Source organism: Flavobacterium cheonanense (genome assembly GCF_039539185.1).
Classification (GTDB): Bacteria; Bacteroidota; Bacteroidia; order Flavobacteriales; family Flavobacteriaceae; genus Flavobacterium; species Flavobacterium cheonanense.
On the sequence record NZ_BAABCT010000001.1, the window covers coordinates 1 to 115,343 of the forward strand.

Below are 115,343 nucleotides of genomic sequence, written 5' to 3' on the forward strand. Positions count from 1 at the left end.
ATGTTGGTAACTTTTTTAAAACCCGAAGGGAATTTTTTAAAAAAAGTTATCAATCTTCCGATTACAAATCCGTATTTTTGAATTAATTAATAACCTAAAAATGGTCAACGTATTTTAGGACATGACAACAGACTCAAGATAAATTAAAAAAAATGAAAAAAATATTGCTTTTACTTACCTTTTTAACGGTTTGCAATAATACTTTTTCACAAGAAGACAAAGTTGATCTAGCGATAAAAGAGCTTATCAAAAAACATAAAATTGTCGGTTTACAATTATCAGTAATTAAAGATAATGTTATTGTAAAAACTAGTCATTATGGATTCGCTAATATTCAAGATTCTATTGCAGTCAATAGAGAAACTGTTTTTAGTCTTAATTCTATTACTAAAGCATTCACAGGAGTTGCAATAATGCAATTAGTCGAAAATGGAAAACTAAACCTAGGAGAACCTATTTCAAACTATTTGGATAATCTACCCAATACTTGGCAAAAAATTACAATAGAACAACTGGCAACTCATAAATCGGGACTACCTGATGTTTGGGATTCTCAAGGCAATATGCTATCGGAAGATGGTACTATTTTGTTCGAAAAAATCAAAGAACTACCCATTGCTTTTGAACCTGGAAAACATGTGAAAATATGCTTAACAAATTACTTACTACTTGGAATGCTTATTGAAAAAATTAGTGGACAGTCGTTCGAAAAATTTATTACCGAAAACCAATTCAAAAAAGCTGGAATGAAAAACGCCATGAAAGCAGGAATTGGAGATTTTTATAACATTATCAATAACTCTGCCAGACCTTATACTTATTTTAGAAATAATGTTCTGACTAATGTTTATCAACCAATGCCTTCAAATTTATTGCCAGCTGGTGGTATATATGCGACAGCTACCGAAATGGCACAATGGGTAATTGCATTACAAACTAATCAATTAATCAATGCTGAAAATCTTAAAATTCTTTTAAAACCCATTGAATTAGAAAATGGAAAACAATATGAAGAAAATGGTTTGCTCGACAGAAGTTCAATTGGTTTTTCATTAAGTTCAAGAGTTGAAAATCCAATAATTGCTTTAATGGGTGGTTCAAGAAATGCATTGTTTATTTATCCTAAGAAAAATATTTCAATAGTAATTTTGACAAATTTAATGGGTTCACATCCTCAAGATTTTATAGAAGAGATTGCTAAATTATACAGTAACTAAAAAAACTACTGCCAACTACAGTTTGTACCAATCCCTGTGCTTACTTTCCCAGCTCTGCGAAGTCTCCTAACTTCGTAGCAACAATAAATTAAAAATTGAAGAACTATAATTTCATGGTCTTTAATTATATCTGCTGTTTTAATTTTTTTTAAAATATTTTACATAAAACCACGAACAGTTTCCCATTCGTGGTTTTTCCTATTTAACGAAAATCTCCTTCAATTGACCGATGACGTTTCCAGAACCTGAAATGGTGATTTCACCAATTTTATCAGCGATTTTTTCAACGTATTCCATCTCTTTCAATTTCCACAACATTTCGTTTTCTTCCATCAATTTGGCTGTGTTCAACATGCTTCTCATAGCCGCAGTTTCTTCACGTCTCATGATGCTGTTGGCTTGGGCTTTTTTCTCGGCCACCAAAACCTGATTCATGATTTCTTTCATATCTCCAGGCAAGATAATATCTCTTATACCGGCATTGAAAACAACCAATCCCAAATTGTTGATTTTATCAGTTACTTGTTCCAAAACTTCTTTTGAAATAGTATCTTTTCTATTCAACAATTCATCCAAAGTAAAAGTACCTACAAAAGCTCTCAATGCCAATTGCATAGCAACATACAACTGCTTATCAAACTCTTTGTTGTTAACCAATGCTTTCATAACATCAACTACTTGGTAGTTTACAAAGAAATTTATTCTCAAAGCTGCCTTATCTTTAGTCAATAATTCCTGACCTGAGATTTCCATTTGTTGTTGCCTGATATCCACACCTTTCACTTCAACTGAAATAGCATTGTTCCAAAAGTAGTAGGTTCCTGCAGTCAATTCTTTCACAAAAGAACCATTTACAAACAATAAGGCTTTCTCGTAGTTAAACACTTGAAATTTTCTAGTGAAAGGTCTCACTTTCAAATTTTCCAATAAAGTAACCGGAATTTGCTCAGTGATATTCACTTTAGACAAATCGGCTTTTACAAATTTGTTTTCAGCATAACCTTTCCAAAATGGATACCTTCCGGTTGCCAAAACTTCTTTGAAAATGCCATTAACAAAGTACAAAGCAATTTCATTATCGGCTACTTCAACCACTTCCAACATAGAAGCCAACTGCTCATTTTGCAACAAAATAGTCAATTCTATTGGAGCAACAAAGGAACTCTTCATTTCATAAATCAATACATTTTTTTTGCCAAAAATCCAAAAAGTACCTTCTTGCAATACTGCTACTAACTTTCCATTTTTGAACACCAAACCAACTTGGTAAGCATTCACTTTAATTCTTTTAATCATCATTTCTATTTTTTTTTTTGCCACAAAGACACTAAGTCACAAAGGATATTAGTTTCATTATGTATTTGTTAATTTGATAGTATTAAGTTCTAATCTTCACTCTTTACTCTTTACTCTTTACTCTTTACTCTTCACTCTTCACTCTTCACTCTTCACTCTTCACTCTTCACTCTTCACTCTTCACTCTTCACTCTTCACTCTTCACTCTTCACTCTTCACTCTTCACTCTTCACTCTTTCTAAAATAAAAAAACCTGTTTGTCCTCATCCTCAGATACCGACGGAAAACAAAGTGTTTGTACTTCCTTTACATTGGTTTGCCATTCTATTTTACAAATTCAAAATTGTACGCAATCATTTTTGTAATCAAATCTTAAAGCAACATAAATTCCAATCAAATCCTTTCATTTTCAGGTCTTCTCCTGAGTGCATCATTTGAACACTTTTTTTCTCCTTTGCCGACAAAGACAAACCTGTTTTCTTGGTACATTCATTTTAAGAGCTATGCTACTCTGGCTATTTAGATTTTGAGTCTAAAAAGGGACAGGCCACTGTCAAACGCATCGAATTGCGTGCAGGATTCGAACCTGCGTATCCAAATTACTATTGTTCTAACCTAACTGAACTATCTCGTTCGCAAACGAGAGTGGGATTCGAACCCACGACCCATAGTGGTAGATGGTTTTTTGGAAAAATCATCCGAAACCTCCAAATCAAGTTGAACAGTACAACATCATTCGCCATTGCGAAAAGAATACTACAATAGTGCTATACAGAAACACCCAACAAGACTTGTTTGATATTATATAAATCAATGAACTTTACTATTTCCGTCACTTCGAGTGTTTTTTGGCTTACTACTTTCTTCTTTTTTAGTCCAATCGTGTGAGCCAAAAAATGTATCGAGAAGCTTTTCACTTTACCGTCACTTCGAGTGTTTTTTGGCTTACTACCTTCTTCTTTTTAACTCCAATCGTGTTAGCCAAAAAATGTATCGAGAAGCTTTTACACCTCACCGTCATTTCGAGTGTTTTTTGGCTTACTACCTTCTTCTTTTTAACTCCAATCGTATGAGCCAAAAAATGTATCGAGAAGCTTTAAAACAATTACCTCGTTTTTCTTGAACAAAGATTTCAAAACCACTGCGCAATTATTCTGCGCAGTGATAATAAATTACAATAATCCCAATCTTCTTTGATGTTCCTTATCGCGAACTTCTATGGCTCCAAAAGGACTTCCCTTAAAATAACCAATGTTTTGAAATCCGTTTTCTTCGGTAATGAGTGATTCCTTTTTAGTAACCGCTCCAGTATATTTAGAACCATAATTCCCTTCAATTTGTCCAGTTGCAGGATTCAAATCACCCCAAGTAGGTGTCTTGCCGTTATAAATGGGTTCAACGAAATACGTGATTCCTGTCAACCTCGACTTCATTAAAAACCTTCCAGTTTCATCGGTATTGGTTAAAAATCTTTTTACTATATCTTGTCTCATAATTTTTATTTTAAAATGTTAATTAATCAAATGAATTACTACCATAATTTGACTTTCGGGATGTTCTCTTGAGTCAATCTTTTGAATAGTTGTTTTAAGATGTTTATTCATTCCTAAGGTCAATAATTTGTATATAATTCTATTTTCTCCTCTAGGTACAAAACCTAATTTACTGTCCTTGTAATAGATTGCAACCGCTCTTGCGTCAAATTTATTATCCGAATCCAATCTAAGTTCTAAAGCTTTACCTACTTTAAGCTTTCTAAAAACCATTGCGCCTTCATAGTAGGTAAAACCTGCAATAGTAAAATGTGCTAAATGTTCCATCTTCATGATTTCTCTTTTTTTAATTAATAATTAAGTTTTACTACTTGTGGAACAGATTCGAGTTGAACGAATACCTCTAGTTCTTCAGACTAACGTGCACACCACATACACCACTGTTCCTTTTTGTACAGGAAGAAGGGCTCGAACCTTCAAAATTCAGATCCTAAATCTGACGCGTCTACCATTTCGCCATTCCTGCATTTTGTTGATTCATCAGGACTCGAACCTGAACTGAGAGAGTCAAAGTCTCTTATGCTAAGCAATTACAATATGAATCAGTTTGTGGAAGTAGTAAGATTTGCACTTACTCAGTACCTAAACACTTGTTTTACAGACAAGCCCGACTCTCTAACTTCGGCGTACTTCCATTATTTGTCTGAGAAGCAAGATTCGAACCTGCGACCTCTCGCGTCCAAGGCGAGTAAACAACCACCGTTATCTTCTCAGCTTTATTCTTGGGTGTTTTCGGGAATCGAACCCTGTACTTCAAATCCACAGTTTGATATTTTACCTAATAAACTAAAAACACCATTTTATTTATTCCAATAGGTTAAAAACAACCTTAGTACCTCGTCACTTCGAGTGATTTTAGGAAAACTGCGATTAGCTGTTTTGCTAAAATTGTATCGAGAAGCTTTTGTTTTCAGTAGTTCTCGATACAATTTTTACTCCATTGCATTCCGTAAAAACCACTCGAAGTGACGATAGACTTATACTGAACACTAAAAACTGAACACTGAACACTAAAAAATTTGCGGCTTATACGAGAATCGAACTCGTAGTTCTCGAGAGACAGTCGAGAAGGTTGCCATTACCCCAATAAGCCAAGTTCCTTTCTAAAAAAACTCTAGTAATCCCAGAAGGATTCGAACCTCCGACCCACTGCTTAAAAGGCAGTTGCTCTAACCAACTGAGCTATGAAATTAATTGTGATTCTGGAAGGACTCGAACCTTCATCTATAGCTTCGTAGGCTATTGCTCTCTCCAATTGAGCTACAAAATCATTGTAATTCCGGAAGGGCTCGAACCTTCAACCTTTGGTTTAGAAAACCAATACTCTATCCAATTGAGTTACGAAATTATTTTGCGATTCTGGAAGGATTCGAACCTACAACCATTGGCTTAACAAGCCACCGCTCTACCCTTGAGCTACAAAATCAGTAATTAGTAGGCACAAAAAAAGCACCTCGTAAAAGGTGCTTCGTATCATAACAACAGAATACTACTATTCCATTGGCTTGCATTGATGCACCTGTATATTGTAAAACCCAAAGTCAAAACTCGGAGCTCCATTCAGTTTATTATGTAGTAAACAATCTTTCATTGCTAAAGCTTTTATTTCCTGTACTTGTAAATTATATCGTGATCTCATTTTTTTTATTGTATAATGTATTATTGTATAATGTATTATTGTATTGTTGTATATTGTATTGCTGTAAACTATACTTTCTATTTTCTATTTTCTATTTTCTATTTTCTATTTTCTATTTTCTATTTTCTATTTTCTATTTTCTATTTTCTATTTTCTATTTTCTATTTTCTATTTTCTGAAAACTGTGAATGAAAACTGAAAACTGCGACTGAAAACTGAAAACTGAAAACTGAAAACTGAACACTGAACACTGATTACTGAACACTGATTACTAATTTTCCGCTGCAAAGATAAAGTCAAAAAAAACTAACTTCCAAATTTATTTACAATTTATTTTATTGATTTTCAATTAGTTAATCTTATTTTTAAACATAGAAAATCCTGTCCACTATTCTAGTAGATGCCTTATTAGTGTCAAATGACTGTCTCTCATTTGGTTACTTTTCAAGGTTATATGGCGCTATAATTATAATTCATTCAACATATTTTTTCATTTTTTTGCCACAAAGACACTAAGTCACTAAGTTTTTGTTTCTTTTTAAGTTATTAAGAACATTAAAATTTATTAAGAATCAATTTTCTGAAGTTAATCTGAATGGAAATACTCTTTATTCTTTTCTCCTTTTTCTATTCTCTTTTTTCTATTCTCTTTTTTCTATTCTCTTTTTTCTATTCTCTATTCTCTATTCTCTATTCTCTATTCTCTATTCTCTATTCTCTATTCTCTATTCTCTATTCTCTTTTTAAAACAAAAAAAACGTCCCATTTTCATAGGACGTTTTGTATATATTTTGGTAATTTTTCTAAAATTAACTTTCAATTTCATAAAAACACCTACAACGTCCACCACATCCAACAGGATATTTTCCTGCTAAACGGTCTATATTTAGATTAAAAAGTGATTGAATTGTGTGCATTTGTTTTTATTTTCGTGGGCAAATGTAGGAATTAATTTGGATTAAGCTACTATTTTGATTTTATTACTTGTATTTATAATTCTTTATTTTTTTAAAGGATTAGGTTTTGGGATTTTAGGTCTTGGATGGTCATTTATTCTTTTTACCTTTTGATTTACTTGATAGTCTTAATCGTTCTGCTTGTGCTCTCGCTTCTTCTATTGTAACTGGCTTTTGCTTGGAAAGAATTTCAAATCCAATCTTGGCTCTTTCCTGAAATGATATTTTGTAATTCATGTTTAATAGAATTGATAAAATAAATATAACTATTTTCTTTTACAATAACCCAAACAACTTACTGCCCGATATAACTTCGAAGAGGATTAGGTTTTGGTATTTTAGGTCTTGGATGGTCATCTCTTTTAAGTTTAAATAACTTCATCATTTTTTTTATTCATCGTTCCAATGTTGAGTTAATTGTATTGTTTCATTGTAAGGTTTATAATCATCATCGATTTTATCAACTTTAATTACAACAGGCAAATCGGCTGAAAGTCCTGCTAAAATACAAGCACCTTGTGGAAGAATTGATAAGCTTTCAAAAGAAACTTTATCTAAGTAAGAAACTGTTCTACCAATAGCTTCAATATCTTTATTGTTTATTAAACGGTGTAAAAAGTAGTTGTGTAATTGTGATATGATAGTATCTGAAATATCAGAAGGCCTTTGACTTGCAATAGTCAAGAAAACCCCAAATTTTCTTCCTTCTTTAATAATTTCTTCAAAAGTTTCTAAACGATAATCTTTCCATGTTTCACTTTCTCTAATGGAATTTTTTGATAATATGTTATGAACTTCATCAATGATTATGTTTAAGTACTTAGATTTGTTATTCTTTTTTTTATGACTATCGTAAAATTCTTTACAAATTACTAAAGGCAATACCTTTTTTATTGATTGATCTGTTATGTTTTTTAATGATATTATGGTTGTATTTTTACTTGAATTTGATGTATTGTTTGATATTTCAATTAAATAAAAAAGCTGTCGAAAAATTTTAATAGTTCTTGATTTTAAAGGACCAATAAATTCGGCATTCAAATTTCCAGAGACATAATCTTTGTAGTACTTTAAAACAATCTTAAGTTTAATAAAAAACAATTCATTTTGTTGAAACTCAATTTTATCTATTAATTCGAAAAAAGGAACTTTAAAATAAAAATCTAAATTTTCTTCAGTATAACCTTTATTGTCAGTAGAGGTAGATTTATTTGCTCTTCCTAACATTCCTTTTTTTAAATAAAATTTACCTTCATCAGTTCTAAAATCTATTTCTTTTCCTATAAACTTTCTAATCTCTTCATATATGTTACTACCTTGTTCAAAACAATCATTTATATCTTTGAAAAGTTCAAATAGAACTCTAACACCAAGATTTTTATCTTTCTTGAAAATTAATATTTCAATGATTTCTTCTTTAATAAAATTTTTAAAATTAAAATTTTCGTTTTTAAATATGTTATAATTAAATACAGAATCTAAAAATGGTTTTTGTGTTTTTTCAGTTGCATCAAGTAAAATTGACAATATTTCAACACTTTCAATTGACTCTTTAGAAATTGGAAATTTACTTTTCTTATTTCCTAGTATGAATTCATCCTTAAATTCTTCTTCAAGGATTATCTTGTTATATTTTCCATCATCCGTTTTAGGATTTACATATTCACCATTAAAATCAATTAAAACAAACTTTGCATTTTCTCTGAATTTTGCTTCTTTTTTGTATTTATTGAAAAGTTCATGATAAATTTTTGCTAAAGAATATGATTTACCGCTTCCTGTATTACCAAAAATGCCAATATGACTTGCAAAAAGCCGGTCAACTCCTAATTTTATTGGAACACTTGTTTCGTTTAATAATGTTCCTATTTGTATGGCATCTTCAGTATCTTTTGCAAACTTGTGTATTAATTCAAATTCATCTTCATTTAACAAATAACATTCATTTTCAATTAAAGGAAGTTCTTTTAAACCCTGTTTAAACTCTTTTTGATTATTTTCAGAATTGATAAAGCCAACTAATGTAACAACTAAAATCCTTTTGATTCTGTTTTTAGAATTGGAGTAATTTGATGACAAATTTAACTTGTCCTCTTGGATAAATTCACTTTCAATTTTTCCTATTAATTCGGCAAATCCTTTAGCTATTTTTAGATAACTACCAACAGAAACATTCTTAATTACATTACCATTATGAAGCAAATGTGACGCATTTTTCATTTTGTCTACAGCAACTTCAATGGTTCTGCCTTTAACTGCAATAACAGTTCCTACTTTTAATATTGAATCATTATCCTTCTCTATTTGTAGTTTCTGTTTTGGTTTCTTTGTCTAGTTGTTCTTTCAATTCCTTAGTTTTTTCTTCACCTAAAAAATATTTGCTATCAAATTCCCTCGCAAGCGGGTCAAAAATATTTAAGATTTGATGTTTCAAACAAAAAGATTCAGTAATATGAATGGTTGTTATGTTATGATATTGTGGAAATAATTCTTTAATTTTTTCTTCATCTGATTTTGAATAACACAATACATACATTATCAAAGTTGGATTACTTCGTAAAACTCTCTGTGTAATTTCTTTAATATGTTCATCAGCAAAAGAAAATCCTGTAACAAAAAGAATGCTATTTTCCCTTTCTAGAGAATTAGAATACATCCTTAATTGTTCGTAGAAATTATAATCTATCGTAGTTAAAGCAAACTTTTCTTTAGTCGGATTTACCATCACTAACTCATTGTAAATCATTAAAAAACTTTCAATTTCTTTAGTTACTTTTAATTTGTTTGATTTCTCTTTTAGCTGTTCAATAGTTATTCCTTTTTCAATTTTAATTAATGTTTCTGGCAATACTTTAATTTCATTCAATCTTGACAAAACATCTAATTGGTTATCATGATATATTGAATCTTTTTTTAATCTCCAATTTACTGAACCATGCATTTTGAATAAATTGAAAGTTGGCAACTCTGTTTTATTATCATAATGAGCACTTACTTGATAAATTGATTTCTTGAAATTACTTGTTGAGAAAACAGGATTTTGTCTGCCATAAAAACCATCATTAAACTCAATATTCAATTTTTCAAGAGTATAATCTAAAAACAAATCCATATTGGTAGTAAATAAATTAATTTGTTTACTAATTATGTTAGTTTTTCTTCGAGTAAGAATTGTATTTAAAGCAGAAATAAGCTGACAATAATTATTCAATGTATTTCTAAACTCTTCCTTTCGCTCAACTGCTATTCTTTTATTATTGAAACCAAGATTACCTCTTATACATTTTTGAAAATAAGCATATTTTATGGAACAATCTATGATTTTAAATTCATTAGTATCTCTATTAATTTTGCTATTTAGTTCAGTCAATAAATTTTCAACCATGTTTAAGGTTTGAAAATAATCAGTTGAAGCACCTGAACCAATTAGAAAATTTATATGACAACTTTCTAATATTTTTTTTATTTTTTCTAATTTTTTATCGTCTAACATAGTTGTTAATTTACTTTTATATTTCTTCTGTAAAACTGGATATTTCTTTCTTTAAATCTACCTCTACCTTTGCCAAAATACATTTCATAAACTATGTAAATTGTAATTAAATTAACAATTAATATTTTCCATTCTACTTTTAAAATATCCTTTTGACATTCAAATATCTTGAAATCAAAAAAAGTACTTTTCAAAAGTAAGTACAACCAAATTAGCATGAAAAATTTACTAATAAGTTCATTTATTTTGGAAACTGAATAAGTTTTTTCAGAGGTATTAGTTTTATATAATTTTCCAATTACATAATCTTCTAAAACATCAACTACCTTTTCCCAATGTCTTTGCCATGTTTTACTTCCTTTATTTATAAACCACCATGCCAAAGCAGTAATAAAACCAAAACAAATTATATAATGTAAATAATATTTCTTCTCATCAAAATCATTTGATGATGTTACAGAAAAAAAACCTGCAAAAATTAATGCTTGAAATGCCCAAAAATAACCTGCTCTTTTCCAATATAATTCAATCTCAAATTCTTTTGATTTCCATGCCAAGTCAAAAACTTTCTCTTTTTTATCTTGTTCAAGTTTTTTAAAATCATTTAATTCTTTTAAAAATTTTTTCTTTGAAATTGGTTCACTCATAGTTTAATTAATATCATCTTCCAAATTTAACAAAAAAACAACGACAAAAACACGTAGAATTACGTGTTTTATCAACAATATTCGGCTATTTTCCCAACTAAACTATACGACTTACTTTGTTTGCGTAGCAAGATTTGAACCTGCGACTTCCAAATTTTATATAACATTCCAACTCCTAACTGCTCACTAAACACTAAACACTAAACACTGAGCACTGAGCACTGAACACTGAACACTGAACACTGAACACTGAGCACTGAACACTAAACCCTAATCCTCTCTACTTCCATCATCCGCCATTCGAACTAACTTTGGTGTAAACGTAGCAACCACATCAACCAATTCTTGTTGCGCTGCCATCACTTGATGAATGTCTTTGTAAGCCATTGGTGCTTCGTCTAAACCTGCGCCAATCAAGGTTACATTATGGTCTTTTAATATGTTTTGCATTTCGGTTTTAGTGATTGTTTTTTCGGCTTGCGTTCGGCTCATTTGTCGTCCTGCACCATGCGATGCCGAGTTGATGGCGTTCTCCTCACCTTTTCCTCTAACCAAAAATCCTGGCGCAGTCATACTTCCTGGAATAATTCCCATAACGCCTTTTCCAGCAGGAGTGGCACCTTTTCGATGCACAATTACTTCTTCGTTGTTCCAAACTTCCTTCCAAGCAAAGTTGTGGTGGTTTTCTACTTTGGCTAAAACAGTCGCACCCAAAGCACGTTCCATTTTGGTATGAATCACTTCATGACACGCCGAAGCATAATCGCCAGCCAAGTTCATAGCAATCCAATATTCCTGACCTAAATCGGTAGTCATATCCAAGTAAGCTAAGTTTCTAGCTACTTCAGGTAATTTACAAACGTCTTTGGCAATTTTGGTGTAATGTCCGGCAACGGTGGCACCAAAACCTCTCGAACCCGAGTGCGTCAATAAAGCCACATACTTTCCTTTCGGAATGTTCAAGATTTCATCAGCTTCTGTAAATTCCATAATTCCAAATTCCACAAAGTGATTTCCACCACCAGATGAACCCAATTGCGACCAAGCTTTGTCTTTCAAGTTTTTGATGAAAGTATGTTCAGCAAACAATGGGCTTTCCAAAACCGAATGATCGGATTTGTACTGACCTTGAAATCCGTGACCTGCACCAAACTTAGTATGCGCAATCAATTCACGTTTGAATTTATCTTCATTCGCATAATAAAATGCTTCAGGAATATCATAAACCGACAATGCCATTCTACAACCAATATCGACACCAACACCATAAGGAATAATAGCATTTTTAGTAGCTAAAACACCACCGATTGGCAATCCATAACCTTGATGAGCATCGGGCATTAAAGCGCCAGCAACCGTTACAGGTAATTGCATGGCAACTTCCATTTGCTTTCTTGCGCCGTCTTCAATATGCTCTAAACCATAAGCCGCAAAAGCATTCGGATTAGGATTCAATTGAATGAAATCTTCTGGTTTTTCATTGGCTTTTTCAATCAATGCAACCGCCAATTTGCTAAAAATAGCATCATCGATATAGTTTTCTGGAGTTTCAAGAACTAATTTAAAATGAGCCAACATCTGCTCACGAGTAAATCCGTGGCGCTTGCTGTTAATTTTCAAAGCAATTCCGATAATTTGTCCTTGCGGTAATCCTAATTCCTGTAAGTCGAATCCGTTGATTGGTGTTTTCATTTTAGTAATTCTTTAATTATTTTATTTAATTCATCCGTCACTTCGAGTGATTTTCTGTTTTAAAAACGACAGTTTTTGAAATAGAAAATTGTATCGAGAAGCTTTATTTAACTTTACCGTCAGTTCGAGTGATTTTCTGTTTTAAAAACGACAGTTTTTGAAATAGAAAATTGTATCGAGAAGCTTTATTTAACTTTACCGTCACTTCGAGTGATTTTCTGTTTTAAAAACGACAGTTTTTGAAATAGAAAATTGTATCGAGAAGCTTTATTTAACTTTACCGTCACTTCGAGTGATTTTCTGTTTTAAAAACGACAGTTTTTGAAATAGAAAATTGTATCGAGAAGCTTTATAACCTGTAACTTCAATTTTACAGTACAAATATTTCAAAACTACTGCGCAATTAATTTGCGTAGTTATATAAAATTTTAAAAGAGGTAATGTTTAGGAAGGATTTGAATTTCTTTGGACGAAGGAATCCTTTCCTGACGACACTCTTTTTTTTTAAGAGCTATGGATTATAAGTGACATTTAGGAGTCGAACCTAATTAAATCTACCAACGAAGGAACACTTACATACGGCATCTTATTTTTTGAAAAAGTAATAATTGACAAGAGTAGCATTGGATTTTAAGTCGAAGTAGCTCTTGTAAACGACATTTTTCATTAATTTTAAAAGAAGTAAAAAGCGATAAGAGAAATGGGGCATGTCAGTGCCAGAGTCGAACTGGATAGCCTTGCTGATTTTACAACTTCGCTATTCCTCCCCAAATGTGACGAAGTAACTCTTATCTACGACATTCTTTTTTATTTTTAAAACAAGGTAAAAAGCAATAAGTGACCTATCGTGCTCTAACCATCTGAGCTACTCTCCCATTTTATTTTCTACTTGTGGAAGAGACGGGACTCGAACCCGCGACACCGTCGTTAAAAGCGAAGTAACACTTATCTACGACACTTGTTTATTTATTTTTATTTCAATGAACTACACTTTTTGTCATTCTGAGGAACGAAGAATCTCAATAGTATATTTTCAATACAAATACATCAACTATTTATAAATTCATTTTTTAAATAATTAATAATTGTATCTCCATACAAAATTATGTCTGCACCCACTACTGAAATTACAGGTGACAAATATTTATCTTTAAAAACAACTAATGCTCTATGATTATGAATAGGAACAAACCCAACTATTTTAGATGCATCAAACCCTGCTTCATTAATAACAAATAATGCTTCTTCGTAATTATTATTAATTTCTTCAACTAACCATTTAGATTTTTCAAACTCATAAGGATAGTGATAAAAGAAACTTGAGTTGTCATATTTAACAGCGCCATTTTCAGGATCTATTGAAATTAATGGTTTATCAAATCCTGTAAAAGTCAAGAGCATTTCTCTATAAAGCCAAGGAAATTCAAATCCAAATAAACGTTCTAATTCATCAATTTCTTTTCTACTAATTCCTTTACAAAACTTAGTATTAGGTTGAACTTGAAAACCCCAACAATCATTATGAACTTTAATTTTTCTAAACTTCTTTTCTATTTTATATTTTAATTCAACAATTTTCATGAATCTTATTTTTAATAATTAAAAGAACTTCTCTTTCTCTAGACAAAGATTCAAAAACTACTGCGCAATAATTTTACGCAGTAGATTCTTTTTTTTACAATTCTATTCTATTGATATAGTTCAAAGCACTACTTTTATCTTCCAAAGCATGCAATACATCAAACACTTTGTCGGACCAACCTGCTATCAAATACACATCATTTTTTTGTTTATCTATCGGTGCATAACCATAACCTGCCAAGTCAAACAAATACAATTTAGCATTAGGAGCAATAGTTTTGTAACGATTCCATGAGTTAGCAAAAGTGTGATTGGTCGAATTACTGTTCCACATTTGAACATCGGTAAACAACATTACTTTGTCCACTCGCTCATTTCGTTTTATCAAATCTTCCAAAACCAAATGACCATTAGTCGAATAACCAACTTCACCTTCTCGTTTGTAATATTCATTCACATTACTCAAAACGCTTCTTTTTGGCATATTGATTATTTTCCATTTATCGCCAAACATACCACTTACCACATTTTTACATTGGCTTTGCATCAACATACCCAACATCAAACCAATATCATACAACAAGATTTTACTTTTTGGGGAAATAGGTTGTTGCATCGAACCCGAAACATCACAAGCTACCACTACCGAAGTGTTTACATCAAAACCTTTAATGTTTTTAGCGCTCACCATAACTGCAGTTTCCAAAGCATCCAACACCATTGAAGTGTATTTTGAAGGCAACTCTTTCAACTCTCGGTAAGCAGCCAAAAATCGGAAAGGCAATTGTTTTGATTTCATAACCGCATTTTCATTTGTCAAATAATGACACACTTTTTCGATATGGAAACCCGAAACATTAGCTTCCATAATGTTACGCAAATTTCGCATCAAAGCCATATAACCAATCTTGTTACTATCAATCAATTCCTCCCATTTATTTGTAAATGCTTTTTGCTTTTCAGCTACGTTATAGAATTTCACTTGACCCAATTGCGACAACTCGGTTTCCCATGTATAAGGTGTTTGCAAAGTATCGGCAACTATTTTGTTAAACAATTCTTGTTGTGCCTCATCTTTTGCTTTTGGATGCACCAAAAACAAAGCATCTTTCAATTTAACTGAACCATCACGATTGTATTTTGCAAATTGATATTCATCAAATTTGTTAAAAGAAACCGCCAAACCTTTTTGAATTTGTTTTGACAAACGATTCAATTTTTTAGTACCTTTTCGATCATTTGCCATTTGGTAGTAAGCCAACAACTCAGTGATTTCATCTGCACGTTGGATTACATGAACTATCATTTTACTTATCAAAGCATCACCTGAATAGATTTTAGCCAATTCCACCACCAAAACCAATGGTACAGAACGCATATTCATTTCATTACGAGCATAAACCGCCAACTTTGCAACAAATACAGGATTACATTTTTGGATTAAGGTTTTTATTCTATCCAAGCGAGCAGTATCTTTTTCATAAAAAGAAGCGCTCAAACTTGTGGTAACCACTGAGGCATACAATTCATATTCTGGAGTTAATGGAAAAGCAGTAGCATTTTCGTGATTAACTATTGTGTTTTTCTGTTTTGTCAAAAAATTAAATTTCATCTTTTCTAGTTTTAAAAAATTAAACAATCATTCGTTGTTTGCTTTCAACAGTACAAAGATTTTAAAACTACTGCGCAATTATTTTGCGTAGTAAAAAATAAACTTTAAATTTGATTATGAAATTACAAGAACGATTTAAAAACTTACTAATTACTATTGGTTTTAATGCATCTGAAGTCAACACTTTATGGTTTGATTTACATGATGTATACTCTACAAAATCAAGATATTACCACAACTTAAACCATTTGAAAGAAATGATTGTATTGTATGATGAATATAATCTTGAATTGGAATTTCCTAATGAAGTTTTATTTAGTATCTTTTATCATGATTATGTTTATAAAGTAACTCGAAAAGATAACGAATTAAAAAGTGCCGAATATGCTTTGTCGATTTTGCCATCCATTACAACTTTAAACAAACAATTGGTTTTTGATATGATTTGCGCAACGAAAAATCATCAACATAATAAAATTGAAGATATCAATTGGCTTATTGATTTCGATTTGAAAATACTTTCTAAAAATTGGGAAGATTACAAAATGTATTGCAGTCAGATAAGAAAAGAGTATAAAATCTATCCCAATATATTATATAAACCAGGAAGAAAAAAAGCATTGCAACATTTTCTAGAAAACCAAACAATATACCAAACCCAAGAATTCAAAACCAAATACGAATCTATAGCAAGAAATAATATAAAAGCCGAAATTAACGCACTATAACAGAAATACTGTATACTGTATATTGAAAAATAGTATACAGTATATTGTATACACTACAGATCAATACATTATACAACAATACGTTTTACAACAATACACTATACAACAATACACTATACAACAATACACTATACAACAATACACTATACAACAATACAATATACAAAAAAAACATGGCTCAAAACAAAAATGCTTTAATCCGCTACAAAACCATTGACAAATGTCTCCAAAACAAATACCGTCAATGGACATTGGATGATTTAATAGAAGCCGTGAGCGATGCCTTATTTGAATATGAAGGAAAAGAAAATTCGGTGAGTAAAAGAACCGTTCAGTTAGACATTCAAATGATGCGTAGTGAAAAATTGGGTTACAATGCACCCATTGAAGTCTATGATAAAAAATATTACCGTTATGAAGACGAAGATTTTACCATAACCGATATTCCTCTAACAGAAACTGACATCAATGTGCTAACAGAAACGGTTTATATGTTGAAACAGTTCAAAGACTTCTCACTATTCAATGATGTTTCCGATATTTTACAACGATTGGAAGACAAAATCTACGCTGAAAAATCGCATACCCAACCTGTAATTCATTTAGACAAAAACGACAATTTGAAAGGATTGCATTTCTTGGACCAACTCTATCAAGCTATTATTAAAAAAGTAGTTTTAAAAATCACCTACAAATCATTTACTTCTCGAGATGAAAATACGTTTTTGTTTCATGCCTTTATTTTGAAAGAATTCAACAATCGTTGGTTTTTAGTAGGACGAAAAAGAACTAATGCACCCATAAGCAATTTGGCATTAGACCGTATTATCAAAATAGATTATGATTTTCAAACGCCTTATCTGGAAGAAGAATTTGATGCTGAAAAATTTTATAAAAATATAGTTGGCGTAACCGTAAACACCGGATTACAACCCAAAAAAATAGAACTTTGGATCGACCGAACCAATGCACCTTATGTAATAACAAAACCATTACACAACTCCCAACGATTGATAAAAACCAACGAAGATGGAAGCATTATCATTCATTTATTTTTAGTAGAAAACTACGAATTAGAACGGTTATTACTTGGCTTTGGGAATGGCATCGAAATCATAAAACCAGAAGGAATGCGCAAAAGGATGAAAGGAATTCTAGAAAAAAGTTTGGAGAAATATAAATTGGGAGAAGGAAATAATTAAACAATAACCACCACTTTACTCCTATCGTCCTCCAAAGGAACATAACCGCCATCTAGTTCCTTATAAAAATCAAGTACTAAAATAGTAAACAAGAAACCATCAATAAGCTCCATTTTAGGCACTTCAAGTGTAATAGAATTAGGTAGCGTTATGTGGTTGTAAAAGTGTTTATCACTCTCACACAAAGAATTGGTTTTGGCATCAAAATTAAAAGCTAAAGACAAAACAGTACAACTAACACAAGTAGCACCATCGGGAATCACGATTCCATCAGTAATAAATTGTAATTGATTATTTGAAATGGTACAATCTAAAGAAATTGCCATTTCAGGGTTAAAATGAAACCCTTTCAATTCATTTTGTGCTTCAATAGTAGCAAGTGCTTTGGCTAAGGTACGTTCACCTCTAACCGATGCTGTATCAAAAACCAACAATTGACGCATCTTTTTGGTCAAGTTATTTACCACCAAAAGATTGTTCTTCTTAGGTAAATAATCCTTTAAAGCCAACCGAAGTTCCTTACAAGTAGAAGAAACCCGTCCAAACTCAGAAGCATTCTGCCTGCTTAAAGCATACTTTGGCGAAGTTTTTAAAGCTTTTGTAGTAAAGCCACTTTTAGCTCTCATAATGATTTGGTCTTCCAATTTATAAAGAACATAATCATCAATTCGCTTAGGGAATTTTCCTTCTACTTTAACTCTAGCCATCGTTTGTACTTCATTTTTTTATATTCTACTTCGTTCGAGTTTTGTTCCTATTTGCTTCGTAGTTGTGGTACCCTAAAATAATACTTATTTTCAATGCATTTGCAAAAAATAAACCTTTTTACGAACAAGTTACGAACCAAATACAAACCAAAGATAACCTACACTTCTACATAGTTGGTTTATAGCAACCCTATAGATACTCCATAGCAACGGTATGGTTGTGGTACCCTAAGTTTTAATTTATCTTTAAAAAACTAGTTTAAGAAATTGTGGTTTTAAAGCTTAATTTAAAGTTTGTTTTGTACTTTTGATTGCAGTGCTTCATCAAAAGTTTCAGACTTACAAATCCACAACTTTATGAAGTCTTGAAACGTTATAAACAATTTATTAAAAACTCGTTATGAAAAGACTATTTTTCTTATTTTTTATGCTTTTGAGCTTAAGCTTTTCAAATGCTCAAATACCTAAAAATGGTTTTTACACTTACAAGATTGTTTATGTAGAATCTAACGGAAAACTGAGTGGAATATGTAAAGTTTTAATAAAAAACAATAAAATAACTGTTAGTCGACCTGCTGCCGCAAATGCATCAGACATAAAGTATGAGCGTGTTGTTGAAGGAATAATATTAAAGCACCAAAAAAGCGGAAAATGGATTATAGGCAAAAATGAAAAGGACAAATTTGCAAAAGAAATTGGTGGTTGCAGTGACGGTCCAATAGAAGTTGATTTTAAAAATAAAATAATTTATTTGTGTTAAAGCAAAACTGCCAAGAACCACCGTTTTCAACTATTACTAGGCTTGCGCTTGCGTTTCTAACTTCGCGGAAAATACTAATAGGTTTTCAATTCTATCTTTCAAATTAATTCAGTAGATTTGTTTGGTAAGTGTTCGCAACAACTAAGCGAAAGTCGCAACACATTAACAAAAACAATTTCAAATCGCAATAAATGAGGAATTTAATAATCATATTGACATCTACAATTGTAACATCTTTCTCAGTATGCGGACAAACGAAAAGCAACAATATTGACAATAAACAGACAATTCAAAACATAAAGTTTGTGTTTGACGATTACGTTAAATATCAAGAAGCAACAGATTCAAAAGCCGATATAGATCTAATGATTAGTAGTCTTAAATCACTCAACAAAATAACAAATCATAATGAATTAGAGGTTTTAATAAACGTATGGATGTATTACGACCCTACAGATTTTCAGGGTATTCCTGAAATTAATAGAATCCTTAAAATCAGTAGACCAGAAAGTATAGAAGCTGTTAAAAAAAGAATGGCTAACAAAAAAGAATGGGAAAACGAAGAATCAGCGCCATACTCAGATTTAAAAAATCTTTTGAAACAACTTGAAAATGAATAGAAAAAAATGTTATAACTTTGGTTTTACACAATGGACAAATATTAAAATAGTAGTTGGCACAATTCTTTTTTTATTCATTGCTTGTAATAAAATTACTTCCGGAGATGATTTAACAGAATCAGATATTCAGAAAATTAAAAAGTTGGGGATTTTAGATGACAACGAAAAAATAATTAAATTTTATTCTGAATATAAAAAAAATGTTGCTGGCAATTTTTTTACTAACAAACGCATTGCATCATATTGGAAAGATGAAAATAATGAATCTAAAGATAAAATAAATAGTGCATTTTATCAAGATATTATCAGAATAGATACTATTACAAATGCTGGCGCTTCATTTTCACCATATATTAATGTAATACGAAAAGACAGTTCCCAGTTTAAAGTTTGTTTCGATGGCCAAAAAGCAGAAATAAGAAAAACATTTGAGGAAGTTATTTCAATTTGGAAATCCAATAAAAAATAATTGCAGTTGCTAATCACAGGTACTAAACAAATTAAAATGAAAGCTAAAATCCTTATACCACTATTAATTGTTCTTGTGCTTTTGACTGCATTATTTAGTTGGTCATTTTATATTCGCATAAGTATGGATTACAATTCAGAAGGAACCTATTTTGATAAAAATACTTTAGTTGTCTATAACGAACAAGCTGTATTAGTTTACGGAATAATTACATTCCTATTGCTCACATTGACAGTAGTAACAACTTGGAAATTAAAATCAACATTTAAGAACTTATAAGAACTTCCTATGGCAAGTATTGGTTACATTTTAAATAAACAAAACAAAAAAAGCATGAAAATCATACTATTGATGCTGATTGCAATAACTATTACTTCTTGTAAAAACGAACACGAAAATCAATCCAAAAACTCTGAAAGCGAAACATTACAGAATTTAGAAAAAACACAAACCAAAAAAAATAATACTGATACTATTGAAATATCTAAAAAGCATAAAATCAACAAAATTATATGTGATTTAGATGGAGATAAATTGGATGAAACTGTAGAAATTGTAAAAAGCACTAAAAGTGGAAAAAGTGGATTACGAATACTATTCGGAAACGGAAAAAGAACAGATTATTTCGGAATGGGAAATGATATTTTAAAGCAAGGTTTCGACGAGATTGATTGGGCAGGAATATTTGAAAAAGCACCAAAAAATGAAATTTATTGGAATAATGTAAATGATGAAGGAGAAATAGTATCAGAAGAAGAAATAAAAGAATCTGATAAAATTAAACTTTTAAATGACGGAATATACATACACGCAGAAGAAAGTTGTGGTGGAGGAATAATTTATCTGAAAAACGGAAAATACGAATGGATTCAACAAGAATAAATTGCAAGCCACTAACAGTCGTTATAAGAAATCAGAGATTTAGGGTTTAATTTAAAGTTTAGGGCTTAAAAATATCCAGCTTCATGAAGCGGAAAACTTACATACATTAGCCAAAATTTAAACAAAATGAAGAAAAAAACAAGAAACATTTTACTTATTGGCATCTCAATATTGGTTGCTCTATTCTTTTATGGAAGCCACAATTTTAGGAACGATAGACAAAGTTATAGAGAAATAGTATCATTAGCAGGTGTTGGAGATGTAAGTACTGCTTTTATCAAAATGGAAGAAAGAGAAAGTTTCTCAAATCCGATAGTGAACTTTATTTATCATAGATGGAAGAAAAAAATGTATGCTCGTTTTATTTCAAAAGAAGAAGTATTTGAAAACACATCAGGAAACGACATAATTAATGATATTTCAAACATTTATCGTGAATATTGGCGAGTGGAACTGTTGAAACCAAAACTAGAAAACAGAACAGACTCCACGCTTTATAATAACATCGCTGACTATATACTATCCAAAAAGTTAACAAATCTTTCAAAAGATAGCTTACGCAAGAATATTAAAGACGACTCTGTATTGAAAGAAATAATTGAAAAAGAAGGATTTAAAGTAGATTTTAAATTCCGAAATGGCCTTCAAGAAATATTTATTTGGAATAAAGAAAGTACTAAAAAATATGACGTTATTTTACCAAAAGACACTGTAAAAACTTCTGTTGTGTTTATTGAAAGCTATCATATAAACGGATATGATGAATTTGCAACTTTTGGCGATTCTCAAGTGGGTGGATGGGCTATAAAAGAATCTGCAACACTATACTGTAATAAAGGTACTTATGATTTAAATTCAGAAACTTTTGAAGTTTCTTATTTAAAACATGAAAGTTTACATTTTACTGATTTAAATAATTACCCAAACTTAAGTTCTACTGATTTAGAATACAGGTCAAAGGTTATTGAATTGATGTATTGTACAGAAGGAACTATTTATGACCGAATCTCAGAATTTTTGTTAGGAGCAAATAAAGCAGATAGGGAAAATTCTCATCCGTACGCCAATTATATTTTGATTCAAAATCTGTCGAAATTGATATTCAATTCCGATTTCAACTCAGACATTAATAAATGGGAAAAAGTATCGGTTGATAAAATCAATAATGCTGCTAAATCATTGTATGAATCAAGTGAAAATATATTACTGAAAGACAATAGCTTAAATAAAATAATATAAACTATGGCTAACAGTCGTTTGGCAAAATGGCGAGTTCAGTGCTTAATTGAACATTCGATTTTCTAATCAGCATTTGTATGCTAAATTGAAAGTAAGCACTTCTAAATGCGCCACTTCGCAAAGCTTCAAAACGTCAGCGAATATACTAAGACTCATGTCAACTAACAATAAACTGTCAGATATGAAATTATCAACTCTCTTATTTTTTAATATTCTATTCATTTTGACTTCGTGCAATGGGCAGAATTATAATTCTCAGAACCAAACTAAAATCACAAAAGAAAATCTTGTAAAAGGCGACACCATAAAAGAACTTGGAAGTAGTATAATGGTTGTTTATCAAGACAAAAAAAATAATTATTGGTTTGGAAGTTGGGAAACAGGAGTATATAAATACGATGGAAATGAATTAATTAATTACACAACAAAACACGGTTTGCTTAACAACAGAATTGATGAAATAAAAGAAGATGAATTTGGTAATATATATTTTGGCAGTGCAAACGCAACGTCATCAATATCAAAATTTAACGGAAATAATTTCACGACTTTAACAGCAGTTCCAAGTGAAAATTGGAAACTTGAATCCACAGATATGTGGTTTGAAAATTCTTATAGAAATACCGGAAAAGTATACCGCTATGATGGGATTATATTACATGAATTGCAGTTTCCTAAGCCACCAAACTTATCCAATCCATTTGATATCTATAGCATTTATAAAGACAGAAAAGGAAACATATGGTTTGGCACAAATCCAGTCGGAGTTTGCCGATATGATGGAAAATCATTCAATTGGATTACAGAAGAAGATGTGACAGAATTTCGAAATGAAGGTGCAAACGGAGTGCGTTCAATAACAGAAGACAAAAATGGTGACTTTTGGTTCAATACCGAATATCGATATAGTGTGTACGACAGCAACACACTAAAAAGTAATAAATTTTACACAAGACACAAAAGCATAGGTGGTTTAGATGGGAAAACAGACAGCAATTTAGACGAGTATCTATCAACAGTAAGAGACAACAATAATAACTTATGGTTTGTGACTTATCGCGATGGCGTTTGGAAATATGATGGAGAGAAAATTTCTCATTATGTAGTTCAAGATAATTCAAAAAACATTACATTATTCAGTATTTACAAAGACAACAATGGCGACCTTTGGCTTGGAACACACGAAAATGGTGCTTATAAATTTAACGGAAAGACTTTTGAAAAGTTTAAACCATAATCACCAAAGAAAACAATCTATATTACATGTTTGCTAACATTTCATGACTTGCGCTTGCTATATGGTCTTCGAGGAAAATAAGTAAGTGCAAACAATTTTATCTTTCAAAGAAATTTATTAGATTTGTTTGGTGAGTGTTCGAAGAAGCAACTGGTGTAAGTCTCGACACTTTAGCTGTAATGTTAAAAATTGAATATAATATGAATCCAAATAAATTTGCAGCTATTCTTGTTTTAGTAATTAATCTCTTTTATTTTATTCCTGAAACGATAAAGATTATTTTATCTGGCGGTGGACCTTTTGGGCTTGGTTTAATTGCACTACCTTTTACCATTCTTGCTAACTTATTTTCTATTCCGAGTATACTATCATTAACAAAAAAATTAGAAAATAGAAAATCATTACAATGGATTAATATAGTTGGACTTTTAATTTGTAGTTTTTTATTAGGTTATATATTGAGTACACGCGGATATTAAAGGCAACTCTATTGCCAAAGCGGTTACAAGAAATTCCCAGCTCCACAAAATGTTCAATTTAATGTGATGCTCTTCTAAGGCTACTGACTTTATAGCAATTTTGTTAAATTTGCTATAGAAAATAGTAAAACAACTTAACAATAAACATATCAAGATGATGAAATATATTTTTACAATAACACTTTTCCTTATTACAAATTTGACGTTTGGACAATCAAATTCAGAAAAAGAGACTTTAAATTCAAACCCAAATTACGATAAGACACTATCCGAAAAATTAGGCAGTGATGATTATGGAATGAAAAGCTACTTCTTGGTCATTCTGAAAACTGGAACAAATGCTACAACAGACAAAGAACTCATTGCCGAAAGTTTTAGAGGTCACATGAACAACATTAACCGCTTGGTCGAAGAAGGCAAATTAATTGTTGCAGGACCTTTAGGAAAGAATGACAATAAATACAGAGGTATTTTCATTTTGAATAATTTAAAAACTATTGAAGAAGCAAAAGAATTATTACAAACAGACCTAGCCATTAAAAACGGAATTTTAGACTACGAGATATTTACATGGTATGGTTCGGCTGCACTTCCTGAGTACTTACCGCTTTCAGATAAAATTTGGAAGATTAAACCTTAAAATTTATACAAAACAACCAGCTCTGCGAAGTCTCCTGACTTTGAAGACATAATAAATTACGATAACTGTATTTAAAACAAAGCCCACACAAAAAATAAAACTATTTAAACTCAAACAAAAACAATTAGTTAATTTAATACATTAGCTGACTTAATCAAAAACAAAATTTATGGGATTCTTTAATTGGTTTTCAAATAAAAAAGAGGAAAAAACTTCAAAGGCAATGCCAACGCAATTGGATTTAGAGCAAAAATATCAAGAAGTAATTGCTGCATTAGAAAAACACAAAAGAACCGCTTATTTACCTGTTTTAAAAGACAATACTAAAACATTTTCAACTAACTCAAAATATGGTGGCTATCCTTATTTAAGAAACGAAAACGATTGGCCTATTTGTGAGAATTGTAAAAAACATATGCCTTTATTTTTACAATTAAACTTAAACGAACTTCCAATAAAAAAAGAAGACGGATTGATTCAGCTTTTTTATTGTACCAATTATGACGAGGATTGCGAAAGCGAACTAGAAGCATTTTTTCCTTTTTCTAAAGGATCAGCATGTAGAAAAATTAAAATAGAAAACCCATCGGCAACAATACAACCCAACTCAATAGACATTTTTGACGAAAAACTTATCGTTGACTGGAATGCTAAAAATGATTATCCGCATCCTGAAGAATATAGTTTGCGTAATGTTGATGCTACTATCGATATTGATGATGTATATGAATTGATGGAAGAAAGAGATTGCGGACTAACTATTTCTCAAGACAAATTATTTGGTTGGCCTTATTGGATTCAATCGGAAGAATATCCTTACGACCGAAAAACTGAAACCCGAATGGAACTATTATACCAAATGGGTGAAAGTGAAATCATTCCTTACATGTTTGGCGATCTTGGAATTGGCCACTTAACCCAAAGTCCAGATAATGATGAAGAACTTGCATTTGGATGGGCTTGTTCTTAAACTAATTAAAATTCTAAAGAAAATTAAAATCGTTACTTAAAGAAGATAGAACTACATAAGAAATGGTGTAGTTTTTTATTTATACTTAATCCAATAATTTTAATATATTTGTTAGGATTGTAATTAAAACATCAGTCAATACCTATTGAATCTCAATACAGTAGAAACAAATGACCAACACCAACTGTCTCAATTGCGGAAAAGTACTTACCGATAAATTTTGTTCTGGTTGCGGACAAAAAGCCGACACGCATCGCATTACTTTTAAAAATTTTATTTTTCACGATGTACTTCATGGAACGTTTCATTTAGATAGAGGAATTTTATTCACCGCTAAACAAGCTTTAATGCGTCCAGGACAAGCAGCACTTGATTACATTGCAGGAAAGAGAAAGCCATTTTACAATGTGTTTTACTTGATTTTGATTACTATTGGTTTAATGCTATTTACGCGTCATATTGGCGATTCTTTAAATAACCAAGACGAAACAATTACTCAAAGTAAAGAATACATAAATGAAGCCAGCAGAAAAATAGATGAACTATTTGATCAAAAAAATAAAATAATAATTTTCCTATTCGTTCCTTTTGCTGCTTTAAACAGTTTCATTTTATTTAAAAGAAAAAAGCTAAACTTGAGCGAACATGCAATAATTGCAGGAATGATATTATTGGGTGTGCTATTAATTTCCACTTTCTCTAACATTCTCTTTTGGTTTAAACCAATTCAATACATTGGTCTTGTTATAAGTTTACTAATAATAGCACTTATTCTTTTTTACATTTGTTTTGGATATTTTAATGCCTTTGGTGAAGAATATTCCAAATTAGGAATTACCTACAGAATCGCATTGTTTTTCTTATTAATAGGTATTGAAATACTAATTTTAACATGGATTTTAGTTGGATTTGTAACCAATTGGAAATTTGGTGAAATTCAAATAACTCCATTTGGCTGATTAATTTGAAATCTATTTTATAAATTTAAAATTAGAAAACATGAAAAATTCTTTGATATTGTTCTTTTTCCTTTTCTTAGTTAGTAGTAAAGCACAAGAAATAGCAAAAATTGAAAACATAAAAATCAATTCAAAAGAGTTACAACAAGAACGTGAAATTTTAATTTACACTCCTCAAAGTTATAATGAAAATCTATATTCTTCTTATGATGTAATCTATGTATTTGATGCACACGCCAGAGAGTTTTTTGATTATGTACATTCTGTAATAAGTTTTTTAAGTAATACTTCTAAAAAGTTTATTGTTGTAGGTATAACTTCACCTTACAATGAAAAATTAGATTACAGCAGAAATAATGACTTTCTACCATATCCTAAAAATACCAATCCAAAAGATTTTTATAATGGTTATTCGGGAAATGCCGACAACTTCTTGAGATATGTAAATAATGAAGTGGTTCCTTATATTGAATCCAATTATAGAACATTAAATCACCGAACAGCTGTAGGACATTCCTTAAGTGCTTCTTTTATTGTGTATGCAATGTTAAACGAAACCAATTTATTTGACAATTACATTGCCATTTCTCCCAACTTTTCTTTCGATAAAGAACGATTAGTAAATGATATCAAACAATTTGATTATACTAAAATAAAAAACAATAAATTTCTATATATAAGTCATGCCAACGAAGCCCAAAATTGGAAAAAATGGAAACCTGCCAGAGAAAAAGTGTATTCTTTTCTGCAAGATTCTCTAAAAACAGATAAGCTGAAAGTTGTAATTAAAGATTACTCAACAGAAACCCATTGGAGTACTTTTGCACCGAGTTTTAATACTGCTATTCAATATTATTTTGATAACATTTATGAAAACCAACAAAAAGAACTTTCTGCAGAAGCATATGAAATTACAATCAATGTTAAAGTTCCAAATAAAGAAGATGAAATCTACATTACAGGAAACCAAATAAATTTAGGAAATTGGAATCCAAGTCTGATTAAAATGAATAAAAAATCTGATTTTGAAAGAGAGTTAAAAGTAAAGGTACATTCGCCAGCACAATTCAAATTCACAAAAGGAAGTTGGGAAACAGAAGCCGAAGTTAAAAAAAACATTTCAGAAAACATAACAATTATACCTAAAAAAGGCAAAGAATATAGCTTTGAAATTGTTGGTTTTAATCAGTAAATTCTAAAGACACAATTCTGAAAAAAATAAATTTCTACTAATTTTTATACCAAAAAATCAGATATCAAGCGTTGTTTAAATCTATCTAAAGTTTTTAAATCAACATCTATTTCATCATTAGAAATATCGAATGGATCGTCTAATCCTACAATTAGTAAATATAGATAACAAAACAAAAAAGTAATAGAAAAAGTCACAAAATAGTCAGCAGCTGTAGTTTTGAATTTGGTGATTAACAACAAAGCCATTACAATAAACAAAATGCTTTGCAACAAAGTATAAGCAGGTTTAATAAAATTGTTTCTTGAAATGGAATACGCACGAGTCAATTGCTTGCGCATAGCATTAGTATTTTCTTGAATACCTTTTATAGCTTCTTTATCAACACCACGTTCGGCAAAATAATAGGCAATTTCGTTAGAATGTCTAATCAAAGGAAAAATAACATTAGAATCTTTTGCTTTAGAATAAATCCAAGAAATAATTCCGTCAGTAATAAAAAGTAATTCCTCACGAAGAAAAGCGCTATTCAATTCCTCTTTACACAAATCAGAAGTACCTGTTCGTGGAGCTTTGAAAGCCAAATAAATCCAATCTTTAATCGCTTCAAGATTTGCAGCAACTTCACCAGGAATCTTTTCACTTTCCTTAAAATCCGACATCGTAGCGGCAAGTAATAATCCAAAAACAAAAAAAGCACCTGTAAATATGATGGTAATATCGGATAGTTCAATCAAATCGTGAAAATCTTGTCCGTAAATAGATAAGTTTTTAAAAACAAAGTTCTTAATTATTAGTATAACAATACCAGCAATAATCGATTTTATAACAATAGCTCTTTTTGTAAAGAAACGCATAATGACTTTTTTTTACAAACATAGTAAAAAGTTAGAAGATGGAAGTTGCGAGAGGAGTGCAACGAAAATCTATTAAAAACTAACTTAATTGCTTCTAAGTTCACGATACATTTTATAAAAAGCTAGCGCATTTTATAAAACACTCGAAGTGACGGTAGTAGAAGATTTAAGAATTTGTTTTTAAAGAAAAATAGATTAATATGTCCCAAGAAATACTAAACGCGTACTCTCCCAATCATCACTTCGAGTGATTTTGTGGAACGTAGTGGAGCAAAATTGTATCGAGAACCCATGAAAAACCAAACTTCTAACTTTCTCAATCCTCACTTCTTACTTCGTATTTCGTACCTCAAACTTAAAAAAAATACTATGCGTGCATAAAATTTAACACAAATACTATGCGTGCATAATAAATTTTTTATATATTTGAATCCGAAACTAAAACGATATAGTAAAATATGATGAAAGAAAAAACTATAGATTATGTGCTACGCGCGACATGGCAAGCAGTTTCACGAATGTATAACGAGGAAGCATCAAAATTTGACGGTTCCATGGCAATAGGATTTGCCTTATTAAGTATAGACAAAGAAGAAGGAACACCATCAACTTACATAAGCAACCGAATGGGAATGGAAGCAACATCGCTAACCAGAACCCTAAAAACATTAGAAGAAAAAGGATTAATCATAAGAAAGAAAAATCCAGATGACGGCAGAGGCGTTTTAATATACCTTACTGATTTAGGAAAACAAATGCGCGAACAATCAAAAACTACAGTGTTAAAATTCAACGAAGTAGTAAAACAAAACATCACTGAAGAAAAACTAAACCATTTTATGGAAGTAGCCGATGTGATAAATGATTTGATAACAGAGAAGAAGATTTTTTGAGGAATTGTATAATGTAGAATTGTATAATGTATACTGTAGAAATGTATAATGTATACTGTAGAAATGTATAATGTATACTGTAGAAATGTATAATGTATACTGTAGAAATGTATACTGTAAAATTATATATGAATACTATATACAATAATAAGCAACAGCACATTATAAAAACATAACATTATATAGCATTAAAATATACGACAATACGAAATACAACAATACATTATACAACAATACAATATACAATAAAAAAAATGAATTATTTCAAGGAATTAAAAGTTTGGCAAAAAGCAATTGAGTTGGTTACCGATACTTATTTGAAAACACAAAGTTTTCCTAAAGAAGAGATTTATGGATTAACGTCACAGATTAGAAGATGTGCAGTTTCTATTCCATCTAATATTGCAGAAGGATGTGGAAGAAATACAGACAAAGATTTTAATAACTTTTTAGGTATATCATTAGGTTCAGCATTCGAATTTGAAACACAATTGATTATTTGTAAGAACTTAAATTTCATCAATCAAGAAGATTTCAATTTCCTTGAATCAGAAATACAACATATTCAAAATATGATAATAAAACTAAAAAGCTCAATAGAAAAAAAATTATAAATACAGTATACAACAATACATTATACAACAATACAATATACAATAAAGAAAATGAAACGAACAATTAAAAAAGTGGCAGTCGTAGGTTCTGGAATCATGGGTTCAGGAATTGCTTGTCATTTTGCTAACATCGGTTTGGAAGTACTCCTTTTAGACATTGTGCCCAATGCACTAACTGAAATTGAGGAAAAGAAAGGACTAACTTTAGAAAGTAAAGTCGTTCGTAACCGTGTGGTAAATGACCATTTAGCAAATGCTTTAAAGAGCAACCCATCACCTATTTACAGTCAGAAATTTGCAAGTCGAATTACGACAGGAAATACAACAGATGATATGTCCAAAATTGCAACTTGCGATTGGATTATTGAAGTTGTGGTAGAACGTTTAGACATCAAGAAATTGGTTTTTGAACAAATCGACAAATTCCGTAAACCAGGAACTTTGGTAACTTCAAATACATCAGGTATTCCAATTAACTTTATGAGTGAAGGAAGAAGCGATGATTTTCAAGCACATTTCTGTGGAACGCATTTCTTCAATCCTGCACGTTATTTGAAATTATTCGAAATCATTCCAGGTCCAAAAACGTCTCAAGAGGTATTGGATTTCTTATTTGAATATGGTTCAAAATTCTTAGGAAAAACTTCAGTAATTGCAAAAGATACTCCTGCTTTTATTGGAAACAGAATCGGAATCTTCGGAATCCAAAGTCTATTCCACCAAGTAAAAGAAATGGGATTAACCATTGAAGAAGTTGATAAATTAACAGGTCCAGTTATTGGTCGTCCAAAATCGGCAACTTTCAGAACGGTTGACGTAGTTGGTTTAGATACTTTAGTTCACGTTGCCAACGGAATTTATGACAACTGTCCGAATGACGAAGCACATAGTTTGTTCAAACTACCAGATTTCATCAACAAAATGATGGAAAACAAATGGCTAGGAAGCAAAACTGGTCAAGGATTTTACAAAAAAGAAGGCAAAGATATTTTATCTTTAGACTTAGATACATTAGAATATAGAGCTGCTAAAAAAGCATCATTCGCAACATTAGAACTTACTAAAACAATTGACAAACCAATTGATAGATTCAAAGTTTTAGTAAAAGGAAAAGACAAAGCTGGTGATTTCTACAGAAAAAATTTCTCTGCAATGTTTGCTTATTGTTCTAACAGAGTTCCTGAAATTACTGACGAATTCTACAAAATCGACGACGCTATGAAAGCTGGTTTCGGTTGGGAAAATGGACCATTCGAAATTTGGGATGCCATTGGTGTAGAAAAAGCCATCGCAATGATGGAAGCTGAAGGATACAAACCAGCTGCTTGGGTAACGGATATGTTGATTTCAGGAAACAAATCGTTTTATTCGGTTAAAATTGGTAAAACGTGTTTCTACAATATCTCTTCAAAATCACAAGAAGAAAAACCAGGACAAGATGCTTTTATCATTTTAGATAATATCAGAGAAAGTCACAAAGTTTGGGGTAATTCAGATGCTTCAGTTATCGATTTAGGTGACGGAATTTTGAACTTAGAATTCCACTCTAAAATGAATACTATTGGTGGTGGCGTATTAACTGCAATCAACAAAGCTATCGACTTAGCTGAAAAAGATTATAAAGGATTAGTAATTGGAAATCAAGGAACTAATTTCTCAGTTGGAGCGAATATCGGAATGATTTTCATGATGGCTGTTGAGCAAGAATACGACGAATTGAATATGGCTATCAAAATGTTCCAAGACACTATGATGCGAGTTCGCTACTCCTCTATTCCAGTAATTGTTGCGCCACACGGAATGACACTTGGTGGCGGATGCGAAATGAGTATGCATGCCGATAGAGTTGTTGCCGCTGCTGAAACGTATATTGGTTTAGTAGAATTTGGAGTTGGAGTAATTCCAGGTGGTGGTGGTTCTAAAGAAATGGCAGTTCGTGCAGCCGATTTATTCCGTAAAAATGATGTGGAGTTAAATGTTCTTCAAGAAAATTTCCTAACCATCGGAATGGCAAAAGTGGCAACATCAGCTTACGAAGCCTTCGATTTAGGAATTTTACAAAAAGGAAAAGACATTGTGGTAGTAAACAAAGACCGTCAAATTGCAGTTGCTAAACAAGTAGCATTACAAATGGCTGATCAAGGTTACACACAACCTGTTAGAAGAACTGACATCAAAGTATTAGGTAAACAAGCCCTTGGAATGTTCTTAGTAGGAACAAACCAAATGGTAGCCGGAAAATACATTTCTGAACACGATTTAAAAATTGCCAACAAATTAGCTTATGTTATGGCTGGAGGTGATTTATCAGAACCAACATTGGTAAGTGAACAGTATTTATTGGATATTGAAAGAGAAGCATTTTTATCACTTTGTACAGAAAGAAAAACGTTGGAACGCATCCAATTCATGCTTACTAAAGGTAAACCGTTGAGAAATTAGTATTAAGACTAGAGTATTAAGTATTAAGACCTTAAAAAGTATGCACAATTTTGAAAAACTAAAAATCTGGCAAAAAGCAATGGATATAGCTGTTGAAGTTTATGAAATTTCTTTGCTTTTACCTGATGATGAAAAATTCAATTTGATACATCAAATAAAAAAATGCGCTGTTTCAATTCCCTCTAATATAGCAGAAGGTTCAGGCAGAAATCATAATAAAGAATTTATTCAATTTTTAGGAATAGCTAATGGTTCTACTTTTGAATTAATAACTCAACTAATACTCGCAAAAAGGTTAAAACTAATATCAGAAGAAATAATACAGCCTATAATTAACAAATTAGTAGAAGTTTCAAATATGAATTTCTCTTTTCAAAAAACATTAAAAGTATAATATAACGATTGGCTAGTCTTAATACTTAATACTCCAATCTTAATACAATAAAACATGAAAACAGCATATATAGTATCCGGATTTCGTACAGCAGTTGGAAAAGCGCCAAAAGGAGTTTTCCGTTTCAAACGTCCTGACGAATTAGCAGCAGAAACCATCGAACACATGATGGCACAGTTTCCAGATTTTGATAAAAAACGAATTGACGACGTAATGGTTGGAAACGCAATGCCAGAAGCTGAGCAAGGTTTAAATGTAGGTCGTTTAATTTCCTTAATGGGATTAAAAGTTACAGACGTTCCTGGTGTAACAGTAAATAGATATTGCGCTTCGGGATTAGAAACTATCGGAATGGCAACCGCAAAAATCCAAAGTGGAATGGCAGATTGTATCATTGCAGGTGGAGCTGAGAGTATGAGTTTTATTCCAATGGGTGGTTATAAACCAACTCCTGATTACGCTGTAGCAAAAGAAGGTCACGAAGATTACTATTGGGGAATGGGTTTAACTGCAGAAACTGTTGCTAAACAATTCAACGTTTCTCGTGAAGATCAAGATGAGTTTGCTTACAATTCACATCAAAAAGCCTTAAAAGCTCAAGCCGAAGGTAAATTTGACAAACAAATTGTTCCGATTACTGTGGAGCAAACCTTTATCAATGAAAATGGTAAAAAAGAAACCAAATCGTATGTTGTAAATAAAGATGAAGGTCCAAGAGCTGACACCAATATTGCCGCTTTAGGAAAACTAAAACCAGTATTCGCAGCAGATGGTTCTGTAACAGCAGGAAACTCTTCACAAATGAGTGATGGTGCGGCTTTCGTTTTAATCATGAGCGAAGAAATGGTAAAAGAATTAGGTGTAACTCCTATTGCAAGATTAGTAAATTTTGCATCTGCAGGTGTTGAACCAAGAATTATGGGAATTGGTCCAGTAAAAGCAATTCCAAAAGCACTAAAACAAGCAGGTTTAACATTAAATGATATTGATTTAATTGAATTAAATGAAGCATTTGCATCACAAGCATTAGCAGTAACTCGCGAATTAAATTTAAATCCTGATATCATTAACGTAAACGGTGGTGCAATTTCTTTAGGCCATCCACTAGGTTGTACAGGAGCCAAATTATCAGTACAATTATTTGAAGAAATGCGATTAAGAAAATCTAAATACGGAATCGTAAGTATGTGTGTAGGAACTGGACAAGGTTCTGCAGGTATTTACGAGTTGTTGTAATTTGAAGAGTATAGAAAATAGAATAAAGAAAATAGACTTTGTGCTTTACGCTTAATTAATCTAAAAGGTATGAGACATAATTATAAAAATTTGAAAGTATGGCAATTAGGAATTGAAATTGCAAATGATATTTCTGATATTTTATTAGAGTTTCCAAAACATGAAAGATATGATTTAAGTTCTCAAATGAGCCGTTGTTCTGTTTCTATTCCAAGTAATATTGCTGAAGGTTCATCTCGAACGGACAAATCGTTTAGTCATTTTGTTGATATAGCTTTAGGCTCTTCTTTTGAATTAATAACACAATTAATTGTTGCAAAACATAGAAAATATATTGATGAAGAAACCTTCATAAAATTAGAAAAGAAAATAGAAGAATTTCAAAGAATGACAATGTCATTTCAAAATGGATTAAAGAAAAGTATCTTCTCAATGATCCTGTCTATTTTCTATTCTCTATTCTCTATATTCTAAAAAATAAAATAACTATTAAAATTAAAAAAAATAAAAAAATGAGCGATATAACCAGAGGAGGACAATTCCTAGTTAAAGAAACAAAGTGTGAAGACGTTTTCACACCAGAAGATTTCTCGGAAGAGCAAATCATGATGCGCGATTCTGTTAAAGAATTCGTTGATAAAGAAATTTGGCCAAACAAAGACCGCTTTGAGCATAAAGATTATGCATTTACTGAAGAAACCATGCGTAAAGCAGGTGAAATGGGCTTTTTGAGCGTTGCCGTTCCAGAAAATTATGGTGGAATGGGAATGGGATTTGTAGATACTTGTTTAGTTTGTGATTATATTTCAGGAGCAACAGGCTCGTTTTCAACAGCTTTTGGTGCGCACACTGGAATTGGAACTATGCCAATTACATTATACGGAACAGAAGAACAAAAACAAAAATACGTACCAAAATTAGCATCAGGTGAATGGTTTGGAGCTTATTGCTTAACAGAACCAGGTGCAGGTTCAGATGCTAATTCAGGAAAAACAAAAGCGGTTCTTTCAGAAGATGGAACGCATTATAAAATCACTGGACAAAAAATGTGGATTTCTAATGCAGGTTTTTGTTCTGTATTTATTGTTTTCGCAAGAATTGAAGATGATAAAAACATTACAGGTTTCATCGTAGAAAATGATCCAAGTAATGGAATTTCAATGGGTGAAGAAGAACATAAATTAGGAATTCGTGCCTCTTCTACTCGTCAGGTTTTCTTTGCTGATACTAAAGTTCCAGTAGAAAATATGTTAGCCGCTCGTGGTGAAGGTTTCAAAATTGCAATGAACGCTTTAAATGTTGGTCGTATCAAATTGGCAGCAGCTTGCTTAGATGCTCAACGTCGTGTGACTTCAAATGCAATTAATTATGCTAACGAAAGAGTTCAGTTTAATGTACCTATTTCTTCTTTCGGAGCTATTCGTTACAAATTGGCAGAAATGGCAACTTCAGCTTATGCAGGTGAAAGTGCTACTTATCGTGCAGCAAAAGACATTGAAAACAGAATCAAACTTCGTGAAGCTGAAGGTGCAAGTCATCAAGAAGCGGAATTAAAAGGAGTTGAAGAATTTGCTATCGAATGTTCTATTCTTAAAGTAGCTGTGTCTGAAGATGTTCAAAATTGTTCAGACGAAGGGATTCAAATTTATGGTGGAATGGGATTCTCTGAAGATACGCCAATGGAAAGTGCTTGGAGAGATGCTCGTATTGCTCGTATTTATGAAGGAACGAATGAAATCAATAGAATGTTATCGGTTGGAATGTTAATCAAAAAAGCCATGAAAGGTCACGTTGATTTACTCGGACCAGCAATGAAAGTTCAAGAAGAATTAATGGGAATTCCATCCTTTGACACACCAGATTATTCTGAATTATTTTCGGAAGAAAAAGAAATGGTTGGCAAATTGAAAAAAGCATTCCTAATGGTAGCAGGTGCTGCCGTTCAAAAATACGGAATGGATTTAGATGCACACCAACAACTATTAATGGCTGCTGCTGATATGCTAATTGAAATTTATATGGCGGAAAGTACCATTCTTAGAACTGAAAAATTAGCCAAAAAAGAAGGCGAAGCTAAAGTTCAAGAACAAATTGCAATGGCAAAATTATACTTATACAAAGCCGTAGATATCGTTGCAGCTAGAGGAAAAGAAAGCATCATCTCTTTTGCAGAAGGCGATGAACAACGTATGATGTTAATGGGATTAAGACGTTTTACAAAATATACCAATATGCCTAATATTGTAGGATTGAGAGAAACAATCACTTCAAAATTAGTAGCTGAAAATAGTTATTGTTTTTAATATAGTTAATTTAATTGTTAAAAAGCCACTTGATTTTTCATGTGGCTTTTTTTTTGAGCAACATTCTATACTAAAAACTGAATATTTAAGTTATCATACTATGAAAAAGATTAGTAGTTTACTTCTTTTAGCTTTAATTATTTCTTGTAAATCAAAGCAACCTAGCACATCTGAAATTAACAAAAATGAAACTATTGAAGTCAAATCTCGTTTTGAAAAAATTAATCTGAAAGATGTTAATAATCAAAAACTTACAAGGGCATATAATCTTGGCAAACGTTTATTAGAAACTTGTAATACTTCAAGATTTAAAGTTTTTTCTAAAGAAGAAGCCACCGACAAAGTGATTCAAAATGCAACCGTTGAAAAAATAACAAAAACTTGTCAGAAAATTTTAATGCGTAATGGTAAGTTTATTGATTTGAATTTAATTGAAGTGACTCAAGATAACGAAACAGAAGACTTATTTTTTAGATATAAAATCGAATATGAAAAGAAATATTTCGAACGTGAATTGTATATCACAATAAATTCAGAAGGCAAAGTTTCAGAAATGAAAACAAAAGAGTTACCCAAAAAGCCTATGTAAAATTGATTTTTTTGCTACTTTTGAAAAATAGCAAAGAATGAATTTTGGACAAAAAAGACTTACACTATTTTAAAAATACTCAAGAATGGCGCGATTGGTTGCATGAAAATCATCATTCATCTAGCGGCATCTGTTTAATGTTTTACAAAGTTGGAAGCTCAGAAGAAAGCATGCGTTGGGAAGAAGCCGTTCAGGTTGCTATTTGCTATGGTTGGATTGATTCTACAGTAAAAAAAATTGATGAAGAACGACGTAAGCAAATGTTTACACCAAGAAAAGACAAAAGCGTTTGGAGCAAACTCAATAAAACTTACATTGAAAGACTCCTTGCTGAAAACTTGATGCATGAAAGTGGTTTGAGAAAAATTGAAATAGCCAAACAAAATGGTTCATGGGAATCACTAGATGCTGTTGAGAATCTTGAAATCCCAACTGATTTACAAAAAGCTTTTGATGTGAAAAAAACTGCATTCGACAATTATCAAAACTTTAGTCCATCCTACCGAAAAAGCTATTTGTATTGGTTAAATCAAGTCAAACGTGAAGAAACACGCAACCTCCGAATTGCAGAAATCGTTCAGCTTTGTGAAGAAAACATAAAATCAAGGCAATAAAATCTTAACATTTATAGTCTTGAACTTTCTTAAAAATAACTAGCTTTGTAACTCTAAATGAAGCTATGATAAACCCATCTGCACATGGTTGGATTGATAAGTATTTTGTAGAACAAAAATCATTGTTCGACACTACTATTGATGGTTTATCGTTTTATAAAAACATCAGAACCACTGGATTTATTTATGGACATATCATTGCAATAAATTCCAATCCAACAATAGAAATTTCGCAATGGAAATCAGATGAAATCTCTAAAGTCGCCTTATTGACAACACTTCTTGATGTTTATCTTTTTACTTTTCAAAAAGAAAATTCAGAAGATTTCATTAAAAAAACAGTTGCCTTTTACAAGGAAATGACACCAAAAGGTTTTGTGCTTTTTGATAAAATAATGACTTCTAGTTCGAGTTCAAAATTGGAAACTTTGATAAACGAACGCGTTCAAACGAACAAAGATATTATCAGTAAAAATTTCTCTCATATTGTAACAAATGCCCTATTGTTTGTTGATGTTTTAGCATTTCACCAATATCTTCAAAAAGGAGAAATTCCAGAAAAATACTTGAAACGCATGGAAGAAACGATTATGAGTATTGTTTCTTTAGCATTAAAAGTTAAAACTGTTAAGTCGCAGCACGATGATTTATTGATTAAATTATTTGAAGCGTCAGTTCGTTATACCAAATTTTCAAAAGTAAGTATTCAGAATTTAGAAGAATTACCTTTGGATTACTTTACAAATGATTTAGAAAAATTCTATCTATTAGATTTAGCAGGAATCACACTTTGGAATGATGGAAAAGTAGAAAATGACGAAGTGTATTTCCTTCATAAATTGGCAGAAGCTATGTCAATTTCAAGCGATTTTGTTAATGAAAGTGTTATTGCAACCAATGAATTTATAACGTTGCACAAAAAAGAAATTCAGTATTTTAATTATTCCAATCCGGTAAAGCATTTTTACGACCAAACTACTACTGGAGTTCAAGTTTTGATTAAAAGAAATCAAAAACGATTAACAAAAGAAATCTCTGAGAGCAAAGAATTAATGAAACTTCTTGCCAAATCAACCCAAAAAGATTTGAGTACAGAAGAAAAAAAGAAAGTAAAAAAACAATTACTCGACATTTGCAAAAGCATTCCGTCTTTAACTATTTTTTTACTTCCTGGTGGCGGATTGTTATTACCTATTTTGATAAAATTTATTCCGCAATTATTACCTTCAGCTTTTAATGAGAATTTGGAGGATTAGTAATTATTAATCCATGCAAAATGATTGTTTTTAATTTCTTCATTATTTTTGGTTACAAAATCTAAATAAGCTTTTGCCACTGGACTCAACTTTTTGCCTTTCAACCAAATCAATCTCCAACTTGATACTAAAGGAAGTTTATTTATCGGAATAATTTTAATATCTCCTTTTTCCAATTCATTTTTTAAACCAATTAGTGGCATAATTGAAAGCCCTAAACCAGCTATAACAGACTGTTTAACAGCTTCGTTGGATGTTAATTGTATTTTCATATTGGGAACAATTCCTGTTTTATCTAAAAAAGTTTCCATTGAAAGTCTTGTTGCCGAACCTAATTCTCTATAAATAAGAGGCTGATTTGAAACATAATTTAATAAACTTGAACCTTGATTTATTTCTGTAAACCTATTCCCTACCAAAAACAATTTATTATCCATAAGTGGCATTGATTCAACAGTTATTTCATTTGGAAGTATGGACACTAATGCAAAATCTATTTCATTATTTTTTAATGATTTTACAACTTTACTTTTATTGGTAACATCCATTTCGAGTTCTACCTCAACATTATTTTTCATAAACTCCGACAAATAGTAAGGCATAACATATTTTCCTGTTGAAACAACTGACAACTTTAGTCTTCCAGATAATTGTCCTTTGAAAGCTTGAGTTTTATAATTAATGGCATAAACTTCATTAATTATATTTTCTGCTGCTAAAGCAATTTCTTTACCAAAATCAGTTACATACAATTTTCTTCCTACAACTTCTGTTAGAGGAATTTCAAATTGATCTTGGAAATTTTTTAATTGAATTGAAACGGCAGGCTGTGTAAGATGCAACTCCTCTGCTGCTTTTGTTATACTCTTTGTTTGAGTTATTTTTAAAAAAACCTGAAGTTGATGTAGCGTATAATTCATAAAAATATTTTATATATATCATTACAAATATAAATAAAAATATATGAATAAAATATTAGAATTTTGTAAAAAAAATATGAAAACTATGAAAACAATTATCACAATTTTGATTTCGAGCTTATTATTGACAAGCTGCGTGACTATTAAACCAGGTGAAGTTGGTTTAAAACAAAAACTTGGGAAATTATCAGATCAAGTTTATCCTCAGGGACCAGTATTTTTTAATCCGTTTACTTCAAAAATCGTTCGTACCTCAATTCAAACAAGAAATTTAGAATTGAGTTTAAACTTACCTAGTAAAGAAGGTTTAAGTATTACTTCTCAAATTTCTATTCTTTATAGACTAGAAAAAACTGATGTGGTAAAAATTGTAAATGACCTTGGCCTAAATTATGAAGGAATTATTGCCAATGTATTCCGTTCTGCATCTGCAGATATTTGTGCCCAATATTTTGCTAAAGATATGCACTCTGGTAAAAGATCTGAAATAGAAGCAGATATATTAAAGAGGATGTCTAGCAATTTGCAAAATAAAGGAATTATTATAGAATCTGTTTTAATGAAAAGCATTCAATTACCTGTTGGACTATCGCAATCAATCGAAAGTAAACTTAGAGCCGAGCAAGATGCAATGAGAATGGAGTTTGTTTTACAACAAGAAAAATTTGAGGCTGAGAGAAAAATAATTGAAGCAAAAGGTACAAGAGATTCTCAAAAAATATTATCCGAAGGTTTGACAAATGAAATCATAAAGCTAAGAAGTATTGATGCTTTCAATGAATTATCAAAATCTCCAAACACTAAGATAATAGTAACCGATGGTAAAACTCCTTTTTTAATTAATCAAGAATAACAACTTAATAACTAACTAAATAACAAATTAAATGACACGAATTACAATAGCCAAAGGCGATGGTATTGGTCCAGAAATAATGGACGCAACTCTAGACATTATTAAAGCTGCTGGTGCAAACTTAGAGTATGATGAAATCGAAGTGGGTGAAAAAGTTTACTTATCTGGAAATACATCTGGAATAGCTAATGAATCTTGGGATATAATAAGAAGAAATAAAATTTTCTTAAAAGCTCCAATTACAACTCCACAAGGTGGCGGTTATAAAAGTCTGAATGTTACTACAAGAAAATTTCTTGGTTTGTATTCAAATGTTCGTCCATGTATGAGTTTACATCCGTTTGTTGAAACCAAACATCCTAATATGGATATTGTAATAGTTAGAGAAAACGAAGAGGATTTATATGCCGGAATTGAACACCAACAAACTGATGAAGTAGTTCAATGTTTAAAAATCATAAGTCGTCCTGGATGTGAAAAAATTATTCGTTATGCTTTTGAATATGCCAAAGTTTATGGCAGAAAAAAAGTAACCTGTTTCACAAAAGATAATATCATGAAACAATCGGATGGATTATTCCATCAGATATTTGATGAAATTGCAGCAGAATATCCAGAAATAGAAAACGAACATTGGATTATTGATATTGGTGCTGCAAAAATGAGTGATACACCAGAAGTTTTTGATGTAATCGTTACTTTAAATCTATATGGAGATGTGCTTTCAGATATTGCTGCTCAAATTGCAGGTTCTGTAGGTTTAGCTGGTTCTGCAAATATCGGAGAAGAATGTGCTATGTTTGAAGCTATTCATGGTTCAGCACCAAGAAGAGCTGGGCAAAATTTAGCGAATCCTTCTGGTCTATTAGAAGGTGCTGTAATGATGTTAAACCATATCGGACAAACTGAAATTGCCGAAAAAGTTCAAAATGCATGGTTAAAAACTATTGAAGATGGTATTCACACTTATGATATTTACAAAGAAGGAATTAGTAAAGAAAAAGTGGGTACAAAAGAATTTGCGCAAGCAGTAATTTCAAATTTAGGTAAAAAACCTTCTTTACTAAAAGAAGTATCTTATGCCAAAGAAGGTGCCTTAAATTTACCGAAATACATCAAAAAACCAGCTGCAAAAAAAGAACTTGTAGGAGTTGATATTTTCGTTCATTGGAATGGAACTAATCCAAATGAACTTGCTGATAAAATTCAAAAGCTCAATAATGATAACGTTAAGCTTAGCATGATAACTAATCGTGGTATCAAAGTTTGGCCAGATGGATTTAGCGAAACATTTTGCACAGACCATTGGCGTTGCAGATTCAAACCTTCAACTAATGGAGTTTTAGAGAAAAAGGAAATTTTAAGACTTCTTAATGATGCAATGATAGAAAATATTGACACAATAAAAACAGAAAATTTATACAACTTTAATGAAAAACCTGCCTACTCACTCGGACAAGGACAATAAAACCTTGACTAAAAGCATAATTTATTCAAAAACAAGTCACAATCTACTAATGCTATTTGCAATGATTATTATACTGACAGGGTTTTACTTATCGATAATCAGTGAAACATTTACAAATGAAATAATTATTGGCTTAGGAATTCTAACAAGCGGATACGGATTTATGAAACTATCAAACAAATAAAAATGGAAAACAATCAGGAATTTAAACTTATCGACGGAACATTTTCTGCAGAAGATGCCGACAGAGTTTTAACAACATTATTAAACTACAAAATCGATTATCATAACAGAGAAGATTTTAGTAATCATATTCGTTTTAATAAAGACATTGAACATTCAAAAAAACGTATTCAAGAACTTACAGAAACCAAAGAACAAATTAAAAATCTTATAAAAAATTCAAAATCGGAGGATATAAAGTTTGTAATAAAAAGCAATATTTCAATTGAGTTAGAAAAATAAAATGTTTCACGAAAGAAAACTTCTTATTGCAACAAAACATCAGAAGGAATCAGTAATTGCACCTTTATTCTGGGAAGAATTTAGAAATTACTGTTTCACTTCTGATGCCTTTGACACTGATTTGCTAGGTACTTTTTCTGGTGAAATAGACAGAAAAGAAGATGCGCTATCAACATTAAGAGCAAAATGCATTATAGCAAATAAAGCCACTAATTGTGATTTAGTGGTTGCAAGCGAAGGTTCTTTTGGAGCACATCCAACACTATTTTTTGCGCAAGCCAATGAAGAGTTGATAATGCTTAAAGATTTTAAAAACGATATTGAAATTGTCGCAAGAGAAATTAGCATGGAAACCAATTTCAATGGGAAATTAATAACTAATGAAGCCGATTTATTAGAATTTGCTGAAAAAGTAAATTTTCCAAGTCATGCGATAATTCTAAAACCTGAAGAAAAGAATTTTTCAAAAATCATTAAAGGAATAACTGATAAAGATGTTTTACTAAAAAGCTATAATGAACTAAAACAAGAATTCAATAGCGTTTATGCTGAAACAGATATGAGGGCTATGTTCAATCCAACTCGAATGAAAGTAATTGAACAGGTGACTCATAAATTAATTGAAAAAATTAAAAGTTTATGTCCGAAATGCGCCTTACCAGGTTTTGATATTGTCAAAGCAAATCCGGGTTTACCATGCGAAAATTGTTTATTACCTACTCGATCTACATTAAGTTATTTATACCAATGTAAAAAATGTTGCTATGAAAAAGAATTACATAATCCGAGAGGTATAAAATTTGAAGACCCAACTTATTGTGACAACTGCAATCCTTAAAAATAATTATGATTCAAATATCCAAAGACATAGTAAAAGCCAAAGAAATTCTTGAGAATGAAAATTTAGTTGCTATTCCTACTGAAACCGTTTATGGCTTGGCAGGAAATATTTACAGTAAGAAAGCAATAAACAAAATATTTAAAACAAAAAATAGACCTTTCAATAATCCACTAATCGTTCATATACATTCTAAAGAATTATTAGAAAATATCGCTCAAGAAATTCCTGAAAAAGCTAAAAAATTAGCTGAAGCATTTTGGCCAGGTTCGCTAACTCTAGTTTTAAAGAAAAAAGAAACGATACCCTATAGCATTACAGCCGGAAAAGAAACCGTCGCTGTGAGAGTTCCCAATCATACTTTGACTTTAGAATTATTAAAACAACTTGATTTTCCATTGGCTGCTCCGAGTGCAAATCCGTTTGGCTCCATAAGTCCAACCACTTCTCAACATGTTGCCGATTATTTTACAGATACTTTAGAAATGGTTCTTGATGGTGGTAATTGTGAAAATGGGATAGAATCTACGATTGTAGGTTTTGAAAATGAAAAAGCTATTCTTTACCGTTTAGGATCAATTTCTGTAGAAGATATAGAATCTATAATTGGACCTATTGAAATTGTAAATAAAAATGATAGTTCGCCAAATGCTCCTGGAATGCATTCAAGACATTACGCACCAAAAACCAAAACGATATTGTCAGAAAATATTGAAGATGAAATAAAAAACTATCCAACATCTAAAATTGGAGTTTTATTATTTCAAGATTTAAAAATAAATAATCAAAATATAGAAAAAGAAATACTTTCAATTAATGGTAGTTTAAAAGAAGCCACTGCCAACCTATATGCTGCAATGCATCGATTAGACAAAAAAGGTTTAGACCTTATTATAGCCGAGAAGTTTCCTGAAAACGATTTAGGAAAATCAATTAACGATCGTTTAGAACGAGCGACAAAAAAATAAATTCAATGAACTTAAATTTACTCTTAGATAATTTAACCAATCCAGCATTACTGTTTTTTTTACTTGGAATAATAGCAGTAAAACTAAAAAGTGATTTGGAAATACCACCAAATTCGTCAAAATTTATTTCACTTTATTTATTGTTTTCAATTGGATTTAAAGGCGGACAAGAATTGGCTCACAGCCACTTTAATCTAGAAATAGTTTGGTCTGTGTTCTTTGGTGTTTTAATCGCATTAATTATACCTATTTATTCATATTTCATTTTAAGAAGAAAATTTAGTGTTTATGATTCCGGTGCTATTGCAGCTGCTTACGGCTCAGTAAGTGCGGTGACTTTTGTAACAGCAGCTTCCTTTTTAGAAATTCAACACATGAGTTTTAGCGGACACATGGTAGCTGTAATGGCTTTGATGGAAGCACCAGCAATAGTTGTTGGTGTAATTTTAATTAGATTGTTTGACACCAAAAAAGAAATAAACACCTCTATTTTGTCAATTGTTAGACATTCTTTTACAAATGGTAGTGTACTTCTAATATTAGGAAGTTTAATTATTGGTTTACTTGCCAGTGATGAACAAGCAATGGGAATAAAACCATTTACAAATGATTTATTCAAAGGTTTGCTTGCCATTTTTCTATTAGATATGGGAATTGTAAGCGGAAAAAAACTAGGTGATTTTCTTAAAAGCGGTTGGTTTGCAGTAATTTTTGCAATAGCAATACCATTTATTAATGGATGCTTGGTTGCAGTAGCAAGCCATCTTGTAACAAATGATATCGGAAATAGATTTATGCTTTCTGTTTTAGCGGCAAGTGCTTCTTATATAGCTGTTCCTGCAGCTATGAAAATAGCAGTTCCAAAGGCAAATCCGGGTCTATTTCTACCAATGGCTTTAGCTGTTACATTTCCTTTCAATATAACTTTAGGAATGCCAATTTATTTATCAATAATTCAGATAAATAACTAACAGTTAATTTTTTTTTTTTCATTCATGTTTAGGTTTGAAAGACTACATTCTAAGAATGTAGTCTTTCTATTTAAAACTAATTTGAAAATTTTAATTGATACACTTCATCTAACTCATCATTAGAACTCATGTTTACACCTAAGTCAGTTACATAACCAGAATTTAAACCATAAGTCCATCCATGCAGTGTTAACTCTTGACCATTTCTCCAAGCATTTTGAACTATTGAAGTTTTTGCCAAATCAAATACTTGTTCTTGAGCATTAACTTCAACAAATTTATTAAAACGCTCCTCTTCATCTTCGATAGTGTTTAGATAGTGTTCGTGTAATCTATAAACATCTTTTATGTGTCTAATCCAGTTGTCAATTAATCCAATAGATTGATTTCCCATTGCTGCTTTTACTCCACCACAACCATAATGACCACATACAATAACATGTTTTACTTTCAAAACATTAACAGCATAATCTAAAACACTTAACATGTTCATATCACTATGAATTACCATATTAGCAATATTTCTATGTACAAAAACTTCTCCAGGTTTAGCACCAATTATTTCATTGGCAGGAACTCTACTATCAGAACAACCTATCCATAATAAAGGTGGCTGTTGTCCTTTTGCTAAATCTTTGAAATATTCTGCATCAATTGCTAATTGATTCTCAACCCATTTCTTATTGTTATCTAGAATCTTTTTATAAAAATCACTACTCATCTTAGCTATTATTTAAATATTATGTTTTTATTTTCTATGGTTTCCAATTTTCTTTTAAGTACGTTATACTTGTGTTCAATAGTCACAGTATTTTGATATCCATCACTATTTTCAAGATTATAACCTTCTTTAAAGCCAACTAATTTAACATTAATATTTAATTCTTTAGCTTTTATTTTTTTAAACTCTCTAATTAAATCTAAAACATCATGAGCTATATACACAGTAGCACTAGCATTTATAACTACTTTAGAATTTTCAGGTATCTTATTTAAGGTATCTTTTATAGCCGATTTATTTAGAAATGAAACCTCTTGAGCTAAATCGATGTGAATGATGTCTCCTTCATGATAATCTTCAACTTTAAAATTATAGGCACGTTTAGAATTACCTATCAAAATAAATACAATATTGATAACCATACCAAGTGCAACTCCTTTTAGCAAGTCAGTAGCAACAACAGCCACAAAAGTAAATATGAAAGGAATGAACTGATAAATTTTATCTTTCTCCCAAAAATGTTTAATTGTTTTAGGATTGGCTAATTTATAACCTACTAATAATAAAACTGCTGCCAAGGTAGCATAAGGAATTTTATTCAATAGTGACGGAATTGCTAAAACGCTCACTAACAAAAGTACACCATGAATTATAGCAGACATTTTAGATTTTGCTCCAGCAGCATTATTAGCTGTAGTTCTTACAACAACAGAAGTCATTGGTAAACCTCCTAATAGCGAACTGATTATGTTACCCAATCCTTGTGCCTTCAGTTCGACATTAGTGTTTGTATATCTTTTTTGAGCGTCCATTCTATCTGATGCTTCAATACACAAAAGAGTTTCAATCGAAGCAACAACAGCAATGGTTAAAGCAACAATCCAAACTTTAGAATTGGAAATAGAAGCAAAATCTGGATAAACTATAATGTTTTTAAACTCTTGTAAGGTAGTTGGTATTGGTAAACTTACTAAATGCTCTTTCGCAATTGCTAAATTACTTCCCGATTGTATAAAAAATTCATTTAGTAAAATACTAACAATTACAGCAACCAACGCAGGTGGAACTAACTTTATTTTCTTTAAAAAATCTACTTTATTCCATAAAATCAATATTGCTAAGGATACTAAAGCAATGACAATTGCACCAATTTGAACATCGTAGAGCATTTCTAAAAGCTCTGAAAAAGTGTTTTGTCCATCAGGTTGAAAAAAAGATTCATCACCTTCAAAATCTGGATCATAGCCGAATGCGTGAGGAATTTGTTTAAGTATAATGATAACACCAATTCCAGCTAGCATTCCTTCGATAACGTTGTTGGGGAAATAATTAGAAATTGTTCCTGCTTTAACAAATCCTAAAATCAATTGGATAATTCCTGCAATTAGAACTGCTAATAAAAACGCATTAAAAGAACCTAAATCGGTGATAGCGGTTAATACAATTGCTGTTAAGCCAGCAGCTGGACCAGAAACACTTAAATGTGATTGGCTTAAATACCCAACTACAATACCTCCAACAACGCCAGAAATAATTCCTGAAAATAATGGTGCTCCACTTGCTAATGCAATTCCGAGACACAATGGCAACGCCACCAAAAAAACCACTAAACCTGAGGCGAAATCAGATTTTAGGTTTGAAAAAAGGTTGATTTTTTTTGTCATACCAATAAAATTTTAATACATAAATGCTTCCAAACAATTTGAAAAAGAAAAGTCTAAATGTACTAAAACAATTCTGGCGGTGGTGAGAATATTTCTTCAGCAACATTATCATGATGTGACAAGTTTTCAGAAACAATTTTAGAATTTAATTTAATTTTTGAATCTAAAGAATGGTAATCAAATTGTTGTTTTAAATCAACTTTAATTTCTTTTAAATCTTTATGGATTTCTTCTTCAGCAAAACTATAAAACAAAGACACATCAGTATTCTTTTCAATCAATGTTACAATTGTTGGCATTGATAGAAAAGCTATAAAAAGAACCATTAAAATTCTAGCTACTGACTTCATATTGCAAAAATAGCTTTTCAATCAGAATAAAAAAGTTATTGTTTAAATTTAACTAAAAATTATTAAGATTAATATCCATAAATTAAATTGATAGTTTTTATATTTGTATCAAATTTTACTATACAATGACCATTACACAACTTCAATATGTATTAGCTGTAGCTGAATACAAAAATTTTACCCTTGCAGCCGAAAAATGTTTTGTTACACAACCTACTTTAAGTATGCAAATTCAAAAAGTAGAAGACGAACTTGACATTCAAATATTTGATAGAAGTAAAAAACCGATTCAATTGACAGAAATTGGTCAGAAAATTGTCAATCAAGCTAAGAACATTGTTAATGAAGCCGACAGAATTCAAGACATTGTTCATCAACAAAAAGGGTTTATTGGTGGTGAGTTTAGAATAGGTATAATTCCAACCATTATGCCAACCCTTTTACCAATGTTTTTGAAAAATTTCATTAAAAAATACCCAAAAGTAAAACTGATTATTGAAGAATTAAATACTGAGGATATTATTTTCAAATTAAACAACGGACATTTAGATGCCGCAATTGCTGCAACACCATTAAATGAAGAAAAAATTAAAGAAGTAGTGCTTTATTTTGAGCCATTTGTAGCTTATATACCTGAAGATCATGAGAGTTTTTCGAAAAAAGAAATTGAAATTTCTGATTTGAATTTGGATGAAATTTTACTTCTTCAAGACGGTCATTGCTTTAGAGATAGTGTTTTAAACCTCTGCAAAAATAATACTAATTCTGAACACAATCATTTTCAAATTGAAAGTGGAAGCTTTGAAACATTAATAAAATTAGCAGATGAAGGTTTAGGCACTACACTTCTTCCTTATCTACACACATTGGATTTAAAGGAAAAAGATCAAGTAAAATTGCGTCAATTTAAAGAACCAAAACCAGCAAGAGAAGTAAGTTTAATTTATCCGAAAAACGAGTTAAAAATTCATATTATTGATGCTTTAAGATCTTCAATAAGTGGCGTTGTAAAAGGTGCAATTGCTTTTCAAAATGTTCAAATTGTAAGTCCAAAAGCTACAAAATAAAAAAAAGGAGTTAGCAAACTCCTTTTTTGTTTTTTATGGTTTCTGTTATACATTCTTGCAAATGTGGCTTGTTTATAGTGAAATAAGACAACCAATTTTGCAACAAGTCAATCTCATAAGGTAACAAGCTATTCACAGCCTTTTTTAATTTCCTTCTAAAAAGGTTAGGATCAATACTTACACTCTCTAATTCTGACTTAGTGTAATCGTAAATCATTCTTGGCATAAGAAAAAAAATTAGTAGGTTAATATTCTATGATAGATTTGGGAATCATAATGTAAACTTATAAAGTTAATTTTAAATTAACAAATAAAACTGTGATTTTTTATCGATTAAATACATTTTATTACGATAAAATACATTTTTTACATTTTTTAAAAGTTAAATCTTACAAAAATTTAATTCTCATACTATTCTAAAAACAACTTAAGATAGATAAACCCTACTTTGTAAAACAAAAAAAAGGAACCGTTTAAGTTCCTTTTAGTTTTATTTGTTCATAATCAGTAAACATTGCCTTAACTCTGGCTTTTCTTTAGTGAAATTGAGCAACCATTCTGTTAGCTGTTCAATTTCATAAGGTAAAAGCACTCTGACCGCCTTGTCTAATTCTTTACAGAAAAGTATCGCATCAAAGCTAACTCTTTCCAATACAGATTTAGTGTAGTCATAAATCAATCTTGACATAATTAGTGGTTAAATTGTTAAACTTTTAAATCACAGATTTAATAAGAACGTAAATATTGGGATTTTATTATTATCAAAATTAAATTATTTTTTAATACAAAATAAAAATAATACGTTAAATTTTAATTGCGCGAAGCATTTCTCGCTTGCCAGGTGCTCCAGGAAGTTTTTCTACTTTAAAACCACATTCTAACATCGCGTTTTTAATAGAGGAACGGCAAGCATAAGTTACCAAAACACCATTAGGTTTCAATGCAGCATACATTTTTTTAAAAATTTCTAACGACCATAATTCAGGTTGTACTCTAAAACCGAAAGCATCAAAATAAATCAAATCGAAAGCATTTTCATCTGTAATATCTTGAAAGAATTGTTTTCTTTTGATTAAAGAAAAATTGCTTGAAATTGTATGCTTTTCTTCCCAAGAAATTTGATGCATTTTATCGAAAACATGCTTTTCATTAGATGCATTTAATTCGGAAACATAATTCATTTGTAAAGCTTCTTCTACTTGAACAGGATAAGCTTCTACTCCAACATAATCAATAGTTTGATTTACTTTTTGAGATTCTAAATAGGTTATAAAAGCATTCAATCCGGTTCCAAAGCCAATCTCTAAAATTGAAACAGACTTTCCTTCAAACAAAGAAAGTCCGCTTTTGATAAAAACATGATAAGCCTCTTGAATAGCACCATGTTTAGAATGATAACTTTCATCCCAATCTGGTAAATGAATGGTTGTAGAACCATCGTTTGTAGTGAGAATTTCTCTTTTCAAGATTACTTAATATACAATTTCTTAATTCTCGGAATTGGTCCGCCACATTTACCTTTATGGCATGTTATACAAGCATCAACTCCTTTATTAAAGTTCTCTTTTACATTTTCAGTTTCCGAATAAATCAATTTTTGAGCTGCAATGTATTTATCAGCGTTTTCTTTAAAAAAAGCATCGTTATCACTAGGAGTTGTGAATTTGGCAGAATAAATTTTATTGAAAAATTCTGGAAACTTTCCAACAGTATCACCTTTAATAATTCGCAATCTCAATTGTTGATTGTGAGCATACATTTGTTCCATAAGCGATGCCATTTCCGACATTTCATACATCTCAAATTTCTTTTCTTTTACAGAATCATTTGCACAAGCTTCTTTTTCTTCAGCCTTTTCAGTTTGCTTATTCTGACAAGAAATTAATAGCAAAACAGAAAACGATAGTATCAAAAATTTCTTCATTTTATATTATTTCTTAATAAATACTCCAGTTGCAGTAAAGGAATAAGTGATTTCTGGCTTTTTAATTTTATTAATTTCTGCTTGAGATTTGCCAGCATCTTTTGCATAATGCTTCAATTCATCAACCGATACAACATCAATAAATGCTACACCATTCACAACAACTTCACTTCCATCGGCATTAAGTGGTACAAAAAAACCATAATCTTTAAATTTTACAAATGCAGATTCTCCGTTTCCTAAATCTAGTTTCATCCAACATCCTTTCTTTTTACAAACTGAGTTGATTTTAGTAACAAATTTTACAGCAATAGAATCACCTTTTTTCAATGATTTATATTTCTTGAACATTTGCTCTTTGGTAATTACTTTATTTAATTCAAATTTATCTCCAAAAGAAACAAAATCATTTGAATTTAAAGTTGTTTGTGTTTTTGCTTTTTTTGCTGCTTGTTGCGCATTTACGTTTAAACCAATTGAAACGAAGGCAACTAATAATAGTAGTTTGAAATTTTTCATTTTTATAAATTTATTTTTTAATTAAAACACCATCTGCCATGAAAGAATACTTTTTTTCTGGTGCAACAATGCTATCAATTGCTGCTTGTGATTTTCCTGCATCTTTTGCATATTCTTTCAAATCTTCAATTGAAGTTAGCTCTACAAAAGCTTTTCCGTTTACAACAACTTCACTTCCAGCAGCGTTGAATGGCATAAAAAATCCGTAATCTTTAAATTTTACAAAGGCAGACTCTTCATTTCCTAAATCTAAATTCATCCAACAACCTTTCTTTTGGCAAACATCAACAATTTTAGATGCTACTTTTACTTGAAGTGTATCAGTTTCTTTCATTGTTTTATATTTCTCAAGAAGTTCTTCAGAGGAAATGGCTTTATCAGCTGTAATTTTATCACCAAATTCAGCATAAGAAACTGGCTTTGCATCAACTTTTACTTCTTCATTTTTTTTACAACTTACTAATGCTAATACAACAAATGCTGCGATAACTATTTTTCTCATCTTGATTTAAATTTTAATTAGAACAAAATTAAGGAGTTTATTGTGATTTTTCATACTATTTTATGGATAAAATACATTAGTTGATAACATCAATAAATAGTGAATAAATAAATTTTGAAGGCAACTAATTCAATCTATTTTTTTATTAGTTTAGCAAAAACTAAATAACATTTAATTGCTTTTTATAAATAACTGAAAAACAATTATTTATAAATTTAATTAAAAAATAAACTTACATTAAATGACTTTAAACAACACTATCGAAATCGATATAGTTAAAGCTTCATCGTCAAAAATTGCATCAGTAGATTTTGAAAACTTAACCTTTGGAAATATTTTCACAGACCACATGCTAATTTGTGATTTCAAAGATGGCGCGTGGCAAAAACCAATTATCACACCTTATGAACCTTTTTTAATAGATCCTTCTGCTAAAGTTTTTCATTATGGTCAAGCCATATTTGAAGGTATGAAGGCTTATAAAGATGAAAATGATGATGTTTGGTTATTTCGTCCAGACGAAAATTTTAAACGTTTCAATAAATCTGCAAAAAGAATGGCAATGCCAGAAGTTCCTGAAAATATTTTCATGGAAGGCTTGAAAACTGTTGTAGATTTAGATAGAGAATGGGTTAAAAAAGGTCTTGGAAATACCTTATACTTAAGACCATTTATGATAGCTACCGGTCATGGAGTAATTGCACAACCGTCGAGCGAATATCGCTTTATGATAATTCTTTCTCCAGCTAAATCATATTATTCTGGAGAAGTAAAAGTGATTATTGCGGAACACTACAGTCGTGCTGCAAATGGTGGAATTGGAGCTGCAAAAGCCGCTGGAAATTATTCAGCACAATTCTATCCAACAAAATTAGCTAACGAAAAAGGATACCAACAAATCATTTGGACAGATGATGCTACGCATACCAAACTTGAAGAAGCTGGAACCATGAATGTTTTCATTAGAATAAACGATACTTTATATACAGCTCCAACAAGTGAAAGAATTTTGGATGGTGTAACTAGAAAAAGTTTAATTGAATTGGCTCAACGAGATGGATTGAATGTAGAAGTGCGTTCCGTATTAGTTGAAGAATTAGTAAATGCTGCCAAAGACGGAAGTTTGAAAGAAATTTTCGGTGCAGGAACAGCTGCTGTTGTTAGCCCAATTGTAGCATTCGCTTACCAAGGAACAGAATATCAATTACCAAAAATTGAAAATTCTTTTGCTTCTCAATTAAAAGAAGATTTAACTAAAATTCAGTATAAATTAGCTGAAGATACATTTGGTTGGACAGTGAAGATATAGTGTTCAGTGTTCAGTGTTCAGTGTTCAGTGTTCAGTGTTCAGTGTTCAGTGTTCAAAATTAAAACTTCTATTATAAAGAAAGCGATTTTCAAATGAAAATCGCTTTTTTGTTATATCTATATTTTAAACCAATTGTGAACCATTTCTTTTTCTAAATGAGAGGCATTTTTGTGAACAAATTCATTGCTTTTTCCGTTGTAAACATAATCTTTTTCCCACTCTTTGTGATTTTTTGCTAACTCTTTTATACTATCACAAACAAACTTAATCTCTTCTGAAGTTGTTGTTGGATGTATAGACATTCTAATCCATCCTGGTTTTCTTATTAAATCACCAGAAGTTATCAAACAAACCAAATCACTTGAAGTTTCTTTATCAACATGGAGCAAATAATGACCATAAGTTCCGGCACAACTGCAACCACCACGAGTTTGAATTCCGAATCTGTCATTTAATAATTTTACTCCTAAATTATAGTGTAAGTCGTCAATATAAAACGAAATTACTCCTAACCTATCTTGATGTTCTTTTGCTAAAATCTTAATATTTTCAATAGCTCCAAGTTCTTCAAATACATAATCAACAATTTCGTGTTCTCTATCCAAAATATTTTGAATACCCATTTTTTCTTTCAATTGAATGGCAAGTGCTGTTTTGATCACTTGAAGAAATCCTGGCGTACCACCATCTTCTCTATCTTCAATATTGTCAATATATTTATGTTCACCCCAAGGATTTGTCCAACTTACAGTTCCACCACCAGGACAATCTGGAACACTATTTTTGTAAAGATTTTTATTAAAAACTAAAACACCAGATGTTCCTGGACCACCAAGAAACTTATGAGGTGAAAAGAAAATTGCATCCAAATAACTTTCTGAATCTTCTGGATGCATATTGATTTCAACATAAGGTCCAGAGCAAGCAAAATCTACAAAACAAACACCATTATTCTGATGCATAACCTTTGCAACTTGATGATAAGGCGTTTTAATTCCGGTAACATTTGAGCAAGAAGTTATTGAAGCAATTTTGAAATTTCTGTCTTTATATTTATCCAAAAGAAGTTTCAAATTTTCAATTGAAAATAATCCGTCTTCGTTGGCAGGAATAATTTCTACATCAGCAATGGTTTCCAACCAAGAAGTTTGGTTAGAATGATGCTCCATATGAGAAATAAAAACTATAGGTTTCAATTCTTTTGGAATGGTAGTAAATTCTCTAATATTTTCAGGAAGTTTTAAACCCAAAATACGTTGAAACTTATTTACAACGCCAGTCATACCTGTGCCAGTATTGATTAGGATATCATCATCTGTAGCATTTACATGGTGCTTTATGATACTTTTTGCTTCATGATAAGCCATCGTCATCGCTGTACCTGAAATTGTAGTTTCTGTATGTGTGTTGGCTACAAAAGGTCCAAAATCATTCATCAACTTTTCTTCAATAGGTCGATATAATCTTCCGCTTGCTGTCCAATCAGTGTATATAATTTTTTTCTTTCCAAAAGCAGATTCAAACTCTTGATCAATTCCGATGATATTATCTCGAAACTGTTGAAAATAAAGTTCTAGTGCTGTTGTAGTTTCCGTTGAAATCATTGCGTTTAATTTGTGTTCAAATATACGGATTTTTGACAATTATTTTGCAAACTAAAAAATGATGAAACTAGTTGTTTTTCAATTTGATATCATTTAAAATCCATTCCATTTCTGGATCTTTATTTTCAATTTTATCTTTCAATGTTGGAATAATTTCTTGGTCTGGAAAAACACCTCTACCAAAAACAGTAGTCTTGTTTGTAGTTCCGATATCCATAAGACCAACTCTAAGGTATAAATTTGAATTGGGTAGCTTCAAAACTGGCAATAATCCTGCTACAGTTGAATTGAAAGCACCTCCTGTTTCTTCACCAACAAAAGTAATATCCTTGTTTTCTTTCAAGGCAGCTGAAACCAAGCAAGCTGCCGAAAAGCTATTTCCATTAATCAAAACATAAATCTTACCCGAAAAATAATTGGTTTTATTTTGCTGTTTTTTTGAACCAACCAATGAATAAGTATAAGTTCCGTCATTATTTTTCTTAGTTCTCAAAGAAGAAAACGCCATATAAAATGGATATCCAATTGCCGCAAATGGATAAGTAATTTTTGGGATTTTATCAAACATTCCCAATTTCCACAAACTTGTTTTAGAAACAACTTGTGCTGGTTCAAGCATTTGAAAATCTTTATTTGTTAAATAGGAATATAAATCGACAGCATCAGCAACTCTTCCTCCAGGATTATTTCTTAAATCTAAAACTAAAGTTTTTACATTTTTTTGCTTAAGGTTTTCAAAAACTATATCGTAAGCTTTTCTAAATTTACCTTTAGAAAAATCTTTAATCTTCAGAACAGCAATACTACTATCTGTAGCAACAAATGATAATTTTTTACTGAAACTTTTAGTGGTTTCATCATATCCAAAAATTCGCTTATCCTTCTTACTATCAACGACTTTCTTTTCTGTTTTTGGATTTGTTTCAGTTACTTTCGGTGTTGTTTCAGTTTTCTTAACCTTCTCTTTCTTTTCTGCTTTTAAACGACTTACAACTACTTCTTTCAAAGAATCATTTTGCCTAAAAACATAGTATAAACTATCATTGATTCCTATTTCGTTGGTTAAATAATTTGTAAAACGTTTTGAAAAAGCTCTCTTTAAATAAGTTTTATTTAAACCATCAGAAGCATATGTTTTTCTATATTTATTGTGAAGTTGTTGCGGTGTAATAGCATTTATACTTACAACTTCTGCACCAGAAACAATACCTTTTTGTTTAGATTTATTTTTTAAAACATACAATTTATCATTCATCCATTCGAAGTCAAATTGTGATAATGGACCTGTTCCAGATTTAGCTAATCGCTTTTGTTGCTTTTTACTAATTCTCTTTGATGGTGATGACATACTCATGTGTCCTTGCTTAACCGAAGCAACAACTGGACTAATAAGCAAGAAAAAATCTTGACTTGAAATTGGTTTGTTTAATACATTTCTAATACTATCAAACTTTCTATTCAATTCTTCTTTAGAAATGTAGGTGTATAAATTAGGATGGTATTTTTCTAATTTTCGTTGAACGAAATTTACATCTTGTATTAAATCCTTTTCAGAAATTGGTTGTGCTAGTCTTTTGTTATACTCCTCAACAGAAACACAACTGAAAGACACTATTGAAACTAAAATTCCAACAAACAAACTAAAATAAAAATTACTAAATTGACTAAACTTCATAAAATATAATCGCTATTGACATCCAATTTTCAAATATACATTTATTTGTTGTTTCATGTGATTTTCATTAATATATTAACTTAATTCTAATAATAATTAGACAAAAAATCAGTAAATTTGTAATACAAACATACTATTAATGCAATTAAAAATAAATAATAGATTTAGTGCTGAATTATCTGCCGATGTTAATGAAACTAATATCACCAGACAAGTACTAAATGCCTCTTTCTCTTATGTTACTCCAAGAATTCCTTCGAATCCAAAACTAATTCATGCAACGAAAGAAGTTGCTCAAATGATTGGAATAACCGAAGATGAGATCACATCTGTAGCTTTTTTAGACCTATTTTCAGGGAAAAAAACTTTACCAAATTCTCGTTCTTATGCTATGAATTATGCAGGACATCAATTTGGAAATTGGGCTGGACAATTAGGTGATGGAAGAGCTATTGTTTTAGGCGAAGTTAAATACAACAATCAAAATTGGATGTTGCAATTAAAAGGCGCCGGAAGTACTCCTTACTCTCGTCGTGCTGATGGATTGGCTGTTTTGCGTTCTTCTATTAGGGAACATTTATGTAGCGAAGCAATGCATTATTTGGGTGTACCAACTACGCGTTCACTTTCTCTAATCTCAACAGGCGATGAAGTTCTGAGAGATATGATGTATGATGGAAATGCTGATTATGAAAAAGGTGCTGTAGTTTGTAGAGTTGCTCCTACTTTTATACGATTTGGAAATTTTGAACTGTTTTCAGCACAAAACGATTTAGAAAATTTAAAAAAATTAGCCGATTTTACCATAAAATATTATTATCCAGAAATTACAACTGATGGTGTTGAAAAATACATTCAGTTCTTTCATAAAGTAGCCAATAAAACTCGTGAAATGATTATTCATTGGCAAAGAGTTGGATTTGTACACGGAGTGATGAATACTGATAATATGTCTATTTTAGGACTAACAATTGATTATGGTCCATACGGATGGTTAGAAGATTATAATCCCGATTGGACTCCAAACACAACCGACAGAGAACATAGAAGATATCGATTTGGCAATCAAGGAGATGTTGCTCTTTGGAATTTATTTCAATTAGCAAATGCACTTTATCCATTAATTGAAATAGCTGTTCCTTTAGAAAATGTTTTGAATGATTTTCAAACCAAATACACGAAAGATTATATTCAGATGATGCGAGATAAATTGGGTTTAAAAATTGTCTCAAAAGAGGATATCAAATTAATAGAAGAATTAGAAAATGTTTTAATATTATCTGAAACTGATATGACTATTTTCTTTAGAGAGTTAAGTAGAGTTAAAAAAGCTCACACGCCAGGTTGTGGAATTGCTATTATTGATGATGCCTTTTACAAACCGGAAGAAATCAAAAAAAATATACTAGAAGATTGGGAGAAATGGTTTAAAAAATACATCAAAAGATTAAAAAGAGAATCCACAAGTGATGAAGATCGTAAACTAAAAATGGATGCTGTAAATCCGAAATATGTATTGAGAAATTATATGGCCCAAATGGCTATTGATACAGCTAACAAAGATGATTTTAGTATTATCAAAGAATTGCACGAGTTATTAAAAAAACCATATCAAGAACAACCAAATTCAGAAAAATGGTATGCAAAAAGGCCTGATTGGGCAAGAGAAAAAATAGGATGCTCAATGCTCTCTTGTAGTTCGTAAAAAAAACAAAACCCTGAACTATTTCAGGGTTTTGTTTTTAAATTATATTCCAGCCACAGCTTTTATTTCATCAATAATTCTAAAAGCTAATTTATCAGCTTCAGCTTGAGTTGGAGCTTCAGTATAAATTCGGATAATTGGTTCAGTATTAGATTTTCTCAAATGAACCCACTCAGTAGCGAAATCAATTTTCACACCATCAATTGTATTGATTTCCTCATTTTTATATTTTTCAGTCATCGCAACTAAAATGGCATCTACATCAATTTGAGGTGTCAATTCAATTTTGTTTTTACTCATATAATATTGTGGATAACTTGCTCTTAGTTCGGCAACTGTCTTATCTTGATTTGCCAAATAAGTCAAGAACAATGCTACTCCTACCAAACTATCTCTTCCGTAATGTAATTCTGGATAAATGATTCCGCCGTTTCCTTCACCACCGATTATAGCATTTGTAGCTTTCATTAATTCCACCACATTTACTTCACCAACAGCACTTGCTTGATAACTTCCATTATGTTTATTAGTAATATCTCTCAATGCACGAGACGAACTCATATTAGAAACAGTATTTCCTGGCGTTTTACTCAAAACATAATCGGCAATCGCTACCAAAGTATATTCTTCGCCAAACATTTCACCATCATTTGAAATAAAAGCCAATCTGTCAACATCTGGGTCAACCACGATTCCGAAATCGGCTTTTTCTTCTACAACCAATTTACAAATGTCACCTAGATGTTCTTTCAAAGGTTCTGGATTGTGTGGAAAATGACCATTTGGTTCGCAATATAATTTTACTACTTCAACACCCATTTGTTCCAACAAATTCGGAATTACAATTCCACCTGTAGAATTTACAGCATCTACAACTACTTTATATTTCTTGGTTTTCACCAAATCAGCATCCACTAAAGGTAAATCTAGTACTTCATCAATGTGAATATCCATATAGGAATCGTTGGTAGTGATTTCGCCTAACGAATCAACATCAACAAAATCAAAGGCTTCTGCTTCTGCAATTTCTAAAATTTTTGCACCATCAGCACCATTTAAAAACTCACCTTTTTCGTTCAATAATTTCAATGCATTCCATTGTTTTGGATTATGCGAAGCAGTTAAAATAATTCCGCCATCTGCTTTTTCTAAAGGAACTGCTACTTCAACAGTTGGTGTTGTAGAAAGCCCTAAATCGATAACATTTATTCCTAATCCGATTAATGTATTTTGAACCAAATTATGAATCATTGATCCTGAAATTCTGGCATCACGACCGATTACAACGGTTAGTTTTTCTTTTGAACTATTATTTTTCAGAAAAGTTCCATAAGCTGAAGCAAATTTTACTGCATCAACTGGAGTTAAATTATCACCTACTTTTCCACCGATGGTTCCACGAATTCCTGATATTGATTTTATTAATGTCATTTTTAAATATTAGATTTTAGATATTAAATATTAGATTTGGAAGTACAAATATACTAATTTGAAATTCTAATTAAAATAACTAATTTGGTCAAATGAATTTCCTCGCTCACATATACCTTTCTGGAAACAACGATTTGCTTAAAATTGGAAATTTTATGGCTGATAGTGTTCGTGGACATCATTATTTGGATTATCCAGACGAAATTCGAAAAGGTATTCTTTTGCATCGTTATATTGACACTTTTACTGATGCTCATCCCATTTACAGAAAAAGTAAACATCGTTTACACGAAAAATATGGACATTATTCTGGTGTGATTATGGACATTGTTTATGATCATTTTTTAGCTAAAAACTGGAACAACTATTCTGATGAAAAATTAGAAGATTACGCAGATAAATTTTACAAATTACTTCAAGATAATTACGACATTCTAACAGAAAAAACTAAAGGAATGTTACCTTATATGATTGCTCGAAATTGGTTAGTAAGTTACGCGTCATTAGCTGGCTTAGAAATGATTTTATTCCAAATGGATTATCGAACGAAACATCGCGCCAATATGCAAGAATCGATTGTAGAAGTTCAAGAGTTTTATACCGAATTTGAAGAAGAATTTACTTTGTTTTTTGAAGAATTACGTAATCATTGTGAAGAGAAATTAAAAGAGTTAGAATGAATTTTATACAAAATTTAGAACACGATTTACATCAAAAATCCAATCGAGAACTAGCCATTCCGATGGAGAATTATATGAAAAATAATTTCTCTTTCTTAGGAATAAAAACCGAAGAAAGAAGAGCAATTTTTAAAGAGAATTACGAAAAATCCAAATCTGAAATAAAAGCAAATTTCAGAAAAATTGCTTGGGAATTATTCAATAAAAAGGAACGAGAATTTCATCAATGCGCTATAGATTTATTGGTAAAAGAATTCAAGAAAAATTATGTTTTAGAAGATATTAAGTTAATTGAAAACTTAATCATTACAAACTCTTGGTGGGATTCGGTTGATGTTGTTGCTAAATATTTGCTTGGTGGCTATTTGAAACAATTTCCAAATGAAACTTATGAAGTTATTGAACACTTTTCGAATTCAAATAATATGTGGTTGAATCGAAGCGCTATCCTATTTCAGTTGAGTTATAAAGAAAAAACCAATTTCGATTTACTAAAATCAGAATGTGAAAAACATAAAGAATCTAAAGAGTTTTTTATTCAAAAAGCAATTGGTTGGGCTTTGAGAGATTACAGTCGTTTTAATCCAAGTGGAGTTTCTGAATACGTAAATTCATCCAATTTAAAGCCTTTAAGTCAACGAGAAGCATTGAGAAATATCAAGTAATTACATTTCACCAAGAAGAGTAGAAAAAACCACTTTAGTTTCTTCACCAAACATTTTTGGAGTTTCGAAAAAATATACTTTTTGAACAATTTTGGTTTTCGAAACTATTCCTGATTTTGTTCTTGAAATAGTATATCCTGTTTTCCAACTTTGATATTCAACAGAATCATACCTGCTTTCATCTGAAACTGAAAATAAAATCGGTTCGGAAATTAAAAGCTTCTGAATGAACTGTTGTAAAGTAATTTTATCAAAAGAATCCGAAGTAAAATCAATCACCATTGTGTTGGGATTTTGAAATAACAAATTGATGTTTTTGACCACTTCTTTCTTCAAATCATCATTCAATGATGCATCGGTAAGCATCTGAAAATAGGAAAACAAATCTTCCACTTTAGTTTTAGAATTTTCTTGATAAGCATTCAAAACTTTGGCAGAAAACCTTTTATTTAAAGTCATAGCCGTTGCTGCTTTCTTTTCTGAAACGCTCTCTTTCACAACATCTTGAGCATTAACAAAAAAGCTGCATAATAAAATAACGATAAATAAAAATTTCTTATTCATTCTATTCTTGTTTAATTCTAATGAACTGAATTTTATCATTAGCATCGTTTTTAATTTCAACAATCTTCATCTTTTTTAACGAAGCCGTTGGTACAATCAACTTTTGTGAAAACTCGCTTTTATTGAAATATTCTGCTCCCAAATCGTCTTTCAGCATCACAATTACTTCCAAATTATCTGATAATATTTTATTCAATTGCTCTTTTCTAGTTTGCCAATCTTTAATATCTGATAACATAAATGCTTTAAGCATCATGGCATAATCATCTGGTTTTAAATCAATTCGTTTTGGTGGTTCTGTTGTTGTTCCGTTTGGATTAATTACTATCGTCTTTGGCAAGTAAAACGGACTTTGAATAACCAATTTTGATTTCTCGTTACCATTATTTGAAACTTGAACTTTACCTTCTTTTATCTCTAATTCTTGTTTGACTGAATCTTTTACTTCAAAGACTTTAACTTCTTCTGCATTTACTTTTTCATTAGTGTATTCGTTATTTAGCTGAATTGTTTTGGGTTTAGATTCTTCTTTTTTATAAATCATTAAAAAAATTGAAAAAATCGAAAGAATCAAAAAGATAATGAGGACAAACAACCATTTTTTAGATTTTTTAGATACTTTTGATTTTTTAGATTCTGAAATTTTCTCTTCAAATGTAAACTCATCCCAACCTGAAAAACCTACAAATTCCGATAAAATATTCAGCATATCTTTTCGTGGAATCTTGTTGTTGGTTTCGGGTTTTAAATGCGTGTAAATCCATTTTTCACTAATCGTTTGCTTACACTTTTCTTCGATTAAACCAATCAAATTTTGAATATCCTGCGAACTAAATGTCTTCCAAGTTCCTTGAAAAAAAGGATGATGCTCTTGATATTTCAAAAGCACTTTTTGTTTCAATTCCTGAAATTTTTCAAGTTCTGTCATTCTAATTATTCGATTCAAAAGTAAAGCTACAATTCGATATTTCTACTGAAAACCAACTGTAAAAGTGCTGTAAATGTAATTAAAAAACTTTACAGTTAGTTGAAAGTAGTTTTACCAAACCAACTTTGAAAAACGAGAGTATCATTGCATCATTAATTTTAAAAACTTAAAAAAATGAAGACAAATTTAATTACAACAATCGCTCTTACAATTGCACTAAACTTTGCTAATGCGCAAGACATGGGAAATGCTCAATACGAAAAAAAAGGAAATGCTGATTATGGAAATGGCGCTTACGGAAATGGTGGCTACACTATTAATAGAGTAAACACAATTCAAACCACTTCAAGCAGTCAAGACGAAATGGTTTTAACGATTAAAGGAATTTACAACGAACGTGCAACTGCTCAAATTGCCACATTTGCTGTGCTTCAATTAGGAAAAACTGCCGAAGAAGCCACCAACTTAATTGACGAACGAATTGGAAATGTTATGAAAGAATTAGCATTATTCAATAAAGAAATTGTGGTTGAAACCGATATGATTTCATTTGTTCCAACTTATGATTATGCTGTTGATAAAAAGATTTTTAATCCAAAAACGTATAACGAAAAACCATCTGGATTTGAATTGAAAAAGAACATCTTAATCAAGTTTAGAAACAATAATGATTTTGATAAAATTCTATCAATTTGTGGGAAAAACGAAATTTATGATATCGCAAAAGTTGATTATGTAACGACCAATTTTGACCAAGTTAGAAGCGCAATGCAAAGAAAAGCTTTGGAAGTTTTTAAAGATCAGATGGCAAATTATTCACTAATTATGAATACCGATTTGAACAAAAAAGAAAAAATACTTCAAGAAGGTTTTAATGTAACGTATCCGATGGAAAGTTATAGAAGTTATCAAGCGTTTTCGCAAGCTAATGCTAATTTTGATCCAAAAAGTGAAGTCAATGTTATCAAGAAAAATACGACGCAATATTACAACCAAGCATTGGTAAAAGACCACAATTTTGTTATGAATCCTGATATTACTGAACCAACTATTCAAGCATTTTACGATATCACAATTCGAATCAAACTTAAAGAAGACCAATTGCCAAAAAACACTATCATCAGAAACAATCGTTACTATATAATCACTGCAGCTGGAGATATTAAATTGTTGAATTTATAATATCTGATATGAAAAAGATATTAATTTGTTTTTTTGTTTTGGTTTCCAATTTAGTCAACGCACAACATTGTCCGTATGATTTTTCAGATATAATAGTTTTAAAAGTTCACACTAGAGAAAATCAGAATACGATTCCAAATTTGAAAGTAACTTTAGTCAAAAAGAAAAAAGATAAAGTAGTGAATAATAAAGTCTACATTTTAACTCAAAATAATAGATTCCCATTTTTATCTGACGAATACAGTGTAATAATTCCAAGTAGACTTGACATTGAAAATTACTATTTAAAAATTGAAAGTTTTTGCGAATATGGAAACAATGACTGGACTTATTATGGAACTAAAGAAATTAAACTTACTGAAATTGATAAATTTCCATTGTGTGGAAATTATGATTCGAATGATTATTATGATTCTACCTTTGGTGAAAGAGTTTACAAACCAATAGAAGTCATACTCAGCAAAAAAAGTTGCGAAATAAATTAAATTCAAAATCCGATGAAAGAAATATCCTTCATCGGATTTTTTATGTAAAATTTTAAAACACTACTTTTGTCTTTCGCAGTGAATAAATCAAAATGCCAAACAGAAAGTCAGTAATCATTCAATTATTTTTTAGAAAAATTGCTCGCCGATTAGAATCCTTATTCTTCTTGGCAAAAACAATTTTGTCTGAGCGTAATTTTATATACTTATCTGCGGTTGCTGTAGCAATATCTTGCGCTTTGGCTGTGATTATTCTTAAAAGTTTTGCGCACAATGTTTTCATTTTTGCCAATTATGCTAATAAATATTTAAAGCTACCTTATGCCAATAGTATTTTTCCAATTATAGGTATTTTACTGACTGTTTTTGTTATCAAAAAATTCCTAGATGGTTCTATAGAAAAAGGTAGTTCAAGAATTCTTTATGCTGTTGCTAAAAAAGGTGGAATTATTCCAAAAAAACAAATGTATGCCCAAATTATAACAAGTTCATTAACCGTTGGACTTGGTGGTTCTGCTGGATTGGAAAGTCCGATTACAATAACCGGAGCTGCTTTTGGTTCTAACTTTGCTCTAAAATATAAACTTTCTCAAAAGGATAGAATTTTACTATTAGCGTGTGGAGTTGCTGCCGGAATTGGTGCAGCTTTCAATGCTCCAATTGCTGGAGTTTTGTTTGCAATAGAAGTTGTTTTAACTGATGTTGTCATTTCGGCTTTTATACCCATCATGATTTCAGCCGCAACTGGTGCGTTAGTTTCTAAAGTGCTTTTAAGTCAGGATGTTTTATTGAGTTTTGAACAAGAACAAAATTTTGATTTTCACAATACACCTTACTACATATTATTAGGAATTTTAGCTGGTTTAGTTTCTGTTTATCATGCCCGAAATTTCAGAAAAGTAGAACATTTCTTTAGTCGATTTAAAAACAACACTTACAAGAAAGCTTTATTTGGCGCTACTATTTTAGCTGTTTTAATATTCTTTTTTCCAACTCTTTTTGGTGAAGGTTACGAAAGCATGAAAACACTCTCAACAGCTCATCCTGAAAGTTTACTAGAAAATACTTTATTAGAAAATCATAAAAGTAACGAATGGATTTTATTAGGATTTGTTGGTTTGATTGTCTTATTAAAATCTTTCGCAACTGGTTTAACATTAGGTTCTGGCGGAAATGGAGGTAACTTCGCTCCTTCTCTATTTGTAGGTTCTTATCTTGGTTTTTTTGTAGCAAAATTTATGGATTTGACCAATATCAATTCGCATCTTCCTGTAACTAATTTTACCATTGTAGGAATGGCTGGAATTTTGAGTGGTTTATTTCACGCACCATTAACCGCAATTTTCTTGATTGGTGAAATCACTGGAGGTTATGATTTAATGGTTCCATTGATGATTGTTTCTTCAATAAGTTTTGCGGTTTCCAAACAAATGGAACCTCATTCAATGGATGTTAAAGCATTGGCAGATAAAGGTGACGTTTTTACAAGTGATAAAGATAAAAATATCTTGCAAAGTATTGATTTCCTTGAATTAGTTGAAACTGATGTGAAAACAATTTCTCTCGACAAATCTTTAGAAAATCTTATCGAACATTTATCAAATGTAAACCAACAAATCATTCCTGTTTTAGACGAAAGGAATAAACTTCTTGGAATTGTTGATTTTGAAAATATACGTTCTATAGTATTTAATCCTTATCGAATTAAGTTCACAGAAATCAAAGAAATCCTTACTCAACCAAAAGAAATCATCAACCACGATGACGGAATGGAAACAATCATGGAAAAATTTGAAACTTCAAATCAAAACCTACTTCCTGTTACTAAAAACGGAAAGTTCTTTGGATTGATTTCTAAAGTAACTATTCTTGAAGCTTATCGCGAGCAATTGAAGGAAATGGTGATTGAATAGTTTCTATTTCAAAAATCAAATTCAAAAGTCAATTGCAAAATTCAATAACAAAACTTAATAATACTTATACAATAATTTGAATTTTGAAGTTGAAATTGAAGTTGAAGTTGAAGTTGACTTTTGAAGTTGAAATTGATTTTTGAAAAATTTTAATATCGGATATGTTTTAAATTTGCTTTATCCGATATTAAGAAATATCTTTGCGTTGTTATGTGGAACATTGATATTAAATATAGAGAAGAATTACAATCAACATTCGATAGATTGTACGATAAAATGGCTGTTTTAAAAAGAAGCAGACCATTGCCAAATATTGCTTTGCAAAAAATTAAAGAATCATTATCTATTGAGTGGACTTATAATTCCAACAGTATTGAAGGAAATACATTGACGCTTCAAGAAACTCAAATGGTTCTTCAAGAAGGAATTACTGTAAAAGGAAAATCACTTCGCGAACATTTTGAGGCAAAAAATCACGAGAAAGCCATCAATTATTTGTTTTCTATTGTTGATGATAGTTATGAAATTCGTGCAATTGATATACTATCTATTCATAGTTTGGTACTAAACATGATTGAAGAAGATTTTGCAGGAAGAATTAGAAATGGCGGCGTTAGAATTTCTGGAGCCAATTTTGTTCCGCCAAATGCCAATAAAGTTTCCGATTTATTAGATGAATTAATTGACTTTGTAAATACAAATCCAATGCAATTAAACGATATTGAATTGGCAACAATCTTTCACCATAAATTTGTTTGGATTCATCCATTCTTTGATGGAAATGGAAGAACAGTAAGATTAGCAATGAATTTATTATTGATGAGAAAAGGTTTTCCGCCTGCCATTATTTTATCTAATGATAGAAAAAAATATTATGAAGCATTAAACCAAGCCAATAATGGAAATTATCAAAAATTAATGTTGCTAATGTGTCAGGCTCAAGAACGAACTTTAAACATTTATCTAAATTCATTGCCCGATAATGATTATGACTTTCAAGAAATTTCCAATATCGTTAATGAACCTAATTCGCCATACAGCCAAGAATATGTAAGTCTGTTAGCGCGTCAAGGAAAAATTGATGCTCATAAAGAAGGTAGAAATTGGTACACTACCAAAAAAGCAATTGAAGATTATATTGAAAATCGTCAGAGGAAAAGAGTTATTTAGTTTTCAGTCGCAGTCACAGTTTTCAGTGCTATCTGATTACTGTGACTGCAAACTGAGACTTTTTTATTTCGTCTTCTCTCCAACAAAATAATCATTGGTACTTTTAAACAACACGTTAAAAGTCGTTAAACTTCCGTAACATCTTGTAATGTATTGTTGTAATTCAACTTTTTCAGCATTATCTAAATTACTTGAATTAATTTTTTGCTCCATAACACGAAGTCGATCTCTAACCATAATTATCTTATTGAAAAAGGTATCGATTGGAACTTCTTTGTTTTGAGTTGGTGTTCCTGGTTCCATTACCAATTTTCCACCTTTCCATTTATCTGCTATGGGAACAATTTGAGTTACATCACTCCATTTTTGAAGAATGTTTTTCAAAGTTTTCTCCACTTCATAAAAACTTACTGAATCTACTTCATCTTCCACAGCTTCAATTACTTCAAATTCACTATCAACATCAATAGTTTCCAATCCATTTTCAATAAAAGTTACCCAATAATGTTTAGAAGTTACATTGGTTACAACTCCCAATCCAAATTCTGAATGCTTTATACGTGATCCTATTCCTAATATTTTCATCTTACTTATTTTTGATGCCCAAATATAAAATGTTTAATTGAATTTTTATTTTAGTATATTTATTTTTTTACTTGTTCCAACCTTTTTGAAAAAAACAACCTCTATACTTAAAGTTAATCACACATATTATTTACTATGAAATACTTTTACCTACTAACAGCATTTGTAATTTCAATACTTTCAAATGCTCAAAATACCATTACTATTGAAAAGAAAATACTCTTTGAACACAATCAATTTTTACTTACAACAAATGCTACATCAACATTAGACAGCTTAATCACAGTGGCTAATAAGTATTCCAATTATTCAATCAAAATTGTTGGATATACAGACCCTAGTGGCTCTTTAAAATACAATCAAAAGCTTTCAAACGATAGAGCAAAAACCGTTTTCGACTACTTTATTGATAAAAAACTAAATCAGTCTTTACTTTCCTATAAAGGATTTGGCATCGATAACAAGTCTGAAAACGAAACAATCCAAAGAAATACAACTGTGACATTTACAGCAAAATCAGAAGATTGCTATTACAAATTAAATTCACTTACTGGAAAAAATGGAACAGAGGTTTCTTTTAAATTAAAAAATGAATCGAATGCCGAATTTACTTTAGAAGAATATTTTTCGACACAAAGCATGATTCAAAATGAAAAGTTTGCTTTAGACATCAATGATGAAGTTTTAGAAACCGCAGGAATGATTGATATTGACTTAAAAGATATTAATCCGAATGATATTGAAGATGGAGCAATTCAAGTCGCAATTCCTACAATTTCAAATACCGTTTATGATGAAGAAATGACTGTTTGGGTTGAAGAAACCGATAAAGATGGAAGAAAACGTTGGAGAAATTTAAAACTAAAACCTAAATGGAATAATAACACTAAACGCTATGAATTCAATCTTAATGTATCCAATTTTAGAGGAAATAAGATATCCATAAATTTAGATAAAAACATTTATCGTGACCAATTTACAAACGTGACAACTGGTAAAAAGAAAAAAGTAATCATTGTTGCAACAGAAAGAGAAGAGTTCTTTTATGATGTTTATCTAAGTTATGCCTCAGAAAAACAAAATGATTTAAAATTTTCCGCTCGAATGGATAAAACAGGTTTTGCCTTTGTAATTCCTAAAAATGTAAATCCAAAAAAACTTTATTTCACTGGAATTAATAGCTCTGGAAAAACAACTTTTGGACTTACCGTCTGCAAAGTTTCAAAATACAATAAAAAATATCCGCTTTATAAATATATTCCTATATCAAGTGAGGATGCAAAAGATAAAGAAAAAGCTAAAAAGAAAGGTTTTTGGGAATGGTTGAAACGAATTTTTAATTAAAATCTTTAACAAATTCTTCTGTTCTGACTAACTGAATTTTGCTCATAAAATCGTATTTTTGCGTTTTGACTAAAAACATGCTAGAAAACGAAAATACAATTGAAGTTATTGGTGCAAGAGTTCACAACCTCAAAAACATTGATATTTCTATTCCAAGAGAACAACTTGTGGTAATTACTGGACTTTCGGGTTCGGGAAAATCATCGTTGGCTTTTGATACCATTTATGCCGAAGGACAGCGTCGTTATATAGAAACTTTTTCTGCATACGCACGACAATTTCTTGGCGGATTAGAACGTCCAGATGTTGATAAAATCGACGGACTTTCGCCTGTAATTGCCATTGAACAAAAAACCACAAGTAAATCTCCGCGTTCTACTGTGGGAACTATTACCGAAATTTATGACTTCTTGCGTTTGCTTTTTGCTCGTGCTGGAGATGCTTTTAGTTACAATACTGGCGAAAAAATGGTTTCCTATTCTGATGAACAAATCAAGGAATTGATTAAGGAAAACTTCAAAGGAAAGCGTATTAATGTTTTAGCTCCAATCATTCGTGCAAGAAAAGGTCATTATGCCGAATTGTTCCAACAAATTGCCAAACAAGGTTTCGTAAAAGTTCGTGTGAATGGTAAAATTACAGACATCACAACCGGAATGAAATTGGATCGTTACAAAACACACGATATAGAAATTGTAATTGATAGATTGCAAGTCGAAAACGACGAAGATACCGATAAAAGATTAGCAGAAAGCATCAAAACTGCTATGTATCACGGTGAAGATGTTATGATGGTTATCGAACATGAAAGTGATGAAGTACGTTTTTTCAGCAGAACTTTGATGTGTCCGACGACTGGGATTTCGTATCAAAATCCGGAACCCAATTTGTTTTCATTCAATTCTCCAAAAGGTGCTTGCGAACATTGCAATGGTCTTGGAATTATCAATGAAATCAATATAAAAAAGATTATTCCAAATCCCAAATTATCTATTATCAAAGGTGGATTTGCGCCACTTGGAGAATACAAAAATTCTTGGATGTTCAAACAATTGGAAATTATTGGTGAAAAATATAATTTCAAATTAACTGATGCCATCGAAACCATTTCTGAAGAAGCCATGGAAATGATTTTGAACGGCGGAAATGAAAAATTCTCAGTGGTTTCAAAAGCAGCTGGTGTTACCAAAGAATATAAAATTGATTTTGAAGGAATTGCTAAATTTATAAAAAGTCAGCACGATGATAGCAATTCAAGTTCCATAAAACGATGGGCAAAAGACTTTATGGACGAAATCAATTGTCCTGAATGTAATGGCTCTCGATTGAAAAAAGAATCACTTTTCTTCAAAATAAACGATAAAAATATAGCTGAATTATCAGCGATGGATATTTCAGAATTGACTATTTGGTTTCAAAATTTACCAAAAGAATTGACTGAAAAACAAAAAACAATCGCAACTGAAATCCTAAAAGAAATTAACGACAGACTAAAGTTTTTAATGGATGTTGGTTTGAATTATCTTTCTTTAAGTCGAAGTTCAAAATCACTTTCTGGTGGTGAAGCACAACGTATTCGTTTGGCAACGCAAATAGGTTCGCAATTGGTTGGAGTACTTTATATTTTAGACGAACCAAGTATCGGTTTGCACCAACGCGATAACGAACGATTGATTAATTCTTTGAAAAATCTTCGTGATATCGGAAATTCTGTTTTGGTTGTAGAACATGACAAAGACATGATTGAATGTGCCGATTATGTGATTGATATTGGTCCGAAAGCAGGAAAATTTGGTGGTAACATTATTAGCAAAGGAACTCCAAAAGAATTGCTGAAAGAAAATACCATTACAGCACAATATCTAAACGGAAAAATGCAAATTGAAGTTCCGAAAAAGCGTCGTGAAGGCAACGGAAAATCAATAAAATTAACTGGCGCCAACGGAAATAATCTTAAAAATGTTACCGTTGAATTTCCTTTAGGAAAACTAATTTGTGTAACTGGAGTTTCTGGTAGTGGTAAATCAACATTGATTAATGAAACGCTCTACCCTATTTTGAACGCACATATTTTTAATGGTGTCAAAAAACCAATGCCTTACAAGAAAATTGAAGGTTTAGAACATATCGACAAAGTAATTGATATTGATCAAAGTCCGATTGGTAGAACTCCTAGAAGTAATCCTGCCACTTACACCGATGTTTTTTCAGAGATTAGAAGTTTGTTTACCATGACGCCTGAAGCAATGATTCGTGGTTATAAAGCAGGTCGTTTTAGTTTCAATGTTGCTGGTGGAAGATGCGAAACATGTGAAGGTTCAGGTGTTAGAACTATCGAAATGAGTTTCTTACCTGATGTCTATGTAGAATGTGAAACCTGCATGGGAAAACGTTTCAATAGAGAAACTTTAGAAATTCGTTACAAAGGAAAATCAATTTCTGATATATTGAATATGACGGTTGACGAAGCGGTAGATTTCTTTGAACTTATTCCGAAAATATATAGAAAAGTCAAAACCATTCAAGATGTTGGATTGGGCTATATCACACTTGGTCAACAAAGTACAACACTTTCTGGCGGTGAAGCCCAACGTATAAAATTGGCAACCGAATTATCTAAAAAAGATACAGGAAATACCTTCTACATAATGGACGAACCGACAACTGGTTTACATTTTGAAGACATTCGAGTATTGATGGATGTTATTCAAAAATTAGTTGATAAAGGAAATTCAGTTCTGATTATCGAACACAATTTAGATGTTATAAAACTAGCCGATTACATCATTGACGTTGGTATGGAAGGCGGAAAAGGTGGTGGAGAAATTTTATGCACTGGAACGCCTGAGGAAATCATAAAAAATAAAAAAAGTTACACTGCGCAGTTTTTGAAAAAAGAGTTGAAAAATTAATTTTATAATATGGAAAATAATAATTCTTTAGCCATTTTTGAGAGCAAACAAATAAGAAGAAGTTACATAGAAGAAACTGAAACTTGGTATTTTTCATTAGTTGATATTATTGAGGCACTAACCGATTCAGTAAATCCTACAGATTATTTAAAAAAAATTAGAAAAAGAGATTTAGAACTTGGAAACTACATAGGGACAAATTGTCCCCAGGTAGCAATGCTGACAAATGGGAAAAACCGTAAAACTCTAGCTGGCAATGTAAAAGATGTATTACGAATAGTACAATCTATTCCTTCTCCAAAAGCCGAACCTTTTAAACAATGGTTGGCAAAAGTTGGGTATGAACGAATTCAAGAAATTCAAGATCCTGCACAAAGTATTGACAGAGCAAGAGAAAACTGGAAACAACACGGAAGAAGTGAAAAATGGATTCAGCAACGAATGATGGGACAAGAAACCCGCAATAAATTAACCGATTATTGGAAAGAAGCTGGAATTGAAGAGAAAAAAGATTTTGCAATTCTAACCAATATTATCCATCAAGAATGGACAGGTTTAAGTGTAAAAAATCATAAAGAAATTAAAAATTTAAAATCTCAAAATCTTCGTGATCACATGAGTGAAGCTGAGTTAATTTTTACAGCTTTAGCCGAATTATCAACAAGACAAATTGCAGAAAAAGAAGAAGCAAAAGGATTAATTGATAATGCAAAAGCTAGCAAAAAAGGTGGTGCAGTAGCAAAAAATGCACGCATAGAATTAGAACAAAACACTGGAAAAAGTGTTGTAACAGGTGAGAATTTTTTAGCACCTAAAAAAAATAATTAAATAATATAGCTTCTTTTTAATCAAAAAAATGTTCAAGAAAGCGCAGTTTTTGAAAAAAGAATTACTTTAGCACGTTTGCAAAAAAAATAAAATAATTAGATTATGTCAATTAACAATTACGAAAACGAAGACGAAAAAATACACGATAAATTAAAACAAAAAACTTGGAACGAAATTAGAACCAACGACTCATGGGCGATTTTTAAAATCATGTCAGAGTTTGTAAATGGTTATGAATCAATGGCTCGTATTGGTCCTTGCGTTTCTATTTTTGGTTCGGCAAGAACAAAACCTGAAGATAAATATTATTTATTAGCAGAACGAATTGCCTACAAAATCAGTAAAGCTGGTTATGGTGTAATCACTGGTGGTGGTCCTGGAATCATGGAAGCCGGAAATAAAGGCGCGCATCGTGGCGAAGGAACTTCTGTAGGTTTAAACATCGAATTGCCTTTCGAACAACATTTCAATCCTTATATCGATAAAGACAAAAATTTAAACTTTGATTATTTCTTTGTTCGTAAAGTAATGTTTGTAAAATACTCTCAAGGTTTCGTAGTAATGCCTGGTGGCTTTGGAACTCTTGACGAATTATTTGAAGCAGTAACTTTAATTCAAACTAAGAAAATTGGTAAATTTCCTATCATTTTGGTGGGAAGCGAATTTTGGTCAGGACTTTTAGATTGGATTAAAAATGTGATGATTGACAAACAAAAAAATGCCAATCCAGAAGATATGAATCTTATCAAAGTAGTAGATACCGAAGATGAAGTAGTTGAAGCGTTAGATAACTTCTACAAAAAATACAATTTAAGCCCGAACTTCTAACTTAAATTCCAATTATAAAATTCCAAATTCCAAATAATACTTAAATTGGAATTTGGAATTTAGTTTTTGAAAATTTTAATTACATGTTTTTCAACTCGTTACATTTTGCAATTTTCCTCCCAATCGTTTTTATAATGTATTGGTTTGTTGGGCATAAATCTAAAATCAATCAGAATTATATTTTGATTTTGGCGAGTTATTATTTCTACTCTTGTTGGGATTGGAGGTTTCTGTTTCTTTTGGTTTTTTCAACATTACTGGATTATGTATCCGCAATGAAAATCGAACAAAGTAAGACACCATTTGAACGAAAAATGTGGCTTTGGCTTTGCATTTCCATCAATTTAGGATTTCTAGGAATATTCAAATATTATAACTTTTTTGCCACTTCATTTGCCGAATTATTACAAGGTTTTGGTTTGACAGCAAGTCCTATTTTATTAAAACTGATTCTTCCTGTTGGAATATCCTTTTATACTTTTCATGGCTTGTCCTACATTATTGATATTTATTACAAACGAATAAAATCAGAAAAGAACTTTGTTGATTATTCCTTATTTGTAAGCTACTTTCCACTTTTAGTTGCAGGACCAATTGAACGAGCTACGCATCTTTTACCACAAATTAAAAGAAGACGTAAGTTTAATTTCGAAAAAGCAAAAGAAGGAATTTATCAAATCGTTTGGGGTTTAGTTAAGAAAGTTGTGATTGCCGATTCTTGTGCGATTTATGCCAATGAAATTTTTGATAATTATTCGACCATGAATTCTTTATCCTTAATTTTAGGAGCCATTTATTTTTCATTTCAAATTTATGGTGACTTTTCAGGATATTCAGATATTGCTTTAGGAACCTCCAAATTATTCGGAATTGACTTATTGAAAAACTTCAATTATCCTTATTTTTCTAGAGATATAGCTGAGTTTTGGCGTCGTTGGCACATTTCTCTTTCGTCATGGTTTAGAGATTATTTATACATTCCTCTTGGCGGAAGCAAAGGCAATAAATTATTTCAAGTTAGAAATACCTTCATCATCTTTTTAGTAAGTGGTTTTTGGCATGGTGCCAATTGGACTTTCATCGTTTGGGGTTTGATAAACGCTTTGTACTTTCTACCACTTTTATTATTAAATAGAAATCGAAAAAATGTTGATGCATTTACTTTAGGATTCAATATAGAATCGATTAGAATATTGTTCAATATTAGTACAACATTTGCAATTACAGCATTGGCTTGGATATTTTTTAGATCCAAAACTATAACAGATGCGTATAATTATATTATCCGAATGTTTAGCGATTTACATTTCTCTGAACAATATTTCCGAATCGAACGTTATAGTCACAATTTAATAGCATTAATTTTAGTTTTTGTTCTAGTAGAATGGAATAACCGAAATAGAATCGAACCTATTTCTGGAAAGTATAGTTGGTTAAAATTAGGCTTATGCCTAGCTGCAATTGTAGCATTAGGTGTTTTTTCAGATTACAAAGAATTCATTTATTTTCAGTTCTAATGAAGCAGTTTATACAATTTCTTTTAAAAGGTTTGGCAATTCTCATTCTTACAATGATATTGCTTGATGTGTTGTATACAACCGTTTACATGCAATCTAAATCTAGAAACAAAATCAGCTACATTTTTAGCTCTAAAGACAAAGATTTTGATGTTGTTTTTCTTGGTTCTTCTAGAGTAAACAATCATTTTGTTCCAAAAATATTCAACGACCAAGGTTACAAAACTTTTAATTTTGGAATTACACGCTCAAGATTAGAAGAATCGGCATTGATGCTAAAGCTGATGGTTGAAAATAACTATAAAATTGAGAATCTTATTCTTCAAGTTGATTTAAACATAAACACAAACGACCATTCAGAGGCTATTCGCTCCTTATTTATGCCCTATTTTCATACTTCAAAAACCATTAGAAATCACTACAAAGATATTCCAGAATACAATAAATTACTTTATATACCATTTTACCGATACCTTCATTATGATGCTCGTGTTGGTTTTAGAGAATTTTATCAGACTGCCATTCAAAAACCAACTAATTCCTTAGACAGAGATGGTTTTTATCCTTTAATGACCGATAAAAGACCAATGGTAGCTGCTGATTTATCTAAATATTACCCAAAGAAAAACAAAGCTTACGAAGAAATTAAAGCCATTTGTAAAGCAAACAATATCAACTTGATTGCCATGACCACGCCAATGTGTATGGAAACTATCAATAGAGATTATTTCAATCATATTAATAAGGTTTATCCAGAAATTCGTAGATTTGAAAATCTCGTAACTGAGGATAAGTATTTTTCTACATGTGGACACATGAATAAAGGTGGTGCAGAAAAATTTACAAAAGAAGTCTTTAATCTATTATTTAAACCCAAATCTAAACCTTGAAAAAAGTAACCTATATACTCTTTTTATTAAGCTTTTTCGCATCAGCTCAACATCATTCTAAATTTGTTGTCAATGTTGATCATGAAAAAAAGATGCTAAGCGTCTATCAAGAGTTGACCTATTTCAATCAATCTGCTGATACTATTAAATCCATTATATTAAACGACTGGAATAATGCATACTCTGATAGAAATAGTCCTTTAGGTAAACGTTTTTCGGATGAATTTGTAAGAAGCTTTCATTTAGCGTCCGAGAAAGAACGTGGTGAAACCAAAAATCTTACCATTATTGATGAATCAAAATCACTTCTAACATGGAACAGACCAGAAAATCACCCAGATTTAGTGGATGTTACCTTAAATGAAAATATTTTACCTAATCAAAAAAGAACATTTGTTCTCTCCTATTTTTTGAAAATTCCTGATGATAAATTCACTCGTTACGGATTTAATTCACAAGAAGGAATGGTGCTTAAAAATTGTTTTCTCACACCAGCAGTTTATGAAAACAAGTCGTTTAAAAAATATAGCAACCTAAATATTGATGATGCCTCAAATGCAATTTCTGATATTGATTTGCAAATTAATACTAATGACCATCAAGTAGTAAGTGATTTACCCCTAGAAAAGAAAGAGAACAATTCGTTTTACTTTTCGGGAAAAAAATATTCGTATTTCAATTTATACATCGAGAAGAACACCAGCTTTATTAGTTTTAAAAACGGCGACCTAGATATTCTTACAAATATTGAAGACAAAAAAGTAAGCGATATCAACAAAGCCATTATCGTAGATAAAGTGTTAACCTATGTAGAAGCAAATTTAGGAAAATATCAAAAATCTAAAATCACCGTTTCTCAAGTAGATTATGATACCAATCCTTTTTATGGATTAAATCAATTGCCTTCATTTATTAGCCCTTTTCCAGACGAATTTATCTATGAATTGAAGTTCTTAAAGACATTTTTGAACAATTATTTAAAATCTACTTTAAGATTAGACGCTAGAAAAGACAATTGGATTTATGATGCCATCCAAATTCATTATATGATGAAATACATCGATGAGCATTATCCTGATGCAAAAATGATGAGTTCGGTGGCAAAATTAAAATTGGTAAAAGGTTATCGATTAGTTTCTTTAGATTTCAACGAACAATACAGCTATTTCTATATGTTAATGGCGCGTAAAAATCTAGATCAACCTCTAGGCGATCCTAAAAACACATTAATAAAATTCAACGAAAAAATTGCTTCTAAATATAGAGCCGGATTAAGTTTTAGATACCTATCTGATTATATTGGTGAGGAAAATTTGAAAAAAAGTATTAGTGAATTTGTGGCTTATGCTGAAAAAAACCAAACAGACAGTGGCAAATTTGAAAGCATTATCAAAAACAATAGCTTAAAAAATACCGATTGGTTTTTTAATACTATTATCAATTCCAGAAAAATTGTCGATTATAAATTCGATAATGTTACCAAAACAACTGATAGTGTTTCTTTTACATTAAAAAATAAAACAGATGTAAACGTTCCAATTCCAGTTTATGGTATTAAAAATAAACAAATAGTTTTTAAAGAATGGATTGATAATCCAAGTGTTGATTCAATCTACACTTTTAAAAGAAACAACGCCGATAAAATTGTAATCAATTACAAAAATATCGTACCAGAATTCAATCAGAGAAACAATTGGAAATCGTTAAAACCATTCCGACTTAGCAATCGTCCAATCAAGTTCAACTTGATGAAAGACTTGGAAGACCCCAATTACAATCAAGTTTTGTATGTTCCAACTTTGGAATATAATTACTATGATGGTTTCATTCCAGGGCTTAATTTTCATAACAAAACTATTTTGGATAGACCTTTTACTTTCGATGTAAATCCATCTTTTTCAACCAAAACTAAAGACATTTCTGGAAGTTTTTCTTTTGTTGTAAATCAGTTCAATCGCGATAGTAACTTATTTTTGATGCGCTATGGTTTCAGCGGAAGCACTTTTCATTATGCTCCTGATGCCTATTATCAAAAAGTAAATCCTTTTGTGATTTTTCGATTTAGAGAGGATGATTTAAGAAACAACCAAGGTAGAAGTATTGTTCTAAGACAAGTGTATGTAAATAGAGAGCCAAGCCAGTTTGTAAAAAACACTTTTGAAGGCAACTACTCTATTTTCAATGCTCGTTTTAGTAGCAGCAAAATAGAAATCACTAAAGCATTCGCTTATTCTACCGATTTGCAGTTAGGTTCTCAATTTGGAAAAACATCGGCAAGTATTACTTTTAGAAGACTTTTTGATAATAACAGACAAGTCAATTTACGACTTTATGGCGGCCTTTTCCTATACAATAAATCAGAAAGCAATTACTTCGATTTCGCTCTTGATAGACCAACAGATTATTTATTCGATTATAATTATTTAGGACGTTCAGAAAGTACCGGTTTGTTCAGTCAACAATTTATTGAAGCTGAAGGTGGATTCAAATCCAGACTCTCTAATCCTTTTTCAAATCAATGGATTACAACTCTTAACGGAAGTTTTAATGTATGGAATTGGGTAGAAATTTATGGTGATTTAGGATTTCTAAAGAACAAACAACAAGATGCACGATTTGTATATGATAGTGGAATTCGCTTGAATCTAGTTACCGATTTCTTCGAACTATACTTTCCAGTTTATTCCAACAATGGTTGGGAAATTTCTCAGCCAAGATATTCTGAAAAAATACGTTTTATTGTAGCTTTTAGTCCAAAATCTTTGGTTGGTTTATTTACTCGAAAATGGTTTTAATTCTTAAAATTTAAATTCATTTTTTAATAATCTACTTTAAAATTTAACATTTTTATAAATATTTCCTATTCAAAGGCTATTATCAAGCATTTTAATTATCAATAATTAAATTATATTTTTTTCACAGAATTACAATTATTACTACTTTTTCATTAAATTTGTTTCAAATGTTTAAATTTTATTTTTTATAAGTAACATATGGTATCGCCTTTTTAATCATTGGTGTTTGTTTGCAACAAACTTCTTGCTAGTGGCGATTTCATAAGAAATTCCTTTTCAGTTATGACCGAAACACAAAACAAAGTCGAAATTACTTTTGAAGATTTTAAAACCGAAGTTTTAAACGATTATAAAATTGCCACTATCAGTAGAGAATGTAGTCTATTAGGTAGACGTGAAGTCCTAACTGGAAAAGCCAAATTTGGTATTTTCGGTGACGGAAAAGAAGTACCACAATTAGCCTTAGCCAAAGCGTTCAAAAATGGTGATTTCCGTTCAGGATATTATCGTGACCAAACTTTTATGATGGCAATTGGAGCCATGAATATCGAACAATTCTTTGCCGGATTATATGGTCATACAGACATCAATTTCGATCCTATGAGTGCTGGTCGTCAAATGGGTGGACACTTTGCAACACATTCGCTTGACGAAAATGGAAATTGGAATAACCTTACGCAACAAAAAAATTCAAGTGCCGATATTTCTCCAACTGCTGGGCAAATGCCAAGATTGTTGGGATTAGCTCAAGCTTCTAAAATTTTCAGAAATGTAAAAGGATTAGAAGACAAAACTAATTTCTCAATCAACGGAAATGAAGTAGCTTGGGGTACTATTGGAAATGCATCAACTTCTGAAGGTTTATTTTTTGAAACAATTAATGCTGCTGGTGTTTTACAAGTACCAATGGTGATGAGCGTTTGGGATGATGAATACGGAATTTCTGTTCATGCAAGACATCAAACAACTAAAGAAAATATATCTGAAATTCTTAAAGGCTTTCAACGTGATGAAGATAATAATGGTTATGAAATTCTTACTGTAAAAGGTTGGGATTATCCAGCTTTAGTAGCCACTTACGAAAAAGCTTCTGCTATTGCTCGTGAAGAACATGTACCTGTTTTAATTCACGTTCAAGAATTGACACAACCACAAGGACATTCAACTTCTGGTAGTCACGAACGCTATAAAAATACTGAAAGGTTAGCTTGGGAAGCTCAATTTGATTGTTTAGCTCAAATGCGAAATTGGTTAGTCGATAATAATCTTGCAACTACAGAAGAATTAGATGAAATCGATAATCAAGCTAAAAAAGACGTTTTAGAAGGTAAGAAAAATGCTTGGACAGCCTTTGTTGCACCATTAAAAGAAGAACAAAATGAATTAGTTGCTTTACTTACATCGATTGCTGCTACAAGTGCTAATAAAGTTTTTATTGATCCTATTATCAATGACTTAAAAAGCATTAAAGAACCTATTCGCAAAGATATTCTTACAACAGCAAGAAAAGTTTTAAGAATGATTTTATCTGAAAGTGGTCAACCGCAATTAGCTTCTTGGATTACAAATTATATTGCAAAAATTCAACCTAAATTCAGTTCGCATTTATTTTCTGAATCCGACAAGAACATTTTAACCTCATCTGAGGTTGCTCCTACTTATGATGCTGCTGCAGAAGAAGTTGATGCTCGTTTGGTTTTAAGAGATAACTTCGATGCTATTTTCTCTAAATATCCAGAAACTTTAATTTTTGGAGAGGATTCTGGGAACATTGGTGACGTTAATCAAGGTTTAGAAGGAATGCAAGAAAAATATGGTGAACTTCGTGTTGCCGATGTCGGAATTCGTGAAGCAACCATTCTTGGTCAAGGAATTGGAATGGCTATGCGTGGTTTGCGTCCTATTGCTGAAATTCAATATTTAGATTATTTGTTGTATGCCATTCAAATTATGAGTGATGATTTAGCAACACTACAATACAGAACTGCTGGAAGACAAAAAGCACCATTAATTATTAGAACTCGTGGACACCGTTTAGAAGGTGTTTGGCATTCTGGTTCACCAATGGGAATGATTATCAATGCAATCCGTGGAATTCATGTTTTAGTTCCTAGAAATATGACTAAAGCTGCAGGATTTTACAATACGTTATTAGAAAAAGACGAACCAGCTTTAGTAGTAGAATGTCTAAATGGTTACCGTTTGAAAGAAAAAATGCCAACCAATTTAGGTGAATTCAAAACTCCTATTGGTGTTGTTGAAACTATTAAAGAAGGTAGCGACATTACTTTAGTGTCTTATGGTTCAACTTTAAGATTAGTAGAACAAGCTGCGAAAGAATTAGAAACTGTTGGAATAAGTGCAGAAATCATTGATATTCAATCGTTATTACCATTTGACATCAATCACGATATCGTAAAAAGTATCGCTAAAACGAATCGTTTGTTAGTAATTGATGAAGACGTTCCTGGTGGAGCTAGTGCTTATATCTTACAAGAAATTGTAGAAGTTCAAAATGCTTATAAACATTTAGATAGTGCACCTCAAACATTAGCGTCAAAACCACACCGTCCTGCTTATGGAACTGATGGCGATTATTTCTCTAAACCTTCAGTAGAAGATATTTTTGAAAAAGTTTATGCTATTATGCACGAAGCTAATCCATCAAAATTTAAAAGTTTATACTAAGCTTTACAATTATAAACAAAAAAGACCTTTGCAATTACAAAGGTCTTTTTTATTCTAATAAAGTTGATTTCTAGAAAACGAACATCGCTCTTTCACTCATCATTTCGTTCACCTCATCAGCAACTTGCTCTATAATTTCTTCATTAGTGTGATTCATCAAAACTCTATCGATGAATTCAACGACAGTTTCCATATCTTCTTCAACCAAACCTCTGGTAGTAATTGCTGGTGTTCCAATACGAATTCCAGAAGTTACAAAAGGTGATTTATCATCAAATGGAACCATGTTTTTATTCACCGTAATTTCTGCTTTTACTAACGCATTTTCAGCTTCTTTACCAGTAATATTTTTATTTCTTAAGTCAATCAACATCATGTGGTTGTCTGTTCCACCAGAAATTAAATTATAACCTCTTTTGTTGAAAGCTTCTGCCATTGCTTTTGCATTTTTCTGAACTTGCATCGCATATCTAAAGAATTCATCTGTAAGACATTCTCCAAAAGCAACCGCTTTAGCAGCGATAACGTGCATCAAAGGACCACCTTGATTTCCAGGAAAAACAGACATGTCTAAAATATGAGACATCATTCTAATTTCGCCTTTTGGAGTAGTTAACCCCCAAGGATTTTCAAAATCTTTACCCATCATTATCATTCCGCCTCTTGGTCCACGTAATGTTTTGTGAGTTGTAGTAGTAACAATATGACAATGCGGAATTGGATCATTCATCAATCCTTTAGCAATTAATCCAGCTGGATGCGAAATATCAGCTAAAAGCAATGCTCCAACGCTATCTGCAATAACTCTAAAACGTTCAAAATCCATATCACGACAGTAAGCAGATGCTCCTGCAATAATCATTTTTGGTTGCTCTTTTGTAGCTATCGCCTGAATTTTATCATAATCAAATTGTCCAGTTTCTGGCTCAACTCCATAAAATGAAGGTGTATATAATTTACCAGAAAAATTCACAGGAGATCCATGAGTTAAATGTCCACCATGAGACAAATCAAAACCTAATATTTTATCACCTGGCTGAAGACAAGCTGCAAAAACTGCAGTATTTGCCTGAGAACCAGAGTGTGGTTGCACATTTACATATTCTGCTCCAAACAATTGTTTAGCTCTATCAATGGCTATTTGCTCAACAATATCAACAACTTCACAACCTCCATAATATCTTTTTCCTGGATATCCTTCAGCATATTTGTTTGTTAAACAGGAACCTGCAGCTTCCATTACTTGGTCACTAACAAAGTTTTCAGAGGCAATAAGCTCTATTCCATGTATTTGTCTGTCTTGTTCGTCAAGAATTAAATCGAAAATTTGTTCGTCGCGTTGCATTTATTTTGGATTTTTGTTAAAAACTCCTCAAAATTACGAAATATGTTTGTCAAATAAATCTTAAATGATATATTTGATTACAAATTTTTCAACAACAAATCAACAAATATATTATGCCGCATTTTGCTAATAATCCTGCTAAAAAATCTTGGTTAGAAGTTTCTAAAGATTCTGATTTTCCAATTCAAAATATACCTTTTGGAGTTTTTATAACCAAAGACGATGTGATCACTATTGGAACTAGAATTGGTGATAGTGCTATTGATATGGGAGCTTTACAACAATTAGGCTACTTTGAAGGTATCGAACTAACAGACGATATGTTCATGCAAGATACCTTAAATGATTTTATTTCTGATGGAAAAAAAACTTGGAGACAAGTTAGAAATAGGCTTTCTGATTTATTTGATGAAAACAATCCTAAACTTAGAGATAATAAAGAACATCGTGATATAATTATCTTCAAAATTAATGAAATCGAGATGCTTTTACCGGTTCAAATTGGTGATTATACCGATTTTTACTCTAGTAAAGAGCATGCAACCAATGTTGGTAAAATGTTTCGTGATCCTGAAAATGCTTTGTTACCTAATTGGCTTCACATTCCGGTAGGATATCATGGTAGAAGTTCTACGATTGTTCCTTCTGGTATTCCAGTTCATAGACCAATGGGACAAACATTACCAAATGGTCAATCAACACCAGTATTTGGTCCATCTCAAGCTATTGACTTTGAATTAGAAACGGCTTTTATCACAACCGATGCCAACATTATGGGAGAAAATATTCCAGTAAATGAAACCGAAGATTATATTTTCGGAATGGTTTTATTGAACGATTGGAGTGCAAGAGATATGCAAAAATGGGAATATGTGCCACTTGGACCTTTCTTAGCTAAAAACTTTGCTTCGTCAATTTCACCTTGGATTGTGACTATGGATGCTTTAGAACCATTCAGAACTAAAGGACCAAAACAAGAACCAACACCACTTCCCTATTTGCAACAAAAAGGAAAACACGCTTACGACATTAACTTAGAAGTTTACATAAAACCCGAAAATGTAGAAGAAACATTAGTTTCAAAATCTAATTTCAAGTACATGTATTGGTCTATGAGTCAACAACTAGCACATCATACTTCTAATGGTTGTAGAGTAAATTCTGGTGATATGATGGGTTCTGGAACTATATCTGGACCAACAGAAGATAGTTATGGTTCCATGTTAGAATTGACTTGGAGTGGAAAAAATCCAATCAAAATGAAAGATGGTAGCGAGCGTAAATTTATCAACGATAATGATACCGTTATAATGAAAGGTTATTGTCAAAATAGTTCAGTTCGCATTGGTTTTGGAGAAGTTTCTAGCAAATTATTACCACCATTCGTTAGAAAATAATAAACTTTTTTTTTGGCTTACTTTTTGGATAGTTCCAATTAGTAACTCTAAAATTATATACCATGAAGAACTTTATATTGCTCTTAACCTTTTTTGTTCTTATCACATCTTGTGGAGTAAGACAAACTAGAGAATCATTAACTTCTGGCGATTATGATAGTGCTATCCAAACTGCTGTAGAAGGATTAAGAAACCGAAAAGAAGCCAAAGGCAAACAAGATTACATTTATTTGCTTGAAGAAGCTTTTGCAAAAGCTAAAGAACGTGATTTGCAAAACATCAATCTTTGGTTTAAAGACGCAAGCCCAAGTAATACAGAGAAAATTTATACTACTTATCTTCAATTGAACAACCGTCAAGAGTTGATAAAACCTCTTTTACCATTGCGATTGATAAAAGAAGGTCGCAATGCTATTTTTCCATTTGAAGATTATTCTGATCAGATTGTAAATAGTAAAAACGCACTTGCCAAACACCTTTACGATAATTCTAAAGCACTTTTAGCTACAAAAGATAAAATGAGTTTCCGTCGTGCTTATGATGATTTGATTTACTTAAATACGCTTTCACCAAATTTTAAAGATGTGAATGCGCTTATAAACGAAGCTCAAATTAAAGGAACCGATTATGTAAACGTTTTTACCAAAAACGAAACCAACATGGTTATTCCTGTGCGTTTACAAAATGATTTGTTAGACTTCAGTACTTTTGGTTTAAACGATAAATGGACAGTGTATCATAGCAATAAAGTAAAAGGAATCACTTATGATTATGGTTTAATTGTAAACTTTCGTCAAATAAATATCTCGCCAGAACAAGTTAAAGAAAAAGAATTCCAAAAGGAGCGACAAGTAAAAGATGGTACAAAACCACTGTTAGATGCCAACGGAAATCCAGTAAAAGACGAAAAAGGCAACCCAATTCGTGTAGATAATTTTAAAACAGTAAGAGCAACTGTTTATGAATTCAGACAATTAAAATCTACTCAAGTTGTTGCTAAAGTTGATTATATAGATTTTAGAAACAATCAATTAATTGAAACTTTTCCATTGGCTAGCGAGTTTGTTTTCGAACATATTTACGCAAGATACAATGGAGACAGAAACGCTTGCGACGAAAGTTACATTAGCTACTTCGACCAAAGAGCCGTACCTTTTCCAAGTAATGAACAAATGGTTTATGATTCTGGAGAAGACTTGAAAGCCAAACTAAAAGATATTATCGTTAGAAATAAATTTAGAAGATAATTTTTCAGATTGCAGATATAAAAAAACGCATTTGGATTTTATTTCAAATGCGTTTTTTCTATTTATGTTGTGAATCGTTCTAAAAATTTAGCATCGATACTTTCATGTGAAGCATTATATATCAATATTCCATTTTTAATTAATAGAATTTGTGGAGACTGATGCGTTAACATAAATGTTTCAGCAACCTCATTTGAAATAGTTCTATATTTTAGTAAGTCCAAAAAATACAATGTGATTTTATCTTCAAAATCAAATTCATTTTCAAAACTACTTAATGCTGTTTTACTTATAATGCATCGAGTACTATGTTTGAAAATTAAAACAGGTTTTTGCCAAGATTTTTGAATAATCATTTCTAATTGATCAATGTGCTCAAAAGCAACCCAAGAGAGTTTCCTTCTAGCATTTTGATTTTCTTCCTCTGAAGAGCCAAATATATTTTTAAATAAACTCATATCTAATTAATCTAAAGCATCCAATTGCTTTTGCAAAAGTAAGGCATCTTTCTCCAAATGATTAGAATTTAAAAAAGAAATCAATTCAGTAAAGCGTTTTTTATCATCATATTTCAAATTCCAAGATAATTTTTTCAAACATTCAGAGCATAATGCATTTGGTTTTGTATCAGATTCTGGCAAATGATTTACACCATTCATTAGACAAACGGAATGCTTACAATGATTTATTGTAAACATGTGCCCAATTTCATGAACTGCAGTTTTAGTAATTCTATTTAAACAAAGTGTATAATCATTATCCGTTAAAAACCTGTTGAATGAAGAAACTCCTGTTCGCTTTTGATAACTTGCTAAACCAAAAACATAATTCCAATCTTCACTCGGATATAAATCTTTTGCAGTAATTGCCATAACTACAATACCATCTTCAGGCATTTTCTTTGGTAAAACCTTATGCGTTATATAGCTTGCATCAAATTGCTCAACACCACTATTCATTCTCTTTTTATCACTTGGAATAGCATCCTCAGGAATCAAATGCAACATTGTTGTTTTCAGTTGAAAAAACTTACCCACATATTCAACTGTTTTGTCAACTATAATCTTTTCTTCTGAAGTAAAATTTCCAATTGGTTGAATATAAATTACTTTTCGTTTTTCTGAAATTGTTACAGGATCAATTTGAGTATATTTTTCAAAACTTTGCCCTGATTCATTATGCTCTGCAAGCCATTCGCCTGAATTTGGAACACTTAATTTGATATCTAAATCAGCTAAATTATCCAATGGACTCTTTGGTGTTTCCTTTTTACAAGAAATTAAAAAAACTAAAATTAATACTATAGAAAGTCGTTTCATGGCTACGTTTTTATTAATAACTAAATAATTCAAAAATTAGTATCAAAAAAACAGAAGAATTGTCATTTACTAAGACAAATTGTCGTAACTTTAATAGTGTTTGACGCTCAAAATCAGTCATTTTGTCCTAAAATTAGGATTGGAACACATATTGTCCAGATTAGTTCAAAAGATAAATAAATAGAAATAATTTAAAAAAGTACAGACAAGGCAGTGCCTTGTCTCAACAACAAAAATATGAACATTAATAAATTCACAATCAAATCGCAAGAAGCTTTGCAACAAGCACAGCAAATTGCACAAAGTTTTGGGCAACAACAACTCGAAAACGAACACATTTTCAAAGGCATTTTAGAAGTCGATGAAAATGTAACTCCTTTTATTTTGAAAAAACTCAACGTTAATGTGGAGCTTTTCAAAAAAGTATTAGACAGCACGATTCAAAGTTTTCCGAAAGTTTCTGGTGGCGACATCATGTTTTCGCGTGATGCTTCCACAACGGTAAACGAAGCCGAAATCATTGCAAAAAAAATGAACGACGAATTCGTGTCTATCGAACATTTAATTTTAGCCATTTTCAAATCAAAAAGCAAAGTCGCACAGATTCTAAAAGATCAAGGTGTTACTGAAAAAGGTTTGCAAGCCGCTATTGATGAAATGCGTAAAGGAGAACGAGTAACTTCTGCATCTGCCGAAGAAACTTACAATTCTTTGAATAAATACGCTAAAAACCTCAACGAACTGGCTAAAAGCGGTAAACTCGATCCTGTAATTGGTCGTGATGAAGAAATTCGAAGAGTTTTACAAATTCTAACGCGTCGTACCAAAAACAATCCGATGTTGGTTGGTGAACCTGGTGTTGGTAAAACAGCCATTGCAGAAGGTTTAGCACACCGAATTGTAGATGGCGATGTTCCTGAAAATCTAAAAGATAAAATCGTTTATTCGTTAGATATGGGTGCACTGATTGCTGGTGCGAAATACAAAGGTGAATTTGAAGAACGACTAAAAGCGGTTGTAAAAGAAGTAACTTCTGCCGAAGGTGATATCGTACTTTTCATTGACGAAATCCATACTTTGGTTGGAGCTGGCGGTGGCGAAGGTGCGATGGATGCAGCAAATATTTTAAAACCTGCTTTGGCTCGTGGCGAATTACGTGCGATTGGTGCAACAACTCTTGACGAATACCAAAAGTATTTCGAAAAAGACAAAGCGCTCGAAAGACGTTTCCAAAAAGTAATGGTCGATGAACCTGATACAGAAAGTGCGATTTCGATTTTGCGTGGTATTAAAGAAAAATATGAAACCCACCACAAAGTACGAATCAAAGATGATGCTATTATTGCGGCTGTCGAATTATCGCAACGTTATATTACCAATCGTTTTCTTCCAGATAAAGCTATTGACTTGATGGACGAAGCGGCTTCTAAATTGCGTATGGAAATCAATTCAAAACCAGAAGAATTGGATGTTTTGGATAGAAAAATCATGCAATTGGAAATCGAAATGGAAGCCATCAAACGTGAAAACGATGAAACCAAATTGAAAGGTTTGGGAATGGATTTAGCAAACTTAAAAGAAGAACGCAACGAGATTTTCACCAAATGGAAATCAGAGAAAGATGTGGTGGATAATATTCAAGCAGTAAAACTTGAGATTGAAGATTTCAAAACCGAAGCTGAACAAGCCGAACGTAATGGCGATTATGGAAAAGTAGCCGAAATCCGTTATGGAAAAATTAAAGAAGCGCAAGAACGCTTGGATGCTTTGCAAATTCAATTAGCCGAAAACCAAGCCGGAACTTCGTTAATCAAAGAAGAAGTAACTCGTGAAGATATTGCAGAAGTTGTTGCAAAATGGACTGGAATTCCAGTAATGAAAATGTTGCAAGGTGAACGAGAAAAACTCTTGAAACTAGAAGACGAATTACATCACAGAGTGGTTGGTCAAGAAGAAGCTATTGAAGCTGTGAGTGATGCTGTGCGAAGAAGTCGTGCCGGATTACAAGACATGAAAAAACCAATTGGTTCGTTCTTATTCTTAGGAACAACAGGTGTAGGAAAAACCGAATTAGCCAAAGCGTTAGCCGAATATCTATTTGACGATGAAAACGCAATGACTCGTATTGATATGAGCGAATACCAAGAACGTCATTCTGTAAGCAGATTAGTTGGAGCGCCTCCAGGATATGTAGGCTATGATGAAGGTGGTCAATTGACCGAAGCAGTTCGAAGAAAACCGTATTCAGTAATTCTTTTGGACGAAATTGAAAAAGCACATCCTGACACATTCAATATCTTATTACAAGTTTTGGACGAAGGACGATTGACTGATAACAAAGGTCGTGTTGCTGATTTCAAAAACACAATTATCATCATGACTTCCAATATGGGAAGTGCGATTATACAAGACAAATTTGATAACTTAAAAGGAAATATCGAAGCCGTAACCGAAGCTGCCAAAGTAGAAGTTTTAGGTTTGTTAAAACAAACGGTAAGACCAGAATTTATCAATAGAATTGACGAAATTGTAATGTTTACACCATTAACAAGCGTGAACATCAAACAAATTGTTGGATTGCAGTTGAAAAGCGTGACCAAAATGTTAGCACACCAAAACATCACGATGGATGCAACTCCAGAAGCGATTGATTATTTAGCACAAAAAGGTTACGATCCTCAATATGGAGCACGTCCTGTGAAAAGAGTTATTCAGAGAGAAGTATTAAATCAATTGTCTAAAGAGATTTTGGCAGGAAAAGTTACTACAGATAGTATCATCTTGCTAGATGCTTTCGACGGACAATTGGTATTTAGAAATCAAAGCGAGTTGGTGAGTTAAGGCTTCGTCACTTCGAGTGATTTTGTGGAATGCAATGGAACAAAATTGACCCGAGGCATTTGCCGAACTGAGCATAGCTAATCGAGAACCTATGAAAAACATAATATCTTATTCCAAGTTCTCGATACATTTTTTACAAAATAGCTCGGTCGCAATTTTATAAAAAACACTCGAAGTGACGATAGAATAAAATGATACAAATCTGAAACAAACTGAAATACTTTAAGATTAAAGTTCAGATTGAATATTGGTTGGTTTTAGTTAGATTAGACCTAATGGGATTTAAAACCTGTTAGGTCTTTTCTATTTACTACTAACCTACTGAGCACAAACTTCTGCACATTTTTCACACGCCTCAGCACAAGCTTTACAACTATCGTGGTGTGATGCATGTTTACTACATTCTTCTGAACATGCTTTACAAACTTTAGCACATAAAGCACAAAGTTCATCAGAAAACTTTGAATCTCTTGCGCACAATCGAGCACATAAAGCACAAATATCCGCACAATCACGGCATAACAAAATACATTCTTGATTTCCATTTTTGATGCAATCGTTGATGCACGCTTCACAGGAAACTACACAAGCAAAACAAGCTGCAATACATTCATTTTTTTTCATTTTTTTAAAATTTAAATTGTTAATTAAATTGTGAGTCAATTATGATTAAGTTGATTCATAGAAGCAACAAATAATTGACTAAATAATGAAGGTGAAGGTACTACGAGCAAAAGTCTAACAATTACAAAATCAATTTAAAGAGTTATATAAATTACACACTTATTTATTTTAAAACAATCAAAATCAATAAATTGTAATAAAAAATTTCCAATCTGTTTTATAAAAATTAAACACAAAAGACACAAAAGGAAAAACATTGAGTAACTCTGTGCCAAACTTCGTGTAACTCTGAGCTACAAAACAAAAAATCCGCGTTTGTCCGCGTTTGCATCGCATCCGTTTCATCCGCGTTCTATTTTTTTATTATCTTTGGGAAACCAACCTTCTCAACATGACTATACAAACAGCCAACATCACCGACCACGAACACTTAACCCAAATCACTAAAAAGTCGAAAGCCTTTTGGGGTTACTCCGAAGATTTACTTTTGGTTTGGGATGATGCGCTTACTATTACGCAAGAGTATATCAATACGCATCCTGTTTATACTTTTGCTGTTGAAGATAAAATTGTGGGCTATTACTCTTATATTTTGGAAGACGAACACAACATCAAACTCGATAATTTGTTTCTTTTACCACAATACATTGGCAAAGGAATGGGCAGTTACCTCATCACCGATTTTTTAAACCGCATCCAAAACCAAAATTATAAAAGAGTTTACCTAGACTCTGAACCCTACGCAGAAGGTTTTTACAAAAAACACGGATTTCAAACCATTGGCAAACTAGAAACCACCGTAAAAGATAGGTTTATGCCAGTGATGGAGTTGGGATTGTGAAACTATAAATCTGAAAAATCATCTACAAAACCTAAATCATAATTTTTGCAAGTTTGAAAGCTTCTTTTATAGTATTTATCGGTCATCATTTTGGGTATAGAAATAATAAAATCGCTTAGTCTTTCTTTCAAAATAATTTCCAATTCATTCCATGAATAAAGCAATTCATCACTTTGACCAATACCTTTTAAAAGTCGATTTTGATCATCGATGTAGTATATTTTATCACCACCAAATAATTCACAAAAACGCATCATATTGCGACGAAACTTATTAAAATCTGCAATATGCTCTTCATAATTTTCGTAAATCACGATGTTATAAAAAAAGGACCATCTTGAGAAATATTCAAAATCTAAATTGATAACTTCTCTACCAATTTCAGCTAATGAATTTCCGTTTGAAGTATATTGCAAATCATAACTTAATTCACTTAAAATCCATTTTTTTTCTTCAATTTCTTCTTGTGAATGAAAAACTTCTTCATCGGAATAGTTGTAAATTGCCATTGAAAACAAAGCATCGCCATATTTCTCATAACACAATTTTTCTTGATAGGAAAAATCAATTAGTCTGTAAATGGTATCGCGCTCTTTATTAAAATAAGCTATTCCTAAAGAAATAAATTCTTCTACAAAAGGAATACCAAGAAGTTCACAATTTTTTTCCGAATCATAATAACCATATTCAATATTAAATTGCAATCGTTTAGAAATGTCTTTTGCCAATGCTTCAAAACTGGAAACATCTAAATCATGACGCGCTATTGGAACTAAATCTCTTCCCATCTCTGCATATTTTGACTGTTAATAACCTTTGTAACCTTTGTCAAAGCTTTGAACTTTGACAAAGGTGTGGTTTTAAAATTATCTAAAAAAAATTTTATTAAAATGAGAAATCAAATTTAGGAGGATGTCTATGAGAATAAATAAAGTTCTCTACATCATCAAAGATGTTTATAATTTCTTCTCTTTTTAATTTTGTTTTAGAATTTGATAATATTGATTTGTAAGATGAAAATTTATAAACCTCAAAATTTTGCTTCAAATCTGTTGGATTTAAATGAATGTAAAGAATTAAATTCCTTAAATATTCATCAGAATCGATTCGTTTTCTCTTAAATGGTGATTCAAGTAATGATCCGTGTCTATTACTAACTTTATTATACGCTTGACTATAACTACTAATAAACTTCCCTATTTGTTTGCTAACAATTGAATCAAAAGAATGCAATCCTTTTTCGTGATTATTAAGCTTGTCAAAGTTTTGAATTTTATCTGTTATTCCTTTGTCAAAGTTTTGAACTTTGACAAAGGTTTTGGTTTTAGGGTTTTGAGCCTTGAAAAAGTTTCTAATTTCATCTTCACTTTTAATCCTGATTAAAAAATGAAAATGATTTGGCATCAAACAATATGCAAACACATCACAAATAGGATTTAGATAAGTAGCAAATTTTGATAAAAAGAATAAATAATTTTCTTCACTACTAAAAATTTTATCACTATTTATTCCTCTATTATAAATATGATAATATGCTTCTGGTACTAAAATTTCATTTCTAATATTCATTTTATTTTTTAAATATCCTTTGATAACCTTTGTCAAAGTTCAAAACTTTGACAAAGGTGAAAAAATTACTCCTTCAAGAAACCATATTCATACACTTTTGGTTTTATTTTATCTGCTAAAACTGCAAGTTTACTTCTAAGGTCAGCAATTAGTTGTGTGTAAGTTGCATCATCGCTTTTAGAATTCATTCTGCCTTTATCATTTCTTCCTTGAAAATATTCGCGAATATCATATAAAGATGCGTTAACATTCACGTCTTTTTGTGCATGATAGTATTTCCATAATTCTCGACCTGCATCAAAAACAGCTGTCGCTTCTTGTGAGAATTCTAATGGTTTGTTTTCTTTTTCAACCTTTGTCAAAGTTTCGAACTTTGACAAAGGGTTTGCGGTTGAAAATAAATCTATAGTTGGAACTTCTTGTTGTATTTTACCTTTTATAAAATTGGTCATGAAATTACTTTCAAACTTAGCTTGTGCATTGACTTCATACTCTGTAAACGGAATCCAATGGTTGATTCCTTCTGAATTTGTAATTCTATTTTGACCATGTAAAAGTGTAAAAGCTAAACAATCGTTTTGAAACTCAGTATCTGTCTGCCAACCTTCATTTGGAAATAAATATTGGTCACGGTCATTTATCCAAATAGCTTCAATACAATTTCGAATAGAAAAATAAATTGAACCCGTAATTAAATTATTTTTTGTAAAATTAAAAAAATTAAAATGTTCAATGCCTTTATTAATTGATAAATACAACTGACTATTATGCTGAAAATCAGGAGATGGATTTCCCATAAAAGAAATTCCATTTTCTACTTTCTCATCAAAAAGTTTAATCCATTTATTAATATTATTTGGCAATTCGCCATAAAAATTTTTAGTAAAATTAAAATTCCCTTTTTTATCGTAAACATCAGTAGCGATTGTACTAATTTTAGATTTAACTGAAGTATTCCAAATAGTAAATCCAATAGGAAATTTACCTTTTACATTATCAAATGTATCACCCGGTACAATAAATCCACTAACGTAATCGGCTAAAAAGTAGTCCTTGAATTTTTTAAAATTGGAACCATTTACAAATTTCATTTTTGAAAATTGACCTAAAATACAACTTGGAATTTTTTCATAAATATTCGCCATAAATAAAGCAAAAATTTCATTAGAAGCATTACCAATTTTAGGTTTTAAAAGTTCATTAATTTTAAACTGAGTTGTAACTCCACCTTTATTTTCTCCTGTTCCTGTTACAGTTTTTGAAGAAGTTGCCTCAGCATACGGTGGGTTAATGTAAACCACTAACTTTTTACGTTTTTCTTCATCATTAATAATGTCTTGCAAACTTTGTGGCAGTTTAGAAAAATCATCATTTAAAAAATCAAATTGAAACACATTTTTTTTAAGCAAATTGGCTCCATGATCGATACGTTCGTGCATTACGTTTACATCGGCTTGGTCTAGCGTGCTGGCGTAAATGTTGTATTTATTGGTCAATCCTGCTAAAAGGTTTCCTGTTCCTGCGGCACAATCCCAAATATAATAATCGTCTTGCCAGTTTTCGCCTAAATAATCGGTCATGTATTTTTGTGATAATTCTACCCAAATACGTGGTGTAAAAAAAGCACCTTTGCGCTCACGAATGTCTTGTGGCACCAATAAATCACGACGTTCTATAATATAATCTTGAAATTCTCTGAGTGGTGGTCGTTTGTAACGTTTCCAAAAATGCAAATAGGTGTCTTTGTTTTTTAGCATAATGGTAGCATCAAACATTTGCTTGAGGTTTTCCTTAGCTATTTTATACCCTTCATTTTGAAACATCACAAATAAATTTTCGCGAATAGATAAATCGTCTCCAATAGTTTGGGTGTCTTTATCATCAACAAATAAATCTGCCAAATAGAAATCGCTGTCTAAAATATTGGCTTTTTTTAAGTCCTCCCAATTTACATCAATAATGGGTTTTACAATCTCTAACCAACGTAAATATATCGGAATGAAGTTGTTTTTATCAATTTTTAATTTACTGGTTGTTGTGGCTTTGGCTACGTTATTTTTTATAAACGATTGAAGTTCTTTTTCATCTTTTTCATAATCATAAACGTAAGTGTTTTGCTTTAACGTAGCTTCTATACGCTTCTTAATTAACTGAAATTCTTTGGTTTCGTGATTACTTGGTGTAACGTTCCAATTGAAATCGTTTATGTAAAAAATATCTTGTATGTTGATGTATGGTACAAATGCTATTTTTTTAAAGTCGAAAGCACCCAAAAAAGCTGGCGGCATGGTTTTATCAAAAGTTCGCGCTTTACCAATAGTTAAAATAAGTTGCACAAACATTGTAACTACATCAAAATTGCCTGTTTTGGCTTCTGCCCAAAGTAAAGGAGTACGACCAAATAAATTATCTTGTTGCGGAAAAACTGTGAAATCGATGTTACCTAAAATTTCGGTAGTATCAAATTGTTTGAACCAATCGGCTCCTACTTTGTTTTTTAATTCTTCTTCGCGAATGTTTTGGTATCTCATTTTGGCTTTTTTGTAATAACACAAATATAAATGATTTTTTAGTTATTTAATAAACTTAGAACAACCTTTGTCAAAGTTTCGAACTTTGACAAAGATGATAAAACCAAAAAAACCTTGTAGTTTTTTTTATACTTTTACTTCAAATATTTACAATGAAAAAACATAATTTACTCTTGTTGCTGTTGTTTTTCGCAATAGAAATTTCAGCTCAATCAGATATTGCAACCATAAACAGAGACTCCATTTTTTATAGAAATGAAAATGGCTTTATTATTAAATGCCACAGATCTAAAGCTGAAGCATTTGCTATTGCTGAAGCAATGAATCCAAATCTTTATGTTCATAAGATTTATTATTTGCATGCAGAAAATTTGATGGCTGCCTATGAAGTATATGATAAAATAAGTGCCAATAACAAGAAAAATGTAAGCGCAACGTTACCAATTAAAAACGGAAAGTATGAAGAATGGTACCTTAGTGGTGAGAAAAAAGTTACGTGCTTTTATACTGAAAATAAGCTTAATGGTGAATTCAAAGTTTTCTACAGAAACGGCAATTTGAAAAGAGTTGAGCAATGGCAAAATGGAGAATGGCAAAAAGGAGAATGTTTTGATGAACAAGGAAATAAAACACAATATTGTTCCTATCAAGAATTGGCAGAATATATAGGTGGCGTAACCGAATTATACAAATTTATAGGTCAAACCTTAGTGTATCCAAAAGATGCCATGAGAGATGAAATTCAAGGTGTCGTTTATGTTAGTTTCATAATTGATACCGATGGTTCTGTGATAAATCCAAAAATCATTAAAAGTGTCGAGAAGAAATTGGATGATGAAGCCCTAAGAATTGTTAACCAAATGCCTAAATGGAAACCTGGTAAGTTTGAAGGTGAACTTGTCAAAACAGAATTTGCATTGCCAGTAAACTTTAGAATAGAATGATAGAACCAAATAGCATTTTCTATAATAAAAAACCAAAAACTGCAATCTAAAAACTTGCAGTTTTTTTTATACTTTTACTTTTTGTAAAACTCATGAAACCTATCATCTTATTCTACTTCCTGTTTTTTTCTGTATTTAGTTTTGGGCAATTTCAATCGCCTGAAGCTAAAATCATTTTACCCGAAATTAAACTTCCAGAACACAACTTGGATTATCTAAAACCGCTGAATAAAAAACTCAAAAAATCCATCATCGATAGAAAGACCAAAGAATATGATGAAAATGGAAATATCATCAAAGAAGCGGTACTTGAAGATAATACAACCAAAATTACCACTTATGAGTATAAAAACAATGTGCTTATAAAAAAAGAAACGATCACAACTTCTGATGAAGAAAAGATAAAACGTGCCAACGAAAGAGCTATTCAAGAAAGTAAGAGAGACAACGATATTACTGAAATTGCGATTCAAAATGCAGATAATTCTAAAAACCTTTATTTGGCTAATCTTGACAAGAAAAATCGAGTAATTGCATTCAGTAATTCCTACGAAATAAAAAGAGAAAATGGCACTTCCTACAAAAATGTAACAGAAGCAGAAGTTCTTTACGAAAAAGGTAAAATTATTGAAGTAAAATCGAAAGATAGAATAGAAAAATATTATTACGATGAAGAGCTGTTGCTAAAAAAAGAAACAACAATCATCCAAGGTGAATCAAAAGAAGCAAAAACTGATGAATGTGTGTATGATGCAAATAAAAATTTGATTGTTATTTATCAAAAAACTAGCAATAGTTTTAAAGACAAAATCACTTACAATAGCTCCTTTGTTAAAGATTCGGCAGTTTATAACAGCGATAATTTATTGATTTGGCAAGGCGACAAAAAACGATACACAACATATAAATATGATGTAAACAATAATGTAACCGAAAGTTTTCAGTATCAATTTGGCAAAGAATATGTGCAAGAAGAATTTGAATATGAAAACAAGCAGCTTGTAAAAATGATTCGAACTATTTATAGCCATAAAAAAGATAAAGAAGTTGAAAAAAACACTTCCTTAATTACTTATAAATACGATGGAACCAAATTAAAAGAGCATTATCAAACCGATTCTAAAACTTCTTATGAAATGCTAATTACCTATGAATATGACGATCAAAATCGACTGAAAAAAATTGCTGATTCTAGAAAATATTCCAAATCAAATACAAATATTAATTTTTCTGAAACCATTTTCAATTATACACCAAACGCTTTGCAAGTAACCAATAATTATGGCAATGTCAAGAAATATGAATTCTACTGATATAAAAAAATCATTTCTTTTTACAGTTTTTCTTTTGATTACGTTTTTCAGTTTTTCACAACAAAAAAACGAATATCGACCTATTTCTGAAATGAATACTGAAGAAAAAGAAATGTATGACATTTTGCAAAAATCAGTTATGGCTTTGCTAAACAACAAACCAACTGCCAAACTTTTTCCAGTTTTTAAAATAAAAGATGAAAAAAAAGTATTTGTTTTTAGTTCTTTAATTTACGACGAACCCAACTTTGAAACTCATGATGAAGGTTCGAGTTCTGCAACCTATACTGTGTCTTTGCATTTTACAAAAAGGATAGAACCAAGCGAAAATGAAGTTACAGGAGCAAGTGGAAATAGTTATGGAACTGGAGATTCTCATGGTGACACAAATAAAAAAACACCTATTGAATATTATTTATCTGTTGAATATTCTAAATCAAATAATTCATTTCAAGATAGAACTCTTTTAAGTGTGAAAAAAGACAAACCTTATTTCGACAACAAATTTACGAGAGTCAAATTTTGGAAGTCAAATGGTGGTAATTTTGTCAATCCATTACTTTACAAGATTGATAAATCGGAGTATGTTAGTTACGTTGATAATGAAATTGCCATTTATAAAATAAATGACTTTTTTGGAATCATCAACAACAAAAACAAAGTTGTAGTTCCTTTTAAATTCAAAAGTATCAGAATGTATAAAATGGGAATTTTAGTTCAAGAGGACAAAACCTATTATTTTATAGATAAAAAAGGAAAAAAGATAAGTAATAATTATGACAAAGTAGAGGTCAATTTCAATCAATATTTTGACTCCGTTTTAGATTGCTTCAAAGTGAAGATTGGAGATAAATATACCTTAGTCAACAATAATTTCGAAGAAAAACTTCCATTGATTTATGATAAAATCACATTTTTTCATTACAAAAATATTCTCGATAGATTGTTGTTAGAAAGAGACGGAAAAAAAGTGATTTTTGACATTGCAAAATGGCAAGAAACCACTATGATTTTCGAGGAAATTCAGGTTCTTGATGATAAAGAAATGATAGTTAAAGATAATGGTAAATCGGGAGTTGTAGATTATGCTGGAACTGTAATCTTGCCTTTAGAATATGATGCCATCAATTACACCGAAAATTATACAAAAGAAGATGGTTTTGTATTGATACTAACTAAAAATAATAAATCAGCACTTTATCAAAATCTGAAGTTTTACACTGAATTCATTTACGATTCGATGACTAATTTTCATAGTTCCATAAAAATTGAAAAAGATAAAAAATATGGTTTAATGAATGCTAAAGGAAAAATAATACTTCCTATAGAATATGATAGTATAGAATATAATAGAAAAATAAAAAAGATTGAAGCAACAAAGAATTCGGTAATAGAAAATTTTGATTTCAAAGAACTGTATAAAAACTAAACTATGCTCACAGACATCAACCCAAAACTTCCTATGCGTGATAAAAAAATTACGATGGATTTTTATCTCAACAAATTAGGTTTTCAATTGTTTGGAAGTGCCGATTTTGATGGCTATTTGATGGTACAAAAAGACGAAATTCAGATTCATTTCTTTGAGTTTAAAGATTTAAATCCAGAGGATAATTATGGGCAAGTTTATATTAGAACCAATGCTATTGACAATTTGTATCAAACGTTTTTAGATGCAAAAGTATGGATTCATCCCAACGGACAATTGGAAAACAAACCTTGGCAACAAAGAGAATTTTCGATACTCGATCCAGATAAAAATTTACTAACGTTTGGCGAAAGCTTGTAAAATAAAATTATGATTCACGAAGATATTTTAAGCTATAACAATTCAAAATCAACGGAAGACAAAGCTATTTGTGACAAATTGTTGGAAATCATTCAAAAACATCTTTCCGATTTTGAAAATAAAGTTTGGCATGCGCATCCTGTTTGGTTTGATAATGGAAACCCTATTGTAGGTTATGACAAACTAAAGAATGGCGTACGATTAATGTTTTGGAGTGGCGCAAGTTTTGAAGAATCTGAACTTAAATTAGGTTCGGGAAAATTTAAAGATGCCTCAAAAACTTACACTTCTGTTGATGAAATAAACGTTACTGATATAGAACGTTGGCTTCAAAAATCAAGAGAAATCCAATGGGATTATAAAAATATTGTGAAACGAAAAGGTGTTTTGGAACGCTTAAAATAAAATGAAAATGAAAAAAATAATTATACTGCTAGCTTTGTTCATTACAAGTAATCAATTTGCACAAACTAAATTAACTTACGACAAAAATGGTGTTTTAAACAAAGTGGATTACGACAAGTTAATTGGAACAAAAAAATACCAACTCATCTCTGCTTTTGATACCGTTTCAATGAAACCGCTATTGGTGTATGCTATCTATGTAAAAAATAACAAATTTGGTATTTTAGACAATAATGCTAAAGAAATAACACCTGCCATTTATGATGGAATTGAAGGATTAAACATAAGTTACACGACCGTAATGTTTGGATTTCATGAAAACTATCCTGTGAAGATTGGTAAAAAGTATGGCTTGATTTCCAATACAGGAAAACAAATTTTGCCAGTTCAATATGATTACATTCATAACGAAGAGAAAAGAAGTGTAAAAAGAATTCACAAAAAAGACGTTGTGCTTGATTCTGTTGTTGTTGCAAATTTGGGAAATGAAGAATTAATTTTTTCTCCAAAAGGAAAACTCCTTAAGAAAAATGTTGACATAGAAAATAACGATGATGTGCCTGTGATAGAAGAAAGCAGAGATAGAGATTATAGTTGTTCAAGAAATAATACTGATGAAAAGCCATCAGTAAAAATCACAACACCTTATGGTAATGTTTATCAAAAACTTGATAACAATTTAGCACTAGTTCAAAATAAAGTGGATAAATTTTATTTTCAAGGTTTAGTTGATTTGTCAACAAACAAAGTACTTATTCCTGTAGAATTCAATTATATTACAATTCCTGAAAAAGGAAAATTCATCGTAGTGAAAGATAAAAAATTTAATCTTTATAATGAAAAAGGTGAATTATTACTACCTGAAACTTATGAAAATATAGATAAATTCAATAAAATTTATCGTTTGAAAAAAAATGGGAAATTGGCTATTTTCGATTTGGATTTAAAACCAATAACCGATTTTATCTATGACGAATTTGGTTCAGCAAGTATCGATTTTATGGTGGCTAAAAAAGATAAAAAGTATGGTGTTATTCATCCTAATGGAACCGAAATAATACCATTTGAATATGAAAATATTGAACCATACTTTAATCGATATGAAACTGGTATTGCTTTTTATAAAGTAAAATTAAACGCTAAGGAAGGTTTTATTTCAAAGGAAGGAAAACCATTAACCGAAATTATTTATGAATCTATTGTTCCAGAATGTACCATTGAAGAACATAGTCCTTATGGAGAAATGACTATGCCTATCGATCATGATTATCATAACAAAAATGCTTATTTCATTTATAAGAAAGACAATAAATATGGCTTATTAGATAATGATTTCAAGAATTTAATTCCAAATGAATATGATTATTTACAAAAAAGTTATCATAACGATTTTGTTTTTGTGTCGAAAAAGGATTCAAGTAAAAAAACTAATGATATAATGTCAATTTTAAATATAAGAAACAATAAAACTATCGTTCCATTTGATTACAATTATTTCAAATATTTTGGAGGCAATTATTTTATGATTTCACAAGGTAAAAAATTGGGTGTTTGCGACTTTGATGGAAAAATGATTATTCCCATGAATGATGTTTCTGATTACAACGAACGCTTTTATTACAACAAAATTTACAAAGGATTAGAAATAATTGACAAACGAAAAGATAATTATTACATTGATTCACAAAAAAATATGATTTTAATTTCGGATAAATAAAGATGAAAATATCGACGCTAATTGTACTCCTTTTTTCCTTAAATTTTGGATTTTCACAAACTTTCAATGTTCCGTTTAGAAAAGGAACTCTTTGGGGTTATGCCGATAAACTTGGTAAAATTATCATTGAACCTAAATACGATTCGGTTAGCGCAGATTATGATAACTTTAGATGGTATGTTTTTAAAAATGGTAAAACCGGAATCATAAACATAGAAGGAATTGAGCGAATTCCAGTTGAATATGACTCTATTCACAAACAACCTGTTCACAGTGAATATAATGAATTTGAAGTTTATAAAAATGGACAAATGGGTTATACAGACATCAATGGAAAATTCATTCTTCCGGTTGCTTACAAGTCTATTTATAAAGCAGATGACGAATCTTTTAATCGTTTAGAACTCAAATTTTTTGTTCAAACAAACGCTGATGAAAAATATCAACTTATCACTCAAAACAAAACGGAAATTTTAAAAGATATTGAGGATTTTAAAAATATTTACAATGGATATTATATTATTCAAACCAATAAAAAAAATGGAATTTATAGTATGATTAGTAAGTCATGGAAAATCAATGCCGAATACGATTCTATAAAGCGTTTTGATTTTAAAGATTTTTATCGTCCAAAAGAGGAATTTAAAAACATTAAATACTATGGACTAAAATCTGGCAAAATTTATTTATTTACAAACAGCTATGAAATAGTGACAACAAGTTTCAATAAGATTGAAGATTTTTTCTACAAACCAGAAAATAATAGTGAAGATATTTATTCAACAGTACCAGACGAAGTTGTGGATATTAGAAAAAATATTATAAAAGTTACAGGTGATAAATATGTTGAATATCAAGAATATAAAACTAAAGATTTTAATAGAACCCAAATCAAAATATCAATTTCTAAAGAAAAAGAGAAATACAAGATTAAATGTAATAATTCATCTTTTGATAACACTAAAAAGTTCCTTTTTGATGAAATTTGTTTGCTTAAAAGTTCCTATGATGGAAAATATGATTCGAAATTTGCTTTAGTAAAAAGCAAAAATAAATGGCAATTTTTTAATATCATAAAAAACGAATTAATATCAAATATAACCTTTGATTCTTATAATATTCACAAAAGATTTAACAACATTTTACTTTTAAAAAACAAAAATAAAATAGGATTATACCAATTAGAAGACGGCAGAGATGCTGAAATTTCTGCAATTGTTGAACCGATATACGATAGTTTTGAAAATTTTAAATATATAACTTCCAACGATAGAGAATACCATTCTTTTAATTTATATTACTTCAAAAAAGACGGAAAACTTTGTCCTGTGGGAATGAATGGCATTAAATTTTACCAAGATTAATTATAACAATATGAAAAAAATAATCACACTCCTGATTTTGTTAGGCACAAAAAACCTTAGTGCACAGACTAACAATGATAAACTGATTTTGGAAAAATGTAAAAAACCATTAATAGAAGTTTACAAAACACATAGCATTCTATTCGACAAAATTGAAAACTACTTGGTAGAAAATTCAAAAATTGAGCAACCAAAATTTAACAACGTAAGAGATTACAAAATTGATTCAATTAATAGAATACATAACTTGAATTTATGCGATTTTTATTTGCAATTGAGAAAAAACAACCAACAATTTTATCCTTTAATCAAATCGAAAGAAGAAGCTATCTTAATTTCTAATTTTGTTACGGAACGATTTGTGAAAATTGATTCGCTTTATCGATCTTTTGTAGAAGAAAAAAAGGTAGAAAAAGTTTCAGAAAATACAACCAACATCAAAGTAAGCGACACTTTAAAACCTATTTATGAGATTGGACCAACGATTGATGCTTGTAAAGATTCTCCATTGGGAATTGAACAATGCAGTTATCAAATCATTTATAAAGCTATAATGAACAATTATGCAGTTCCTGAAATACGCATCATTGAAAAAAGTATATTAAAGATATTCGTGAATTTTAGAATAAATAAGCAAGGAATTGTAGAAGCCATTAGAATTAACAAAACTTCAGGATATTTTGAATTTGATATGGAAGCTATAAACGTCATTAATAGAATCGGAAAAAATAAAAAATTCAATCCAGCTACAGTCAATAATAAAGCTGTTTCTGTTTATTATACAATACCAATTAACGTGATGAGTCAACAAGATTAGTAGTTGTGATTATACAAAAAAAAAGTAACTTTGATTAACTAACCAAAAAAACTATTTTATGAAAAACATTATTTTAAAAAACGGATTGATTGGAGGATTGATTGTAGCAGTATTTTCTGGAATAAGCGTCTATTTTCATTCTAAAAATCTTGAGGATGCCACTTTAAGCTATATTTTAGGATTTACTGGAATGTTTATAGGTTTTGCCTTCACATTCATAGGAATGAAGCAATATCGTGATACCGTAAACAGTGGAACAATAAAATTTGGAAAGGCCTTTACCATTGGTTTTTTAATTGCTTTAATTATTTCTAGTATTTATGTTTTAGTATGGCTTGTAGAATTAAATAATTTCTACCCTGACTATATGGAAAAGATTTCAGCATCAGAAATTAAAAAATTAGAATCAAGTGGTTTAAATGCAGCAGATTTACAAGCAAAAATTGATGAATTAAATCAGATGAAAGAATCTTATAAAAATCCTTTATTTGTAATTGGTATGACCTATTTTGAGATTCTACCTATTGGAATTATTTTTTCATTAATAAGTGCTTTAATCACCAAGAAAAGCAAATAAATGAAACAAAAAAAGGTACGTAATTTAAAACGTACCTTTTTTTATATTTTAATATTTAATTATTTTTTATCCTTAGTAAATTCAAAAGTTTGTCCGCTTATTGAAAGTGTAAAACCATCTTTAGTATTGTTGAATTGAACAGTCAAACCAGCTTGTTCTAAAGTAAACTTACCATTTCCTTTATCGTCTAGAGGTGTTGAAGGTTGCCCAGGTGAGTTGATTACCAAACTGTCATCTTCTTCAGTAAAGCTAATTTTTAAAGGAATTTTAGTACTTGAATATTCACCAACGTAAGCATCAAGACCTTTGCTCTTCTCTACTCCATTCTTAGCATCTGTCCAAACGTTGTTTTCTTCATTTACATCTGGAAATGATTTATCTGGATCTAAAGTTATTGATTCTAATTCTTCGTTAGTATCCACATTAAAAGTCCATGTGTTATTGCGTTGCCAAATTTCTACAGGCAATGTTTTTCTAGACGTTTTACCAGATTTAGTTTTCATTTCTACTATAACAGGCATCGGCATTTTTTCAAGGTTTTGAATGGTTATTGTAGCGCCATTTTTAGCATCACCTTTAACATACTTAACTTTAGTAATAGCTTGGTCTAAAGGCCAATTGTTCATAATCCAACCTCTCCAAAACCATCCTAAATCTTCACCAGTAACATTTTCAAAAGTTCTAAAGAAATCATCTGGTTGTGGATGTTTGTATGCCCAACGCTCTATATAAACTCTAAAAGCTTTGTCAAAACGCTCTGGTCCTACTACAGAATTTCTCAACATTTCTAATCCAGAACCTGGTTTGTAGTAAGCTAAGATTCCTAAGTTGGCTTCTTTCAAATTATCTGGTGCTGCAATTACAGGTTCCATTTCTGGATTACTCAATACAAAAGCCGCTTGGTGCATATCAGTCACAGGTTGTTTGTATTCACCGTTATTAAAATCTTGAGAACTTAAACCATTGATAAACGTGTTAAATCCTTCGTCCATCCATGCAAATAAACGCTCATTAGAACCAACAATCATTGGAAACCAAATGTGTCCAAATTCATGATCAGTAACTCCCCATAAATCAGCACCTCTTGATTCCCAACTACAGAAAACAATTCCAGGATACTCCATTCCACCTTCGTTTCCAGCTACATTAGTTGCTGCTGGATAAGGATATTCAAACCATCTTTTAGAATAATTTTCAATCGAAGCTTTTGTGTATTCTGTTGAACGTTCCCAACCATTATTTCCATTACTTTCTACTGGATAAGCCGAAATAGCCAATGATTTTTTCCCACTTGGAAGATTGATTTTAGCAGCATCAACTACAAAAGCTGGTGATGAAGCCCAAGAAAAATCACGTGAATTTTTAATTTTAAATTTCCATGTCAGAGTTGTTTTTCCTGCAGGTCTTGATGACGCATTAGTTACCTCATCTGCAGTTCTAATCATAACTGTTTTATCACTTGCTTTTGCTGCAGTCCAACGTTTCTGTTGTTCAGCTGTATACACTTCATTTTGGTTTAACAATTCACCAGAACCAACAACAATGTGTGATGCAGGAGCCGTAATCGATACATCAAAATCACCATATTCTAAATAAAACTCACCTGCCCCTAAATAAGGTCTTGTATTCCAACCACGAACATCATCATACACACACATTCTTGGATACCATTGCGCCATGGTGAATATTTTTCCATTTTTAGTTTCTAAAACTCCCATTCTATCAGAACCATATTCTGGAGAAACAAATGAAAAATCTATTTTAAGTTTTACCGATGCTCCATTAGCATTTAAACTCTGAGGCAAATCTACTTGCATTCTAGTGTCTGTAATAATATACTTTGCTTCTTTTTCTGAAACTTTTCCTGCAACTGTAGTAATTACTTTAATAGAATTGATTTTAAATCCACCATCAAAATCTTGTCCTTTTGCTCCATTTCTACTTCCTTTTAGAGGAATAATAGCGTTTCCTCTTGAATCTTTTTTGAATAAATTCTGGTCTAAATTCAACCATAAAAAGCTCAATTTATCTGGACTATTATTAGTGTAAGTCAAAACTTCTGAACCTTTAATTTCATTTGTTTTCTCATCCAAAGAAGCTGTAATTGAATAATCGGCTCTGTTTTGCCAATACTTCGGACCTGGTTGCCCACTTGCCGAACGCGTTTCAGTAGCATTTTTGGTATAAAAATTGTTGCCAAATGCTTCATTGTAGTTGTAGTTTGAACTAGCAGGCGTCTGCTGTGCTGTTGCAGTTGAAAAACTTAAAACTAAAGTTCCAAGAGCCAATGCTTTGATAAGAAAGTGTTTCATAAATTGAGTATTTATTTATTAGAGCAAATAAATAAAAAAATGTTACACTAATTTTAGTTTTATGTTTAATTTCACAAAATAATAATTTGTTTATGATTGAAATCAACTTTCATCCCTTTAAAAATCTTGAAACAGAACGTTTGTTATTAAGAAGAGTTTCAATAAATGACCTAAATGAAATACTAGAACTAAGAGGTAATCCTGAAACGATGAAGTTCATTCCGCGTCCTTTAGTTAAAACTGAAGAAGATGCATTAAATCATTTTAAGATGATTGATGAAAAGATTGAAAAAAATGAAGGAATTAATTGGGCTATAACTGTAAAAGGAAATCCAAAACTTATTGGAATTATTGGTCACTATAGAATTCAACCCGAAAATCATCGTTGTGAAATAGGTTATATGATTTTACCACAATATAACGGTCAAGGAATCGTTACAGAAGCTATAAAAGCTGTTTTAGAATATGGCTTCGAGGATATGAATATGCATTCTATTGAAGCTGTAATTGATCCTGACAATATTGCATCAGAACGTGTTCTCCAAAAAAATGGCTTTGTAAAAGAAGCTCACATATTAGAAAATGAATATTATGATGGTAAATTTTGGGACACTGTTATCTATTCAATATTGAAAAGAAATTTTAAAAAATAATCAACCAATACTTTACATGAACGAATTTGAAAAACAATACCAAGAGTTATTAAACTTTCTCAAGTTTGATGACTTCACAATTCTTACCAAAAGAATTATTGATTTAACCTTAGATACTGAGGATTTAAATCATTACAAAAAAACTAATGATTTTTTAATTTGGCTAGACCAAAATGAAAATAATGTTGAAGGCAAAAAAGAAAAGTATCAAGCTGTTCTTTCAGATTTACATGCTACACTTTCAAATAAACCAATTGCAGAAAAGCAGGTTTTAGTTTCTACAAGTAGTTTAGAAAAAAGTTATGGAAGTTCGAGTTTTGGATTAGGTCCAATAGAAATGGAATTGCGTCAAGGAGAAATTCTTGGATTGGTTGGTGAAAATGGAAATGGTAAGACCACACTTTTGCGTTGTTTGTGTGGTGAACTTTATGCAACTGGAGGTACCATCAACTATCATTTTAAATATGATGACCAGTTTGATTTGAGAACAAGATTAGTTTACATTCCGCAAAGGACTGATACTTGGTATGGCTCTATGTTTGAGAACTTACAATTCACAGCCTCAAGTTATGGTTACAAACCTGAAGAAAATGAATTGATCATAGAATTAATCATCGCTCGTTTAGGATTGCGAAAATTCAGGAATCACAGTTGGAAGAGTTTATCTTCTGGATACAAAATGCGTTTTGAATTGGCGCGAATGCTTTTAAGAAAACCGAAAATATTGTTGATAGATGAGCCATTGGCAAATTTAGACATCTTAGCACAGCAAACTGTTCTTGAAGATTTTAAAGCCATTGCAAAATCGCCTTTCCGACCTATTGGAATTGTATTGAGTTCACAACAATTGTATGAGGTTGAAAAAACTTCTGATCAAGTGATTTTCTTAAAGCATGGAAAACAGAAAAATCTTCACGAAAAATCTGTTTCAGAAAATGAAATTCCGATTGAAAATTATTTGGTTATTGAATTTGAAAGCGAATGGTCACAAAGCCAATTGGGAGAAACTTTTGGAAAATTAGACTTGGTTTCACTACAATTTAATGGTGGTACTTATATTGTTAGTTTCAAAGAAAACATTACTGTTTATGACTTTATGAATCTGCTTGTTTCAGAAAAAATTCCGGTGCAGTATTTTAGAAATATTTCCAACTCAACACGTCGCTTTTTTGTATCCTAAATCTATAAATTATGTTTAAAAATATTCAAAAATACCTCCTAATAAATCATCCCTTACTTTGGAATTTAAAAATTGTTCCTGTGAGTGCGTTTCTTATTTTATTCAATATCATTTTCATCCTTTTGGGTTATTTAAATGGCGCCATTGATTTTACAGAAACAGACAATGATTATTCTAGAAATGATAATGATGATATTATTATTTTCTTTAGTGTGATGATTTCAATTTTAACAGCAATAGTTTGGCTGGTTTATTATTTAAAAAACAATGCTTTAAAATCGTATTATCCTAAAAATAACTTTTCTTTATTTAAGGAATGGTTACTTATTCTTGTCGTTTGTTTTCTTAATAGTTCACTAATAATGGCCTACTTATATGGTAAAGATTTAAAAGTGAGAAGCTATTACACTGAAAGTGAAGCTAAAAAAAGATGTGAAATTTTGAGTCAAGGTTCCTTTTTTGTATCGGGTTCTTATAGTTATCATTACAATGACGATAATTATGAAGGTGATGCTATTGTTGCAGCTGCAAATTATGATGTTGATACAGCGACTGCAGTTGTTGATTCGGTAAAAGTTAAAGATCATTTTTTCTATAGAGGAAGAAAATATTCAAATTTTTCATTGTTAGATAAAAACATTAATTCTTATAGTTTCTTTGGATATAATGAAGATTCTTTGCGAAAAATGAAGATAAAAGATTGGTTGTTTTACAATAAAAAAGATTCTGTAAAATCGTTATTTAAAAATTACTTGGCTATTGTTAAAGAACATAAATTAAAAGCAAATATTGATGAAGAAAAATGGACCGAATTGGTTTATGATTATCCAAAATTTGAGAAATACAAAAACATTGGAGCTGAAGAATTTGAAGTATCCTATGATTATGAAAATGAAATAAGAAGAAATCAAATAGATACTACCGAACAATACGTTAAGAAAGTTAAAGACACCTATTACTTATATAATAAATATTATGTGCCTGAAAATTCTTTAAAACATTCTTATGAGACAATTTCTAATAGTTGGACAAAACCGAGTGTTAGTATTGAAACAATTTTATTGTTATTATACATAGCTATTGGTTTTTCACTAGTATTATTTTCATTTAGAGTAACCTCAGGAAGAAATTTCTTAATTGCTATTGTGGCTCTTGGAGTTATAAATATTTTAATAGGAATCTTGACTGCGATTATATCTTCCGAATATTTTTATTTAGCAGCGTTATTATTACTTACCATTATTCTTTTTGTTTATTTAATTCTAGTAATACATAGAAAAAAAGGAAAAGGAATTTCTGGAATTACCTTAAATGCAACACTTTGGTTGTTACCATCATTTGGTCCTATAGTTTATGCAATAGTTTTAGAATTGGCTAAAAGTACTACAAACTATTATGAAATTATTGATATCGGTTTGCGAAATGAGAAGTTTCCATTCATTTCATTTTTAAAAGATTATGCCTATGAATTATTATGGTTTAATGTTTTATTCATTTTCATAATAATGTTATTCTTTTCAAGAAAAATAAAACAATGGCGCGGAATTGCTGAAAACTAATAACTTAAAAACCCTTTAAATTAATTTTTAAAGGGTTTTAAATTTGGGTAAAGTTCTTATATAAAGCTCTTCTACTTTTTTTCTTGCCCAGTCTGTTTTTCTTAGAAAGGTAAGACTAGATTTTACACTTGGATTATCTGAAAAACATTTAATTCTAATCAATTCTGACAAGGTATCGAATCCATAAAAATCTACTAATTGCTCTACTATTTTTTGTAAAGTTATACCGTGTAGTGGGTCTTTTGATTTTTCCATATCGCAAAAGTACTATTAAAATTGATTGCATAAAAAAACCATCAAAATTTCTCTTGATGGTTTTCTAATTTTAATGATATTATTTATTGAACTGCCAAAGCAGCATTTACATTTCCATAACCGTAATCTGCATTTCTATTAGGAAAATATGTAGCTGATTGACGCATTTTGTTTAGTACTTGATCTCTTGTCCAAGAAGGATTCTTTGACCAAACTAACGCAGCTATTCCAGCTGTTGTTGCTGTTGCTACTGAAGAACCACCTACATAATCATTTTGATTGTCATAATAACTTGTAACTGGAACTGTATTACCTGAAGCTGCTCTTTGCATTTGAACAGTAAATTCAATTTTTCCACCTGAGTGGCAAACATCACATTTTTGGTTAGATGTTCCTTCTTTAACACCAGTAACGGCAACTGTCTCTGCCATCCAAGCTGGGAAAATAACACCAACAAAATTGGTAAAACTTGTTGAAGTTCCACCTGCACAAAAGATTAATTTTCCTTTACTGTAAGCATATTTCACACCATCCTCAATTTTTCCAGAAGAGAAGATATGTCCCATTGACATAGAAATGATTTTCACACTAGTATTATTTGCTAAAGCAGTGAATGCATTCTTAACACCATTTTGCTCATGATATCCATCTAAAACAACATTAGAAGCAGCTCTGTAAACAATTAAATTAGAATTGTAAGCAACACCAACAGGCAAACCATTATCGTTTCTTGGTGCTGCTGCAACAGATGACATACTTGTTCCATGACCACATTGATCATTTGGTCCGTCTGTACTTGTGCTCCAAGGCCAAATTGAATCTACGTAAGTACCAAATTTTTGAATTGTTCTTCCTGTTGAAAGACCATCATTAAAATTAGTACCCAACAAAGTTTGATTAGGAGAAACTCCTGTGTCAATGATTCCAATTGTGATGCCTCGACCTGTGGCAGTATTCCAAGCAGTTGGAATATTATGTTGGTAAAACGACCATGGTACTTTAGCACCTGGAGAAACCGTAGTAAAATCGGAAGTACTTAATGTTGACGATTCAAATCCACATCCAGAAGAGCTTGAAGAACTAGATTCTGCTAAAGATACTTTTTGTTGAGCAGTCTCAAAATATTTATAATCGCCAGGTTCAACATAACGTATTTTAGCAGCTTTTCTTAAGGCTATAATTGTTTCTTGTTTTTCAATATAAACATCAACTAAATTCAAATAGCTATCACTTGAAAGCAAAACATCTTCTTTAGACTTTCCTTCATAATGTGCAACTAGATTCAGAATACTAGCTTGTGTTTTAGCATTATCTGCTGATTTACTTCTATCAAAATCTGTAGCTGAATTACCAAAACCAATAGTTATGATATGATTTCCTCTAAATGATGCACTCCAAAGTAAATGATTTGAAGCATTTTTCCAACTGAAGCTTCCTTTTGTAGCAATAGCTTCATCTATTTTAGAATTTACTTGTTGTGCTGTTAATGGATCTCTTTGAGCAGCATCGACTGAAATTTCATCATATGAATCTTCTTTAGAACATGAAGCAAAGACAAACACTGATAAAATGATAATTTTTAGAAAATTTTTTATCATACTAGTATTTTTTTAAGGTTGGTTTTACGAATGTAATAATTTTTTAAATATAATAGCAAAAAAAAGTCATCATAAAAAAATGATGACCTTTCCGTCCGAACTAAATCGGGACTAACCAATAACTCTAAATATAATCTAATCTCTTAGAATAAAAATTTAACACCAACTCTTAATCCACCAACATTTCTGTTTCCTGGATTTAAATCGAATGGATTTGCATTAAAACTAAAGTCGCTTGTACTATCACCAACTTTTGGATTTGTTGAAGTAGAAGTTAAATTCACTAATGAAAAAGTAGTTTCAACAGTCATCCATTTATTAACGATAAAATCAAAACCTGGAGCAATATCTACTCCAAAAGAAGTAACTTTATCATCAGAAAGTTTATCTTTTCCCATTGTAATAGGAAGTGAAGCTTGACCGAAGAAATAAAATTTTCCTCCAAGACCCCAATACTTTCTTACAAGAGGTTGAATTACTAATGCAGTTACATCATTAGTTGTAGTAGTTGTAGTACCAACAGTTGTTTGTTCTTTTGATCCAATAACACCTATTCCTAATCCTAAAGTTACATCAGGAGATATGAAATAACCAGCAACAGGTAAGATTGTGTTAGAAGTAGTTTTCGTTCCAACTTCTTCATTAGATGAAAAAGATACTTGACCAGCTACCCACCATGTTCCTTCTAATCCTTTGTTTTCTTTCTCTTGTGCATTTGCAGTTAAACCAAATAATGCTATCGCTGCAACTAATAAAATTTTTTTCATTTTGTTTGTAGTTTTAAAATTATAGGACAAATTTATTGTCAAGTTTTCTTAAAAAAACTGATATAAATCATAGTTTGAAATTTTTTTTGATACTAAATAATTTTACTTTTATTTTTAACTATTTAGTTAGTACATTTGCCTCAGAATGATAAAAACAGCCAACATACTTAATAAAAGAGCCAAATTTGATTATGAAATAATCGAAATTTATTCGGCTGGAATTGTTTTGACTGGAACTGAAATAAAATCTATTAGACTAGGAAAAGCCAACATCACTGAAAGTTTTTGTGAGTTTAATGACCATAACGAACTTTTTGCCATTAATACTTCTATAGAGGAATACTCTTTTGGTAATCAGTTTAATCATAAAGCTCGCAGCGAAAGAAAACTACTACTTAATAAAAGAGAGCTTAAATCGTTAGAAAAAAGTATTGATACTAAAGGATTAACCATAATTCCGTTACGTTTATTTACTAACGAAAAAGGATTAGCCAAACTAGAAATTGGACTTTGTAGAGGTAAGAAAACCTACGATAAACGCGAATCTTTAAAAGAACAAGATACCAAGCGAGATATCGAACGAATTAAAAAATCATTTTAAAATTTTTAAAAAATTTTGTTATTGTTTTTTTTTGTGTTGAAAAAATGAATAAATTTGTCAAGACAAAATAAAACATTTTAATTAGAATGAAAACTTTATTAAAAAATGCAAGAGAAGAAAAAGGAATAAAAACTAGAGAGTTGGCTCAACTTTTAGGTATTGATCAAGCATTGATTAGTAAGTTTGAAAGCGGATCAAGAAAACCTACTAAAGAACAAGTTGCCAAGTTAGCTCAAGCTTTAGATTTAGATTATGAAACCTTAATGGTTGCTTGGCTAAAAGAGCGAATTCTTTATGAAATTGGTTCAGATGAATTAGCTTTGAAGGCAATGATACTTGCCGAAGAACAAATAAAATATAACGTAAGTTTCGTTAGAAAATCGATTTCAAAAAATTTACAAAATATTTTAAATGATATTGATGCACTAAAAAATAAACTAAACCAATTTCGTCAATTTGATAGTTTTAGAATTGCACAAGCATTAGAATTAGAATACACTTTTGAAAGTAACAGAATAGAAGGAAACACTCTTACATTACGTGAAACCGATTTGGTTATCAATGAAGGATTGACTATTTCTGGAAAAAGTATGCGTGAACATTTAGAGGCAATTAATCACGTTGAAGCTATAGCCTACATTAAACAATTAATGGAACGCAATTTTCCTTTAAACGAAAGAGAACTACTTTCTGTTCACAATTTAATTTTAAGAGGAATTATTCCTGAAGATGCTGGTCGCTATCGTCGTGTACAAGTTATGATAAAAGGAAGTAGCCACATGCCTCCACAACCTTTTATAGTTGCAAAAGAAATGGAAGACTATTTCATTTGGTATGAAGAAAACAAAAGTAAGATGCACCCAGTTGTTTTAGCAGCAGAAATGCATGAAAGACTAGTTACTATTCATCCTTTCATAGATGGAAATGGTAGAACTTCTCGTTTAATAATGAATCTAATTCTTTTACAAAACGGATATGTGATTGCCAATATAAAAGGAGATTACGAAACTAGAATGAACTATTACAAAACGCTTGAAACAGCACAAACTTCAAATAATAAAGAAGACTTTTTGCTATTTATTGCACAAGTAGAAAAAGAGTGTTTAGAGCGTTATATAAACATAATTAGTAAATAAAAACCCATTCTGTTTTGGAATGGGTTTCTTTATTTTTATTTAAATCCAACTATCTGTTCTTCAGCAGCAATTACATCTTCAACATATTTTTTGTATTCTAAATAATCTGTTATAGAAATTTTATCCCAATTTAAAGTAACTGTTCTAACTACCTTTAATGTATTTGGTTTTACTAATTCAAAGGCTATTTGGTATTTATGCTCTTTAAATGTTAACGTTTTACCCTCTGGAACTTCAGTAAACTTTTTGTCTTGTGGAATATTTAAAATTACTTCAGAATTATATTCATTACTTGTTTCATAAGAAAAATAATCAATATCATATTTTCTACTTTCTAAAGAAATAATATCTCTTGTGTAAACTTTATCTAAAAATGGAATATCAGTAATTTTTAGATTTCCAACCGTTTGAATTCTTTCTGAAATTGAAAATTGTGTTTCAAACGTAATGTCTTTATCGTAAGTTTCGTTTTTAATTACTTTAGAAGATTGCAATGAAACAACTTTCTTTAATTTAGAATTATAATCCTCTTCTATTCTTTTCTTACGAACATCTTCTGTTGTTGCATCAGAAAACAATTCATTATAATATGATTTATTGGCTCCGCTTATTGTAAAAGTATTTGTGAAACTTTTTGATTTATCATCAATAGTCATAGTTGTTACTGCATTTGTAATATTTTTCAAAGCATTATCAAATGGGATTCCAATAATTTTAGATTTCTCGTTTTCAGCTTTATCAAATGA

107 protein-coding genes and 9 tRNA genes (1 of these 116 running past the window's edge) are annotated in these 115,343 nt (G+C 30.9%); 66 read left to right on the forward strand and 50 right to left on the reverse strand.

Annotated features, from left to right (window positions below; translation table 11 throughout):
- Positions 1 to 152 precede the first annotated feature (152 nt).
- Positions 153 to 1,217, forward strand: a complete 1,065-nt coding sequence (locus tag ABD766_RS00005; RefSeq protein WP_344814800.1) for a serine hydrolase domain-containing protein — start codon at positions 153 to 155, stop codon at positions 1,215 to 1,217.
- A gap of 198 nt (positions 1,218 to 1,415) precedes the next feature.
- Here ABD766_RS00005 and ABD766_RS00010 read toward each other — a convergent pair whose 3' ends face one another.
- The 19 genes from ABD766_RS00010 to ABD766_RS00100 form a co-directional block, all read right to left on the reverse strand.
- On the reverse strand, positions 1,416 to 2,516 hold the full coding sequence (locus ABD766_RS00010) for a slipin family protein (protein ID WP_344814801.1): 1,101 nt from the start codon (positions 2,514 to 2,516) through the stop codon (positions 1,416 to 1,418).
- A gap of 567 nt (positions 2,517 to 3,083) precedes the next feature.
- Positions 3,084 to 3,147, reverse strand: a tRNA-OTHER gene (locus ABD766_RS00015).
- 538 nt (positions 3,148 to 3,685) lie between these two features.
- Positions 3,686 to 4,006: a hypothetical protein gene (locus ABD766_RS00020; RefSeq protein ID WP_344814802.1), complete on the reverse strand. Its 321-nt coding sequence runs from the start codon at positions 4,004 to 4,006 to the stop codon at positions 3,686 to 3,688.
- Positions 4,007 to 4,024: 18 nt separating this feature from the next.
- Entirely contained in the window at positions 4,025 to 4,339 is a 315-nt protein-coding gene (locus ABD766_RS00025) for an HIRAN domain-containing protein (RefSeq protein WP_344814803.1), read from the reverse strand.
- A gap of 41 nt (positions 4,340 to 4,380) precedes the next feature.
- Positions 4,381 to 4,453: transfer RNA gene (locus tag ABD766_RS00030), tRNA-Phe, on the reverse strand.
- A 6-nt stretch (positions 4,454 to 4,459) separates the two neighbouring features.
- Positions 4,460 to 4,532 (reverse strand) — tRNA-Leu (locus ABD766_RS00035).
- Positions 4,533 to 4,708: 176 nt separating this feature from the next.
- Positions 4,709 to 4,780 (reverse strand) — tRNA-Pro (locus ABD766_RS00040).
- A gap of 308 nt (positions 4,781 to 5,088) precedes the next feature.
- Positions 5,089 to 5,159, reverse strand: a tRNA-Asp gene (locus ABD766_RS00045).
- 25 nt (positions 5,160 to 5,184) lie between these two features.
- Positions 5,185 to 5,258 (reverse strand) — tRNA-Lys (locus ABD766_RS00050).
- A 5-nt stretch (positions 5,259 to 5,263) separates the two neighbouring features.
- Positions 5,264 to 5,336, reverse strand: a tRNA-Arg gene (locus ABD766_RS00055).
- Positions 5,337 to 5,340: 4 nt separating this feature from the next.
- A tRNA-Arg gene (locus ABD766_RS00060) sits at positions 5,341 to 5,414 on the reverse strand.
- A gap of 6 nt (positions 5,415 to 5,420) precedes the next feature.
- Positions 5,421 to 5,492 (reverse strand) — tRNA-Asn (locus ABD766_RS00065).
- 1,259 nt (positions 5,493 to 6,751) lie between these two features.
- A complete protein-coding gene (locus ABD766_RS00070; protein WP_344814804.1) occupies positions 6,752 to 6,898 on the reverse strand; it encodes a hypothetical protein in 147 nt (48 codons plus the stop codon).
- 153 nt (positions 6,899 to 7,051) lie between these two features.
- A complete protein-coding gene (locus ABD766_RS00075) occupies positions 7,052 to 8,881 on the reverse strand; it encodes an ATP-binding protein (protein ID WP_344814805.1) in 1,830 nt (609 codons plus the stop codon).
- 70 nt (positions 8,882 to 8,951) lie between these two features.
- Entirely contained in the window at positions 8,952 to 10,154 is a 1,203-nt protein-coding gene (locus tag ABD766_RS00080) for an SIR2 family protein (protein ID WP_344814806.1), read from the reverse strand.
- Positions 10,155 to 10,159: 5 nt separating this feature from the next.
- Positions 10,160 to 10,801: a RipA family octameric membrane protein gene (locus tag ABD766_RS00085; RefSeq protein ID WP_344814807.1), complete on the reverse strand. Its 642-nt coding sequence runs from the start codon at positions 10,799 to 10,801 to the stop codon at positions 10,160 to 10,162.
- A gap of 270 nt (positions 10,802 to 11,071) precedes the next feature.
- Positions 11,072 to 12,493, reverse strand: coding sequence for an RtcB family protein (locus tag ABD766_RS00090; RefSeq protein ID WP_344814808.1), 1,422 nt, complete (start codon positions 12,491 to 12,493; stop codon positions 11,072 to 11,074).
- Between the two features lie 1,047 nt (positions 12,494 to 13,540).
- The gene (locus ABD766_RS00095; protein WP_344814809.1) at positions 13,541 to 14,074 is read right to left on the reverse strand and encodes an SMI1/KNR4 family protein; all 534 of its coding nucleotides are present in this window, start codon (positions 14,072 to 14,074) and stop codon (positions 13,541 to 13,543) included.
- A 94-nt stretch (positions 14,075 to 14,168) separates the two neighbouring features.
- Positions 14,169 to 15,686, reverse strand: a complete 1,518-nt coding sequence (locus ABD766_RS00100; RefSeq protein ID WP_344814810.1) for a TROVE domain-containing protein — start codon at positions 15,684 to 15,686, stop codon at positions 14,169 to 14,171.
- Between the two features lie 116 nt (positions 15,687 to 15,802).
- Between ABD766_RS00100 and ABD766_RS00105 the strand changes: the two genes are divergently transcribed.
- Both ABD766_RS00105 and ABD766_RS00110 read left to right on the forward strand, forming a co-directional pair.
- The gene (locus tag ABD766_RS00105) at positions 15,803 to 16,414 is read left to right on the forward strand and encodes an HD domain-containing protein (RefSeq protein ID WP_344814811.1); all 612 of its coding nucleotides are present in this window, start codon (positions 15,803 to 15,805) and stop codon (positions 16,412 to 16,414) included.
- Positions 16,415 to 16,587: 173 nt separating this feature from the next.
- Entirely contained in the window at positions 16,588 to 17,616 is a 1,029-nt protein-coding gene (locus ABD766_RS00110) for a helix-turn-helix transcriptional regulator (RefSeq protein WP_344814812.1), read from the forward strand.
- Here ABD766_RS00110 and ABD766_RS00115 read toward each other — a convergent pair.
- Positions 17,613 to 18,323, reverse strand: coding sequence for a hypothetical protein (locus tag ABD766_RS00115; RefSeq protein WP_344814813.1), 711 nt, complete (start codon positions 18,321 to 18,323; stop codon positions 17,613 to 17,615). The two genes, ABD766_RS00110 and ABD766_RS00115, sit on opposite strands and share 4 nt — an antisense overlap.
- Positions 18,324 to 18,723: 400 nt before the next feature.
- Here ABD766_RS00115 and ABD766_RS00120 point away from each other — a divergent pair, with 400 nt between their 5' ends.
- From ABD766_RS00120 to ABD766_RS00170, 11 genes are all read left to right on the forward strand, one after another.
- Positions 18,724 to 19,083, forward strand: coding sequence for a hypothetical protein (locus ABD766_RS00120; protein ID WP_344814814.1), 360 nt, complete (start codon positions 18,724 to 18,726; stop codon positions 19,081 to 19,083).
- 191 nt (positions 19,084 to 19,274) lie between these two features.
- The gene (locus ABD766_RS00125; protein WP_344814815.1) at positions 19,275 to 19,703 is read left to right on the forward strand and encodes a hypothetical protein; all 429 of its coding nucleotides are present in this window, start codon (positions 19,275 to 19,277) and stop codon (positions 19,701 to 19,703) included.
- Positions 19,696 to 20,172: a hypothetical protein gene (locus ABD766_RS00130; RefSeq protein WP_344814816.1), complete on the forward strand. Its 477-nt coding sequence runs from the start codon at positions 19,696 to 19,698 to the stop codon at positions 20,170 to 20,172. The genes ABD766_RS00125 and ABD766_RS00130 overlap by 8 nt, the downstream gene beginning before the upstream one ends.
- 36 nt (positions 20,173 to 20,208) lie before the next feature.
- Positions 20,209 to 20,451: a hypothetical protein gene (locus ABD766_RS00135; protein ID WP_298308157.1), complete on the forward strand. Its 243-nt coding sequence runs from the start codon at positions 20,209 to 20,211 to the stop codon at positions 20,449 to 20,451.
- Positions 20,452 to 20,505: 54 nt separating this feature from the next.
- Positions 20,506 to 21,054, forward strand: a complete 549-nt coding sequence (locus tag ABD766_RS00140; RefSeq protein ID WP_344814817.1) for a hypothetical protein — start codon at positions 20,506 to 20,508, stop codon at positions 21,052 to 21,054.
- Between the two features lie 126 nt (positions 21,055 to 21,180).
- A complete protein-coding gene (locus tag ABD766_RS00145) occupies positions 21,181 to 22,293 on the forward strand; it encodes a hypothetical protein (RefSeq protein WP_344814818.1) in 1,113 nt (370 codons plus the stop codon).
- 181 nt (positions 22,294 to 22,474) lie between these two features.
- Complete coding sequence (locus ABD766_RS00150) at positions 22,475 to 23,530, forward strand: ligand-binding sensor domain-containing protein (RefSeq protein ID WP_344814819.1); 1,056 nt, start codon at positions 22,475 to 22,477, stop codon at positions 23,528 to 23,530.
- Between the two features lie 134 nt (positions 23,531 to 23,664).
- A complete protein-coding gene (locus ABD766_RS00155; RefSeq protein ID WP_344814820.1) occupies positions 23,665 to 24,009 on the forward strand; it encodes a hypothetical protein in 345 nt (114 codons plus the stop codon).
- A 154-nt stretch (positions 24,010 to 24,163) separates the two neighbouring features.
- Positions 24,164 to 24,649 (forward strand): YciI family protein, encoded by a 486-nt coding sequence (locus ABD766_RS00160; RefSeq protein WP_344814821.1) that lies wholly within the window; start codon positions 24,164 to 24,166, stop codon positions 24,647 to 24,649.
- Positions 24,650 to 24,818: 169 nt separating this feature from the next.
- Positions 24,819 to 25,619 (forward strand): DUF1963 domain-containing protein, encoded by an 801-nt coding sequence (locus ABD766_RS00165; RefSeq protein ID WP_344814822.1) that lies wholly within the window; start codon positions 24,819 to 24,821, stop codon positions 25,617 to 25,619.
- 170 nt (positions 25,620 to 25,789) lie between these two features.
- On the forward strand, positions 25,790 to 26,578 hold the full coding sequence (locus tag ABD766_RS00170) for a DUF3667 domain-containing protein (protein ID WP_344814823.1): 789 nt from the start codon (positions 25,790 to 25,792) through the stop codon (positions 26,576 to 26,578).
- A gap of 12 nt (positions 26,579 to 26,590) precedes the next feature.
- Here ABD766_RS00170 and ABD766_RS14985 read toward each other — a convergent pair whose 3' ends face one another.
- Positions 26,591 to 26,698: a hypothetical protein gene (locus ABD766_RS14985; RefSeq protein WP_486320563.1), complete on the reverse strand. Its 108-nt coding sequence runs from the start codon at positions 26,696 to 26,698 to the stop codon at positions 26,591 to 26,593.
- Between ABD766_RS14985 and ABD766_RS00175 the strand changes: the two genes are divergently transcribed.
- Positions 26,679 to 27,770 carry an alpha/beta hydrolase-fold protein gene (locus ABD766_RS00175; protein ID WP_486320564.1) on the forward strand — a complete coding sequence of 364 codons (1,092 nt, stop codon included), beginning with the start codon at positions 26,679 to 26,681 and terminating at the stop codon, positions 27,768 to 27,770. The two genes, ABD766_RS14985 and ABD766_RS00175, sit on opposite strands and share 20 nt — an antisense overlap.
- 44 nt (positions 27,771 to 27,814) lie before the next feature.
- Here the strand turns inward: ABD766_RS00175 and ABD766_RS00180 are convergent, their stop codons facing one another.
- A complete protein-coding gene (locus tag ABD766_RS00180; RefSeq protein WP_298308183.1) occupies positions 27,815 to 28,627 on the reverse strand; it encodes a hypothetical protein in 813 nt (270 codons plus the stop codon).
- Between the two features lie 461 nt (positions 28,628 to 29,088).
- Here ABD766_RS00180 and ABD766_RS00185 point away from each other — a divergent pair, with 461 nt between their 5' ends.
- From ABD766_RS00185 to ABD766_RS00230, 10 genes are all read left to right on the forward strand, one after another.
- On the forward strand, positions 29,089 to 29,520 hold the full coding sequence (locus ABD766_RS00185; protein WP_298308273.1) for a MarR family winged helix-turn-helix transcriptional regulator: 432 nt from the start codon (positions 29,089 to 29,091) through the stop codon (positions 29,518 to 29,520).
- A gap of 254 nt (positions 29,521 to 29,774) precedes the next feature.
- Positions 29,775 to 30,134 carry a four helix bundle protein gene (locus tag ABD766_RS00190; RefSeq protein WP_344814825.1) on the forward strand — a complete coding sequence of 120 codons (360 nt, stop codon included), beginning with the start codon at positions 29,775 to 29,777 and terminating at the stop codon, positions 30,132 to 30,134.
- 51 nt (positions 30,135 to 30,185) lie between these two features.
- Positions 30,186 to 32,576, forward strand: coding sequence for a 3-hydroxyacyl-CoA dehydrogenase/enoyl-CoA hydratase family protein (locus ABD766_RS00195; protein WP_344814826.1), 2,391 nt, complete (start codon positions 30,186 to 30,188; stop codon positions 32,574 to 32,576).
- A gap of 40 nt (positions 32,577 to 32,616) precedes the next feature.
- Entirely contained in the window at positions 32,617 to 32,970 is a 354-nt protein-coding gene (locus tag ABD766_RS00200; protein WP_169524909.1) for a four helix bundle protein, read from the forward strand.
- Positions 32,971 to 33,024: 54 nt separating this feature from the next.
- Positions 33,025 to 34,206: an acetyl-CoA C-acyltransferase gene (locus tag ABD766_RS00205; RefSeq protein WP_344814827.1), complete on the forward strand. Its 1,182-nt coding sequence runs from the start codon at positions 33,025 to 33,027 to the stop codon at positions 34,204 to 34,206.
- A 69-nt stretch (positions 34,207 to 34,275) separates the two neighbouring features.
- Positions 34,276 to 34,680 carry a four helix bundle protein gene (locus ABD766_RS00210; RefSeq protein WP_344814828.1) on the forward strand — a complete coding sequence of 135 codons (405 nt, stop codon included), beginning with the start codon at positions 34,276 to 34,278 and terminating at the stop codon, positions 34,678 to 34,680.
- Positions 34,681 to 34,718: 38 nt separating this feature from the next.
- Positions 34,719 to 36,509: an acyl-CoA dehydrogenase family protein gene (locus ABD766_RS00215; protein WP_344814829.1), complete on the forward strand. Its 1,791-nt coding sequence runs from the start codon at positions 34,719 to 34,721 to the stop codon at positions 36,507 to 36,509.
- Positions 36,510 to 36,609: 100 nt separating this feature from the next.
- Complete coding sequence (locus ABD766_RS00220) at positions 36,610 to 37,098, forward strand: hypothetical protein (RefSeq protein ID WP_344814830.1); 489 nt, start codon at positions 36,610 to 36,612, stop codon at positions 37,096 to 37,098.
- Positions 37,099 to 37,142: 44 nt separating this feature from the next.
- Positions 37,143 to 37,712 carry a YdeI/OmpD-associated family protein gene (locus tag ABD766_RS00225; protein WP_344814831.1) on the forward strand — a complete coding sequence of 190 codons (570 nt, stop codon included), beginning with the start codon at positions 37,143 to 37,145 and terminating at the stop codon, positions 37,710 to 37,712.
- Positions 37,713 to 37,777: 65 nt separating this feature from the next.
- Positions 37,778 to 38,968 carry an LETM1-related biofilm-associated protein gene (locus tag ABD766_RS00230; RefSeq protein WP_344814832.1) on the forward strand — a complete coding sequence of 397 codons (1,191 nt, stop codon included), beginning with the start codon at positions 37,778 to 37,780 and terminating at the stop codon, positions 38,966 to 38,968.
- Here the strand turns inward: ABD766_RS00230 and ABD766_RS00235 are convergent.
- Positions 38,965 to 39,888, reverse strand: a complete 924-nt coding sequence (locus ABD766_RS00235) for a LysR family transcriptional regulator (RefSeq protein WP_344814833.1) — start codon at positions 39,886 to 39,888, stop codon at positions 38,965 to 38,967. The two genes, ABD766_RS00230 and ABD766_RS00235, sit on opposite strands and share 4 nt — an antisense overlap.
- An 85-nt stretch (positions 39,889 to 39,973) precedes the next feature.
- Between ABD766_RS00235 and ABD766_RS00240 the strand changes: the two genes are divergently transcribed.
- From ABD766_RS00240 to ABD766_RS00265, 6 genes are all read left to right on the forward strand, one after another.
- Complete coding sequence (locus tag ABD766_RS00240) at positions 39,974 to 40,741, forward strand: prohibitin family protein (protein WP_344814834.1); 768 nt, start codon at positions 39,974 to 39,976, stop codon at positions 40,739 to 40,741.
- Between the two features lie 31 nt (positions 40,742 to 40,772).
- Positions 40,773 to 42,209 (forward strand): NADP-dependent isocitrate dehydrogenase, encoded by a 1,437-nt coding sequence (locus tag ABD766_RS00245; protein ID WP_298308207.1) that lies wholly within the window; start codon positions 40,773 to 40,775, stop codon positions 42,207 to 42,209.
- Positions 42,210 to 42,395: 186 nt separating this feature from the next.
- A complete protein-coding gene (locus tag ABD766_RS00250) occupies positions 42,396 to 42,674 on the forward strand; it encodes a hypothetical protein (RefSeq protein WP_344814835.1) in 279 nt (92 codons plus the stop codon).
- Between the two features lies 1 nt (position 42,675).
- Positions 42,676 to 43,512: a DUF6671 family protein gene (locus ABD766_RS00255; RefSeq protein WP_344814836.1), complete on the forward strand. Its 837-nt coding sequence runs from the start codon at positions 42,676 to 42,678 to the stop codon at positions 43,510 to 43,512.
- A gap of 8 nt (positions 43,513 to 43,520) precedes the next feature.
- Positions 43,521 to 44,480 (forward strand): L-threonylcarbamoyladenylate synthase, encoded by a 960-nt coding sequence (locus tag ABD766_RS00260; RefSeq protein WP_344814837.1) that lies wholly within the window; start codon positions 43,521 to 43,523, stop codon positions 44,478 to 44,480.
- Positions 44,481 to 44,485: 5 nt separating this feature from the next.
- Positions 44,486 to 45,451 carry a sodium-dependent bicarbonate transport family permease gene (locus ABD766_RS00265; RefSeq protein ID WP_344814838.1) on the forward strand — a complete coding sequence of 322 codons (966 nt, stop codon included), beginning with the start codon at positions 44,486 to 44,488 and terminating at the stop codon, positions 45,449 to 45,451.
- Positions 45,452 to 45,527: 76 nt separating this feature from the next.
- Here ABD766_RS00265 and can read toward each other — a convergent pair whose 3' ends face one another.
- The 3 genes from can to ABD766_RS00280 all read right to left on the reverse strand — a co-directional run bounded on the left by can (position 45,528) and on the right by ABD766_RS00280 (position 48,186).
- Positions 45,528 to 46,172: a carbonate dehydratase gene (can, locus tag ABD766_RS00270; protein WP_344814839.1), complete on the reverse strand. Its 645-nt coding sequence runs from the start codon at positions 46,170 to 46,172 to the stop codon at positions 45,528 to 45,530.
- Between the two features lie 8 nt (positions 46,173 to 46,180).
- Positions 46,181 to 47,836, reverse strand: a complete 1,656-nt coding sequence (locus tag ABD766_RS00275) for a SulP family inorganic anion transporter (RefSeq protein WP_344814840.1) — start codon at positions 47,834 to 47,836, stop codon at positions 46,181 to 46,183.
- A 62-nt stretch (positions 47,837 to 47,898) separates the two neighbouring features.
- Positions 47,899 to 48,186 carry a hypothetical protein gene (locus tag ABD766_RS00280; RefSeq protein WP_344814841.1) on the reverse strand — a complete coding sequence of 96 codons (288 nt, stop codon included), beginning with the start codon at positions 48,184 to 48,186 and terminating at the stop codon, positions 47,899 to 47,901.
- 125 nt (positions 48,187 to 48,311) lie between these two features.
- On the opposite strand from ABD766_RS00280, the gene ABD766_RS00285 reads away from it, so the two are divergent.
- The gene (locus ABD766_RS00285) at positions 48,312 to 49,253 is read left to right on the forward strand and encodes a LysR substrate-binding domain-containing protein (protein WP_298308232.1); all 942 of its coding nucleotides are present in this window, start codon (positions 48,312 to 48,314) and stop codon (positions 49,251 to 49,253) included.
- A gap of 10 nt (positions 49,254 to 49,263) precedes the next feature.
- On the opposite strand, the gene ABD766_RS00290 is transcribed toward ABD766_RS00285, so the two are convergent.
- The 6 genes from ABD766_RS00290 to ABD766_RS00315 form a co-directional block, all read right to left on the reverse strand.
- Positions 49,264 to 49,470 (reverse strand): hypothetical protein, encoded by a 207-nt coding sequence (locus ABD766_RS00290; protein ID WP_344814842.1) that lies wholly within the window; start codon positions 49,468 to 49,470, stop codon positions 49,264 to 49,266.
- Between the two features lie 273 nt (positions 49,471 to 49,743).
- Positions 49,744 to 49,941, reverse strand: coding sequence for a hypothetical protein (locus ABD766_RS00295; protein WP_298308238.1), 198 nt, complete (start codon positions 49,939 to 49,941; stop codon positions 49,744 to 49,746).
- A 115-nt stretch (positions 49,942 to 50,056) separates the two neighbouring features.
- Positions 50,057 to 50,719 carry a tRNA (5-methylaminomethyl-2-thiouridine)(34)-methyltransferase MnmC2 gene (gene mnmC2, locus ABD766_RS00300; RefSeq protein WP_344814843.1) on the reverse strand — a complete coding sequence of 221 codons (663 nt, stop codon included), beginning with the start codon at positions 50,717 to 50,719 and terminating at the stop codon, positions 50,057 to 50,059.
- A gap of 2 nt (positions 50,720 to 50,721) precedes the next feature.
- Positions 50,722 to 51,177: a hypothetical protein gene (locus ABD766_RS00305; protein ID WP_344814844.1), complete on the reverse strand. Its 456-nt coding sequence runs from the start codon at positions 51,175 to 51,177 to the stop codon at positions 50,722 to 50,724.
- Between the two features lie 6 nt (positions 51,178 to 51,183).
- Positions 51,184 to 51,696, reverse strand: coding sequence for a DUF4920 domain-containing protein (locus ABD766_RS00310; protein ID WP_344814845.1), 513 nt, complete (start codon positions 51,694 to 51,696; stop codon positions 51,184 to 51,186).
- A gap of 10 nt (positions 51,697 to 51,706) precedes the next feature.
- Positions 51,707 to 52,198: a DUF4920 domain-containing protein gene (locus ABD766_RS00315; protein WP_344814846.1), complete on the reverse strand. Its 492-nt coding sequence runs from the start codon at positions 52,196 to 52,198 to the stop codon at positions 51,707 to 51,709.
- A 241-nt stretch (positions 52,199 to 52,439) separates the two neighbouring features.
- On the opposite strand from ABD766_RS00315, the gene ABD766_RS00320 reads away from it, so the two are divergent.
- On the forward strand, positions 52,440 to 53,507 hold the full coding sequence (locus tag ABD766_RS00320; RefSeq protein ID WP_298308252.1) for a branched-chain amino acid aminotransferase: 1,068 nt from the start codon (positions 52,440 to 52,442) through the stop codon (positions 53,505 to 53,507).
- 116 nt (positions 53,508 to 53,623) lie between these two features.
- Here ABD766_RS00320 and ABD766_RS00325 read toward each other — a convergent pair whose 3' ends face one another.
- Positions 53,624 to 55,111: an aminotransferase class V-fold PLP-dependent enzyme gene (locus ABD766_RS00325; protein ID WP_344814847.1), complete on the reverse strand. Its 1,488-nt coding sequence runs from the start codon at positions 55,109 to 55,111 to the stop codon at positions 53,624 to 53,626.
- A gap of 67 nt (positions 55,112 to 55,178) precedes the next feature.
- Entirely contained in the window at positions 55,179 to 56,786 is a 1,608-nt protein-coding gene (locus ABD766_RS00330; RefSeq protein ID WP_344814848.1) for a S41 family peptidase, read from the reverse strand.
- 139 nt (positions 56,787 to 56,925) lie between these two features.
- On the opposite strand from ABD766_RS00330, the gene ABD766_RS00335 reads away from it, so the two are divergent.
- A complete protein-coding gene (locus tag ABD766_RS00335) occupies positions 56,926 to 58,491 on the forward strand; it encodes a protein adenylyltransferase SelO (protein WP_344814849.1) in 1,566 nt (521 codons plus the stop codon).
- Between the two features lie 42 nt (positions 58,492 to 58,533).
- Here the strand turns inward: ABD766_RS00335 and glmM are convergent, their stop codons facing one another.
- Complete coding sequence (gene glmM, locus ABD766_RS00340) at positions 58,534 to 59,922, reverse strand: phosphoglucosamine mutase (RefSeq protein ID WP_298308263.1); 1,389 nt, start codon at positions 59,920 to 59,922, stop codon at positions 58,534 to 58,536.
- 92 nt (positions 59,923 to 60,014) lie between these two features.
- Between glmM and ABD766_RS00345 the strand changes: the two genes are divergently transcribed.
- Positions 60,015 to 60,602 carry an acyl carrier protein phosphodiesterase gene (locus tag ABD766_RS00345; RefSeq protein WP_344814850.1) on the forward strand — a complete coding sequence of 196 codons (588 nt, stop codon included), beginning with the start codon at positions 60,015 to 60,017 and terminating at the stop codon, positions 60,600 to 60,602.
- On the forward strand, positions 60,599 to 61,267 hold the full coding sequence (locus ABD766_RS00350; RefSeq protein ID WP_344814851.1) for a DNA alkylation repair protein: 669 nt from the start codon (positions 60,599 to 60,601) through the stop codon (positions 61,265 to 61,267). Before ABD766_RS00345 ends, ABD766_RS00350 begins: the two co-directional genes overlap by 4 nt.
- Here the strand turns inward: ABD766_RS00350 and ABD766_RS00355 are convergent, their stop codons facing one another.
- Together ABD766_RS00355 and ABD766_RS00360 are read right to left on the reverse strand one after the other, a co-directional pair.
- Entirely contained in the window at positions 61,268 to 61,831 is a 564-nt protein-coding gene (locus ABD766_RS00355; RefSeq protein WP_344814852.1) for a hypothetical protein, read from the reverse strand. It lies immediately after the preceding gene.
- 1 nt (position 61,832) lies between these two features.
- Positions 61,833 to 62,759 carry a hypothetical protein gene (locus ABD766_RS00360; protein WP_344814853.1) on the reverse strand — a complete coding sequence of 309 codons (927 nt, stop codon included), beginning with the start codon at positions 62,757 to 62,759 and terminating at the stop codon, positions 61,833 to 61,835.
- A 174-nt stretch (positions 62,760 to 62,933) separates the two neighbouring features.
- On the opposite strand from ABD766_RS00360, the gene ABD766_RS00365 reads away from it, so the two are divergent.
- From ABD766_RS00365 to ABD766_RS00380, 4 genes are all read left to right on the forward strand, one after another.
- Positions 62,934 to 63,941 carry an SIMPL domain-containing protein gene (locus tag ABD766_RS00365; protein WP_344814854.1) on the forward strand — a complete coding sequence of 336 codons (1,008 nt, stop codon included), beginning with the start codon at positions 62,934 to 62,936 and terminating at the stop codon, positions 63,939 to 63,941.
- Between the two features lie 8 nt (positions 63,942 to 63,949).
- Positions 63,950 to 64,426, forward strand: a complete 477-nt coding sequence (locus tag ABD766_RS00370) for a hypothetical protein (RefSeq protein ID WP_344814855.1) — start codon at positions 63,950 to 63,952, stop codon at positions 64,424 to 64,426.
- 92 nt (positions 64,427 to 64,518) lie between these two features.
- Positions 64,519 to 66,339, forward strand: coding sequence for a chloride channel protein (locus tag ABD766_RS00375; protein WP_344814856.1), 1,821 nt, complete (start codon positions 64,519 to 64,521; stop codon positions 66,337 to 66,339).
- A 210-nt stretch (positions 66,340 to 66,549) separates the two neighbouring features.
- Entirely contained in the window at positions 66,550 to 67,509 is a 960-nt protein-coding gene (locus ABD766_RS00380; RefSeq protein ID WP_344814857.1) for a Fic family protein, read from the forward strand.
- Positions 67,510 to 67,572: 63 nt separating this feature from the next.
- On the opposite strand, the gene ABD766_RS00385 is transcribed toward ABD766_RS00380, so the two are convergent.
- The gene (locus tag ABD766_RS00385) at positions 67,573 to 68,094 is read right to left on the reverse strand and encodes a hypothetical protein (RefSeq protein ID WP_298119442.1); all 522 of its coding nucleotides are present in this window, start codon (positions 68,092 to 68,094) and stop codon (positions 67,573 to 67,575) included.
- Between the two features lie 135 nt (positions 68,095 to 68,229).
- Here ABD766_RS00385 and ABD766_RS00390 point away from each other — a divergent pair, with 135 nt between their 5' ends.
- From ABD766_RS00390 to ABD766_RS00425, 8 genes are all read left to right on the forward strand, one after another.
- Positions 68,230 to 69,438: an OmpA family protein gene (locus ABD766_RS00390; protein WP_344814858.1), complete on the forward strand. Its 1,209-nt coding sequence runs from the start codon at positions 68,230 to 68,232 to the stop codon at positions 69,436 to 69,438.
- A 77-nt stretch (positions 69,439 to 69,515) separates the two neighbouring features.
- Positions 69,516 to 72,350: an excinuclease ABC subunit UvrA gene (gene uvrA, locus ABD766_RS00395; RefSeq protein ID WP_344814859.1), complete on the forward strand. Its 2,835-nt coding sequence runs from the start codon at positions 69,516 to 69,518 to the stop codon at positions 72,348 to 72,350.
- Positions 72,351 to 72,359: 9 nt separating this feature from the next.
- Positions 72,360 to 73,178 (forward strand): BRO family protein, encoded by an 819-nt coding sequence (locus tag ABD766_RS00400; protein WP_344814860.1) that lies wholly within the window; start codon positions 72,360 to 72,362, stop codon positions 73,176 to 73,178.
- A 102-nt stretch (positions 73,179 to 73,280) separates the two neighbouring features.
- Positions 73,281 to 74,006, forward strand: coding sequence for an LOG family protein (locus ABD766_RS00405; protein WP_344814861.1), 726 nt, complete (start codon positions 73,281 to 73,283; stop codon positions 74,004 to 74,006).
- A gap of 83 nt (positions 74,007 to 74,089) precedes the next feature.
- Positions 74,090 to 75,523, forward strand: a complete 1,434-nt coding sequence (locus ABD766_RS00410) for an MBOAT family O-acyltransferase (protein ID WP_344814862.1) — start codon at positions 74,090 to 74,092, stop codon at positions 75,521 to 75,523.
- Positions 75,523 to 76,413 carry a hypothetical protein gene (locus tag ABD766_RS00415; protein ID WP_344814863.1) on the forward strand — a complete coding sequence of 297 codons (891 nt, stop codon included), beginning with the start codon at positions 75,523 to 75,525 and terminating at the stop codon, positions 76,411 to 76,413. Before ABD766_RS00410 ends, ABD766_RS00415 begins: the two co-directional genes overlap by 1 nt.
- Positions 76,410 to 79,208, forward strand: coding sequence for a gluzincin family metallopeptidase (locus ABD766_RS00420; protein ID WP_344814864.1), 2,799 nt, complete (start codon positions 76,410 to 76,412; stop codon positions 79,206 to 79,208). The genes ABD766_RS00415 and ABD766_RS00420 overlap by 4 nt, the downstream gene beginning before the upstream one ends.
- Before the next feature lie 282 nt (positions 79,209 to 79,490).
- Positions 79,491 to 81,896 carry an alpha-ketoacid dehydrogenase subunit alpha/beta gene (locus ABD766_RS00425; protein WP_344814865.1) on the forward strand — a complete coding sequence of 802 codons (2,406 nt, stop codon included), beginning with the start codon at positions 79,491 to 79,493 and terminating at the stop codon, positions 81,894 to 81,896.
- Positions 81,897 to 81,966: 70 nt separating this feature from the next.
- On the opposite strand, the gene glyA is transcribed toward ABD766_RS00425, so the two are convergent.
- Positions 81,967 to 83,241 carry a serine hydroxymethyltransferase gene (glyA, locus tag ABD766_RS00430; protein WP_344814866.1) on the reverse strand — a complete coding sequence of 425 codons (1,275 nt, stop codon included), beginning with the start codon at positions 83,239 to 83,241 and terminating at the stop codon, positions 81,967 to 81,969.
- 113 nt (positions 83,242 to 83,354) lie between these two features.
- Here glyA and fahA point away from each other — a divergent pair, with 113 nt between their 5' ends.
- Together fahA and ABD766_RS00440 are read left to right on the forward strand one after the other, a co-directional pair.
- Entirely contained in the window at positions 83,355 to 84,638 is a 1,284-nt protein-coding gene (gene fahA / locus ABD766_RS00435; RefSeq protein ID WP_344814867.1) for a fumarylacetoacetase, read from the forward strand.
- A 62-nt stretch (positions 84,639 to 84,700) separates the two neighbouring features.
- Positions 84,701 to 85,885, forward strand: coding sequence for a hypothetical protein (locus ABD766_RS00440; RefSeq protein WP_344814868.1), 1,185 nt, complete (start codon positions 84,701 to 84,703; stop codon positions 85,883 to 85,885).
- A gap of 62 nt (positions 85,886 to 85,947) precedes the next feature.
- Here ABD766_RS00440 and ytxJ read toward each other — a convergent pair whose 3' ends face one another.
- Together ytxJ and ABD766_RS00450 are read right to left on the reverse strand one after the other, a co-directional pair.
- On the reverse strand, positions 85,948 to 86,343 hold the full coding sequence (ytxJ, locus tag ABD766_RS00445) for a bacillithiol system redox-active protein YtxJ (protein WP_344814869.1): 396 nt from the start codon (positions 86,341 to 86,343) through the stop codon (positions 85,948 to 85,950).
- Between the two features lie 6 nt (positions 86,344 to 86,349).
- Positions 86,350 to 87,204 (reverse strand): archaemetzincin, encoded by an 855-nt coding sequence (locus tag ABD766_RS00450; RefSeq protein WP_344814870.1) that lies wholly within the window; start codon positions 87,202 to 87,204, stop codon positions 86,350 to 86,352.
- Positions 87,205 to 87,441: 237 nt separating this feature from the next.
- Between ABD766_RS00450 and clpB the strand changes: the two genes are divergently transcribed.
- Positions 87,442 to 90,045, forward strand: a complete 2,604-nt coding sequence (gene clpB, locus ABD766_RS00455) for an ATP-dependent chaperone ClpB (RefSeq protein ID WP_344814871.1) — start codon at positions 87,442 to 87,444, stop codon at positions 90,043 to 90,045.
- A 318-nt stretch (positions 90,046 to 90,363) separates the two neighbouring features.
- On the opposite strand, the gene ABD766_RS00460 is transcribed toward clpB, so the two are convergent.
- Positions 90,364 to 90,669, reverse strand: a complete 306-nt coding sequence (locus ABD766_RS00460) for a four-helix bundle copper-binding protein (RefSeq protein ID WP_344814872.1) — start codon at positions 90,667 to 90,669, stop codon at positions 90,364 to 90,366.
- Positions 90,670 to 91,060: 391 nt separating this feature from the next.
- Here ABD766_RS00460 and ABD766_RS00465 point away from each other — a divergent pair, with 391 nt between their 5' ends.
- Positions 91,061 to 91,510 carry a GNAT family N-acetyltransferase gene (locus tag ABD766_RS00465; protein WP_344814873.1) on the forward strand — a complete coding sequence of 150 codons (450 nt, stop codon included), beginning with the start codon at positions 91,061 to 91,063 and terminating at the stop codon, positions 91,508 to 91,510.
- Between the two features lie 2 nt (positions 91,511 to 91,512).
- On the opposite strand, the gene ABD766_RS00470 is transcribed toward ABD766_RS00465, so the two are convergent.
- The 3 genes from ABD766_RS00470 to ABD766_RS00480 all read right to left on the reverse strand — a co-directional run bounded on the left by ABD766_RS00470 (position 91,513) and on the right by ABD766_RS00480 (position 95,610).
- Positions 91,513 to 92,298, reverse strand: a complete 786-nt coding sequence (locus ABD766_RS00470; protein WP_344814874.1) for a hypothetical protein — start codon at positions 92,296 to 92,298, stop codon at positions 91,513 to 91,515.
- Between the two features lie 97 nt (positions 92,299 to 92,395).
- A complete protein-coding gene (locus ABD766_RS00475) occupies positions 92,396 to 93,079 on the reverse strand; it encodes a hypothetical protein (RefSeq protein WP_344814875.1) in 684 nt (227 codons plus the stop codon).
- Between the two features lie 65 nt (positions 93,080 to 93,144).
- Complete coding sequence (locus tag ABD766_RS00480) at positions 93,145 to 95,610, reverse strand: hypothetical protein (protein WP_344814876.1); 2,466 nt, start codon at positions 95,608 to 95,610, stop codon at positions 93,145 to 93,147.
- Between the two features lie 152 nt (positions 95,611 to 95,762).
- On the opposite strand from ABD766_RS00480, the gene ABD766_RS00485 reads away from it, so the two are divergent.
- The 9 genes from ABD766_RS00485 to ABD766_RS00525 all read left to right on the forward strand — a co-directional run bounded on the left by ABD766_RS00485 (position 95,763) and on the right by ABD766_RS00525 (position 104,536).
- On the forward strand, positions 95,763 to 96,554 hold the full coding sequence (locus tag ABD766_RS00485) for a TonB family protein (RefSeq protein WP_344814877.1): 792 nt from the start codon (positions 95,763 to 95,765) through the stop codon (positions 96,552 to 96,554).
- Between the two features lie 92 nt (positions 96,555 to 96,646).
- Positions 96,647 to 97,867, forward strand: coding sequence for a hypothetical protein (locus ABD766_RS00490; protein WP_344814878.1), 1,221 nt, complete (start codon positions 96,647 to 96,649; stop codon positions 97,865 to 97,867).
- Positions 97,842 to 99,296, forward strand: coding sequence for a WG repeat-containing protein (locus ABD766_RS00495; protein WP_344814879.1), 1,455 nt, complete (start codon positions 97,842 to 97,844; stop codon positions 99,294 to 99,296). Before ABD766_RS00490 ends, ABD766_RS00495 begins: the two co-directional genes overlap by 26 nt.
- A 3-nt stretch (positions 99,297 to 99,299) precedes the next feature.
- Positions 99,300 to 99,656: a bleomycin resistance protein gene (locus ABD766_RS00500; protein WP_344814880.1), complete on the forward strand. Its 357-nt coding sequence runs from the start codon at positions 99,300 to 99,302 to the stop codon at positions 99,654 to 99,656.
- Positions 99,657 to 99,665: 9 nt separating this feature from the next.
- Positions 99,666 to 100,061 (forward strand): DUF1801 domain-containing protein, encoded by a 396-nt coding sequence (locus ABD766_RS00505; protein ID WP_344814881.1) that lies wholly within the window; start codon positions 99,666 to 99,668, stop codon positions 100,059 to 100,061.
- 7 nt (positions 100,062 to 100,068) lie between these two features.
- Positions 100,069 to 101,778, forward strand: a complete 1,710-nt coding sequence (locus tag ABD766_RS00510; protein ID WP_344814882.1) for a WG repeat-containing protein — start codon at positions 100,069 to 100,071, stop codon at positions 101,776 to 101,778.
- A gap of 2 nt (positions 101,779 to 101,780) precedes the next feature.
- Positions 101,781 to 103,142 (forward strand): WG repeat-containing protein, encoded by a 1,362-nt coding sequence (locus ABD766_RS00515; protein ID WP_344814883.1) that lies wholly within the window; start codon positions 101,781 to 101,783, stop codon positions 103,140 to 103,142.
- Positions 103,143 to 103,152: 10 nt separating this feature from the next.
- Entirely contained in the window at positions 103,153 to 103,959 is an 807-nt protein-coding gene (locus tag ABD766_RS00520) for an energy transducer TonB (protein ID WP_344814884.1), read from the forward strand.
- 58 nt (positions 103,960 to 104,017) lie between these two features.
- On the forward strand, positions 104,018 to 104,536 hold the full coding sequence (locus tag ABD766_RS00525; RefSeq protein ID WP_344814885.1) for a DUF4199 domain-containing protein: 519 nt from the start codon (positions 104,018 to 104,020) through the stop codon (positions 104,534 to 104,536).
- A gap of 59 nt (positions 104,537 to 104,595) precedes the next feature.
- Here the strand turns inward: ABD766_RS00525 and ABD766_RS00530 are convergent, their stop codons facing one another.
- Complete coding sequence (locus ABD766_RS00530) at positions 104,596 to 106,848, reverse strand: M1 family metallopeptidase (protein WP_344814886.1); 2,253 nt, start codon at positions 106,846 to 106,848, stop codon at positions 104,596 to 104,598.
- 92 nt (positions 106,849 to 106,940) lie between these two features.
- Here ABD766_RS00530 and ABD766_RS00535 point away from each other — a divergent pair, with 92 nt between their 5' ends.
- Genes ABD766_RS00535 through ABD766_RS00545 form a run of 3 tightly spaced genes read left to right on the forward strand, consistent with a single transcriptional unit; the run spans position 106,941 to position 110,240 of the window.
- Positions 106,941 to 107,501, forward strand: coding sequence for a GNAT family N-acetyltransferase (locus ABD766_RS00535; protein ID WP_344814887.1), 561 nt, complete (start codon positions 106,941 to 106,943; stop codon positions 107,499 to 107,501).
- 16 nt (positions 107,502 to 107,517) lie between these two features.
- Positions 107,518 to 108,681: an ABC transporter ATP-binding protein gene (locus ABD766_RS00540; protein WP_344814888.1), complete on the forward strand. Its 1,164-nt coding sequence runs from the start codon at positions 107,518 to 107,520 to the stop codon at positions 108,679 to 108,681.
- An 11-nt stretch (positions 108,682 to 108,692) separates the two neighbouring features.
- Entirely contained in the window at positions 108,693 to 110,240 is a 1,548-nt protein-coding gene (locus tag ABD766_RS00545; protein WP_344814889.1) for a hypothetical protein, read from the forward strand.
- Between the two features lie 27 nt (positions 110,241 to 110,267).
- Here ABD766_RS00545 and ABD766_RS00550 read toward each other — a convergent pair whose 3' ends face one another.
- From ABD766_RS00550 to ABD766_RS00560, 3 genes are all read right to left on the reverse strand, one after another.
- Entirely contained in the window at positions 110,268 to 110,495 is a 228-nt protein-coding gene (locus ABD766_RS00550; RefSeq protein ID WP_344814890.1) for a VF530 family protein, read from the reverse strand.
- An 83-nt stretch (positions 110,496 to 110,578) separates the two neighbouring features.
- The gene (locus tag ABD766_RS00555) at positions 110,579 to 112,093 is read right to left on the reverse strand and encodes a S8 family peptidase (RefSeq protein ID WP_344814891.1); all 1,515 of its coding nucleotides are present in this window, start codon (positions 112,091 to 112,093) and stop codon (positions 110,579 to 110,581) included.
- Between the two features lie 143 nt (positions 112,094 to 112,236).
- Positions 112,237 to 112,860 carry an outer membrane beta-barrel protein gene (locus ABD766_RS00560; RefSeq protein WP_344814892.1) on the reverse strand — a complete coding sequence of 208 codons (624 nt, stop codon included), beginning with the start codon at positions 112,858 to 112,860 and terminating at the stop codon, positions 112,237 to 112,239.
- A 145-nt stretch (positions 112,861 to 113,005) separates the two neighbouring features.
- On the opposite strand from ABD766_RS00560, the gene smpB reads away from it, so the two are divergent.
- Both smpB and ABD766_RS00570 read left to right on the forward strand, forming a co-directional pair.
- Entirely contained in the window at positions 113,006 to 113,461 is a 456-nt protein-coding gene (gene smpB / locus ABD766_RS00565) for an SsrA-binding protein SmpB (protein WP_344814893.1), read from the forward strand.
- An 86-nt stretch (positions 113,462 to 113,547) separates the two neighbouring features.
- Positions 113,548 to 114,597 carry a Fic family protein gene (locus tag ABD766_RS00570; RefSeq protein ID WP_344814894.1) on the forward strand — a complete coding sequence of 350 codons (1,050 nt, stop codon included), beginning with the start codon at positions 113,548 to 113,550 and terminating at the stop codon, positions 114,595 to 114,597.
- 35 nt (positions 114,598 to 114,632) lie between these two features.
- Here ABD766_RS00570 and ABD766_RS00575 read toward each other — a convergent pair whose 3' ends face one another.
- Positions 114,633 to 115,343 carry the end of a transglutaminase domain-containing protein gene (locus ABD766_RS00575; protein ID WP_344814895.1) on the reverse strand. The gene runs 3,036 nt beyond the window's last position, so the window shows 711 of its 3,747 coding nt (coding positions 3,037-3,747); its start codon lies beyond the right edge, outside the window; it ends in the stop codon at positions 114,633 to 114,635.

What these genes read in the sequence shown, in the direction of transcription:
- ABD766_RS00005 (WP_344814800.1), top strand. Translation starts at nt 153, where the DNA reads ATGAAAAAAATATTGCTTTTACTTACCTTTTTAACGGTTTGCAATAAT.
- ABD766_RS00010 (WP_344814801.1), bottom strand. Translation starts at nt 2,516, where the DNA reads ATGATGATTAAAAGAATTAAAGTGAATGCTTACCAAGTTGGTTTGGTG.
- ABD766_RS00020 (WP_344814802.1), bottom strand. Translation starts at nt 4,006, where the DNA reads ATGAGACAAGATATAGTAAAAAGATTTTTAACCAATACCGATGAAACT.
- ABD766_RS00025 (WP_344814803.1), bottom strand. Translation starts at nt 4,339, where the DNA reads ATGAAGATGGAACATTTAGCACATTTTACTATTGCAGGTTTTACCTAC.
- ABD766_RS00070 (WP_344814804.1), bottom strand. Translation starts at nt 6,898, where the DNA reads ATGAATTACAAAATATCATTTCAGGAAAGAGCCAAGATTGGATTTGAA.
- ABD766_RS00075 (WP_344814805.1), bottom strand. Translation starts at nt 8,881, where the DNA reads ATGAAAAATGCGTCACATTTGCTTCATAATGGTAATGTAATTAAGAAT.
- ABD766_RS00080 (WP_344814806.1), bottom strand. Translation starts at nt 10,154, where the DNA reads ATGTTAGACGATAAAAAATTAGAAAAAATAAAAAAAATATTAGAAAGT.
- ABD766_RS00085 (WP_344814807.1), bottom strand. Translation starts at nt 10,801, where the DNA reads ATGAGTGAACCAATTTCAAAGAAAAAATTTTTAAAAGAATTAAATGAT.
- ABD766_RS00090 (WP_344814808.1), bottom strand. Translation starts at nt 12,493, where the DNA reads ATGAAAACACCAATCAACGGATTCGACTTACAGGAATTAGGATTACCG.
- ABD766_RS00095 (WP_344814809.1), bottom strand. Translation starts at nt 14,074, where the DNA reads ATGAAAATTGTTGAATTAAAATATAAAATAGAAAAGAAGTTTAGAAAA.
- ABD766_RS00100 (WP_344814810.1), bottom strand. Translation starts at nt 15,686, where the DNA reads ATGAAATTTAATTTTTTGACAAAACAGAAAAACACAATAGTTAATCAC.
- ABD766_RS00105 (WP_344814811.1), top strand. Translation starts at nt 15,803, where the DNA reads ATGAAATTACAAGAACGATTTAAAAACTTACTAATTACTATTGGTTTT.
- ABD766_RS00110 (WP_344814812.1), top strand. Translation starts at nt 16,588, where the DNA reads ATGGCTCAAAACAAAAATGCTTTAATCCGCTACAAAACCATTGACAAA.
- ABD766_RS00115 (WP_344814813.1), bottom strand. Translation starts at nt 18,323, where the DNA reads ATGGCTAGAGTTAAAGTAGAAGGAAAATTCCCTAAGCGAATTGATGAT.
- ABD766_RS00120 (WP_344814814.1), top strand. Translation starts at nt 18,724, where the DNA reads ATGAAAAGACTATTTTTCTTATTTTTTATGCTTTTGAGCTTAAGCTTT.
- ABD766_RS00125 (WP_344814815.1), top strand. Translation starts at nt 19,275, where the DNA reads ATGAGGAATTTAATAATCATATTGACATCTACAATTGTAACATCTTTC.
- ABD766_RS00130 (WP_344814816.1), top strand. Translation starts at nt 19,696, where the DNA reads ATGAATAGAAAAAAATGTTATAACTTTGGTTTTACACAATGGACAAAT.
- ABD766_RS00135 (WP_298308157.1), top strand. Translation starts at nt 20,209, where the DNA reads ATGAAAGCTAAAATCCTTATACCACTATTAATTGTTCTTGTGCTTTTG.
- ABD766_RS00140 (WP_344814817.1), top strand. Translation starts at nt 20,506, where the DNA reads ATGAAAATCATACTATTGATGCTGATTGCAATAACTATTACTTCTTGT.
- ABD766_RS00145 (WP_344814818.1), top strand. Translation starts at nt 21,181, where the DNA reads ATGAAGAAAAAAACAAGAAACATTTTACTTATTGGCATCTCAATATTG.
- ABD766_RS00150 (WP_344814819.1), top strand. Translation starts at nt 22,475, where the DNA reads ATGAAATTATCAACTCTCTTATTTTTTAATATTCTATTCATTTTGACT.
- ABD766_RS00160 (WP_344814821.1), top strand. Translation starts at nt 24,164, where the DNA reads ATGATGAAATATATTTTTACAATAACACTTTTCCTTATTACAAATTTG.
- ABD766_RS00165 (WP_344814822.1), top strand. Translation starts at nt 24,819, where the DNA reads ATGGGATTCTTTAATTGGTTTTCAAATAAAAAAGAGGAAAAAACTTCA.
- ABD766_RS00170 (WP_344814823.1), top strand. Translation starts at nt 25,790, where the DNA reads ATGACCAACACCAACTGTCTCAATTGCGGAAAAGTACTTACCGATAAA.
- ABD766_RS14985 (WP_486320563.1), bottom strand. Translation starts at nt 26,698, where the DNA reads ATGTTTTCAATTTTTGCTATTTCTTGTGCTTTACTACTAACTAAGAAA.
- ABD766_RS00180 (WP_298308183.1), bottom strand. Translation starts at nt 28,627, where the DNA reads ATGCGTTTCTTTACAAAAAGAGCTATTGTTATAAAATCGATTATTGCT.
- ABD766_RS00185 (WP_298308273.1), top strand. Translation starts at nt 29,089, where the DNA reads ATGAAAGAAAAAACTATAGATTATGTGCTACGCGCGACATGGCAAGCA.
- ABD766_RS00190 (WP_344814825.1), top strand. Translation starts at nt 29,775, where the DNA reads ATGAATTATTTCAAGGAATTAAAAGTTTGGCAAAAAGCAATTGAGTTG.
- ABD766_RS00195 (WP_344814826.1), top strand. Translation starts at nt 30,186, where the DNA reads ATGAAACGAACAATTAAAAAAGTGGCAGTCGTAGGTTCTGGAATCATG.
- ABD766_RS00200 (WP_169524909.1), top strand. Translation starts at nt 32,617, where the DNA reads ATGCACAATTTTGAAAAACTAAAAATCTGGCAAAAAGCAATGGATATA.
- ABD766_RS00205 (WP_344814827.1), top strand. Translation starts at nt 33,025, where the DNA reads ATGAAAACAGCATATATAGTATCCGGATTTCGTACAGCAGTTGGAAAA.
- ABD766_RS00210 (WP_344814828.1), top strand. Translation starts at nt 34,276, where the DNA reads ATGAGACATAATTATAAAAATTTGAAAGTATGGCAATTAGGAATTGAA.
- ABD766_RS00215 (WP_344814829.1), top strand. Translation starts at nt 34,719, where the DNA reads ATGAGCGATATAACCAGAGGAGGACAATTCCTAGTTAAAGAAACAAAG.
- ABD766_RS00220 (WP_344814830.1), top strand. Translation starts at nt 36,610, where the DNA reads ATGAAAAAGATTAGTAGTTTACTTCTTTTAGCTTTAATTATTTCTTGT.
- ABD766_RS00230 (WP_344814832.1), top strand. Translation starts at nt 37,778, where the DNA reads ATGATAAACCCATCTGCACATGGTTGGATTGATAAGTATTTTGTAGAA.
- ABD766_RS00235 (WP_344814833.1), bottom strand. Translation starts at nt 39,888, where the DNA reads ATGAATTATACGCTACATCAACTTCAGGTTTTTTTAAAAATAACTCAA.
- ABD766_RS00240 (WP_344814834.1), top strand. Translation starts at nt 39,974, where the DNA reads ATGAAAACAATTATCACAATTTTGATTTCGAGCTTATTATTGACAAGC.
- ABD766_RS00245 (WP_298308207.1), top strand. Translation starts at nt 40,773, where the DNA reads ATGACACGAATTACAATAGCCAAAGGCGATGGTATTGGTCCAGAAATA.
- ABD766_RS00250 (WP_344814835.1), top strand. Translation starts at nt 42,396, where the DNA reads ATGGAAAACAATCAGGAATTTAAACTTATCGACGGAACATTTTCTGCA.
- ABD766_RS00255 (WP_344814836.1), top strand. Translation starts at nt 42,676, where the DNA reads ATGTTTCACGAAAGAAAACTTCTTATTGCAACAAAACATCAGAAGGAA.
- ABD766_RS00260 (WP_344814837.1), top strand. Translation starts at nt 43,521, where the DNA reads ATGATTCAAATATCCAAAGACATAGTAAAAGCCAAAGAAATTCTTGAG.
- ABD766_RS00265 (WP_344814838.1), top strand. Translation starts at nt 44,486, where the DNA reads ATGAACTTAAATTTACTCTTAGATAATTTAACCAATCCAGCATTACTG.
- can (WP_344814839.1), bottom strand. Translation starts at nt 46,172, where the DNA reads ATGAGTAGTGATTTTTATAAAAAGATTCTAGATAACAATAAGAAATGG.
- ABD766_RS00275 (WP_344814840.1), bottom strand. Translation starts at nt 47,836, where the DNA reads ATGACAAAAAAAATCAACCTTTTTTCAAACCTAAAATCTGATTTCGCC.
- ABD766_RS00280 (WP_344814841.1), bottom strand. Translation starts at nt 48,186, where the DNA reads ATGAAGTCAGTAGCTAGAATTTTAATGGTTCTTTTTATAGCTTTTCTA.
- ABD766_RS00285 (WP_298308232.1), top strand. Translation starts at nt 48,312, where the DNA reads ATGACCATTACACAACTTCAATATGTATTAGCTGTAGCTGAATACAAA.
- ABD766_RS00290 (WP_344814842.1), bottom strand. Translation starts at nt 49,470, where the DNA reads ATGATTTACGATTACACTAAGTCAGAATTAGAGAGTGTAAGTATTGAT.
- ABD766_RS00295 (WP_298308238.1), bottom strand. Translation starts at nt 49,941, where the DNA reads ATGTCAAGATTGATTTATGACTACACTAAATCTGTATTGGAAAGAGTT.
- ABD766_RS00305 (WP_344814844.1), bottom strand. Translation starts at nt 51,177, where the DNA reads ATGAAGAAATTTTTGATACTATCGTTTTCTGTTTTGCTATTAATTTCT.
- ABD766_RS00310 (WP_344814845.1), bottom strand. Translation starts at nt 51,696, where the DNA reads ATGAAAAATTTCAAACTACTATTATTAGTTGCCTTCGTTTCAATTGGT.
- ABD766_RS00315 (WP_344814846.1), bottom strand. Translation starts at nt 52,198, where the DNA reads ATGAGAAAAATAGTTATCGCAGCATTTGTTGTATTAGCATTAGTAAGT.
- ABD766_RS00320 (WP_298308252.1), top strand. Translation starts at nt 52,440, where the DNA reads ATGACTTTAAACAACACTATCGAAATCGATATAGTTAAAGCTTCATCG.
- ABD766_RS00325 (WP_344814847.1), bottom strand. Translation starts at nt 55,111, where the DNA reads ATGATTTCAACGGAAACTACAACAGCACTAGAACTTTATTTTCAACAG.
- ABD766_RS00330 (WP_344814848.1), bottom strand. Translation starts at nt 56,786, where the DNA reads ATGAAGTTTAGTCAATTTAGTAATTTTTATTTTAGTTTGTTTGTTGGA.
- ABD766_RS00335 (WP_344814849.1), top strand. Translation starts at nt 56,926, where the DNA reads ATGCAATTAAAAATAAATAATAGATTTAGTGCTGAATTATCTGCCGAT.
- glmM (WP_298308263.1), bottom strand. Translation starts at nt 59,922, where the DNA reads ATGACATTAATAAAATCAATATCAGGAATTCGTGGAACCATCGGTGGA.
- ABD766_RS00345 (WP_344814850.1), top strand. Translation starts at nt 60,015, where the DNA reads ATGAATTTCCTCGCTCACATATACCTTTCTGGAAACAACGATTTGCTT.
- ABD766_RS00350 (WP_344814851.1), top strand. Translation starts at nt 60,599, where the DNA reads ATGAATTTTATACAAAATTTAGAACACGATTTACATCAAAAATCCAAT.
- ABD766_RS00355 (WP_344814852.1), bottom strand. Translation starts at nt 61,831, where the DNA reads ATGAATAAGAAATTTTTATTTATCGTTATTTTATTATGCAGCTTTTTT.
- ABD766_RS00360 (WP_344814853.1), bottom strand. Translation starts at nt 62,759, where the DNA reads ATGACAGAACTTGAAAAATTTCAGGAATTGAAACAAAAAGTGCTTTTG.
- ABD766_RS00365 (WP_344814854.1), top strand. Translation starts at nt 62,934, where the DNA reads ATGAAGACAAATTTAATTACAACAATCGCTCTTACAATTGCACTAAAC.
- ABD766_RS00370 (WP_344814855.1), top strand. Translation starts at nt 63,950, where the DNA reads ATGAAAAAGATATTAATTTGTTTTTTTGTTTTGGTTTCCAATTTAGTC.
- ABD766_RS00375 (WP_344814856.1), top strand. Translation starts at nt 64,519, where the DNA reads ATGCCAAACAGAAAGTCAGTAATCATTCAATTATTTTTTAGAAAAATT.
- ABD766_RS00380 (WP_344814857.1), top strand. Translation starts at nt 66,550, where the DNA reads ATGTGGAACATTGATATTAAATATAGAGAAGAATTACAATCAACATTC.
- ABD766_RS00385 (WP_298119442.1), bottom strand. Translation starts at nt 68,094, where the DNA reads ATGAAAATATTAGGAATAGGATCACGTATAAAGCATTCAGAATTTGGA.
- ABD766_RS00390 (WP_344814858.1), top strand. Translation starts at nt 68,230, where the DNA reads ATGAAATACTTTTACCTACTAACAGCATTTGTAATTTCAATACTTTCA.
- uvrA (WP_344814859.1), top strand. Translation starts at nt 69,516, where the DNA reads ATGCTAGAAAACGAAAATACAATTGAAGTTATTGGTGCAAGAGTTCAC.
- ABD766_RS00400 (WP_344814860.1), top strand. Translation starts at nt 72,360, where the DNA reads ATGGAAAATAATAATTCTTTAGCCATTTTTGAGAGCAAACAAATAAGA.
- ABD766_RS00405 (WP_344814861.1), top strand. Translation starts at nt 73,281, where the DNA reads ATGTCAATTAACAATTACGAAAACGAAGACGAAAAAATACACGATAAA.
- ABD766_RS00410 (WP_344814862.1), top strand. Translation starts at nt 74,090, where the DNA reads ATGTTTTTCAACTCGTTACATTTTGCAATTTTCCTCCCAATCGTTTTT.
- ABD766_RS00415 (WP_344814863.1), top strand. Translation starts at nt 75,523, where the DNA reads ATGAAGCAGTTTATACAATTTCTTTTAAAAGGTTTGGCAATTCTCATT.
- ABD766_RS00425 (WP_344814865.1), top strand. Translation starts at nt 79,491, where the DNA reads ATGACCGAAACACAAAACAAAGTCGAAATTACTTTTGAAGATTTTAAA.
- glyA (WP_344814866.1), bottom strand. Translation starts at nt 83,241, where the DNA reads ATGCAACGCGACGAACAAATTTTCGATTTAATTCTTGACGAACAAGAC.
- fahA (WP_344814867.1), top strand. Translation starts at nt 83,355, where the DNA reads ATGCCGCATTTTGCTAATAATCCTGCTAAAAAATCTTGGTTAGAAGTT.
- ABD766_RS00440 (WP_344814868.1), top strand. Translation starts at nt 84,701, where the DNA reads ATGAAGAACTTTATATTGCTCTTAACCTTTTTTGTTCTTATCACATCT.
- ytxJ (WP_344814869.1), bottom strand. Translation starts at nt 86,343, where the DNA reads ATGAGTTTATTTAAAAATATATTTGGCTCTTCAGAGGAAGAAAATCAA.
- ABD766_RS00450 (WP_344814870.1), bottom strand. Translation starts at nt 87,204, where the DNA reads ATGAAACGACTTTCTATAGTATTAATTTTAGTTTTTTTAATTTCTTGT.
- clpB (WP_344814871.1), top strand. Translation starts at nt 87,442, where the DNA reads ATGAACATTAATAAATTCACAATCAAATCGCAAGAAGCTTTGCAACAA.
- ABD766_RS00460 (WP_344814872.1), bottom strand. Translation starts at nt 90,669, where the DNA reads ATGAAAAAAAATGAATGTATTGCAGCTTGTTTTGCTTGTGTAGTTTCC.
- ABD766_RS00465 (WP_344814873.1), top strand. Translation starts at nt 91,061, where the DNA reads ATGACTATACAAACAGCCAACATCACCGACCACGAACACTTAACCCAA.
- ABD766_RS00470 (WP_344814874.1), bottom strand. Translation starts at nt 92,298, where the DNA reads ATGGGAAGAGATTTAGTTCCAATAGCGCGTCATGATTTAGATGTTTCC.
- ABD766_RS00475 (WP_344814875.1), bottom strand. Translation starts at nt 93,079, where the DNA reads ATGAATATTAGAAATGAAATTTTAGTACCAGAAGCATATTATCATATT.
- ABD766_RS00480 (WP_344814876.1), bottom strand. Translation starts at nt 95,610, where the DNA reads ATGAGATACCAAAACATTCGCGAAGAAGAATTAAAAAACAAAGTAGGA.
- ABD766_RS00485 (WP_344814877.1), top strand. Translation starts at nt 95,763, where the DNA reads ATGAAAAAACATAATTTACTCTTGTTGCTGTTGTTTTTCGCAATAGAA.
- ABD766_RS00490 (WP_344814878.1), top strand. Translation starts at nt 96,647, where the DNA reads ATGAAACCTATCATCTTATTCTACTTCCTGTTTTTTTCTGTATTTAGT.
- ABD766_RS00495 (WP_344814879.1), top strand. Translation starts at nt 97,842, where the DNA reads ATGTCAAGAAATATGAATTCTACTGATATAAAAAAATCATTTCTTTTT.
- ABD766_RS00500 (WP_344814880.1), top strand. Translation starts at nt 99,300, where the DNA reads ATGCTCACAGACATCAACCCAAAACTTCCTATGCGTGATAAAAAAATT.
- ABD766_RS00505 (WP_344814881.1), top strand. Translation starts at nt 99,666, where the DNA reads ATGATTCACGAAGATATTTTAAGCTATAACAATTCAAAATCAACGGAA.
- ABD766_RS00510 (WP_344814882.1), top strand. Translation starts at nt 100,069, where the DNA reads ATGAAAAAAATAATTATACTGCTAGCTTTGTTCATTACAAGTAATCAA.
- ABD766_RS00515 (WP_344814883.1), top strand. Translation starts at nt 101,781, where the DNA reads ATGAAAATATCGACGCTAATTGTACTCCTTTTTTCCTTAAATTTTGGA.
- ABD766_RS00520 (WP_344814884.1), top strand. Translation starts at nt 103,153, where the DNA reads ATGAAAAAAATAATCACACTCCTGATTTTGTTAGGCACAAAAAACCTT.
- ABD766_RS00525 (WP_344814885.1), top strand. Translation starts at nt 104,018, where the DNA reads ATGAAAAACATTATTTTAAAAAACGGATTGATTGGAGGATTGATTGTA.
- ABD766_RS00530 (WP_344814886.1), bottom strand. Translation starts at nt 106,848, where the DNA reads ATGAAACACTTTCTTATCAAAGCATTGGCTCTTGGAACTTTAGTTTTA.
- ABD766_RS00535 (WP_344814887.1), top strand. Translation starts at nt 106,941, where the DNA reads ATGATTGAAATCAACTTTCATCCCTTTAAAAATCTTGAAACAGAACGT.
- ABD766_RS00540 (WP_344814888.1), top strand. Translation starts at nt 107,518, where the DNA reads ATGAACGAATTTGAAAAACAATACCAAGAGTTATTAAACTTTCTCAAG.
- ABD766_RS00545 (WP_344814889.1), top strand. Translation starts at nt 108,693, where the DNA reads ATGTTTAAAAATATTCAAAAATACCTCCTAATAAATCATCCCTTACTT.
- ABD766_RS00550 (WP_344814890.1), bottom strand. Translation starts at nt 110,495, where the DNA reads ATGGAAAAATCAAAAGACCCACTACACGGTATAACTTTACAAAAAATA.
- ABD766_RS00555 (WP_344814891.1), bottom strand. Translation starts at nt 112,093, where the DNA reads ATGATAAAAAATTTTCTAAAAATTATCATTTTATCAGTGTTTGTCTTT.
- ABD766_RS00560 (WP_344814892.1), bottom strand. Translation starts at nt 112,860, where the DNA reads ATGAAAAAAATTTTATTAGTTGCAGCGATAGCATTATTTGGTTTAACT.
- smpB (WP_344814893.1), top strand. Translation starts at nt 113,006, where the DNA reads ATGATAAAAACAGCCAACATACTTAATAAAAGAGCCAAATTTGATTAT.
- ABD766_RS00570 (WP_344814894.1), top strand. Translation starts at nt 113,548, where the DNA reads ATGAAAACTTTATTAAAAAATGCAAGAGAAGAAAAAGGAATAAAAACT.